Here is a 115,343-nt window from a genome sequence, read left to right as displayed (position 1 = left end):
ATCTGCCTCATTTTTCATAGGAGCTTACCTCATTAAATGCCGGCGCAAAGGTAGAAATTTTTGGGGACACCCCAAAGTCCCCATGCCCCCGGAGCCCTCCAAAACACCCCTATACGGCACTTAAACCGTCAAAATTCCACCACCAGCCCAATATTTTTTACAAACAAACGTAAAATTTGACTTTTATCCTTCTTTTTAGGTATATATTAGTATGTGTGATAAAAAACAACATTTAACACGGTCCCGATGGTTTTGCTCAATTTTTGCTTGCACTAAGCACCGCGGATTTTTAAATTTGGCTCGGTTTTGTCTTTAAGACATACAACCGATTAGCTCTTTTTGAGGAAAATTATGGACTTTAGGCTTTGCAGCGACGAATACAAGAGGTTTAGGGAAGGACTTCTCAGCCCCATTACTGCCCCTGAGGTCCTTTTATCGCAGATATCCCGCATGATCGAGCCCATCGCAAGGGCTCTGAACGTCGGTTTCATGGAGTGTGGCCTTATAGCCCCGGTTTCCACCTTCGCCCAGTCCGGCGTCGACGGTAAAATGCTCATTTACCATGACAAGGAAAAGCTCCCCACCCTCCCGACCTGCTCAGACATCGCCGAAGTGATGTCTACAGCCGAAAGCGGCACTTTTACTTTTAACGCCCATCCCGTTGACGGACATAACTTTACAGATCAGGAAAGGGATGCTTTGCAGCTCATCTGCTACGACTGTTTCATCTTGGGCGGACGCGCCCGCCTCATGGGCATGGCAGAACGCGCCAGGACAATCGACTACATGACCGGTGCCGACAACCAGCCCGGCCTCATGAATTTCGTGGGCAGACTGATCAGCCAGAAGAATTTCGTCGGACACACGGGCATCTTCACCAACCTGAAGAATTTTAAGTACATTAACAAGTCTATGAGTCCCCAGGTCGGCGATATCGCCATGAAGGCCTACGTGAACGCCGCCAAGGCAGTTCTCGGCCCCGATGAAATCATATCCCGTCTCGGTGGCGACAATTTCTTCTTCCTGGTCCGAAACGAACATACCGAAGAGATTATCAAGAAATTCTCTTGCCTGGATGTCACCCTGAGCCAGGGGCCCAAGCCCCTCAATTTCAAGATTTCTGCCCGTATGGGCGTCTACGTGGTTCGCGAACAGGACACCGTTTCCGAACTGATGAACTGCAGTTCCATCGCCCTGAATACCGCCAAGAACGTCAAGACCACCGACATTATCCGTTTCAACAACGAAATGCTGGTCGACGCCCTGCACCAGAGAGAAATTTCCAGCGAATTCCAGAACGCCCTCAAGAGCAAGGAATTCATGGTCTATTATCAGCCCAAGGTCGACCTGATTACCAAGCAGTTGTGCGGTTCCGAAGCGCTGGTCCGCTGGCTCCGCCACAGGACTGTAGTCCCCCCTGCAGATTTCCTGCCCATCCTGGAACGTGAAGGAACCGTCTGTCAGCTGGATTTCTACGTATTTGAATGCGTCTGCAGCGACATCCGTAAGTGGGTAAACTCCGGCATCGAACCGGTCCGTACTTCAGTGAACTTCTCCAAGTTGCACCTGAAGAACCCCAATTTCTCGGAAGATTTCTTCGCCATCATGAACAAGTACGAAGTCGAAAGCAAGTACTTGGAAGTGGAACTGACCGAAGTGTCCGACTATGATGATTTCGTAGCCATGCAGAAGTTCATTGGCGCCATGCGCAGCCACGGAATTTCCGTTTCCATCGACGATTTCGGCACCGGATATTCCACCCTGAATGTCATCAAGAACTTCGACTTCAACGTGGTCAAGCTGGACAAATCCCTGTTGGACAACATCGGAAAGGCCGGTTCCCAGGACGAAATCGTGCTGAAGAACGTGGTCAACATGGCCAAGGAAATGGACAAGGAAGTCATTGCCGAAGGCGTGGAAAACGAAGAACAGGCCAAGTTCCTCCACGACGTGAACTGCCGCCACGTACAGGGATTCCTCTTCGACAAGCCTCTGAGCCGTGACGACTTCGAGAAGCGCCTTACCGGCGAAAAGATGTACTAATAAGGGTTAACGAAGACAATTCCGTCTGACTTTTATAAGGGTCCCCGATTATCGGGGGCTTTTTTATTTGTGCGCCTCGGCACATGTTCTCAAAAACTTTCTCATGTTTTAAATATTTTATGCTATATTATAGTTGTGGAAAAATTTGTTGACATCTATCAGTTTACGCACTTTCGCAAGTATCTAGAAGAATACCAGGCCGCCCGCGCACAGCAGGAGCCCGGTTTTACCCGCACCGAAATTTGCAACCTGCTGGGCATGGAAAAGAGCCGCAGCTACTTCGCCGATGTTCTCAGAGGCAAGAAAGTTAGCCCCCGCATGGTGACCAAGTTCATCGAAGTCCTGGGCCTCGAAAAGAAAGAAGCAAGATACTTCGAGACCATGGTCCAGGTGGATCAGGCCAAGAACGACACCATCCGCAAGGCCGCCATGGAAGAACTGCTGCGTCAACACCCCAACCCGCAGCACATCATCAACACAGACGCCTACGAATATTACAACCACTGGTATCATAGCGCCCTGTTCGCCATTCTGGACGCCATGGATGTGGGCGACGATATGGCCCCAGTGCAGAAACGAATTTTCCCAAAGGTTCCCCTGGGCAAGTTGAGCGACAGCCTGGAACTTTTGCAGCGTCTGGGTCTCGCCCGCAAGAACGAGGAAGGTTTCTGGAAACCCACCCGGGAGTCCATTTCCAGCGGACCTTACAACAACGCGGAACTGATCAAGCAGTATCAGTTGCAATGCTTTGAACTTTCCAAGCAGGCCCTGATTACGCCGCCCAAGTCCCCCACTGTCATGAGTACCATGACCTTCAGCATTTCAAGCGAAGCCTACAAGGACCTGGAAGCCGCCGTGCAGGAATTCAAGGCCAAGGCACGACGCATCATCGGCGAAGACAAGGCCAAGGCCGACAGCGTCTATCAACTGAACTTACACCTGTTTTCTAACCTGGATCCGGAGGGCAAGTAATGAAATTACGAATTATGAATTACGAATTACGAAAGATTCGTGGTTTCGTTGCAAGCATGAGCATCGCTGCATTGTGCTCAGCAAGTGTCATGGGCTGTTCCGACAACGGAACCGATACCGCAGGCGTTTTGACCGAGACTGAATCCGGACAGACGGCAACCATTGACGAAAACGGCGACAAGATTGTAAACGTAGATGGTTGCAGCACCAGCATTCCAAACTCCTTAAGGAAAAACGCCTCATTGCAAGATGCCGAGTATGGAACAGAGCTTGCATGCATTTCCTTCATCCGAGATTACGCCCAGGCAAGGGTAAAGGGCTCTGCTGTAGACACTGACGGCAATCCGCTGAAAAACACCCGCGTCCTCTTAAAGAGAATTGAAGGAGACTATGATGTCGGAAATGGCCTAAGCCACGAAACATCCGTAAGAGAAACTTCTACAGACAATAACGGAAATTTCGTTTTTGACGATGTCGTTTACAAAGCGACCTACCTTAACATTGATCCCATCGACGAAAGTTTTGAGAGGAACGAAAAGGGCCAGGCCGTCGTTTATATTCGCTACGCCCTCATGATCGGATCAGAAAATGATTCCCTCGCAAGCTACAGCAAGCTGGACCTGAAGAATGCTGAGCGAATTTCTGACGACGATGGCAAATACCTAGAAATCAAACCGCAAGAAATCCGCAAGACTACAAACCTGGAAATTCAATTCAACAAGAACGATTTCTCGGCAAGCGATAAAGTCTGTCTGGACTTTTCCAATGCTTGCCATGTTCTTACCGAAGATGAGTTGACTGCGGGAAGTTTCCTCATGGAAAACATCCCCGAAGGCATTTACCAGAACCTCTGCACATACGTCACGAATGCGGCAGGAACATCATCGGAATACACCAACGCCATTTGCAAGTCCTTGAGCATTCCTGTCATCACCAAGGAGCCCTCAAATTCCTTGTCATTCGTTATTCCTGAAACCGCACTGGCATTGCTTGATTCCTTCAGCAACAAGACTCTAGATAAAGTTCTGGCGCAATATTCCTTCGACAAGGATATAAGCGTCCCCATTTTGGTCAACGGGAACAGTATTTCAAAATCAACGTTCATCGAAAGCAACGGGAGAGAAAACCGCTATTGGGCAGAAATCAACTTAAATGCACAAGATACAGCGACCTACAATATTGTTGATGCATCCGATTTAGGGATTTCCTCCAATATATTTGTCGCCCAAAGTTCTGCACAGGACACCGTCATTGACAAAGGCCACTATGAGCGCAAGAATATCGGATATAGCTTCAAGATAAAGGTTGACGGAAGCAACGAAAATTACGAATCTGCGTTCATCAGCGTTCTTGATAGTATCAGTGACGAAAAAAAGTTGACTATCGGCTATGAAATCGGGCAATGCGAAACAGACCCCAAGAGCATCTGCTCACGAATCTATAGCGGCCTTGACGGCTCCGTTACGGACACGACAATTTACGGAAAGGCAGCAATCCTAGACGGAGGCGAGCACATCTACTCCATCGCTTTTGTGGGAGTACACTTGACCATCGCTGTTGACGGCAAAATAATCCGTGACACAGATCTAAAAGTCAACGACCATTTTGGATCGTGGATCAATAGTTCCCCAATCGTCATTGGAGATGCAAAATTGAGAGACTTTGTCGTGTTCAAGATAGATGAAGGCATCAAACAAGAACGCGACAACAATTGGAACCGTCTCAAAGCCTGGCTCATCGCCTTCCAGGAACTGCAAAAGTAGGTTTCGGGGACGGCATTGAAAGAAATGCTTTGCAAAAAAGGCGGTGGCAAGCGATCTTTTTATTTGATAGCCACCGCCAAAAATACTTCGCCCACAAAATCGGCTTTAAAGTTTTTATATTAAACCTTATGAAGAAACTCGTCCACGACAAGACCAAGTGCTTGAAGTGCGCCGGCTGCGTCGGCGTATGCTCCAAGATGGCCCTAGACATGTACGGTCTGGATTTGCAGATCGATTACGAAAAGTGCGTCCGCTGCGGACTTTGCACCAACACCTGCCCCGTAGGAGCCCTCAAGATCATGGAGGTGGACAATGCTTGATAACAAGTATGACGTAGTGGTGATTGGCGCAGGCCCCGGTGGTTCTGTAGCCGCCCGCAATGTAGCCAAGGCAGGCCTCAAGACCTTGCTCCTTGAAAAGCGTGAACGCATCGGCTACCCTGTACGCTGCGGTGAAGCCAGCACCAGCATGAAGGACCTGCAGACTTACGGCCCCATCGACGAAGACTGCATCGAAACCATTATCAACGGTCTTTATATCTACGGCCCCAACGGCGTGAACATCGAAGTGCCCAAGCCGGCTACTGGCATCATGCTGAACCGCGAAAAGTTTGACCCGTGGCTGGCCAAACTTGCAGCCGACGACGGTGCCGAAGTTGTTACCTGCGCCCGCGCTGAATTTGTAAGCGACGTTGAATCCGCAGGCAATGACGGCTACCGCAGGGTCCGTGTCGTGTTGGGCAAGGGCAACGGCGACGGATCTGTCACCGCCGAATCCACTCAGGAAATTTTGGCCAAGATGGTCATTGCCGCCGACGGTGTCGAAAGCCGTATCGGCCGCATGGTCGGACTGGACTGCATCCAGAAGCCGGGCATGACTTGCAACGGTATCGACTTCCATGTGAAGGGTATGCTGACCCGCCCCGACTACCTGACCTTCTGGCAGGGCCATGATTTTATCAATGACGGTTACATCTGGAGCTTCCCCAAGCAGAAGTCCAACATGACCAAGTTTGGCGCAGGCTTCCTGATTCCCCACAAGAACGAAACCATTTACGACGTAACCCTGGAATGGCTGCACAAGCTGTTCCCCGGCGCAGAAATTGACCATGTGGTCGGCGGCGTGATTCCCGTTTCCAGCGTCTTGAAGGACTATACCCTGGACCGCTTCGCCCTGGTGGGCGACGCCGCCCATCATACCAATCCGCTTACGGGCGGCGGCATTGCGGCAGCAATGCGCGCGGGCCGATTCTGCGCCCAGACCGTGGTTGAAGCATTCAAGGAAGACAATCTTTCCAAGCAGTTCCTGAAGACTTACGAAAAGCGCTGCTACGACTACTTTGGCAAGATGCACGACTTCGAATACAAGTTCCGCAGATTCCTGCTGGAACTGAACCGCGAAGACCAGGTTGGGCTCTACAAGGTGCTGCAGGGCTTCGCCTTGAGCGGCTACAAGAAGTCCGCCTTCCTGAAAACTCCCATCCAGACAGCCAAATATCTCTACAAGTTTACCAAATTCAAGGCCTAAACCCCTGAATATTGTCAAAAAGACTAAGGTTTCCGCAATAGCGGGAACCTTTTTTGATGGATTAAGTTATATCTATTATACTAAGAAGGATTTTTATGAAAAAAGGTTTCACTCTTATTGAAGTTATGGTGGTAATCGTAATCCTCGGCGTTCTTGCAGCCGTAGGTACCCCCAAACTGTTCAACTCCATAGCCAAGGCCAAGGCAAGTGAAGTTCCCGTAGCCGCCTCTGGTTACGTCAAGCTCCAGGACATCTACCTGGCAGAAAACTCAGCCCTAGGCAACTGGAAAACTATCGGCTACATCGCCCCCGGGAACGGTTCCACAGAAAATTTCTGCTACAGCCAGGGAGCCATTACCGATGAAAAGATTTCTCGGGAAGGACTGAGCGCAAGTCTTATCGGATGGGGAGCCACCAACCTGGTTGCGCTTAACGAATGCGGTATGCGAAGCTGGTGGTCTATCGAGATGACCCCTTCCAGCCAAAATTCTGTCAGTTTCAACTACAATCTCAGCTATGAGCCCTGTCTCGCATTTACCTCTAACTGGCAAATCGGCAACACTCTAATCGGAGACTGCGCGAACGCCACGCAAATTTCTGCTAGCGGTAGCGATGATAACAACTTCACCGATAAGACAGATGACGGTGCAGACGGCAAAACCGACAATAAAACCGACAACAACACAAATACAAATACAGGCAATCAATCATCCGACAAACAAGCATTGGATGCAGCCCGTAAAGCCTACACTTCTTGCACCCACTGTTCTAATGAAGAGAAAGAACGTCTGAAGGAAGCCTGGGACAACGCCAAGGAGAAATGCAAAGCCTCCTACGGCAACGCATCCTGCAGCTAAAAGAATTTTAAAACAACTGATCCACTTTCGTCTTGGCAAGCGTTCTATTATAGATGATACGCTTGCCTTTTACGTTGTCAGAAACGCAGACGTGGTCCTTGGGCGGTTTCAGCAGCGAAGTCACAAGGTGAGCCGCCACCGTCTCGGCGTGTACCGGTCTAAAGAAGCTGGGCACCAGCATAGGATTCTTGCCAAAGAGTTTCTGCATCAGTTCTTCACCGATTCGACGGTCCTTGTGTTTACCCAACAGCAAGGACGGACGGACCAGGGTCAGTGTTTCGAAGTTCATCATGGTCAGACCGTCTTCCAGCATACCCTTCAGTCGATTATAGAAGAAGGGGGAATGGGAATCTGCCCCCATGGCACTAACGCAAAGGAAGTTCTTGACCCCCGCCCTTTTGGCGATGGCCGCACAGGTCAAGGGCAAACGGGTATCGATACGTTCCTGTTCCGCCTTGGATCCCGCCTGTTTGATGGTCGTCCCCAGACAGCAGATTACGGCTTCACAGCCTAAAAATCCGGCGAGTAATTTCTTATTTCCTTCACCGTCTGCGGCAAGTTTCCCGAAGTCCACCACCTCAAAATCCAATTTTGACGCACCCTGTAAAATACCCATGGACGTAAGGTCAGGCGCGCCATCTGTTCCAGGTATCGTACGTACAGGGCAATAAACCCGTACAACCTGGTCTAGGCGGGACAGAAGTTCGACCACATTTTTACCAATAAGGCCTGTAGATCCAAGAACTGCAACTTTCATGGCTATAAAATAAAAAAGCTAGTTGTGATTTATCCAACAAAAAACCCTTTTATAATCCCCTATGCCTTTATATAATCCCCATTTTTTTCTAAACTTCATGTAAGAAAATTTTAACCACAAACCCATAGGGATGTCTTATGGCAAAAGCAACTAAGAAAGTAGAAGCCCCCGTGCTCGGCACCGATGCGGAATCCTTCCGTAAGGCCTTTACCGACCACATTCATCACACCTTGGCCCGTAACAGCGTTACTGTTACCGACCACGAAAAGTTCCTGGCAGTGGCATACGCCGTCCGTGACCGTCTGGTAGACCGCTGGATCAAGACCCAGGAAACCTACTACGAAAAGGACGTGAAGCGCGTCTACTATCTGTCTCTGGAATTTTTGATCGGCCGTACCCTCGGCAACTCCGTTCTGAACCTGGACGTCGAAGGTGCTGTGACCGAAGCTCTCGATGAACTGGGCATGAGCCTGGAAGACCTCCGCGAACAGGAAGTGGACGCAGGTCTCGGTAACGGCGGTCTCGGCCGTCTCGCCGCTTGCTTCCTGGATTCCATGGCAACTCTCGAACTCCCCGCCACCGGTATGGGCATCCGTTATGAATACGGCATGTTCAGCCAGAAGATCGTGAACGGCGAACAGGAAGAACAGCCGGATAACTGGCTGCGTCTCCCCAACCCGTGGGAAATCGCTCGCCCGGCTAACGCAATCAAGGTTCCTTTCTACGGCTACGTCGTTAGCTGGATGGACGAAAAGGGCAAGCTCCGCAACCGTTGGGAAACCAAGGACTACGTCCTGGCCCTCCCCTACGATACTCCGATTCCGGGTTACAAGAACAACACCGTGAACAACCTGCGCCTCTGGAGCGCCAAGTCCACCGACGACTTCGGCCTCTCCTACTTCAACAACGGTGACTACATCGCCGCTGTGCAGGACATGGAACTTTCCGAAACCATTTCCAAGGTTCTCTACCCGAATGACTCCTCCATGAACGGTAAGGAACTGCGCCTCAAGCAGCAGTACTTCCTCTGCTCCGCTTCTCTGCAGGACATCATCAAGCGCTTCAAGAAGCTCCACAACAACGACTGGAAGATGTTCCCCGAAAAGGTGGCTATCCAGCTGAACGACACCCATCCGGCAATCTCCATCGCCGAAATGATGCGCATCCTCCTGGACGAAGAAAACCTGGAATGGGATGAAGCATGGGAAATCGTCACCAAGACTTTCGCATACACCAACCACACCTTGATGCCGGAAGCTCTGGAAAAGTGGCCCGTCAGCCTCTTCGAAAAGCTGCTCCCCCGCCATCTCCAGATCATCTTCGAAATCAACGCCCGCTTCCTGCGCATGGTTTCCCTCAAGTGGCCCGGCGACAACGCACGTCTCGGCCGCATGAGCCTCATCGAAGAAGGTGGCTGCAAGATGATCCGCATGGCATACCTCTCCATCGTAGGTTCCTACGCTGTGAACGGTGTGGCCGCTCTGCACTCCGACCTTCTCAAGACCACCCTGTTCAAGGACTTCTACGAACTGTGGCCTGAAAAGTTCAACAACAAGACTAACGGCGTTACTCCTCGCCGCTGGGTCCGCAAGGCTAACCCGGCTATGTCTGACCTCATCACCTCCAAGATCGGTGACTCCTGGGTTAAGGACCTGGACGATCTGCGCAAGCTGGAAAAGCTGGCCAAGGACGCCAAGTTCCAGAAGGCCTTCATGGACGTGAAGAAGCAGAACAAGGAACGCCTGGCCAAGTACCTGAAGGAAGCACAGGGTGTCGAACTGGATACCAACATGTTCTTCGACGTCCAGGTCAAGCGTATTCACGAATACAAGCGCCAGCTGTTGAACATCCTCCACGCTATCCACCTGTACATCCAGATCAAGGACGGCAAGGAAATCATGCCGCGTACCATCATGATCGGTGGTAAGTCCGCTCCGGGTTACTGGATGGCTAAGCAGATCATCCGTCTTGCAAACGCTGTCGCAGCAATCATCGATGCTGATCCGGCATGTAAGGGCAAGCTGAAGATGGTCTTCCTGGAAAACTACCGCGTTTCCTTCGCAGAAAAGATCATCCCGGCAGCAGACCTGTCCGAACAGATCTCCACTGCAGGTACCGAAGCTTCTGGTACCGGTAACATGAAGTTCGCCCTCAACGGCGCTCTCACCATCGGTACTCTCGATGGCGCTAACGTCGAAATGAAGGAAGAAGTCGGCGACGAAAACATCTTCATCTTCGGTCTCACCGTTGAAGAAGTGACCGACCTTCTCGCTAAGGGCTACCGTCCTCGCGACTTCTACGAATCCGACGACGATCTCCGTCGCGTGATCGACCTGATCGGCTCTGGCTTCTTCAGCCCGGATCGTCCGGACCTGTTCAAGCACATTGCAGACAAGCTCCTGACCCACGACCCGTACATGCTCTGCGCAGACTTCCGTAGCTACGTCGACATGCAGAAGAAGGTCGCAGAAGCTTACCAGGACAAGAAGCACTGGGCAGAAATGGCTATCCTGAACGTGGCTCGCATGGGCAAGTTCAGCTCTGACCGTACCATCGACCAGTACGCTAAGGAAATCTGGAACGCCAAGGCTTGCAGCATCAAGCTGTAATTAGCGTAGAGGATAAAGTTTAAAGGTTAAAGATATTTCTTTACACTTTAAACTTTCCGCTTTAAGCTAAAAAAGTCCCGCGGTTTTGCCGCGGGCTTTTTTCGTATTTGCTCCGCGGACTTTTCGGACATATTGCCTCATCGTCATTTTGACATATATCACACTGGAATAGTCCAAAAACGTTATTCTTATTACATAATTTCAAAACGGTTTAACATTTTTTACATTTTTCGCTGTGATTCTATTCACATCAATAAAAGTTTTGTTATTTTCAAAATATGACTAAGGAATACCTTAAGGAGTTTGAGCTCACCGCCAATGCCTTTACGTTGAAGGCCATTGGTTTTACGGCTGCGCTGTTCGGCGTGGTCTGGGTTCTAAATCTCCTGAGCATATTCATCGTGGAGCAGTCCATTATGAATATCGGCTTCTTCGGAAGCATCCTTATCAATGCCATCACATTTAGCGTGGCCCGCGTTCTCGGCTTGGGCGATAGCCGCACCAAGTACGTAGCCCTATTCTTTGCCACGGTCAGTTTCCAGTTCATCGCTGTCATGCTGACTTACCACGCGTTGCTGATTACCATATTCCCGATTCTCCTATCGGTGCAGTACCGCAGCAAGAAGGTGATCCGGTTCGCCTACATCCTGACTTTAATCGGCCACATTGTCAACGTATATGGCGGCTACTATTTCGGCCTGTGCAACGGCAACATGCTGCTGTTCACCGCCAACACCACCGAATATTATATTCAGCAGATTGTAGCGGGAACCTTCGGACCCAATGATCCGGGCATGCCCATCAACCTCGCCCTGTTCGTATTCTTCATCGTGCCCCAGTGGTTCATATTGATTTCGTTCCTGCCGGTCCTGTTCCACATCTCCAAGCAGATTGAATCCCGCACCCAGCGCGAAATGGCCTTAGGCCAGAAAACCGACATCGACTTCATGACAGGCGTCTTCAACCGAATCTGCTTCGACCGCCTCACCAAGGAATTCTACCCCACCCTCAAGAGCATTTCCGTAATCGTCTGGGACATCAACGATCTCAAGCGGATCAACGATCTCCACGGGCAAAGCGTTGGCGACACGCTGGTAGCCATGACCGCTGATTCCATCAAGATTCTGCAGACTCCCACACAGCGCCTATTCCGTTACGGCGGCGACCGCTTTATCCTTATTATTGAAAATTCCACCAAGGGCGACATCAACAGGGCCCTTCTAAAGTGGAACGTCAAGGTGGATCAGCTGAACAGCGGTTCTTCAATCAAGATTTCTGCAGCGGTGGGCTACTCCCAGGGCAAGGGCGACGACCTGGAATATCTGATCAAGGACGCCAGCCACATGATGTACAACCACAAGAGCACTACCAAGATGCAAGCCATTTAATGGTGGACGTCTGATAGGGAATGCAAACTTTTAAACCCCGCCAAGGCGGGGCCTTTTTTATAGTTAGACGAAATTCATCTAAGACGCCAATAATTCATCCCTTAATCGCCGAAGCCTCTCCAGTGGCAAGAATTACGGCATTGGCGGCATTCAACAAGGCGCGATTTCCCCACTCACCGCAAGCCCCCGCCAACAATTTCAAAAAGAACCGATGTTCGTTATCCAGCGAATCGGGAATGTGGGCCACATCTCCAGAAGACGTATAATGAACAAGGCTCACAGAATAGTCAAAACCGGGATCGTCCCCATTACGACCAAATTCAGCAGAAATGGTCCGGGCATCATGTTCACTATCGCGGTCGGCCATAAACTCCGCCTCAACGCCGGCAAACTCACCAGACACCACCTTGAGGCTCATACGGATGCGGTCACCACAGGCGCATCCACGGCCGTCATCGACCATCACCACGTCTCTAGCGTCAAACAGATTCAGGAACAGGCTGACGTCATGAACCAGCAGGTCCAACGCCACATCCACATCACGACACCGGGGGCTGTAACCATGTTCGCGACGGAATTCCAGCTTGACCTTCAGAGGAGCAGGTCCAGAAGCGGCCTTTTTCAGGTCCACCAGCAGGTGCTTACGGAAGTTCAGGAAAATAGGGTTATAGCACTCGGACTGGGCCACAAAAAGAAGAGTCTCGTTCTCTTGGGCCAACTTCACGAGTTCTCGGGCCTGGTCAGCAGAAACAGCCAACGGTTTTTCTACCAGCACGGGGATCCGACGTTCCAGAAAGAACCTGGCATATTCGTAATGGGTCGACGCAGGGGACGCCACCACCGCAAAATCCGGGCGGGTCCACTTTTCCTGCTTCAAGATTTCAGCAGCATCCATATCCAGAGTTTCCGTAAAACGGACTCCGTTTTCTTCGAAGCGGGAACGATGACGCTTGCCCATCGTGCCGCAACCAATCAATATGGCGGTGCGCTCATTCATAATCAAACCATATTTAACAACTTTGTCGTTTTGGCGACTTTCAATTAAGTCATCTTATAGTATTTTTTCGGCGTGAATCCCGAAGTACTCCTAGAACTTGCCAACACCACCATGCCGTTTGGCCGCTATCAAGGCGTAAGGCTTATCGACTTACCCGAACCCTATGTAGTGTGGTACCATTCCAAAGGTTTCCCAAACGGTCACCTGGGAGAATTACTGGGACTGCTGTACGAAATCAAGGTCAACGGTCTAGAACCGCTATTGGAACCTCTAAAGCAGCCTCTTGTACCAAAGGCCACAAAAGTCGCCCGAGTCATCATGAACAACCCCACGTCTGCCGCCCTGGAAAAGGCAAGACAACTCCGCCAGGAAAATTCTCCCGACTCCATGGACCCGCAGTTGGCAAAGGCATTGGCCGCCCTCAAGGAATCCATACGCTAGCCTTATTGCAGGGAATCTCCGCAGTTTTTATATTTGGGAAAAATCAAGAGAGTTTCAAATGGCCGCAGAAATCAAGAAGACAAATGTCGCACGCATCCTGGACAAGCAGAAAATTTCCTACGAACTGATTCCCTATGTGGTGGACGAAAATGACCTGGGCGCACAGCATGTAGCCGACTCCCTGGGCGAAGACATCAACCAGGTTTTCAAGACCATCCTTGTTCATGGCGACAAGATCGGTTACCTCATGTGTGTGGTGCCGGGCAATCTCGAAGTTGACCTGAAGGGTGCCGCCAAGGTTAGCGGCAACAAGAAAATCGAAACTGTTCCCCTGAAAGATTTGACTCCGCTGACAGGCTATATCCGTGGCGGTTGCAGCCCCCTTGGCCTGAAGAAGAACTTCCCTATTTTTATGCACGAGACCTGCAACAACTTCCCCTACATTTACGTGAGCGCCGGTGAACGTGGACTGCAGCTGAAGATCGCCCCCGCCGACCTGATCAAGGCCTGCCGCGCCACCGTGGGCAGCATCGCCCGCGTTCCGCCCGAAGCCCCCCAGGACTAGTTAGACAGCCCTTTCCGAGGCCCCCAAAACAAAACGTTTTTATACAGCGAAAAAGCCACTCCCGAAGGAGTGGCTTAATTCTTTTCCGTTAGACGTTTCGGATTACTTAACCGTAACACTCTTGACCACAGTGCCCTGCTTTACCAGGTAGACGCCTGCATGGAAACGAGCCTTGAGTGCAGCCTTGAGACCGGCAGCCATCAGGCGAACCTGATGAATAGATTCGATATCGGAAGCGCTGGATTCCGGATTCAGAGCAGAGTCGCTGGATTCAATAACTTCTTACTCTTGCAGCGACTTTGACATCTAAAAAAGGTTTAACGCCGTACATTACAAATAGCCGTAAGTTTTTCGCTTACGAATAATGAAGATAGCCGCCATAATAATGGTGGCTATTTCTGCACCCCAAATAGCAAACCAAATACCGTCAATTCCGAAAAGGAGCGGCAGCAACAGCACCGACACCAATTCAAAAACAATGGAACGGCTAGTGGAAATGGTGGCAGAAATTAGGCCATTGTTCAGAGCGGTAAATAAAGATGACGCAAAGATGTTGAAGCCAGAAAGAAGGAAACAGAAACTGATAATGCGGAAGGCATAGACCGTCATATTATAGAGATCTACGTCGTAGCCTACAAAAACTTTCGAAAGCAGGGACGCGGAAGTCTCCGCCAAGCCAAACATGGCAAGACCAGAGACACCAATAATCACAAAGCAGCGTTTGAACAGGTTTTTCAATTCGTCCTTATTGCGGGCACCGAAATGGTACGAAATGACGGGAGCGATTCCATTACTGAAGCCGATGAACAGCGCAAAGAATACGAAGGTGATGTACATGATGACACTAAAAGCAGCCACACCGTTTTCGCCTGCGAAACGCAACAGCTGATAATCATAAAGCAAAGTCACGATGGAAGAGGAAATCCCGGACAGCAATTCGGAACTTCCATTGAAAGTCGCCTTGATCAAAGCGTGAGGCATCCAACGAGTTTTACCCAGGCGCAAAGTGCTGGAATTCTTGCGGGCGAAATAGACCAGAGGAATAATGCCACCTATGAGGAAACCCACATCCGTAGCCACAGAAGCGCCAAACAAGCCCCAGCCCAGGATGCCCACCAAAAGCCAGTCCAGGAACATGTTGGCAACGCCGGCACCAAGAGTCACATAAAAACACAACTGCGGTTTTTCCGCCGTAATGAACAAGGTCTGGAACATCATCTGCATAATGAAAGGCACAAGTCCCAGTAGAACAATGTGACCGTACAAAATACAGTCTGACAACAGGCCGCCTTCGGCTCCCAACATCTTCATCAAAGGTTCCATCAAGAACCAAGTGATAACCGTCAGAAGTACGCCCAGCCCCATGGCCGCATACACAATCAGTGAGAAATATTCATTGGCACGTTTCAAGCGACCGCGACCTTGGGCAGCCGCAATCAAGGCACTACCGCCAATACCGAACATCAGGCCCAGGGTTCCTAGGATCATAATCACGGGCCAGGCCATGTTCACCGCCGCCAGGGACTGTGCCCCCGCAAAGTTGGAAACGAAGTAGCCGTCCACAACACTATAGATGGACGTGAACACCATGGCTGCGATAGAGGGCAGGGTAAACCGCAGAAGCCTAGAATAATTGAAATGGTCAGAAAGTTGGATGGGCATGACTACCTATTAAACAGCAAACTGATCAAGAATAGTTCCCACATAGGTCTGGTAAGGAATGCCAAGGGCGGCGGCCTTTTTCTTCAAACCTTCTACGGTCTTGATTTTCAAACGGAAGGAATAAACTTTCTTTTGCTGTTTTTCATATTCTCTTATGGCCTTGCGTGCACGTTCCAAAGCTTGGTCAACGGACTCGCCAGGTTCGCCAGCAGGGATTACAATACCTTCGCCCACCCCCACTTCATTTTCTATCTCTTCCAATTCTTCCTTAGTATGCCAATCCTCTACCAAGGTAAAATCGTCATTTATCCTTCTAATCACTTTCAATTTCCGACGCATGAGCTCTCCTTACTGTTACCATAGTATACAAATCACTTTCGGTAACCACAGTCCACCATTTTCCATCAACAAAGCCCGTCACCAAATAACGATTCTGTCGTTGAGGCGATGGTTTCAACCAGTATCGTCCTTTCAAAAGCTGCCCCAGCATTTCTACTGTGAAGCCTCTTTTTTTCATCTGATCGGCCGCATGGTCCGTAATATTCACACACGCCCCCGATCAGAATTTAATATACAAAACGTATTACACTTTGTAAATACACTCATTTTCACAGGTCATTTTTTGTCAGCATAAAAAAAGACCACCTCCGCCACAAGGCAGGAAAGTGATCTAATAAATTATGTTGCATTCGCTAATGCAAGCGAGAATATACAAAAGTTCAATGAGAACTCGACACAAAAGAGATTAAATTTTGAATTATGCAACTGGCAAACGTTCAACGCTACTTTTTTGCACTCCTGTTGGCAAGCGCTAACTTTTTTGCGTGTTCATCAGACAGTCCAGCAGGTACTGACAACAATGCTCCCGAATCAAGTTCCGTGAGTGGCGTTCTGGCAAGTTCCGCAGATGTAGCGCAGGTAAGCTCCGGTGACGCAACGCCGGCAAGTTCTGCCGTGGAGAATCCGTTAAGTTTCGCCGCGGTACCTTCTAGCAGTTCCCAGAATGTCATTCCGAGCGTAGTCGAGGAATCTAGTAGCAGCAACGAGTCTATTTCTAGTAGCTCTGTTGCAGACGTTGCGCAGTCAAGTTCCGCAGACGACCCTGCCAGCAGCGAATCCGCAGGACTCCCCACAGACACCCCCGCCGACCCCACAGCCTTCTGGTCCGACGAATTTAACGGCACCGCCCTGGACCTTACCAAATGGACCTACGAAACAGGAAATTCCGGCTGGGGCAATAACGAACTCCAATACTACACCGACCGTACCGAAAACACCTACGTGATGGACGGCATCCTCCACATTGCCGCCAAGAAGGAAGACTTCGGAACCGCCAAGTACACCTCCGCCCGAATCATTACCAAGGGCAAGTTCGAATTTACCTACGGCACCATCGAGGCCCGCATCGCCCTGCCCTCCGGCAAGGGAATCTGGCCCGCCTTCTGGATGCTAGGCAAGAACATTGATCAGGTCAGCTGGCCCACCTGCGGCGAAATCGACATTATTGAAGCTGTCAACGACGAAAGCGTAGTCTATGGCACCCACCACTGGGCCCACGAAGGTCAACACGCCGAATACGGCAACAACACCAAGGAATACTACGGTACCTCCTACCCCATGGACATCACCCAGTTCCACAACTACAAAATGACCTGGGACAAGAGCGCCATCACCATGTACGTGGACGATTTCAAGTACCAGGAAATCGGGATTGAGGACGCCGCCGGCGAAATGGGAACCTTCCACAAGGACTTTTTCTTCATCCTAAACGTGGCTGTTGGCGGTACCTGGCCGGGCTTCGAAATCGACGACTCTCAATTCCCCAACGAAATGCTGGTGGACTACATTAGAGTGTATAAAAAATAATTTTTTTGACCCCCTTGTTTTCCTACCTTTTTATTGGTAGTTTTATACATGTCCAATCGACGGTCCAGGATGGCAACCTGACTCCGCCAAGTTTAGGGCCTAGGTCATGTTGACCAGGGCGTTCGACAGAGGCAAAGATGGACATCAGAATCCTGCCGCAGCCTAACGATGTAACCTGCGGCCCCACGAGCCTTCATGCGGTTTACGCGCATCTTGGCTTAAACGTTCCCCTCCAACAACTCATCTCAGAAATTGAATCTCTTGAAGAAGGCGGCACCCTCGGGGTGTTCTTGGGCATAGACGCTTTAAAAAGAGGATTCAATGCCACCATCTACTCTTACAATCTCAAGATTTTCGATCCCAGCTGGAGCGACTTGAAAATGCCGGAACTGCGCGAAAGACTTTGCGCGCTGCACAAGGCAAAACACGCCCCCAAGCTGAAGAAGGCCATCGAAGCCTACATCCGCTTCATTGACCTTGGAGGAACCATCGCAACCGCCGATTTGCGGGCTAGCATGTTCGAGAAATTCTTTAAGAAGGGCACCCCTGTCCTTTGCGGTCTCTCGGCCACCTATCTCTACAGATGCAAGCGGGAATACACCGACGAAAACGATCGTTCCGTCTCTGACGATATCAAGGGTGACCCCTGCGGACACTTCGTGGTACTCTACGGCCTAGACGAAAAGAAAAACTTTCTGGTGGCAGACCCGGATTGCACAAATCCCCTTTGCAAAGGACCTTACTACAAGGTGGATAAGTTCAGATTGATCCACAGCATTTTACTTGGCGTCATGACCTACGACGGCAACGTTCTTGTAGTAGAAAAGAAGTAGGGAAAAACTTCAACAGAAGACAATCATGAAAAAAATCATCGTGGTGAATAACCCGAAGAACTGGAAACTGAACGTTCCAGGAATTGAAATCGTATCCGCACAGGATTACCTGATCTCCCACAAATACACCGGCGAAAAGAATACCCGCGTATTCAACCTCTGCCGCGATTACAGTTACCAGAGCAAGGGCTACTACGTATCCCTTTTGGCAGAAGCCCGCGGACACAAGGTAATTCCTTGCGTCAAGAACATTCGCGACTTCAAGACCACTGCGGTCATCAAACATATCTCCGACGAAATCGACAACCTGATTCAAAAAAGTCTTCACAAGCTGACCGGCACGGAATTCGTACTGAGCATTTATTTCGGTCAGAATGTCAGCCCCCAATATTTAGAACTCTCCCAGGAACTTTACCGCCTTTTCCAGGCACCCCTGCTTCGCGCAAAGTTCATTTTCAAGCAGAAATGGTTTATCCAGAGTATCCGCCCCATTTGCGTCGACGAAATTCCCGAAACCCATATGGAAATGGTGAACAAGTTCGCCCAGGAATACTTCGAAAAGAACCGCTACGTGGCAAGCAAGGAAGAGGATTACCTTTACGACCTGGCCATCCTCACCAACCCCGATGAAAAGGAACCTCCCAGCAACGCGCAGGCCATCCAGAATTTCATCAAGGCTGCCGAAGAAACAGGTTTCCGCGTAGAACTGATTACCAAGAAGGACTACGCCCGAGTAGGCGAATTTGACGCCTTGTTCATCCGCGAAACTACAAACGTCAATCATTACACTTACAGTTTCGCCCGCCGCGCCCAATCTCTGGGCATTGCCGTCATCGACGATCCGGACAGTATCCTCCGCTGTTCCAACAAGGTCTACCTGCAGGAACTGATGCAGGCGGCCAAAATCCATACCCCCAGAACCATCATCGCCCATTCCGAAAACCGCCATACTTTGGCCAAGGAAATCGGGTTCCCTATGGTGCTCAAGTCCCCGGATTCCAGTTTCTCCTTAGGCGTCAAGAAAGTCTCCAACAAGGAAGAACTGGAAAAGACTCTGGACCAGATGTTCGAACATAGCGACCTGCTTATCGCCCAGGAATTCACCCCCACGGAATTTGACTGGCGCATTGGCGTTCTGGACGGAAAGCCCCTTTACGCTTGCAAGTACTATATGGCCAAGGACCATTGGCAGATTTACAACTGGGCCAGCGAAGACAAGGACGAAATCTGCGGCATGTTCGATTGCCTCCCCATCGAAAGCGTGCCCCATGGCGTTGTGAAAACCGCCCTAAAGATTTGCAGCATGATCGGAAACGGATTGTACGGTGTAGATCTTAAGGAATGGAACGGCCACCCCATCGTGGTGGAAGTCAATGACAACCCCAGCATTGACGCCGGCATCGAAGACCAAGTGGGTAAAAAGAAAATCTATTCAGCCATTATGCGATCTTTGCGTCACCGAATTGAAGACCGCCTGAATGCAGCACAACAAAAGATCCTTCAACACGAAAGAGAGTTTTACCTGTAGGAATAAGGGTGCACTGAATACGTCATCCTGAATGGAGCGCAGCGAAATGAAGGATCCAGTGAAATGCTTTATGGATTCTTCGGCATTGCGCTCAGAATGACGAGTGGAGAATAATTATGAACGCATACAAACTTTGGCAAAAATACGGCATCGAGATGGAATACATGATCGTTGACCGTGACAATCTCAATGTTCTCCCTCGTGCTGATGTGCCCCTGGGTCATGACAAGAACGGCGAACAACTTTCCGACGTGGAGCACGGCCCCATTGGCCTTTCCAACGAACTGGTTAGCCATGTTCTGGAACTGAAATGCGCCGAACCGGTGGACCACCTAAAGAATCTGGGAGCCACCTTCCACAAGGAAATCCTCCTTGCCAACGAAAAGCTGAAATCCATAAACGCCATGCTCCTGCCTAGCGCAGCCCACCCCTTTATGGATCCGGCAGAAATGCAGTTGTGGCCCTATGACTGCAACGAAATCTACGAGACCTATGACCGCATTTTCAACTGCAAGGGTCACGGCTGGGCAAACCTGCAGAGCACCCACATCAACCTGAGCTTCAATGGTGACGAAGAATTTGGAAAACTGCACGCCGCTATTCGCGCGCTGTTGCCCCTGATTCCCGCCATCGCCGCCTCCAGCCCCTTCCTGGATGGGAAATACTGCGGTTTCCTGGACGGCCGTATTGAAACCTACCGCCACAATCAGGATAGAGTCCCTAGCATTGCAGGGCTCGTGATTCCGGAAGCCGTCTTTACCTACGAAGACTATAACAAGCAGATTTTCGAGAAGGTAAAGAAGGACATCGCCCCCCACGATCCGGAACACCTGCTGAACCATTTCTTCCTAAACAGTCGCGGAGCCATCGCCCGCTTTGACCGTGGTGCGGTGGAAATCCGCCTGGTGGATATTCAGGAATGCCCCAATGCAGACATCGCCATCGCCGAATGGGAAGTGGCAGTCTTGAAGGGCCTTACTGAAGGTGCCTTCAACGGCATCGATTCCAGCTGCGCCCTGAAACGCGTGAAGGCATTGGAAACGGAAGCCTTGGCAAAGATCCTGATGGACACCACCCGCTTTGCAGAAAAGACCATCATCCGCGACAGAAACTTCCTGATTACCTTCGGCATTGAAGCTAGCGAAATCACTGCCGGCGAACTGATCAAGAAAATCACATCAAAGGTCCAGTCCAAGATTTCCGCACACTCACAGGAACTGCTCCTCAAGATGTTCCAGCGCGGAACACTTGCAAGCGCCCTTGTAAAGAACGTTGGAGCAAACCCAGGTCGCGATGACTTTGTATGCGAATACGGTCGCCTGGCAAACTGCCTTGCCGAAAACACCCTTTACGGAGTAGAAGAGTAATCACTCAATTTGCGCGAAAGCGCGAGACATTTATGTTCAACGATTTCAAACTCCTCCTCTCCTGCGAACATGCCCATAACGCTGTTCCCGCCTTCGCCAGGAACCTGAACATTCCTTGCGAAATTTTGGAATCTCATCGGGGTTACGACTATGGTGTTTATGACATCTATAAACGTCTTGTCAAACAGGAAAAGCCCGATTTCTACTGCGCTGGAAAATACAGCAGACTTTTTATCGACCTGAATCGAAGCCTATGGAACCATAGCGTGTTCAGCGAATTCTGGGATTCCATCAAGGACAATCAGGGGGACGCAAAATATTTCGCCCTAAGAAAGAGAGCCTTCGCCTACTATCTGGGTTACCGCAATGCCGTAGAAGAATACGTCAGCACCACCGCAGCAACAACACCCGTTCTACATCTGGCGATCCACAGTTTTACGCCGGTACTGAACGGCAAGGAACGGGACGCCGACATCGGCATTCTCTTTGACCCGAGCCGTCCCCAAGAAAACATGATTGCAAACGTAATCATCAGCGAAATTCACGCTAGGGCCCCGGAACTGAAAGTTCGTAAAAACTTTCCCTACCAAGGAAAATCCGACGGACTCTGCACCGCCTTTCGCAAGCTGACACCCCATTACGCAGGCTTTGAGATAGAGTTTAACCAAAAACTGTTTGGGTGAGTTGCTAATTCTCCTCAATACAGCCCCCAAAAAGTAGAATTGTCCAAAGACAACGGTTTTTGAACGCTTCCTAGACTTTTTCATCGTATTTTTCCTGAAAAACATTAGATTTACAGCTGGTGTTAAAAAGGGATTGTTTGTATGAAAAATTTTCTAAGCTCAGCTCTGATTTTGTCCTTCGGGATCTCCGCAGCATCTGCCGCTGAATCTCTGTTGGCATTCCCCTCTGCCGAGGGATTTGGCCGCTTCACTTTGGGCGTTCGCGCCGCCAGCGCTCCTGAAGTTTATCACGTCACCAACTTAGACGACTCCGGCACAGGCTCCTTGAGAGACGCCGTCAGCAAGGACGGTCGCATTGTGGTCTTCGACGTCAGTGGCATTATCAAGCTGAAGAGTACCTTGGTTTTCAAGGGCAACTCCATCATTGCCGGGCAAACGGCCCCAGGGGATGGCGTTGTGGTTTACGGCGATCGCGTTTCCTTTTCTGGCGCCAAGAACTTGATTATTCGCCACATGCGTTTCCGCATGGGTAAAAGTGCGCCTAGCGGCAAGAAGGATGCCGCCGGTGTGGCTAACGGCACCGATATGATTTTTGACCATCTGTCCATTAGCTGGGGCCGCGATGAAACCTTCTCCATTAGCTGGGACAACAAGGGTAGCAAACCCGCAAACATTACCATCCAGAATTCCATTATCGGCCAAGGACTGCACGACCATTCCTGCGGAGGCCTGATACAAACTGATGGCGGTGTAACCTTATTCCGCAATTTGTACATTGATAACAAGACTCGTAACCCGAAGGTGAAGGGTCTGAACCAGTTTGTAAACAACGTGGTTTACAACTGGGGCGGTGGCGGCGGCTACATTATGGGTGATTCCGAAGGGAACTCCTGGGCCGCAGTAGAAAACAACTACTTTATTGGCGGCCCCAATTCCAGCGGCACATCCGCCTTTACCCGCGGCACACAAACGTTCCAGATTTACCAGAAGGGCAACTATATCGACGCCGATGGAAATGGACAGCTGGGCGGATCCCTGGCGACCACAGAATCCGACGGATCTTTCTACGGGTCTAAAACGGTAGCATCGCACGATAGTTTCGAAAACTTGCCCGTAGCCTTTGCAGCCATCACCCAGCAAACATCCGCCAAGGAAGCCTACGACATTATCGTGAAAGAAGTAGGAGCCTCTTACCCCGCACGCGATGACGTTGACAAATACATGATTGACGAATTGACTTCTCTGGGGAAAAAGGGTGCTATCATTTCTGACGAAGCAAGCTTAAGCCTCGCCAATGTGGTTGGCAACTTTAAAGACGGCACCAAGACCGACACCGACAAGGATGGCATTCCCGATGAATGGGAAGAGAAAATGGGTTTGAATAAGAACGATCCCAGCGACGCCTTGAAAAAGGATGCATCCGGCTACCTGAATATGGAAATCTACCTGAACGGATTAGTGGACGGATACACAAAACCCGTTGAGGATGACTCCACCAAGGTCCCCGATATTGAAACGCCCGCGGATAGTACCGAAATAGGGGAAATTCCTGCTGACAGTTCTGAAGTAGAAAAGAATCCTGCAGACAGTACGGACCCCACTGCAATAGCAAAGGATATGCAAATCGCCCGTAAGAGCGGTATGGCCACCGTCCACGTTTTCAATCCCATGGGACAAAGAATCGCCATCCGCCAAGTCTATATAGAAGAAGGCAAAAAGATTTCAATCCCAGGAACGCCTCGAAACAGCATCTACGTGGTGAAGTAATCTGAACTTCAGAACACGAAAGAAGAATCCCAAATTTTGGGATTCTTTTTCGCATTGGATAGTTCCCTGGATTTTCTATTCAGGACTTTAGCAACACTATCGTCAGTCACATTGTAATCCTTGCGCCATTTTTCAAGTTCCTCAAGAAACGACTTTTCATGTTCGTTCTTCACACCCCCTCCTTCACAAGAATTTCTAGAAACTCCCGAGGAGTTACAACAAAAGAAACTCCTGGAAAATGTTTGGTATTCCCCATTACAAGCGACGCGTCCTTGTCACGGCAAGCAAGAGCAACATCATAGAACACAATGTCCTTGGGATCGGGAAGTACAACTCCGCTTTCTGGAGCATCAACGTTTATACAAAGGCTTTTGATATTTTCCAAAGTTTCGCAAACCGCTTTTTCGTCAAGCTCAAACTTAGGTCTAGAAAGGACTTCTTTGTATTCCGCAAGAATAGCGTCATTAACAAGCAATTGCACTTTCCCAGCAAAAAGTTCGTGCATCACCAACATCACAGGAGACAAAGGATTCTTCGTCAACAAAGATGACACAATGACGTTAGTGTCAATAACAGCGTACACCACGAGCTCCTCCGCCGTTGTTACTTTCCCGCGCGGTAGGCTGAAATTTCTGCTTCGATTTCTTCTTCACTCATCCCTGCGGCAGGGCCTTGCTGGGCCTGATTGCGCAACTCCATAAACGCATTCCAACCTTTATTGGCAGAGTAAGTAGCGCGAGGTTCGCGAACTTCAAAGGGAATCGCCTTTTCAGCCACAGCTCGCTTTAAGAAAACGCGGATTGCAGTGGGAAGGTCCATCCCCATCTTGTCAAAAAGATCCGCGGCCTCGTTCTTGAGGTCTTCATCCATACGAATCTGTAGCACAGTAGTTGCCATAAACGCCTCGCATTACAAGTTCAATACATTACAAAAATATGCAAGGCGAGCGAAGCACCCAAATGTTCACATTTGGGTATTTCCGAGCCGAAGCAATTTTATCAAAATATAATACAAACCATTACACAAAGTAAGGTTTGTGTATTTTCAATCATCCGTTCTGACATTGATTATTGTGGAAATATCAAATTTAACTTGAAATTTCCACAATGTATTAGTTATATTCTAGGCATGGTTTCTAGGAAAATTGAAGAAAAAATTCTTTCAGAAGGAATAAAATACCCAGTCATAACGATTGTCGGGCCAAGGCAATCCGGCAAAACTACTTTGGCAAAAAAACTGTTTCCTAATTACAAGTATGTAAACTTGGAACAACGAGATTTGAGAGATTTTGCCCACAGAGACCCCAAGGGATTTTTGGCATCCCATAAGCCCCCCATCATCCTAGACGAAATCCAGAATTGTCCGGAACTGCTGAGCCAGGTACAAGTGGAGGTAGATCGAACAGGACTGGACGCACAGTTTGTAATCACGGGTAGCCAGCAGCTCTTATTGAGCCAAGCGATTTCCCAGAGCCTCGCCGGACGAACAAGCATCTTTACTCTGCTGCCTTATTCCATTTCTGAAATTTCAAACTACAACAAAGAGTTTTCTCGGGGCGAATTCATTTTAAACGGAGGCATGCCACGCCTCTACGAAAAAAATCTTGAAGCAGAGAGTTACTATCGCGACTATATCCAAACATACATTGAACGAGATGTCCGAACCTTAATTAATGTCAAGGATCTTCGCAAGTTTGAGCTGTTTCTCACATTACTGGCAGGCAGAGTTGGGCAAATTATCAATTACTCCAGCTTGGCAGGCGATGTCGGCGTAAGTTCTACAACTCTCAAGGAATGGCTTTCCGTTTTGGTAGCAAGCCACATTGTATTTACATTGCAGCCGTGGTTTGGCAATGTTACCAAGCGCTTGACAAAATCGCCAAAGGTATTCTTTGTAGATACGGGTATTCCGTGTTCGCTGCTCTCCCTGACAAATGCAGAACGTGTTGAAAAAGATGGCTTATTCGGCAACCTGTTTGAAAACATGGTTATACTCGAAGCCATGAAGGCTCGACTGAATGCTGGCAAAAAAACTGACCTTTACTTTTTACGAACAGAATCAGGCATTGAAATCGACTTGCTTGATGTTAGAGGCGGATCCGTCGTTCCGTACGAAATCAAAGCCAGCGATTCCATTGTGCAGGAATTTTTCAAGAACTTCACCAAAGCCGAAAGCTTTGTCCCAAATTTTGAAGGAAAACAAGGCGGCCTGATTTATTCCGGTGACGAAATGGATTCTTACATGGAGCACAGAATTTTCAACTACAAGAAGTTGGATACTGTGTTTTGATTTTTGGTACGGAAATCGCTACAATTTCAAAAATTGCCAGTTCGCCCCCACACATCATCCCCAAATTTTTGAAACCTTTTTGATATTAGGCAGTTTGAGGTTTGTTATTCAAAATCTTGATGACTCCATCGTCAACCACATCGAAATCACGACGCCATTCTTTCAGTTCATCTGCAAAAGATTTTCCAAGAAAAGCGTTAATCAAGGCCCCCTCCTAAAACCCAAGTTCCATTTGAGCATTCACAGACATGATATTTTGATCTTTTGTGGTTATTTTAGCCGACAAAATCTTAATTCCTTACATTTACTTACTAAAGGTAAGACAATCTGTCACGGGAAACAAGGGGGGGGGCAACGATGCTTCCTTGATATTCGCCGCCGAAGCCCTAGCTTTTTTTACTATATTATGGAATGACGTGGCACTTTAAATGCAGTGCTGCAACGTATAGGCCCGTAAGGGAATTCTATAAAGTCGGGGTTCGAAAGGACTTGGGCGGCTGGTTTTTTGACGAGTTTCCCCTGAAAAACTCGTTTTTTTATTTTATGTCATCTAAGATTTATCCGGGCATCAAAATAGCCCATATAAAACTGAATACCGGCACGAAGAAGCCCTCCTGGTCACCATTTCTGATGACCGGGAGGGCATGTTCTTATTTCAGTTTTGATTTTATTTCTGTTTTAACTTTATCAAGGTCGCAACATGTCAGTATCGGAATCAGACTGTTAATTTCTTCAATGGTTTTATCCCACCATTTCCATTCAAGCAACAGATGAATCAATTCATCATCAAATCTCTTACGTATAGGTTTCGCCGGATTTCCTGCAACAATCGTATAAGGTTCCACATTGCTTCCAACTACGCTCTTTGCGCCGATGATGGCACCATCACCGATATGTACTCCCGGAAGGATGGTCGCATCCTGCCCGATCCAGACATCATTCCCTATAACAGTATCTCCCTTAAACGGCATATCATTCGGATTTGGAGCCTCCATGTCCCAGCCTTCAAGTGTATAAAACGGAAAAGTAGATATCGCACTCATCTGGTGGTTTGCGTCATTCATCATAAACTCTGCACCTGATGCAATTTGGCAGAACTTGCCGATAATCAGTTTGTCTCTACTCCACGGGTAGAAGTTCGTCACATGACTCTCAAATTCAGAATCAGCAATATAAGAAAACTCGCCAACAATAATATTCGGATTCTTAATTGTTGGTCTCACATATATTTCTTTCTCATAACCGGCGATAGGATGCACGGTATTCGGATTTGGCTCTTTTCCGTTTTTCATTACGCATTCCTCACAAAAAACAATTACAGGACAAGCCCATCTTGATCTTTATGTCTTTTTCTCTGTTTTATTAAAAAGGTTGCTATTTGATCATTTCCTTCCAAAACAGATTAATTCAAAGCATTTAAGAAATCGTCAAACTTCACCTCTTCACGCAATTCCAGAGACTCTTTACCTTTCCCAATATTGCGATCAATCCAAAAGCCCGTCGGAATCATCATCCCAATATTATAACCCGTTTTTAAAGTCCATTGAATAAACTTGTCCGAGCTGATAATTTCTTCCAAAATCATTTTATAAGCACCTAGTTAGGGTTTGTCTTAAAAAAAATAAATTTTGGTGTCTTTTGGTATAATTTGGCGCTCCATTGGGGGGCGCCTTTTTCGTGCCTAATTTAGGGGGAATGAATGAATTGGCCCTCAACAGTCCCCACGACATTTTCCTGCAGGGAGACAGCATTGAGAATACGCTATCTTCCAAATAGATCCGAATGGGAGCCTGTTGCGGTCGCGGATAACACCAGCTGGTTTTCAATGATTTGATACATCAACAGCCAATCGGGTTCTATATGGCATTCACGAAAATCTTTCAAGGATCCTGTCAACTGATGGTCGCGATTTGACTCCGGCAGAGTTTCTCCTGCAGCTAACTTATTTAGTACAGCTACCAGTTTGCCCATGTCCTTGCCTCGTTTTTTCATCAGTTTGGCGTCATGTTTCATGCGGTTCGTATAGACGATGCTGTACACTAATCCTCCAGCATCGACGCAACGGCCTCCTCGGCGGTTGCGAACGGTCCATGAAGATTTTCACCATTTCGACTATCGGCAACAGCTCGCTCCAAGGAAAGGTCCGGCTTGTGGCGGACCTCAAACGGAATACCGTTGTACTCTACAGCGAACTTCAAAAAAACGCGGATCGCGGTGGATGTATCCATCCCCAAAGACTGGAAAAGCTTATCAGACTTTTCCTTCAGTTCGTCATCCACGCGCAGTTGCAAAGTAGCCATAGAAATATCCTTTATTTTTGTTCTACGGCTTAAAACTACATTATTCGTCATTACAAATCAATCCCTTATCATTACAATTCATTCCGACATAACAAAAAAAAGCCGCATTTCCATAAAAATCCCATAAGGAATCATGTAGAAAATACGGCTTGTTACAGAACAGTTCTGCAACCATCGCATGTCAGTGGAAAAAATACAAAAAAAACTCGCAAAAACACACATTCTCCACCCTCTTTTTCACTCATAATTCATAATTCCTACTTGGCTCTCTTCGAGTGCATTTAGCACAGTTCAGTCATATCAACCAAACAAAATCGTTTGCCACGACGCTCTCCAAATTCTATGTTTGGCCGCACCGTCAGATGTCGTATTTCTGCGGAACCGGGCAAGAACTGCCCAAAAAAGGAAATTATTATGTCTCAAATCAACCTCACCATGCCCGATGGCAGCGTACGTACCGTTGAATCTGGCACCACCGGCCTCGAAGTAGCAAAGAGCATTTCTGAAGGCCTCGCACGCAAGGCTCTCGGTGTAAAGCTGGGCGACAAGGTCCTGGACCTCTCCCGCCCCCTGACCGAAGATGGCGCTTTCAAGATCATCACTCCGAACAATGACGATCCGGATTGCTTGATGCTGCTCCGCCACTCCTGCAGCCATGTGATGGCAGAAGCCATCTGCGACCTGTTCCCCGGCACCAAGCTGGCTTACGGTCCCGCAGTTGAAAAGGGTTTCTACTACGATTTGATGACACCCACACCGCTTCAGCAGTCTGATTTCGAAAAGATCGAAAAGCGCATGAAGGAAATCATCAAGGAAGACCGCCCGTTCACTCGCGTGGTTGTTTCTGGTGAAGAAGGCCTGAAGCGCACCGCTGGCGACAAGTACAAGACCGACAACGCTGAACGCGCTCTGGCTCGCGAAGGCGCCGACGGCACCCTGAGTTTCTATGCTAACGGCGAACCGGGCAAGAACTGGGAAGATCTCTGTGCAGGTCCCCACGTTCCCAGCACTGGCAAGCTGAAGTCCTTCAAGCTGCTCTCTCTCGCAGGAGCATACTGGCACGGCGACCAGAACAGCGACCAGCTGACCCGCGTGTACGGCACCTGCTTTGCCGACAAGGAAGGTCTGGAAACTTATTTGAAGTTCCTTGAAGAAGCTGAAAAGCGCGACCACCGCCGCATCGGTAAGGAAATGGACCTCTACCACATTGAAGACCATTCTCCTGGCATGGTGTTCTGGCACCCCAACGGCACCAAGATGGTGAACGCCCTCAAGGACTACATCCGTGGCAAGATCGACCGTCGCGGTTACCTGGAAGTGATTACTCCGGAAATCGTGAACAAGACTTTGTGGATTAAGTCCGGCCACGCCGACAAGTACAACGAAAACATGTTCAAGACCATGGCTGGCGACGTTGAAATGGCTGTGAAGCCCATGAACTGCCCCTGCCACATTCAGATCTTCAACACCGGTCTCCGCAGCTGGCGCGACCTCCCCATGCGTCTTGCAGAATTCGGTAAGTGCCACCGTTACGAACCGGCCGGTACCATGCACGGTTTGATGCGTGTTCGCGGCTTCGTTCAGGATGACGCTCATATTTTCTGTACCGAAGAACAGATCGCTTCCGAAGTGGCAGACTTCTGCGCTCTCGTGAAGGAAATCTACCACGACTTCGGTTTCGATTCCATCGTGGTGAAGTTCTCCACCCGTCCGGAACGCCGCGTGGGTTCTGACGAACTTTGGGACAAGGCAGAAGCTGCTCTTGAAGAAGCAACAAAGCTTGCCGGCCTTGACTACATCTTGAACCCGGGCGAAGGCGCCTTCTACGGCCCGAAGCTTGAATTCACCTTGAAGGACTCTCTCGGCCGTGATTGGCAGTGCGGTACCATCCAGGTGGACTTCAACCTGCCCCAGCGCCTCGGTGCAGAATATGTGGGTAAGGACAACCAGAAGCACATCCCCGTTATGCTGCACCGCGCAGCCGTGGGTTCCATCGAACGCTTCCTGGGCATCCTCATCGAAGAATTCATGGGCGATTTCCCGCTGTGGCTCGCTCCGGTCCAGGCACGCGTCCTCCCCATTTCTGAAAAGTTCGCTGAATACGCCCACAAGGTGGAACGCGAACTGGTGAACGCCGGCGTCCGCTGCGACATCGACGAATCCAACGAAAAGCTTGGCTACAAGTTCCGTCAGTGCGAACTCCAGAAGGTTCCGTACAAGATCATCGTTGGCGAAAAGGAAATGGCCGAAGGCAAGGTTTCCGTCAACAAGCGTAAGGAAGGCGATAAGGGCGCTATGACCGTCGCTGAGTTCCTCGCTATGACCGAAGACGACCGCAAGGTTGTTCGCTAATCAACGCAAGTGAAAGCCGCGGCATCCGTCGCGACTCTGACATTAAAAAGTCCTCGAGGTTACGCCTCGGGGACTTTTTGCATTTCATTAACTACCTTTACCCTTCGTCAATCATGTTAGCAGGTTTTCATTCAGAAATTCCAAACAGGGCTTAGCTTAAACAAAATCAAGAGCTATATCAGAGAGTCAATTTTAGACTATTGCGAAGATATTCAGGAGAGATACGAATCAAGTCTCTCCGAAAAAAAATAATGTCAATGTTTCCACCAATGGTTCTTGTACCATAGACACGCTCTACTCCTCCAACAGACAAATGCAATTGAACTATTCGGAATCCTGCTTTTAATTTTTGACATTACAGGCGTTTATTATATTTCGGTCAAAGGTATTTTTATGGACGTCTATATTTTTCAGCATGTGGAATACGAAGGCCCGGGAGCCATTCTCCCCTATTTGCAGGCCAAGGGTCATAAAGTTCATGTAGTCCGTCTCTACGCCGGTGACAGGATTCCCCACGAAGACGAAGTGGATTTCGCCATCATGATGGGCGGTCCCATGAGCGTCCTGGACGAAGCCGACTATCCTTATTTCGTTCGTGAAAAGGAACTGTGTCGCGACATGGTTCAGTTGGGCAAGCCCATTCTCGGCATCTGTCTGGGCGCACAGATGATTGCCAGCGCTTTCGGTGCCGCCATCCGCAGAAGCCCCGAAAAGGAAATCGGTTGGTTCCCCGTGGAATGGGAAAACGGAATGTCCGAATCTATGACAGCATTCCATTGGCATGGCGAAACGTTTGACATTCCCAAACAGGCCGTAGCCTTGGCCCGTAGCGAAGCATGCCCCCGTCAGGCATTCCGCCTGGGCAGCGCATTGGCATTGCAGTTCCATCTGGAAACCACCTTGGAATCTATGGAAAGCATGTTGAAAAACGGGGCCGAAGAAATTGAATCGGCATCCGGTTGCAAGTACGTTCAGAGCATCGAGGACATCCGAAAAACATGCGCCGAAAACATCGGCAAGAACAACGACACCCTGGTAAAGATCCTGGATTTTATGTTGGCCAAAAAGTAATCGCAACAGGATACGGAGTTTTAGAATGAGTAACATCATCAAAGTGGTTAGCAAGCAGCACAACAGCAAGATGTGCATGATGTGCGGACTGGACAACGAATACGGGGTCCGCGCTCCGTTCTACAATATGGAAGACGGAAGCGTCATGAGTCTGTTCCAGTATCGCGAACAGCATCAGAGTTATCCCGGTCGCGTTCATGGAGGCCTCATTACCGCCATGCTAGACGAAATGGGACTTCGCGCAGTGTGGGCCAAGGAAGGCGGCGACGAATCTATCTGGGGCGTCACCATGTCCCTTGAAACCAAGTACCGCAAACCCGTTCCCTATGGCGAACAGTTGATCGGCCGCGGCGAAATCGTAAAGATCACTCCCCGATTCTTTATCACCCACGCCAGCATCATGGATATGAGCGGAACCGTCCTTGCCGATGGCGACATCAACTACATCCATCTGGACATGAGCAAGATTGCAGAAGGCGTCACCATGCACGAAGAAATGCCTTACCTCATCGAGGATGGTGTAAAGGAAATTTCTTTCTAATAGAGTGCGGTTATCGCCGTGCATTAGAAATAGTATAGGCGGGCACAGCTCGCCTTTTTCTATATGGCACTCTTCCAGTGCATATAGTGCGGCTAGGTCATGCCAGAAAATAAATTTTCTGTCGCGACACTCGCCTTTTTCTATATTTTGAGCCGTCGGGACATGCCGCGAACCAAGGAGTTTTTATGTCTTTCGTCCAGGAACTGAAAAACAAGATTTTGAATGATGGTTACGTTACCACCCGTGAAGATGCCATCAAGCTACTTGACGCTGACCTGGAAGAATTGACCGCCGCTGCCAACGAAATCCGCGAAAAACTCCACGGCAACGATTTCGACTTCTGCTCCATCGTCAACGCCCGCAGCGGTCGCTGTTCCGAAAACTGCAAGTACTGCGCACAGTCCAGCTACTACCACACCGGTGCTCCGGAATACAAGTTGCTCAGCGCCGACGAAATCGTAGCCGACGCAAAGAAGAAGGAAGCCGCAGGCATCCCCCGCTATTCTATCGTCACCTCCGGCAGAACTCTCACCAAGAATGACGTAGAACAGATTTGCGAAACCATTCGTCGCCTCAAGAAAGAAACCAGGCTTAGCGTTTGCCTCAGCAGCGGTCTTCTGAACCGCGAGCAGTTTGATCAATTGAAGGCAGCGGGCCTTTCCCGTTTCCATAATAATCTGGAAACTTACCGCCGTCATTTCCCTGACGTTTGCACCACCCACACTTACGATGACAAAATCGGAGTGTTGCAGAATGCCGTAGCCGCAGGCCTTGAAATTTGCAGCGGCGGAATCATGGGCCTTGGCGAAACCATGGAAGACCGCATCGACATGTGCATCGACATCCGCGAACTGGGTGCCAAGTCCACTCCCATCAACGTGTTGAACGCCATTCCGGGAACTCCTTTCGAAAATCTGCCCAAGATGACCAACGACGAATTCTGCAGAATCGTCGCCATCTATCGCTTTATCAATCCCAAGGCATATTTGCGTTTGGCAGGTGGCCGCGGCGTTCTAGGCGATTACGGTACAAAGGCATTCAAGAGCGGAGCCAACGCCACCATCACCGACGACATGCTGACCACCGCCGGAGTCAACAGCGCCACCGATTTCGAATTGGTAAAGAGCCTCGGATTCGAACCTCACGGATTCCTGGACTAGCGAAAAATATTTAGATTTCGCTTGATGGCTCTCCTGAGAAATATTCTATTTCTTGCTTTAACCCTGGCATTCCTTTCGGCTTGCTCCTTTCCTGTTCGTACTGGATACGATCGGCGGATTGGAGGCTACAAGCCCGCTAGAACAGCGCAGGCTCAGCAGCCAGCCCCACAGACCACCTCTGAACCTGCAGCTGTCGCAACAGCAGCAACAACTCCCCAAGACACGGTAAAACCGCCTCGTCAGAATTCCTCGGCCAAGGCCCACGCCGCCATCAACAAGAAAGAAGTAGCACGCGCCACCCCCAAGAAGGCAACCTCCCTAGAAGGGGTCATCAAGCCCTGGTTGGGAACCCGCTACAAACTGGGCGGCACCAGCAAATCGGGCATCGACTGTTCCGGCTACGTCATGGTCATCTACAAGGAGCTTTACGGCATCGCCCTCAAACATAACGCCGAAGGCATCTACAAGGATGAACGCGGCAAGAAGGTGAGCCGCGGCGACCTGAAGGAAGGAGACCTGGTCTTCTTCGGAGACTTCTGGGGCATCAGCCACATCGGCATCTACATGAGCGGCGACCGGTTTACCCACGCCAGCACCAGCAAGGGCGTAATGATCAGCCCCATGAACGACAAATACTGGAGTCCCAAGTACAAGGGAGCCAAGCGTTTTAAATAGGGGGTTCGCAACAGGAACCGCAAATTTTCTAACTTAACGTCATGAAGAAAATTGCATTCCAAGGCCGCAAGGGCGCATACAGCGATTGCGCAGCCCACTACCTTTTTGGCGAAGACATCGAAACTTTGCCCATGGACACTTTCGAAGAAATTTACCAGGCCATTGAAACTGGTGAAGCCGACGGCGGTGCAATCCCTATCGAAAATTCTACGGCAGGTTCCATCGAAGCGAACTACGACCTGCTTTACAAGTGGCGTCACCGCATCGTTGGCGAAGTCATGCTCCGCATCGAGCACACCCTTTGCGTTATGCCCGGCGTAAAAGTTGAAGACTTGAAGCGCGTCTACAGCCACCCCCAGGCTCTGGCCCAGTGCTCACACTTCTTTGCAGAAAACCCCCAGATCAAGGCAATCCCTGCATTCGATACCGCAGGTTCTGCCGAAGAACTGGCCGCCCGCGGTAACCGCGACGAAGGCGCCATCGCCAGCGCATACGCCGCCAAGATTTACAATCTGGACATTCTGAAGGCTGGCCTCGAAAACCTGAAGGGAACCAACTTCACCCGCTTCTACGCTATCCAGAAAACTCCCGCAGACTTCACCGAAAGCGAGAACGCCAAGACCACCATCCTTTTCGAACTGGCCGACGACAAGGCCGTAGGCGCCCTCTACAACGCCCTGGGCTGTTTCGCCAAGCGAGGTCTGAACTTGACCCGTTGCGAAAGCCGCCCCCACCCCGATAAACCCTGGGGTTACATCTTCCACGTTTCCTTTGAAGCAAACATCAAGGACGAGAACGCTCAGGCCGCCTTGGCAGAACTCAAAAACTACACCAGCTTCGTGTACATCCTTGGCACCTTCAAGAAAGGCGTCGTTGAAACGCTTAAGTTCTAATTACGAATTACAAATTACGAGGTACGAGATTAATAATCGCGCCGTAGGCGCCAAACTAAATCTCATAATTTATAATTCATAAATCATAATTGAAAAAGGATTTTTCTATGGCATACGAACGCACCGACAGAAAGTTTGACGAATACAGAAACCTGAAAATGACCACCGGCTTTATCAGTTCCGCCGACGGTTCCGTCCTTATCGAAATGGGTCGCACCCGCGTGATCTGCAACGCCACCCTGCTCCCCAAGGTTCCGGATTGGCTGGCTGGCCGCGGCACTGGCTGGATTACCGCAGAATACAGCTTGCTGCCTCAGAGTACCGGCAAGCGCGTCGAACGCGAACGTAAAGGTGCCAGCGGACGCACCCAGGAAATCCAGCGCCTCGTAGGTCGTTCCCTCCGCGGAGCCGCAAACCTGGCCGCCCTTGGCGAAAACGCCATCGTGATTGACTGTGACGTCATCGAAGCCGACGGCGGCACCCGTACCGCAAGCATTATCGGCGGATTTGTAGCCCTGGCCATCGCCCTGAAGAAAATCAAGGAACGTCTGGGCCTCACCGAACAGATCCTCCAGCACGCCATTACCGCCATCTCCGTAGGCGTCGTAAACGGCAAGCCCCTCTGCGACCTCTGCTATGTAGAAGACTCCGCAGCCGACGTCGACATGAACGTGGTGATGCAGGATGCCAAGAACTTCATCGAAGTCCAGGGCACCGGCGAACACGCCAGCTTCGATCGCGCCATGCTGAACACCCTCCTTGACCTGGGCGAAAACGCCTGCAAGGACATCTATAAAAAGCAGATGGAACTGATTGGCGGTGAACTGCCGTAATTATTCAGCGACTTTGACAGCTTCCACTCGATAGACTGCGAAAGATCCACCACTACCCGAGCTTCCGTCAAACTTGATTCTAACGGACGCCAAAGATTCTTCCACGTTTTCGTCGGAAGGTTCTTTTGAATCGGGTTTGGTAAAATCACTCCACAAAGCACATTTACGGACAATTTCAGAAGAGCTTTCAAAAACCGCCTCAGGCAATTGGAAGCTCATCGCTTCCGCCTTTTCTAATCCCGGGTCCAGAACGATAGCTCCGCTCATGTCGGACTTGTACACGACGCACACGCCATCCCATTTGGGAGTCACATCAACAGGCCTAGCCGTCGCAATTAAATCAGAAGATCCCTTCACGTCAAAGACAACCCCCACAAACGGTGGTTTTCCTTTAGCCACATCGCCAAATTCAATCGTACCACAAATACCCAGACATTCTTCGATGACTTCATCTAAAGATCCCGAATCAAAGCCGCCTCCTAACGAGACCGGCCACGTAATCGTAGAAGAACCTTCATAAACATGATCATCAAAAGCATACCAGGGAGCTCCGTATTCATCCATTTCCCAAAATTCTGTTTTTACCTCATAACTTATTGATCCATCCCATAACTCCACCAAATCATTTGTATCAATCGTCCGTTTCGCAGGAGTGATCAACGTATCCGCACTAGATTCCGACGACGTAGTTGAATCCGCAGACGAGGTTGTGTCCGCTGACGAACTTGATTCCGCCGAAGAGGTCGATTCCGCCGAACTAGTTTCCGCTGATGAGTCAATCTCTCCGGAGCTGGACTCCGCCGAAGACGCTATTTCTCCCGAGCTAGATTCCGACGACGTAATAAGCAACGTATCTCCACCAGAAGAATCTACAGGAACATTTACAGAATCATCCACTGGTGAATCTGCTAGAGAATCTGCTGGAGGGTCATCAATTTTTTCTTCTTGAGTCTCCTTGAAACTACCGACCACCAGGGCCCCCAGCTTCCGGATGTTAAAATAGCCACTCATCCCAGGAGACCCCTCAAAGTAGAACGAAAGGGAAACCAGACGTTTCACTGCTTCAAGACCCGGAATTTTTCCGGACTTTTTCGGTTTGAATTTTTCCCAGCCAACACAACGAACTTCGACCGAATCGCCAGACGTCTTTTTATACAAGGCCGTCGGAGAATCCTCAACGACAACACCTGTCGAATCCATTGATTCCAGGTCGACGCGAACATCCAGGCCAGAAGCATATTCCACGCACAACTGTCCCCAAGACGAAACATCCGCCAAAACCAGCGTATCATTCCGTTCCTTGGAAAGATCCAGATTAAACCCAACGGAAGCCACCTTGTCAGACGAGCTCTTTCCAAGAACAACCGTTCCGCAGAAACCGCCACATTTCTTTTGAGCCGATTTCAGCCAAGTCCTTGAAAAGACTTTATCACCGTCAACGTCCCATTTAATTTCAGACCCTTCACCACCATCCAACATAGACCATGTTCCGGGTACGTCCACCACGTTTACATCTTCAATGTGGACCACTTCAACAGAAGCATTGTTTTCTTCGGTGGATCCTTCGTCAAAAACCATGTGGCGGTCCGATCCGCAACCACCCAGTAAAAGCGCGTTAGTTAAAACAATAGAGAATGCAATATTTTTTTTACTCATCCTAGCCGTCCCAAATCAGCTTTCTAGATTTTCCTTGTCAAAGGAAACAATTGTAAGTTCAAACGATATACCTGATCCGGCTTTCTGCTGGCATTGGCAATGGAGGCTATTTTTCGTCGGCACGAAAGCAGTTCCTCCACAATTTGTTCGTAAGCTTCACGATCAACACTCATTGTAACACCCATAATATTTCGATCATTCACATCAAACGCATCTATAGATTTTTGAGCAAGCGCAGCCATTTCCCGATGCATCGTCCGTACAGCCACGGGAATCGCATCGGAATTCCCCACGAGAGCCTTATCCGTCTGCACATAAACATTACGGCCCTTCTTCTGTAACAAACCCAACTTTACCATCAAATCAAGCGAAGCGCAGACTTCGTCGGCACTTACCGGCTGCCAGCACATGGCTGCCATAGCCTCGGGAGTGGCACCCGGCATCATGGCCACTAATTCACGCAGCACCGGATTCTTCCAGGACTCAAAATAAGCGTAGGCGTCGCCATCCAGCACGCGGATCTTTTTTGACTTGGCCACTTCCTGCATGGCACCGAACGCCTTCTTGCGGGACTCGTCATCTTTAGCCTGGTTAAACTGCACCAGGTAACGGAAATAGACGTAATCAAAACCCTTCAGCCCCATGGCGTCGGCCACCTTGCCGATTCCCGCCTCGCTAAGGCTACTTTTGCCCTCGCAAACCAACTTCAGGTAGGTAGGCGAAGAAAACCCTGCCAGACGGGCATATTCTCGCCACGTAAACGAATCCGTTCGCTTACGCTCCTCATAAAACTCCTGCATATAGCAGCGATAGCTTTGATAATCGGTTATGGGATTCAAAAATTTACCTGCCTTGACGGCGAAGGCAAACATAATTTATTTTGTATCATTCGTCAATAAATCAATGATACAAAATTTATTTTATCAATAAAAATAGACGTAAACTACCAGACTCTTAACCAAGAATCCATATTTTTTTATTATAAAAAAAGACCGCGGATTAACACGGTCTAACTATAAAGTAAAAAATTGGCTAAGGCGAATTAAACTTTCCAGTCGCAGAAGTTCTTCAGCATGGCAAGCCCCACATCACCACTCTTTTCCTGATGGAACTGGGAAGCAATCAGGTTATCCTTGCCAATAAGGCCCTGGAAGGTCTGGGTGCCGTAAGTAGTTTCAGCAAAGCTATACTCCGCAGGCACCACCGGGTGATAGGAATGAACGTAGTAGAAATCGCTACCGCTGGCGATGCCCTTCATAATGGGGTGTTCGCGGGTAAATTCCACCTGGTTCCAACCCATGTGAGGGATCTTCAGGCCCGGTTCATCCTTAAAGCGCACAGCCTTGCCGGGAATCAGACCCAAAGTCTTGACTCCGCCATCTTCTTCGGATTCTTCCAGAATGATCTGGCAACCGATACAAATACCAAGCACAGGATTGCCGGCCTTCACCACCGTCTTGATGGCCTCACCGATTCCGGTCCTAGTCAAGGTTTCCATAGCCGAAGCCGCAGCGCCAACGCCAGGGAAAATCAGGCGATCAGCCTTGGCAATCACTTCGGGATCGCGGCTAGAAACAGCATCGGCACCGATGTGTTCCAAAGCGTTCATCACAGACGTCAAGTTGCCAGCGTTGTAGTCAACTACGATAATAGACATAGAAACCTCGTTTTTACAACCGCAAAGATAGAAAAAAGATTAAAACCGTCGAAGTGCCGCCCTAGTTATTGCACCAGGGGAACGTATAATTCAGCTGCGGCCTGATGGTATCAGCCCTTACCGGGAAATCGTTAGCGGCATTCATCTGCATAATACCCACAACACCGTTGGCCATTCTGGCCTTGATGTTCTGGACATCATCCCAAGGCTTCTTGTGGCCGTTACTTGCGCCACCGGCACCATAGCCCGCATCCGCAAGAATGGGCTTGCCCGTCACCTCATGAATCTTCGCCCAGGTGGCAGAATTGGCAGCCACAATCTTCTCGGATGTCGCCAGGGACGAACCGCCGGAAGTTCCCGCAAAATCCACGATACTCATGTCAAAGTTGGAATACCACTGGGCAAACAGGGCCGTATCCTTATCGCCAATCCAGGGTGAAATATCGATGGCAATCTTTGCCGCAGGCAAGTAGGCACGAATGGTATCCACGATCTGCTTGAAGTACACGCCCATTAGGGAATCGGGAATGCCGCCTCCTTCCTGGACAGTTCCATCGTATCTTTCCTTCTGCCTTGAAGCCGTTTCGGAATACTGATAAAAATCCGGTTCAATCAGCCAGATGGATTCATAAGTATCCGCATCCACCTCCAGACGGTAAATCAGCTGTTCACGCATACCGTTGGCATAAGCCGCATAACGATACAAAATGGAGTCCGCAAAATATTCGCGAATCATCTGGGCCCCATGGGAGCAATGGGTCTTTTCTGCCTTGGAAATATTGCAGTCGTCAATTCCATGATCCTTGTCGAACTCGGCAATCACGTAAGCGTAAATCATGGGAGTCGCGCCAATTTCCACGCTCATCTTTACCATACGTTCTTCAAAGCCGTTATAGAAATCGTTATCACCAAGCCAGACCGCAATATAGTCCAGGCCGGCGTAATTCGTAGAATCGCGTTCCTTGTCGGTACTCCAGGCCGCACCAAAATTAAACTGGCACGGATCGAAACCTCTCTTATGAGGCGCCACGTCATACGCAGTCCACAAACCGGACTCGCAACGGTAATAACTCTTACCCGTTTCGATCCACACAAAACCGCCCTCCTCCTCGGGAGCGCAGGGCAAAGTCTGGGGGACTTCTACTACAGCCGACGAAAAAACTTCAGCGGGGTCAGCCGTTCCCATGGCAGAACTAGATTCCGCCTGAGGAACCGGATCCGAATTTTCTGCTTCAGAGGCTGACTCGCCACATGCCACGAAAAAACTGCAACCCGCCACAAAAAGCGTAAGGGCCAAAAGTCCAAAACGATTCTTCATCAAGTCTCCTTTTCCTAAATACCCGAACACCGACACAAAGATACTTAATGGAATCGCAAAATAAAACCCCAGACCGCCCTATTTATTCAAGGAGTCCAGCGCCTCGCCCGCCAATTCCACACAGCGGTTGCAGGGAATCACCCCATTGGGGCGAATTTCACTACACAGGGTGCAGCCCTTGGCACCGTTCTTGAAGAACTCCACAATGGCATCAGACTGGGCAGGAGCCAACAGCTTTGCCGCATGTAAGGCGCCGCAAGTTCCCTCCGGAGCACGACCGCCACTGAACTGCTTTACAGCCATGGCCAGTTCCAGAGCTTCCGCTTCAGACTTGCCCTGGGCACGCCAATAACCATAAGTCACAGACACAGCGCAGTTGCCGTGTTCCTTGTGATACACCTTTGAAATTTCAGAAATCTTTTCTGCCATAAAAACCTCACGTTTTAATAGTCACTTGTCTGCAAAACGGAATGTCTCCGCTGGTAATCAATCTTTTTCTGCTTAAAGAAATCCGCCCGTAATCATTGCAACACCGCCATAACTGAACGCATTATCAAAACTGCGTTTGTCCATGGCAAGTCCCGCGGACAGCATATCAATACCGATAAGGGCGATACCAAGCCCTGCCCTACCACAAATCCCACCATAGCGGGCAAACTGCTTAGCCTTGCCAATATTGTAGTTGTAATCCTTCATGTAAATGGACACACTATCCGCAAAAACGGCACGGTCTTCGTTCCAGTTCAGCAACGAATCAGGCACAGAATTTTCCGACCCATAGGAAGACTCCTCCTGCGGCACAACATCAGTCCCGTCCACACTGCCGTAGATAGCCATACCCTTGGGAACAAGCTGAGCCTGAGCCGCCCCTACAGAAATCAACAAAACTAACCCCCAAATCAATTTGTTCATGACTGCAAAAATACAAAATTAAACAGATAATACTATATTCAGTACATGCCTAACGAAAACAACAACAATGAAGAATTAGATCTGGACGCCATCATCAACAACATGAGCTCCATCAACAGTGAAGACTACTGGTTCAAGAAAGTGAGCCAATTCGAGGAGCACGACGAAACCGTCAACCCCAACGCCAGCCAACAATGACTTAGAGCTTGACTACGGTTATCAAAGTCATTTCCGTTCAATTCAACCGTAGTGGTCCGCAAGGCGCAAGCCCACCTCCCCCAAATACAAAAAAATCCCGACTTCCATCGGGATTTTTTCAATTCACAATTTCTCTAAAACGCAAATGTAATTTGCGATTAGAAGCAAGCAGTGCAAGGCGCGAGCCCCCGTAGCGTACTTTCGTACGTGAGGGGGCGAGCAACGCGGCAATGCGCCGCTTATCATCGCAAGTTACTTGTCGGTCAGGGCTGCGACGCCCGGCAGGACCTTGCCTTCCAGGAGTTCGAGAGAAGCGCCACCACCGGTAGAGGTGTGGGTGACCTTCTTGTCTGCGCCGTACTTCTTAGCTGCAGTAGCGGTATCGCCACCACCGATCACGGTGATTGCGCCAGCTGCGGTAGCTTCGACGATGGCGTCAGCCATAGCCTTGGTAGCCTTTTCGAATGCTTCGAATTCGAACACGCCTGCAGGACCGTTCCAAACGATGGTCTTGGAGGACTTGATAGCTTCAACGAACTTCTTGGTGGATTCTGCACCAACGTCCAGACCCATCCAGCCAGCGGGGATACCTTCAGCGTCAGAAACAGCCTTGGTAGCAGCGTCAGCAGCGAACTTGTCAGCAGCGATGTAGTCAACCGGGAGGATGATTTCCTTGCCAGCAGCCTTAGCCTTAGCCATCAGTTCCGGAACCAGCTTTGCGCCTTCTTCGTCGAACAGAGAAGAACCGATTTCGATATTGTCGATCACCTTCTTGAAGGTGAATGCCATGCCGCCGCCGATGATGATCTTGTCAGCCTTGTCCAGGAGGTTGTTGATGAGCTGGATCTTGTCGGCAACCTTAGCACCGCCGAGGATTGCGAGGAACGGACGCGGGGGGTTGTTGAGAACTGCGTCGAATGCCTTGAGTTCCTTGTTCATGAGGAAGCCAGCAGCGCGCTGCGGCAGTTCAACACCAGTCATGGAAGAGTGGTCGCGGTGAGCGGTACCGAAAGCGTCGTTAACATAGACGTCAGCGAGCTTGGTGAGAGAAGCGCGGAATGCCTTGACAGCTTCCTTGTCAGCCTTAACCTTGTTGCCTTCGGCGTCCTTCTTCTTGCCTTCTTCTTCGATGTGGAAGCGGAGGTTTTCGAGGAGGATGATTTCACCCGGCTTGATAGCAGCGCAAGCAGCTTCAACTTCTGCACCTGCACAGTCAGAGAGGAACTTCACCGGCTTCTTGATGAGTTCTTCGAGCTTCTTGGCAACGGGAGCGAGAGTGTACTTCATGTTCACTTCGCCATTGGGGCGGCCCAGGTGAGAAGCGAGGATAACAGCAGCACCCTTATCGAGAGCGCACTGGATAGTGGGGAGAGCAGCTTCGATACGCTTGGTGTTGGTGATTTCGCCGGTGACCTTGTCCTGGGGAACGTTGAAGTCGACACGGATGAACACGCGCTTGCCAGCGAGTTCGAGATCTTCAATAGAAAGCTTTGCCATGATTAGCACCTTCTGGTTAGAGTTAAAATTTACGGATTAAAATATAGTAAAAGGGGGCAAAAAAACATGGTCAAATGCACAAATCAACTATGCAAAGCATACTTTTGTAAACTTTTCTTTATATAATTTACATCATCTATCCGACTATCCCTTAATCATTTACCTTTGTATACTGCAAAAAACTTTCCTTTGTGAATTTTCAATCTTTTTTTTATATATTTCACGAAAAATAGTCCATATTGGAGTTATCAAATGAAACGTTCAATTTTGTGGGCCCTGTGCCTTTCTGTCGTGTCCGCTTTTGCCGGTCCGTACGATATCAATGAATTTGATGCTAAGGACGCCGGTACTCCCGACGAATACATCTCTGCCGAATTCGGTGGCGAACTGAAGACTATCCCGGCAGACGAAGTGGAATCCCTCCAGGATGGCCGTCTGGTCGTCCGTCAGAAGTTTGTAGACCCGTTCGGCGACAACGACGCGACCTACCAGCTCTACCAGGGCTCCGCAGGCGACCTGTCCTCCATGACCGCCATGACCGCTGACGGCGTCGACTACTCCAAGCTCCTGACCGCCAAGGTTTACTCCAAGCGCGGCATGGACGCCGACAAGGACGTCGAAAAGGTATACTTCGATGGCAAGTCCGTCTTCGCCGACGGTCTTTCCTCTGCAATCGTCTTCATTGACGGCAGCCCCGTGACCCTCAAGGGCGAAGGCGCCGACGAACCTGTCGCCGAAACCGCTGCCGCTGCAACCAGCAGTGACGAATACTGCGACGACGATGAAGATTGCGAAGACGATGATGACGTCTTCCAGTACAAGACTACCGCTCCGATAGACAACTCTGCAGCCGACAGCCGTGACCAGGCAGCCAGCGACGCAGCAGGCAACGTAGGCGACCGTTTCGGTATCGCTGACGAAGTCCGCTTCTGGAGCGCAGTGGGTCTCACCGCCCTGGCCGCAGCAAGCATCGTCATGGGCATCCTCCAGCAGAAGGAAGCCAACAAGGCCCAGAGCGCCTACGACGACCTGGACGAACTTAAGGGCAACCTCCTCCGCGCCTGTAACGGCAACCCCAGCTGTGAAGAAGTGATGATTTCCAAGGGCGAGTACGTGCTTAGAACCACCGAAGAAGGCCCCGTCTACTGGACCATGCAGAGCCTCCAGAACCGTATGAACGAAAACAAGAAGACCCACGATTCCTATGCTTCTGCCCGTAACATCTGGTTCGGCGTAGCAGGCGCATCTATCGCAGGCGCAGTCGTTCTCTACGTATGGTAACAGAACTCGGTAAAATCAGCCTTCGGGACCTTACTTTCGACTGCATCATCGGGACCCTTCCCTATGAACGCGAAAACGAACAGCCGATCGTACTGAACGTGACCGTCTGGTCTGATTTTACCCTCGCTGCCAGAAACGAAGACCTGGCACACTCCATAGACTATGCACAACTGGCGGAAGACCTGAAAGGGTTTATCCGCCTTTCTTGTTTCCAGCTGGAAGAAACCCTGGTGTACCGCTGCGCCGAACGCATTCTCGGGAATTATCCCAAGGCTCAGGCCGTCGAGGTTTCCGTCAGAAAGCCGTGCGCCATCCCTGATTGCGTCGGGGCAGAATCATCCATTAGGATGCGACGCTAAGCAAGAGATAAAACAAGAGATTAAGCAAGAAGCGCCCCTCCGTTAGGAGAGGCGCTTTGCTTGTGATGAGGGGACGGAGGAGAAAGTTCTTTTACAACGTTCAATCAGGAGCGAAAGGAACGATAGCGAAGCGCCTCGGACAGGTCCAGAATTTCGACGGCAGGAGCCCCGCGAAGGTCAGCTATGGTCCGTCCCACCTTCAGGAGCCTGAAGTAGCCTCGTGCACTCAAGCCCATCTTGTCGGCGGCAGATATGGCAAAACGCTCGGTAGCTGCAGACAACCTGCAGAACGATTTCGCCGCTTCGGACGACATTTCCGCATTGGTCTTGAAAGGGAGATTCTTAAAGCGATCCCTCTGCAAGGCCCTAGCCTCACAGACCCGCTTGCGAATGTCTGCAGAAGTCTCAGATATAGTGGCCCCGCTGGCAAACTGGGATGCCTCCACAGAGGGCACACTGACCTGGATATCGATACGATCCAGCAGCGGTCCCGAAATTTTTTCCTGATATCGCTTGCGGGCTTCCGGCAGGCACGTACAGCTCCGTTTTGCATCCATGGCATAGCCACAGGGGCAAGGATTCATGGCAGCCCCCATCATAAAACGAGCAGGCCACACGACCGTTCCGCTAGCCCGGCTCACCGAAATGAGTCCCTCTTCCATCGGTTCTCGCAAAGCCTCCAGGACACTGCGGTTGAATTCGGGGAGTTCATCAAGAAACAAAACGCCATTATGAGCCATGCTAGCCTCCCCAGGCCGCAAATGCACGCCGCCCCCAACAAGAGACACCATAGACGCCGAATGGTGTGGCGTCCGGATAGGACGAACCATTACCGGCTTAAAGCATTCCATATCCCCTGCAGCCCTTGCGCAGGAATGTATGCGGGTCGTCTCGAGAATTTCCTCATCCGTCATTTCGGGGAGGATTCCCGGAAGGCATTTGGCACATAAAGATTTTCCCGCACCGGGAGAACCAACCAACAGGAAATTATGGGCTCCGGCAGCAGCCACCTCAAGAGCTCTTTTGACCCCTTCCATCCCGATGACATTCTTAAAGTCTGGTATTCCCTGTATGCAGGCATACCCCTGTCCAGCGCCCCTCTCCGCTCCATGCGCGGCAGCCAGTCCCGCCGCCGAAACAGCCTTAGACACAGCCCCCTTTTCTAACACACCAACGCATTCCTTTAGGGAATCCGCACACACGTACCGCACACCTTCTACAAGACGCACCTCCCGTTCGTTCCCCCGAGGCACCACAAGAACGTCTCTCTTGCGATCAGGGAGACTCATGGCCACCGAAAGGACTCCACGAACAGGCTTCAGCAAACCATCTAGGGAAAGTTCCCCCACAAACACCAACCGTTCCAAATCAGGAACTTCAATTTCGCCGGTAGCCACAAGAAGACCGATAGCCAACGGCAGGTCAAGGGCACTGCCCTCCTTCCGCAAATCCGCGGGCGACAAGTTCACCGTCGTTCGGAAACCTGTCACCACCTTATCTATGGAACGGATGGCCGAGACCACTCGTTCCCTAGATTCCCTTACCGCATTGTCAGGTAATCCAACCAAAGTAAAACCCGGCAGCCCCTGAGAGGCGTCGACCTCGACGCTTACGGGAACAGCCTTTATTCCAAACAGGCAGTAAGAACGGATTCTATGGAACAAGAGAACCTTCCTAGGCCATGGCGGCCTGATAGCGTTCAAGAACACAGTTTTCGATGTGTTCACGGAGCTGGCGGGTAACGGGAGAGCAAATGGTGCGGAATTCCTCGCCCTTATAGAAAGGATCGTTCGGATAGCCCACAAACATACCGTTTTCACCATCCATCACACGAAGACCACGAATCAACATCTGGTCATTCAGGACTACGGTGGCAAGCCCCTTAATATGTCCCATGCTAGGTCCTTCCTTAAAAGGGAAAACCTGGACACTGGTGACCGCAAGACAATCAAACTGACTTGTTGCCTGTTTGACTTCATTTTCTTTTATCTGTTCTGCCATAAAGACCTCCTAAGTCATTGGCGTTAACTTATCCAACATCTAACGGTTTCCAAAACCGTCCGATGACGCCCCCTTAATGCAAAAGCCATGCCAAATACAAAAACGCCCTTTTTCATCAAAAAAAGGCATTCCCATTTTTTCATTCTAAATTAAGCAGCGATTAATCACTGATTAATCAGTGATTATCTATCTTATAGCCATGCTTCTTAATGCAAATCTAAACTGGCCTCAGAATCAGGGAAAAGTTCTCCCCTCAGTCCTTGCCGACGTAGAAATCAGCGCCGACTATTTTACCGTCAGCTTTACCATCGAGGAACCCGACACCTGCTTCCGTGCCGAAGTGCAAGAAGACAACGGCCGCAGTTGGGAAGATTCCTGCGTAGAAATTTTCCTGCAGAACCCAGCAAACCCCAGCGAGTACTTCAACTTCGAAACGACAAGCCGAGGTTTCCTGCTGGCAGCCCACGGGCCAGATCGCAACAACCGTACCACCCTGTCCCAGGAAGACATCAACAAGGTCATCCGCACAAAGCAAGTGGCCAGCGTCGCCGGGAACCTGGTCTGCTGGGGAATGACCGTACAGATTCCCGCCAGCCTCTTCGGACTGAATTCATTTGTCGGAAAGTCTCTTCGTGGCAACCTCTATAAATGCGGCGACAAGTCCCAGTCGCCCCACTATCTGAGCGCCTTCCCCGTAGAAACAGAAAAGCCGGATTTTCACCGGCCCGAATTCTTCAGAGAATTTGTATAAAGTGTGCGGCGATTACTGCCGCGTTTTTTATTTCATCTTGATTTTCATTTCGAAGACCTGACGTCCTGTCTCATCTTCAATCTTCATGTAGGTGGCGCCCTTGTGGTCCGCACGGAAAATCTTCAGCAGAGTTCCTTCCATGGACTCTCCCAAAAAATGGACTTCCATTTCGGAGGGAGTACAAAGTTCCCAGTCTGCAGAAGAGAACACGTTCATCGACAATTCGATGTACTTGATGTTGTTCATATGATGAGACATGTCCAGATGCTGAGGCAGAACCCGCTGCTGGTAAATCTCTTCGTACTCATCGGGAGTCACTTCGAACTTGGTAAACTTGTCATCGAGGACCTGTTCCGGGAACCCCTCTGTAGGAAAGCCCACCGTAGAAAGTTTCATGGGACGATGACGTACCAAATCCAGGCAGCAGGCCTCCTGTACGGCCAACACAATGGGTTCGCCCTCGGTTGTGGTAATGGCGGTACTTTCATAAGTTCGAATCAGGCTGTTACTTGTAGGGTATGAAGTCGTCACCACCTTATCACCCCAGAACGGGCGCTGGAAAAATTTCAGTTTGGCCTTGGAAATAACCCAATAGCCGCCCTTTTCCTTTACGAAAAAATTATCCTGTTTGAGTTTCCCCAGATTTTCACAGAGGTTATCCTGGACCATAAGAACCGTCTGGGCCACGCCCATTTTCCCGGACACGTCAATATAAGCCGACGTAACGGTACGGGGCTTCTGAAAAACAAGGGGATTTTTTGCAAGAGAATAAATATCAATCATGGCAGTGAAGAGTGAAGAGTGAATAGTTTACTTGATTAATATATATGCAAAAAAGAAAAAGTACCGGCAAAAATGTCGGTACTTCCTGAAAAAGTTTCGTTCGCGAGGCCGCGACGTTCAACTCTTAGATCTTTTTAAGAACCAAGAGATGGCCAGGAGCCTTGTTGGGATCCAGACGGACGAAGTTCTTGTTGCCGCGCCAGACGAAGGATTCGTCGGTGAGCAAGTCCTTCAGGAAGAAGAAGGAATCTTCGTTCAGGCCGAGCTTAGACATATCCAGTTCCACCATGCCTTCCTGGGCGTTATCCATGTCCATGTTGCAGACGAACAGGAGAACGTCTTCGCCAGACTTCTTGGAGTAAACCATGAGCTGGTCGTTGGCGCAGTAGTGGAAGTCCAGGTTATCGTATTCCTGGAGAGCCGGATGTTCAAGGCGGGCGGTGTTCACGCGGCGGACGAAGTCCTGGATGCCGGGGCCAGCCCAGTTGTGAACCTTGTACTGGTACTTTTCGGAATCCTGCAGTTCTTCCTTGATGGGAGAAGGAATGTTTTCGCAGAGTTCGTAACCGTTATACATACCGGTAAGGCTGCTCAAGGTACCAGCCAGGAAGTAGCGCTGCTTGAAGGCATTTGCACCCTTGTAAGCCAGGTACTTGGGGAAGATGTCCGGTGTGGTCGGGAAGAAGATGCCGCGCATGTATTCCTTGGCGTCGGACTGGGTCAGTTCCTTCAGGTACTGTTCGAATTCCCACTTGGCGCTACGCCATGCGAAGTAGGTGTAGCTCATGTCGAAGCCAGCCTTGGCCAGGCGATGCATCATCTTGGGGCGGGTGAAGGCTTCTGCCAGGAACACCAGTTCCGGACGCTTTTCCTTGACGTCGGCGATGAGCCATTCCCAGAAGGGGAAGGGCTTGGTGTGGGGATTATCGATACGGAAAATTTCGATGCCCTTATCGGCCCAGAACAGGATGATGTTCTCGATTTCCTGCCACAGTTCCTTGTAGTTCTTGTTGTAGTAGTCGAAGGGGTAAATGTCTTCGTACTTCTTGGGCGGATTTTCAGCAAACTTGATGGAGCCATCAGGTTCGTGGTAGAACCATTCCGGATGTTCCTTAACGTAGGGGTGATCCGGGGAGCAGTTCAAGGCGATGTCCAGAGCCAGGCGCAAACCCTTGGAGCGTGCAGCCTTGGCAAAATGTTCAAAGTCCTTCATGGAGCCCAGTTCAGGGTCGGTAGCGTAGTGACCGCCAAACTTGTTACCAACGGCATACGGGCAACCCGGTTCCAGGGGCTTACCCTTCTTGTCGGTCTTGGCGTGGAGGGCGTTGTTGGCACCCTTACGGTTGGTGACACCAATGGGGTGAATGGGAACCAGGTAAACTGTATCGAAGCCGAGGTCAGCGATGTAGTCCAGCTGCGTTTCGCAGTCCTTCCAGGTAGCGCTCTTGGTGGCGTCGGTACCCTGGGACTTGGGCCACATTTCGTACCAAGTACCGGTACGTGCATAAGCCGGGTCAACGCGGAGCTTCATCACCGGGCTTTCAGTAGGAACATCCTTAGGTTCCTTGGTCCAGGCGCAAATCTTGTATTCGTAGTAACCGATGTTGTTGACGGTAAAGGAACCTTCCCAGAGGTCGTTGTCAACGAAATGCATGGGAGCCTGTTCCCACTTGACGGCGGCAGGCTTTGCTGCGGCCTTGGTGGTCTTCTTGGCCTTGCCTTCTACGGGGACATGGCGGTAAAAAATTGCGGCGTCATACTTCTCGTGGCTGTGGCGGAAAATGTCTGCCTGCACGGTCACGGAATCACCCGGTTCGCGCTTGATCATGAAACGGCCGCCCTCGATGTTCGGGCGGATATTCTCGATAACGAGATTGTCTTTTAAAGTAGGAATCATTGCCATAGTGCTATAAAATTAGAAAGGTTAAAGGATAATGGTTATAGACGTTCCATCAAAGTTATAGAAAAAAGGCACCCACCAGGATGCCTTTAAAAGTCTGCGTTGTTTCCTTGCGATCTTACTTACTCAAACGAAGGACCTGGGCTTCCTTGATTCGGAGGGTTCTTTCCGTCTTGCCCAGATTCAGTTCAAAGCGGGCAAAGGGATCGTTCACTTCGGGAGTAAATTCAATCTCGATAGACTGACCGGTCTGTGCCACTTCCTTGTGTTCCGAGAAGCCAACCGCTTCGTAAGTGGAGTAGGAACCGATTCTAACCGTAATCTCGCCTTCCACTTCAGACCAGATGGTAAAGATACACTTGTACTTGACACCGGCAATGAGAGCCACATTCTCCTGCATGAGCTGAACGCTGTAAGAGTAGTTGCCACCCTTGGTCACGTTCACCTTCATGATACGGTCGCCACTCCTTTCGGTAACGATAGCGGTGTCGGCCTTGCCGCCAAGCTGGGTCTTGAAGATCCAATCGGTGGTAAAGGGAGACTTGAAGTTTCCATTGATCAAGGTGTTCTCGCCAAGACCTGCAGCGATATTCTTCCAGATGTCGTTCACGTAGTCCATGCGTTCCACATTTTCGACACCGGCCGTATCAGCTTCGCCAACTTCCAGGTACTTATAGCGCAGCGGCTGGAAGCTAGGAATGAAGCGGTTATTCAGAGAATCCCAAAGGGCCGCGTTATTCTTTTCGTCGATGAGGATAACGCCGTCAGACAAATCAGCCTTGGAGAAGTCAAGACCGTCAGCGAACTTCTTGACGCGGAACTCCACCTGCAGGTTTGCCACATTCTTCGCGGAATCGATTTCAATCTGGGAATAATGATAGCGCAACTGCAAAGCCTGGAAGTGAGACAGGCTAAAGATAAAGGGAACATACTTACCATCACGCAGCACTCGGCCATAAACCTTGCCGGCCTTATGGGGCTTGAAGGAAACACCAATTTCCTTCAGGTAGAAGTCCGATTCAGGCAACAGGTCGATCTTGCTGAAATCTTCTTCAACAAAGGACTGTTCCGTAAAGGAAATAGGCATGGTTTCCACGTCGGACCCTTCGTAGGGCCAGACCGTCAGACCGCGGGTCAATATGGTGTCCGTCACACTGACGTAAATGCTGTTGTATGTACGGACATTCGTCAGTTCCAGTGCAAAGGTATCCAGAATCACAGCACTATCGCTGGAGGTAGCCTTTGTAAGCGCACGGGCGGCAGTACCCTTATCGTAATCCACAACAAAGCTAGCGGTAAGCGGCAGGGACACAGGTTCTTCCGGTTCCGGAAGAATGGAATCATCCGGAGTAATCACGGGAATAGAATCCTGTCCCGTGGTATCCCCATCGGCGATAGGATTATCCAGGGACGGGTTGCCAATTTCTATACCAGCGACAGACTTGTCATCGGCACAGGCGACCAACGACAAACCAGTTAGCATCAAGCTGGCGAAAGCGGCTATGGACAAAAAGAAACGCATCACACTCCTCGAGTCAGCGGGAACAGCTGAATGTTGATTTGTACAACCTCTTCAGCTTCTCCGGCTTTTGCAGAGAAATCTAGTAGTTCTTTTCGCATAAGTTGCAAATGTTTCTTCAAATTAACGAAATCAGAGCGCTTAATTCCAAAAGTCAAGGCGGAAACGTCCCTTTCGGCACCCGGAAGGTCGTTCAGCATCTTGTTTGAAAGGCTAAGCATCTGGTTGTGGTACATCTTGACCACAACATCCTGGACTTCGTCGTCGGTCGTAATCAGCGGATTACTCTGTCTATAACCGTTAGCGGTCTTTACCAGCAGACCCAACTCCAACAGCAAGTTCAGGGATTCAGTCACCTGCGCCGGGGTAATCAAGCCACGGAGACGATTGGAAATCTGGTCGGGGATAGGACGGAAATCCTTGAGTCCCACCATTTCCAGAATTGCGGAATGATGCCATTCCTTAAAAATTCGAAGCTGAGCCTTGTCCATCTTGTGCAGCCTGGAGCGAGGGCTTGCCTTGATCAACTGGGCGTAGTAGATTTTCTTGTCTTCGTCAGTTGTCGCCTGGTTAAAGAAAACCAGACTTTCAAAATATGCGGCACGTTGATTCTCGAGACCGAGACCGTGGATAAGCTTGGTAGCAGTGTTCTTTGTGATGTTACGTTTGCCGTCGATGGCAAGTTTCAGATGAGCATGACTAGAAAGCCCGGCCTTTTCGGCAAAAAAACGCAAACTGAAGGCCGCAGTGGTCTTCTTCTTATACTCGTAATAGTCCCTAAGGTACACCCTGTAATTGGTGTACTGCAGAACATCAGGTTCTACGAGGATATTTTCTTTCCCATTTTCCATACTTAGAAAAATAGAAGAGTGCGCCTCAATATTGAAAAAATAATCTCTTTTTGTTGTTTACTCGAGTAAACATTCTGTAACCAGAAAAACAATTCCTAACCGTCGCGGGCTAGCCTTGAAAAACGGACATGATCCACGAAAATCCCGTTTTTTAACTCAAAATCGCGACATATACCCTCTTCGCGGAACCCACAGCGGCGAGCCACCCCCTGACTTTTGGGATTTTCCACCGAGGAGAAAAGTTCCAATCGGTTTAACCGCAGAGTGTCAAGGGCAAACCTACAAAGGCACTCCAGGGATTCCGTCATGAGACCGCGACCGGTAAATTCCCTGAACAGCCAATAACTCAAGGTGGCAGAATGGTTCCCCATGTTCACGTCCATCATCAGGAAGCCAGCCAGGTTCCCGACGGAGTTTTCGGCGACGTTCGCAATGGAGTTCGAGCCGCCTTCTGCCGTTTCGAAGATCTGCCAACAGCCGCCCTGGGACAAGTGAGCCTGCAGACACCAGGAGCGGGCCCTCTTTCTAAGATCCGCAGGAGACGTTTCCGCAATCCAGGGTAAGTGTTCCAGAAGAAATTCCCGGGAACCGCAAATCTTTTGGTACAGCGCGTCAGACGCCGCCTCGTCCAGTTCCCGCAGGCCAACAAGCGTTACCCGCGCCCCCTTCAGGTTCGCGGTTTCAAACACCTCGGAAAAATGTTCCTCAAAAGAATCCATGCCTTAAAGTTAGAAACTCACCACCCGGCATTCCACCGTATAAAAAAAAGCCGGCGCAGATATACCGCACCGACCTTTCTCTCTCAGTGTTAAACTTAACCGTAAACGTAACCTAGAACAGCTGCAATCACGGAAAGAACGACAATCTGTTTGACAATGAAAAGTTCATGTGACTTCATATTGGTTCCTCAAGTTTTACGAATGAGAAAATACAAAGTCAATTTCAGGAAAACAACGAATGTAAGAAGATAATCACAAAAAGACATCCCGGGTGTGAACTATATCAAAACCACGGGATGCTTAACTTTTTTTTACAATTTTCGCCGTTAAAATTTCGTATTTAGGCGCGACCGTCTTACTTCCGCATTCTCTTCTTGATCAGGAACAGACCACCCACAATCATGGAAGCACCCAGGATCAACGAGATAACAGCACTGCGGGTAAAGCCCGCAATAATAAAGGTCACGAAGGAAACGCTGGCCACGTAAAGTACGTAGGGCAGCTGCGTATTCACATGGTTCACATGTTCGCACTGAGCGCCGGCGCTGGCCATGATGGTCGTATCCGAAATGGGAGAGCAATGGTCTCCGCAAACGGCACCAGCCATACATGCAGAAATAGAAATCACCATGAGGCTGTAGTCAACACCGCCAAAGGCTGCCACCACGATAGGAATCAGGATGCCGAAAGTCCCCCAGGATGTTCCCGTCGCAAAAGCCAGGAATGCCGCAATGACAAAGATGATGGCGGGCATGAAATTCATGAAACTCGCCGCACTGCCGCTTACGACACCGGCAACAAATTCCTTTGCACCAAGAGTATCTGTTACGCCCTTCAAGGTCCAGGCGAGACTCAGAATAAGAATGGCGGGAACCATGGCCTTGAAACCTGCCGGCAGACATTCCATGCACTTGCCAAAGCGAAGTACACCGCGAGACACATACAAAATAACAGTCAGTACAAGAGCAGCGAAGGAACCCAACACAAGACCGATAGAAGCATCGCTTGCACCGAACGCATCCACAAAGCCCTTGGCCTCCTTACCACTGGCAAAGAATCCACCTGTATAAATCATACCGATGGTACAAAAGACAATGAGCAGCACAATGGGGAGCACCAGGTCCATCACCTTGCCACGACCTTCAGGAACGACAGGTTCTTCCCTTTTCGCAGCAGCGATTTCAACGGCGGACTCAAACTTCTTCATGGCACCGAAATCGATTTTCCAAAAAACAACCAGGAAAATGGCAAGCAAGGTAAACAGGGCGTAAAAATTAAAGGGAATCGCCTTGATGAAAAGTCCCAGTCCATCTTCGCCTTCCACAAAGCCCGACACAGCGGCAGCCCAGGAACTGATGGGGGCAATAATGCAGACCGGGGCCGCAGTAGAATCGATAAGGTAAGAAAGCTTTTCGTGACTGACCTTGTACTTGTCGGTAATGGGGCGCATAACGCTACCCACCGTAAGGCAGTTAAAATAATCGTCAATAAAAATCAGGATGCCAAGACAGATCGTGGCCAGCTGGGCTCCCGTCTTTGTCTTGATGCGCTTCTTGGCCCACTCACCAAAGGCTGCCGAACCACCCACACGATTCATGAGGGCGACCATGGTTCCAAGAATGACTAGGAACAGGAGGATGCCTACGTTCCAGGGATCAGAGACCTTGGCTACAAGGCCATTCTTGAAAATGGAATCCAAAAAAGTCGGAAAGCTACCCTGGCTAATGAAAAGGGCGCCAATCACCACACCGGCAAAAAGCGAAGAATAGACTTCCTTTGTCAGCAAGGCAAGGGCAATAGCCACAATCGGGGGAACCAGAGCCCAGAAAGTTCCGCTAGCAAAAATCCACTGTTCCATATTAAGGTTCCTTTTCTAAACTGGCGAGGGGTTGCTTGATGCCAGATTCTTCCAGCTTTTCAAGGACGGCAATTGCGTAGTTCAAGGCATCTAGTGCCCTTGAATTGGCGTACACCTTCATATCATTCAGGGCCATTATGGCCCTTACGTTATCCATCTTTTTTTCGCTCATACAATCTCCTTTGAACGAAGTCTTAAAAATCAAACATCCTTACCGCGGTAAGCCATAATGGCCAGCACCACAAAACTCCCCGCGATGATTCCGATCAAGGGCAAGTCGGCCTGGTTCATCAGGAACATCTTGAAAAGTTTAACCGCCTGTGAACTGATGAAAGCATAACCAGCAGAACACAGAATCACGAACAAGGCGAAACGGCCCACAAAGGGCACGCTCCTGGTAATCTTCTTGAAGTAGCCATTGATGGATGCGCCATAAATCATTAGAAGCGTGGCGATGATACCCACCGAAATAGAATCCATGTGGAATCTGAGAAAGCCTGCAAACTCGTGGATGTAGTGATTCATGCCCCTAATCTAAAACAGATTAGGAAGTGTGTCAACCGAGGAGTTGTCGATAAACCGCAGAGGCTTGTTCGGGAATAATTTGCGCCAGGCCTCTTCGGAATCCTTGTCCTTCTGCAGTTCCATGCGGCGCAAGGCATCGGCCTCGTTCATATTGCGGTTCTTGGTAAGGCGCTGGAGACGCACTTCTGGCGAGGCCATGACCACCCAGATTTCAGACAGATGTTCCACCAGTTCAGGGACATTCTCGAAAAGGGCGGCCTCCACAAAGTCGGGATTTTCCTTGATGAGGTAGGAAGTCAAAACCGGATAGACCAGATTTTCTAGGCGGAGTCGGGCGCCCGCATCCCTAAAAATCAGGTCGGCAAAAAAATTGCGGTTCACGCCGGATTCCGTCAGCGATTCCGGGCCGAATTCGTTGGCGATGGCTGAGCGCAATTCACCATGGTCGCGGTACAGCTGATGCACGGCCAGGTCTGCATCGATTACACGGATTTTACGTTCGCGGAGCTTGTGTCCTACGAAGGATTTTCCTGCACCAATCTGACCTGTTATACCGATCATAATTACCGCTAAAAATCAAGGGCTACTTGCCCAAGGCAATCATGCAAAGACCCGTGATGATGCCGAAGAGGGCGGTCCACTTCAGCGGACTCTTGCGTTCCTTGAACAACACGAGACCCGCCACGAAACCAATAAGCACGCTGGAACGGCGGAACACCGTAATCAACGAAATCAAGGCATCGGGGTTGCTCACCGCCAAGAAATAACAGCGGTCAGCTACCGTCAACAGAACCGCCACCAGAAGGAATGTCCAGCGGAACTTGAAAGGCGTGGTGGTCTTGCGCTTGGGGAACCAGGTAATGGCGCAAACTGCGAATTGCCACAGAAGCATGTAGATGCTGAACCACACCTGCACCGTCGTCGGCTCGAAATCCATACGCTGCAAGATAAACTTGTCGTAGGCGCCACTGCAAGCCGCAAGCATTGTGCCCAGGACCATGCAGATCACCCAGCCGTTGCTAAAGAAATGTCCCATTTCCTTTCGGCCAGCCAGACTCAGCGCCACATAGCTGCAAAGGCACACCGCCACACCGGCCCACTGCATGGCAAAGGGGCGTTCCCCCATCAAGGTCACCGCCAGGAAGATGGTAAAGACAGGCGCCAGCGCGCGAATCGTCGTTGCAATAGAAAGAGGCAAATGGGCCAGGGCGTTGTAAGTCAGAATCCAGCTTCCGCCCACAATCATGGCCTTACCCGCCAAAAAAAGATGACTCTGCCAGGGAAGACTCTGACAATTTCCCGTAAAAAGAACCGGAAGCATGAGCAAGGCATAAAATGCGCTGCACATGAAGAGCACGGGCCGTACAGCATTCCCCTGGACCGACTTTTTCTTGGCCAGGTCGTAAAATCCTAAAAAAATGGCCGAGGCGAGGGCCAAAATCAACCATGACATAACGCACACAATGTAGAAATCCCACTTGAAAACCCCAAGGTTTAAACTATTTTTAAGATAATCTTAACATAAAAGGAGCCCCACATGGGTATCAAAGGAAAAGCAACATCCCTGATCGAAGAATTCAAGGCCTTCGCATTCAAGGGCAACATCGTCGACATGGCTATCGGTGTGATCATCGGTGGTGCATTCGGTAAGATCGTCACTTCTTTCGTTAACGACATCGTGATGCCGGGCGTTACCGCTCTCATCGCCATGGGTGGTGCCAAGGACGCAGGCGAAGGCCTCAAGTCCCTCACCTACACTACCGATGCTGGCGTCGCTATCCCCTACGGTAACTTCATCGGCGGCATCGTCGACTTCCTCATCGTGGCCATCGTGGTCTTCCTCGTCATGAAGAAGTTCCTGGGCTTCATGCAGAACATGCGCAAGGCTGAAGAAAAGCCCGCCGAACCTCCTGCACCGCCGGCTCCTCCTGAACCGTCTGCAGAAGAAAAGCTGCTCACCGAAATCCGCGACCTTCTCAAGAAGTAATAGTCCAACAATCAATTTGATTTTGGTCCGCGATTCACAAGCGCTAACTATGAAAAAGACTGTGGTTCAAACCACAGTCTTTTTTCGTTATAGGAAGTTCCGCTATAAACTCAGTTGGACTTCCGCATCAGCCGTAAAAGGCAAGTCTTCTTTTTGCGGAGTGGCGATCACCACCTGGCATTCCTTTTCGCGGATCAAGTCCGCCACGGCGTTTCGACGATTTACGTCCAGTTCCGCAAAGATATCGTCCAGCAAAAGTATGGGCTTGCTCAGATAGCGGGAAGCCACATCCACAGCGGCGAACCGCATGGCAAGAGCCGCAGAACGGCACTGCCCCTGACTTCCTACAGAACGCATTTCGTAACCGCCAATGCAAACCGCCAGGTCATCGCGATGAGGGCCGGCCATAGTCATCCCCTGCAGTTTCTCGACATATTCAAGGCCTGCCAGCTTGCGGGCAAAAGCCTCCCGCAAGGATTCCTCGGACACTATTTCGTCTTGCGGTTCCGCAGGAGATACTTCATCAAGTTCTTCGCCGTCCAAAAACTCGGCACCATCCAATGCATCCAATTCCTTGAGAATGGAACTCTTGTAGGCGCAGGTAATTTCGTCGACGCCACCCGAAAGCTTGCGGTAATAGCCCGTAATAATCGGAGACATTTCTTCGGTCAAGGTTAGACGAGCCGACCAGAGTTTTGCCCCCAAATCTATAAGTTGCTCCGTCAGAATTTTGAACAGATCCTCGCCGCCCACCACTTCCGCAGCAGACAATCCATTCCTTCGGTCCTGAGCGGCCTTCTTATACTGTTTAAGCCACTGGTTGCGCTGTTGCAGGACACGCTTGTAGCGGCGAAGCACCGCCCCATTGGCCGCCGACCGGTAGCACAGAATTTCATCGAGCCAATGGCGACGCACATCAGGCGCCCCGCGCAAAAGTTCAATGTCGGAAGGCTGCATAATCACCGCCGGGCAACTTCCAAAAAGTGCCGCAGCGGATTTCAGGCTTTCGCCATTTTCACGGACTTCGGCACCCCGCCTATGCACGCGGATTCCCCGATTCCTTTCCATGCCATTATCTTCAAAATGCCCCCGCAGGATCATTTCGTCGCACTTCCAGGAAATCGCTTCCTTCAGGTCCTTCGCCCTAAAGGAGAATCCTTGGGCCAGCAGGTGGATCGCCTCGAGGATCGTAGTCTTGCCGCATCCGTTAGGTCCGTAAACGACAGTAATGCCGGATCCAAGCTTCTGCTCGAACCCGGACAAGCTCCGCATACAGTTAACGGATACAAAATCAATCACGGAATGAAGCCCCTCAGGCCAAAGCTAAGAGGAGTCCAGAGGTCCGCCTCGGATTCATAGATCAAGGCGTAGTTCACGTCGAAGAGGTACTTCTTCTTGCCAATGCGGATGCGGAACTTGTAGCCCGCGCCAACAGTCCAGTCCAGGTCATCCATACCCAGGCGCAAAGTACCATCGGGAATGATTTCGCATTCAAAGCCCACGCGGCCAGTCCACACATGAAGATCCGGGTCAAAAGCCAGCAAGGTATCCGCCACCTGATAGTCAATGGCTTCCATCCAGGCATACACCGGCTTGCCCATGATGTGGGAACGGTACCCCACACCAATCTGCAGCACCTTGGGGCGAACGCCATCGGAACTGGCCACAGAGTTATCGGTGCTGGTGTTCTTGGACCACTTGGCAGAAAGATTTTCGCTAAAGCTCAGGTTGCGGATCACTACGGAAGTCGACCACTTCTCATTCCACTGACGCAACCAGCTCAAGTTCAAGGTCATGGGGCTGCGGTAATCATCCACCAGTTCAACGCCTTCGAAATATTCAGAAATTCCCATGTTGTCATAGCTCATGGAAAGAGAAAGACCGAAGGCATCTCGGCGGGTGGCACGGTAGGCAAGACCCAAGTACATCATGGTAAAATAGGGCGAAGCGGTTCCAACGGTTTCATCATCTTCGTTAATCACGTCGAAGTTCAGGTCACCGCGATAAAGCATGGCAAAACCCACACCCATACGCTTACCGATTTTCGTTTCGAGGCCCAGAGAACCACCGGCACGATCCAGGTCGCGCTTTTCGGCATTCAAGTTGTAATTGAAATTCTCACGGAAACCCAGGATGGCCGGATTCCAGTAAGCCGCAGGCATAGAAGCCGTATCGGCAGAACCTGTATTACCACGGCCCAGTTCGCGGGTACCGGCACCCATACGTTCTACAAAACCGTCAAAACTTCCAAGTGTAGCCTTCTTGCCCGCAAAAGCAGGCATTGCGCAAAAGACACACAACAAGAGGACCAGCAACCAAGAGTGCATTCTTTCATCTCTCGTCTGCAGCGAAGCGTTTTCTCTTCTCATTACTTGCGCCCTCCCAAAGTCATGACCTTGCCCCAGCCCACATTATCGTGGTTGTCCTTTACGCGTACATAGTAGACACCCATGGTGCAGGGGCGCCCAGCCTTGTCGTAACCATCCCAGAAATCCACCTTGGGGTTGGTGCTGCGGGAATTGTCGGCATTGCGGGGGGCATCCTTTACGATAGTGCGAACCTTGCGCATGTCGTAGCTGAACACGTCAATGGTAATCTTGGAATCCTGGCTAACCTTGTAAGACACCAGGGCCTGATCGCCAGCGGTAATCACCGAGGGCACCATGCGGACAGAACCCAGGTTGTCGCCCAGCTTGGCACGATTCAAGATGGTGTTCCAGGTCTTGCCGGAATCAGCCGAAACAGAAACGCCGTTTCCGTAGGTGGCCAGAGCCAGGCCCGTGCTGTTCTTTGTCAGGGGGAATGCACAAATAGAAGTGATAATGGCGTCGCGGTCCGTGGCTCCGGTTCCATAGCCGTAAAGCCAGGTGTTCCTGCCGTCATCATCCTGTTCCCAGGCGCGGACACCAGCAGAATCCAGCTTGAAGTAGCCGCTCACAGAAGTCGCAGAGGCACCCACAGCGATAAAAGCAGTCTTTCCAAGGAATGCGATCCCGCTTACGGTATAATCGCCTTCATCATACACATCCTTCTTTACGGTCTTTCCTGCCGTATCCAAGAAGGCCACCTTAGCAAAATCCTTGGCATCCTTTTTCAGGCGCCACAGCCCACCCTTAATGGAGCCGCTCTTTCTGTAAGAAGTTTCTGCGATAATCTGCAGAGGATCCCCGCCAATCCAGACACCCGTCACGCGGGAAGAATCCAGGGCAGAAGAGGCCTTCTTCACAGATCCGTCAGAAGAACGTTTCCACAGCCCCTTGGAAGTAGCCATCCACAGGTCACCTGTTTCGGGGTGCAGAGCCACCGCAAAAATGTCGGGGTTCTTCTTGCTGTTAAAGGAATAGCTGGACTTGGCAGAATCAAGAGTTTTCGTTTCGAGATTCAAGGCATAAAAACTCTTCTTCGCGCTGTTTCCAGAAACATCGTAAAGGGCGAGGCCGGCGGAACCGCGGGCAATCCACATCGCCTTGGCAGAAGAATCGTAGGCAAATCCGCTGGAGGCATAAGACATGGCCGAGGAATCGGTATCCTCTAACTTTTCGGGAACCGCAAGGGGCGTCCCGTAAATTTCATCTACACCGCGAACCGAGAAGAATCCCCTGGGCTGCAGGTAGGATTCATCGTCATTCATTCCCACCATCGGGAGGACATAGCCCAACTTACCAGCAAGAATAGAAGGGGTGCGACGACGTTCAGCCATATCGTCCCAGAAAATGCTGTCGTGGACTGCGGTCAGGGAATCATCCATCTGCCCCTGAGAAGATTCAGCCAGGCGAACCGTTCCGTCGCCAGCCACATTCAAAGTCAGAAGGGTAACACCGCTATAAATATCGCCACGGGAAAACACCCACAGCTTACCCGTTTCGGCCGAAGCGTTGACATTCAGCGTGTAGTTACTGAAAAGAGTTTCGGCGGCCAGGGCGGAACCGGCAAGCACCAGGCCTGCAGCCACCAAGCCTTTTAACCTTAAAATACCTTCAGTCCATTTCATAATATAACGTCCCTTTTCTGCTATCTCATATCGATTTCATCGACACCGGGAATGGCCTTGTATCTAAAATCGCTGTCGGAAACTTTCTTCATGACCTTCAGGTTAACGATGTTATACCAGGAACCGTTTCCAGAAGGGTCCATGGTAAACAGGCGCACCGGAGAAAAATCCTTTTGAGACAGCCACACTTCCATCTGGGTGAATTGCCCCGCATACTTCGAAGGGTCCAGTTTCAGTACCCACAACTTCTGGCCACCGAAATTGCCTTCGGTCATTTCCTTGGCGTTGCAGTTCAGGTATTTAAATAGAAGCTCGGAAGGGTGCAGCTGACTGGAAAGATCCTCCACGGCCTTGATCAGGACCTGCTTCTGCTCCACATTGTATTGCCACATGTCGACACCGTCGCTATAGAACTTGATGCCGGCGATATCAAGAACAAACTTATCGCCTTCGGCCACCTTGAGGCTACCCATCTGCGATGCGATATCCGGCGAATCCGCATAAAACACCTGCAGTTTAAAATCCAGGCTCCAGGCCTTACCGGACTTGAACCAGGCCTTGGATTTTTCCATGGCCTGACTTGCAGTCAGGGCAAAAGTCACCTGGGCCAACACCAAAAGAATAGCCACCAGGAATTGGGGTCTAAAGGAACATTTTCTTATCATAGTTATCAAAATTTACAAAAATACCCCCCATAATTTGTATTTCAAATTGTTTTTATGTTGGTCTACGACATTGGATATTGCTATCTTTAGGCGTGAAAATTTAACACCCAGTATTGGAATCACTGTATGCGCAAAATGATTTTGCCCATGGTCGCAATGACCGCCGCATTTGCAACTGCCGCCGACATCGAAGTCCACGGCGACGTGAATTTTGACTACGCCAGCTATTTTGACGAGGATTTTGACCCGGTCAACGCCGGCAACCAGGATATTGACCTTTCCGTAAAGGCAAATCTCGATGAAAACGTGTCTGTCGTCGTTAGCGGAACCACCCACAGCACCCTCGGCGCCACCGAAGAAGACTCTGAAGTCCGCCACGGCAAGGCCCGCGCAACCGCCATGGGCGAAGAAGGCCGCCACAATTCCTTCGAATTCGACGGCGTACAGCTCCGCTGGGACGTTAGCCACGACGTAAGCCTGGTCTTTGGCGACATGACCTACAGCGCAGGTGCATTCAACTACTACTTCTGGCGCGATGCCTCCCGCTACGCCGTAATCATCCGCGAAGAAAGTCTCCGCGGTTTCGGTGCTGAATTCGGCAACGACAAGTACGGCCACGGCGCATTCTACTTCGGCGCCTCCGACAACACCGACCATACCATGGACTTGTTCGTCACCTATGCATTCCCCATGCTGAACCACCCCGACGAACACTTGATCCTTACCCCCAGCCTTGACTGGGTATTCGGCGAAAACATCGGCCGCCCCAACACCTACTCCCTGGGCACCGAAGTGGACTACTCCAAGAGCTACGACAAGTTCAACTACGGCATCTACGCCGTCTGGGGTCTCCACCCGTACAAGGGCAAGGGCGTACACTCCTTCTTGCTGGAACCCAGCATGAACTACGGCGTATTCAACCTGGCCATGACCTACTTCTACGCCATTACCAATAGCGAATACGAAACTGCTCCCCAGCTGTCCACCGACGACCAGAAGCTCTTCGCAATCGAACCCAGCTTTAACCTCCACAAGAAGTACACCATGGGCTTCAGCTACGAACTCCATGACCCTGACACCGAAACCAGCGGCGACAGCTTCCACTTCCTGGGCATGAACCATTACCTGTATCCCACCATGAAGACCGAACTGGTATTCTGGTACGGCTACAACTTTGGCACCAAGAGCGGTCCCTTCGGAGATTCCAAGTTCTCCCTGGGCTTCAGCGGCAAGGCAAACTTCTAAGTTCAGCTAGCTTCGCTCCCTATGCGAATCAAGGCTCTGGATTCAATCCGTGGCATCCTGCTGCTGCAGATGACCCTGGATCACTTCGGAAAGCCCATTTCCCATTACCTATATCAGTGCTTCGGCTTCTTCAGTGCAGCCGAAGGCTTTTTTTTCTTATCGGGTTTTGTGGGCGCCTTGGCAGCCTTCAGCAAGTCTGCCAAGGATCCAAAGCAAACCTGGATGCGCTCCCGCGCATTCAAGATCTGGAAGTACCACAGCATTACGCTGGTAGCGGTCGCCATTGCCGCCTGCACCATCCTGACCCCGATCCGCGAATACTTCAGCAACTTCCCGGAACACCCGGTGCTAGTTAGCCTGTGGTCCATACCCATGGTGAACACGCCGGATTACCTTGACGTCCTGCCCCTTTATGTGGTCTTTCTGCTAATCGGTTCTGCGCTGTTCCCCCAGATGATCCGAGGGAACATTCTCGCCATCTGGTGCGCAAGCGTCGCCCTCTGGATTGCGGGGCAGTACGGCCTGCGGGACACCCTCAACAGCCTGTTCCCCAGATGGATAAACCACGGCTTTTTCGACCCGCTTTGCTGGCAGTTCCTTTATGTGACGGGGGCGGCCATTGCCGCCTGCTGGAAACGTTCCCAGGTCTTTACCCCTACATTCTTCAAAAAATTTGACCGCCTTATCCCGCTATTATTCATTATCCTTGTCTTCCTGTTCCTCTGGAGGCACGAATACATCCCCCTGCAGCAGCCCTCCAAGTTCTGGATAAGCAAGGCCGCAATCGGGCCGTTACGATTCGTCAACTTCATGGTGTTCGTCGCCCTGGTCAGCTGGATTGTCCGCCGCTTCCCCAGCGCACTGGACTTCAAGGTTACCAACGTCATCGGGCGCCACAGTCTAGACGTCTTTACGGCACACATCGTCCTGGTCTACATCTGGCTTGCCACCCCCGGCAGCATCCGTTACCACGAACCATGGAACATAGCCGCCCCCATTGCCGCATGCCTACTGCTGTGGCTCCTGGCAAAGATCCGAGAACCCCGCCAGAAATAAGGCGAACCATCAAGCGCCCCGCAAACAAGGCGAACGCAAATGCCCGCCACAAAAGCAAGGAGCCCCGGTTTTCACCGAGGCTCCTGTTGATTTTAAATCTGCTTCAGACTAAATCAGTCTTGGACTATTACTGACCGAGGTACTTGCGGCCGATACCGAATTCGTCCTTGTATTCGACGTAGTCAGGAACGAAGTCCTTAGCATAGGTGAAGGAGACGTTCACGGAGCACAGGAATTCGTTCATCAACTTACCCTTAGTGCCCTTCTTGATGGGCTGCTTCTTCTTTTCGATCTTTTCGTCGCCCTTCTTGCCAACGAGGACTTCAGCTTCGCACCAGCCACCGCTGACCTTAGCAATTGCTTCCTTACCGTCGGTAGAAACGACCTTGATCTTTTCGGGATCCAGTTCGGTGTTGTTACCGGTAGAGGCCCAGAACTGGAGTTCGCCGTTGAGAGAGCCCGGAGCCATCTTGATGGTGGGCAGAGCCATGACGTAGCCCCACTTGTCAACAAAGCGCTTGCCAGCAGCGTCGGCGATGTTTTCACCGAAGATCAGGAAGTAGCCTCGAGTGGTCTTGCGGTTCTTGTTAAGAGCTGCCTTGACCTCTGCATTTTCGGGTGCGACGTATTCGAGGCGGAGCAGGCCGAATTCAGAAACCACCGGATCAGATTCATCCTTGATTTCGGGGAGAGCCTTGGCAACGACGGCGTTTTCTGCTTCGTTACGGAGGGTCTTTACAGAACCTTCGCCGACACCCTTGGACTTTGCATAGACCAGGGCGGTATCGATACGTGCAAAAGCGTTGATGATGGTGTTGAAGTCCACACCGTCCTGAGTAGCCTGCTGCTTACCGACAGTAGCCATCTTGGTGACGTATTCTTCAACAACTTCGGCGTTCTTGACTTCGGGCATGTTGACGCCAGCCTTGTCAAAGTAGCCGCTGATCAAATCGCTGTTAAGATCCTTCTTGGCTTCGATTTCTGCAGCACGGACCAGAGCGAGAGTGAAGTTATCGTAGAATTCGTCAGACACGCTACCCTTCTTCTTTGCTTCCAGGTAGGAGTTGATGGCGTTACGATAACGGCCTTCCTTAAGGTGTTCGTCACCACGCTTTTCGTTGGTTCCCTTGCAACCGACCATCGTAAAGGCGACGGCAGCAGCCAGAGAGGCAAGAAAGATCTTCTTCATTTTGTTTTCCTTCAGCCAATAGGGCTTTGTAAGTGTTTTATAAGCTTTTGCACCAAAAATTTGAATTTGGGCGTATACTTCTTAAAAATAATTAAATAAATTTATACCAACCTTTGGGTATAAGTAAAATTTTATTAGGAGTAATCTCTTAGGCATGAACATTCTTGTCGTAAGCCCGGAAGCAGGCAATTGGAGGCGCACGAGCCCCCTGGCAACCGCAGTCAACCGCATGACAGACGCATTCGCATGTGCCGGTGCCAAGGTTTTGACCTGCTCCCCGTTCTACAAGGAGCTGATGGTCGATGTAGATTCCTACAAGTGCATCTTTACAGGAACCGAAAAACTTCAGAACAAGCCCTACGAGATCTGGGTATCCGAAAAGGACCCCCTCCACACCTACATATACAACCAGGAATTTTTTGACAGACCCCACGTGTACGGCCCTCCCGACGAGCGCCCCTACACCGACAACCACCTGCGTTTCGCCTTTTTGGCCTCCGCAGCGCTAGCCTACGCCGAAGCCTCCAACTTCGCCTGCCAGGCCATCATGGGTCACGAATGGGGCGGCGCCCTTGCCGGCACCCTGGCAAGGACTCTGTACACCAGCTACGCCGCCGACATCCCCTTCTTCTTCAACATCCATAACATCACCTACGACTTCCACGTACCCTCCAGCGAAATCGAGAAGATCGGCCTCCCCCGCGAAGACTACAACATGGACGGCTACGAGTTCTGGGGCAAGGTGAGCCTGTTGAAGGCCGGCATCCTGTATGCCACCAAGGTATTGTTCCCCTCGCCGGGTTACCGCGACGCCATGCTGAACACAAACCTGCCCGGCGGTCTTAGCGGATTCCTGAACCGCAACGCCGACAAGCTGATTGGCGTGCAGTTCGGTGTAAGCTACCAGGTATGGGATTTCAACGACCAGGACTGCCTCCCCATCAAGGAAGCAAAGCGCAGAGCCAGGGCCAACCTGCAGCAGCAGTTGGGCATCGTCTTTAAAGACAAGATGGTTATCTACGTCCACCTGGATTCCGAAGCGGGCAACACTTCCGAGACCTTGGCCACCATCCTTTCGGACGTGGCACACCTCGACGTATTCCTTATCGTCGGAACTTCGTCCAGGAACAACGCCGACTGGAACTACTACAAGGAATTCGCCACGCAGTACCCCGACGTCATGTACCTGCTGGACTTGGATAAATTCATGGGTGACGCCACAAGGCTCCGCGACACACTGGCCGGTTCCGACGTCCTGTTCGCCGCCAACCTGAGAGAACCCTCTTCTTCGATCATCTTGAAAGCCATGGCCGCAGGAACACTCCCCCTGACCGGACGCACCGTAGGCGTTTCTACCATGCTGACCACCTACAGCCTCGAGACTGCAGGCGAAGCCAACGCCTTCCTGGTTGACGACGCCAACGCACCCCACCAGATGCTGCGCTGCGTCAAGGACGCCGAGAACGTCTACAAGACCGAGACCGCCGACTGGGACAAGTGCGTCGTGAACGCCTACAGCGGATTCCACTACGAATGGTGCAGAACCATCTCCAAGTATCTGCTGATCCTTGGCGAACTTGGACTGCAGCCCAAGGCATAAAGAACAAATTCTTAAACGTAAAGCAGAAGTTTGTTTCCCGAGCAAAAGGGAAAGGAGTCTAGAGGGAGGGAAAGCCCCTCCCTTTACATAAAAAAAAGACAGGCCATACGACCTGTCTTTTTTAGTGGAGCCTCTCGGGCTTGAACCGAGGACCGGCGGGTTATGAGTCCGCTGCTCTAACCAACTGAGCTAAAGCTCCGGTACGCCTTGCGACGTTGGGGTGTAATATAGTAAAAAAAATGGTTCTAGAAGAAACCGTGACGTAAATAAGTTCTTCTTTTGCAGACGAAAATTGCGGACAGCACACCCAATTAAAGAATTTTTAATAAACCAAACACTTAAACTAGAATTTTAATTTATATTTTAGGTTAATCAAAAAAAAAGGAGAACATGAGGATATGAAATGCAAATCGTCTACGCCACTAAAGAGTTGGCAACATGCGCCGGCGACAAATCATTCGCGGTAAAAAAACTAGGCCAGCGTCGAGCGAACGTTTACTGGGCTAGACTTGAAACTCTTAAACAAGCTTGCGATTTGGGAGAATTAAAGAATATGCCCGGCCGTTTTCACGAACTGACAGGAAATCGCGCAGGGCAATGGGCTTGCGATTTGGACCACCCTTATAGGCTTATTTTCAAACCATTAATCAACAACGAAGGAAATATCGTCGGTTTAATTGTAGAGCAAACGGTCTCAATCATGGAAATTGTTGATTACCATAAGTAGGATTTTATATGAACGTATATCATTGTGGCGAACTTGCCGTAATTTTCCCGCCAGGACGCGATCTCGCAGAAAAAATTCAAGAAATGGGAATGGATGCAAACGACCTGGCCGCTCGCATGGGCTACACGCCCAAGGCGGTGAACGACATTCTACAAGGGAACGTCCGCATCGTCTCCGAAGTCGCATTTCTCTTGGAAATGGTGACCAACATTCCCTCCAGCTATTGGCTTCGTCGACAAGTCAGTTACGACGAATACCTCATTCGCGAAAAAATCAAGGCAAGCCTCAGAAACCAGCCCCTTTGGAAAAAATCCTTCCCGGCAGAAGCATGCGCGAGAAACTGGATCGAAAAAGCTCCCGAGGGCAAGTCCAAAACCGAAACCACCGCCAACGAGGTCCACACACTACTAAAGTTTTTTGCAGTGGGAACCCCGCAGGCCTGGGACCGCTATTACAAGGACGCACGTCTAAAAGTCGCCTTCAGGATCTCCCTGGCAGAGATGAAAGACCCTTACGCCATGTCCATGTGGATTCGCCGGGGAGAAATCCTTTCTGACGAAGCCCCCATGGAACCGCAAGACCACAAGGCTGTTCGCAAGAAACTAAAGCAGCACCTATCCGAAATTATTGATTTTGCAGCGGCAAACAAAACCCTTCCCGAAAGCGCAAAGGACATTACCTATAATACTCCCGAAGCCGACGTAGTTGACGATTGCATGACCGGGCTTGCAGAGCTTTGCCGCAAAATCGGAATTCGCATTCTTTTTGTACAGAACTTCAAGACAGCACCCGTCCATGGAATGTACCGCTGGTACAAGGACGTCCCCACAATTCAGCTACACGACCGCTTCAAGAGCCGCGATGCCATGTGGCACACATTCTTCCACGAACTCGCCCACGTTCTATACCACGGCAAAAAAGGAATCTGTCTGCAAAATGTCGAAATTACCCACCATCACCCCGAAAAGGAAGAAGAAGCCAATTGCTTCGCACAAAAATGCATGGCGGAAGCTGGATTTGTTGACGGTTAGGATTGACGGGGAGGATTGCGTTCAATTATCTTGAATAAGTAACGATTTTATGGTTGGCTGCTTTGAGCTGCATTTGTCTTCGCCGCTTTGCGACGTACCACAAGTTCATTAAAAAACCAGAAATAAACGCATAGAAAGCCGTAGAGGCAAAGTAGCCTCTATGACTTAATACATTAAAAACGATGAACTATTTATTGGAACTTTCTTGCTAATGATACTAGTGAGGTTACTATCGACACGACAAACCCGATGCCCCAAATCGCAAAGAACATATTATCTCTTGCAGTCATTGTCAAGTCAGAGGTTTCAGCAACCAACACGAGACAAAGGACATCTATTACAGAAGCAATCATCAGCAAAAAGGATGCCGCTTCTCTTTACGGAGAATGCAATCGCAGTGAATACAAGCCTCAACGCAACCATCACCACAATAAAGAAGTCGTCATCACCTCCAGAGCTCTCCAACGGACCTGAATAAAGAACATCTAGCCACTCAAAACATGCAGCCACTAAACCGCCAGTCAAGTGAAAAGCGGAAAGCAGAAGGCAAAGCAACAGCGATTCAATAAGCAGCAATCTTGAGAAGTTTTTATCCATACCTTCCCGCCATATGAAACTTCTTTTGCCGGTAGTGTCAAGGGTAGATTGACAAACCAAAGCTTCGGCAAATAAACCATAGTATATTCTTAGAACATGACACTTGCCGCAGCCATGAGATTGATGTCTCTACATTCGCCTAATCGTTTGATTAGATTCCGGCATTTGGCAATTTTATCAAGTACGCCAGGAGCCCAAACTGACCTACATTGAGAACGAACAGCATTTTCCAACAAGTTTTCTTCAAGCATAGAACCTCCTTGTAATAAGGGCTCTTTAATCCCGCCAACGGCTTGCCCAAAAAACTTCCGCAGGGAAATCACATTATTACGATTCACGCACCCGCGAGGGGTGCGATCAGATGGTTGCGAAGGTGTGGCGGCTTACGTGGTTTCAATTCACGCACCCACGCGGGGTGCGATTTACCACCAATAAAGGAGGCCTAATCAAAAATGTTTCAATTCACGCACCCGCGAGGGGTGCGATATAACTCCGCAACGCTGGCAGGCAAGGAGTGCGTTTCAATTCACGCACCCGCGAGGGGTGCGATTGCTGATACTACTCTTTCTAAGGAACAGGTCAAGTTTCAATTCACGCACCCGCGAGGGGTGCGATGATAATGCTTAGCATTGCACATACCAACATAAGTTTCAATTCACGCACCCGCGAGGGGTGCGATGTACTATACAGACCCCTACGTTCTCGGTAGCGGTTTCAATTCACGCACCCACGCGGGGTGCGATTAGTAATACCTACGGTCCTTGCATTTGTAGCAGTTTCAATTCACGCACCCACGCGGGGTGCGATAATTTGTTTACTTTACAATAATCCATTCGGGGGTTTCAATTCACGCACCCACGCGGGGTGCGATACGTCGTACTTGGCAGACATTGTGTACTTCGTGTTTCAATTCACGCACCCACGCGGGGTGCGATACTTGACGTCCGCGGTGTTGGCCCTGGAGATGGTTTCAATTCACGCACCCACGCGGGGTGCGATTAAAACCATTGGTTACATAACCCTGGTTGTAAGTTTCAATTCACGCACCCACGCGGGGTGCGATACGCCGAACTGTCCCTGCTCCATGCTGTCCAGGTTTCAATTCACGCACCCACGCGGGGTGCGATCGCGACAACTGCTGGCCATGAGCGCAGCCGGTGTTTCAATTCACGCACCCACGCGGGGTGCGATCCGCAGGGCTGTTAAGGGAGCAAGGCAAGCAAGGTTTCAATTCACGCACCCACGCGGGGTGCGATTCACCCAGGCGGCACGGGAGAGGGAATACCAGGTTTCAATTCACGCACCCACGCGGGGTGCGATTCGCCGCTCTCGGTATCGTCGCTTTCCCACTTGTTTCAATTCACGCACCCACGCGGGGTGCGATCGCAGCATGCCGGTCGTAAAACTGGACGTCGCTGTTTCAATTCACGCACCCACGCGGGGTGCGATTTCGGGTCCTCGCCGTCCTCCAGGGTGGAGAGGTTTCAATTCACGCACCCACGCGGGGTGCGATCGGCAACCATGACCTCCCGCACCACAGCTACGAGTTTCAATTCACGCACCCACGCGGGGTGCGATCAAGGCCCTCGGCATTGAGCCCATCATCATGCGTTTCAATTCACGCACCCACGCGGGGTGCGATGACATTTATTAAACCTTGGTAAAAACTGAGAGGTTTCAATTCACGCACCCACGCGGGGTGCGATTTTGTAAAACAAAATTTACTTTCTTTGATTCTGTTTCAATTCACGCACCCACGCGGGGTGCGATCTTGTAGTGGATAGATAATTATCAATTGATGTGTTTCAATTCACGCACCCACGCGGGGTGCGATCACAAGGTTGAGGAAAAGGCCGACGACCTACTGTTTCAATTCACGCACCCACGCGGGGTGCGATGATCAAGGCCCACAAGGACACGCCCGCTAAACGTTTCAATTCACGCACCCACGCGGGGTGCGATCTCTCGGTTTGTCCCGGTCTAGGTCAGTTAGCGTTTCAATTCACGCACCCACGCGGGGTGCGATTACAGGGCGGGGAGTACTATGGCCACTGACTGGGTTTCAATTCACGCACCCACGCGGGGTGCGATGATAGTCCCGGACAAGGAGTTCCGCGTGCGATTGTTTCAATTCACGCACCCACGCGGGGTGCGATACACCCGGCCTTTTTGTATATGTGGGGTATATGTTTCAATTCACGCACCCACGCGGGGTGCGATAAGTATGCGGCGGGCACGCCCTTGTCCTCCAGGTTTCAATTCACGCACCCACGCGGGGTGCGATGCCCGCGACCTGGCAGCCCTGGGCCGCAAGGTGGTTTCAATTCACGCACCCACGCGGGGTGCGATGATTGTAGCTGCATTTAAGGAACCCTAATTATGTTTCAATTCACGCACCCACGCGGGGTGCGATGGCCATGTTTTTCCTCTTTCGTTAAGTTGTATGTTTCAATTCACGCACCCACGCGGGGTGCGATTCCTGGGCCGCAGCCTTTTCCAGGTTGTCCAGGTTTCAATTCACGCACCCACGCGGGGTGCGATTATGATGGGAGGCTGGGGGGCTTCCTGGACGTGTTTCAATTCACGCACCCACGCGGGGTGCGATAGGCCAGGCGGTGCAGGGCCAAGTGGTCACCGGTTTCAATTCACGCACCCACGCGGGGTGCGATGTCCAGGATCCGCGCGGGCCCGCCGGCTGCATGTTTCAATTCACGCACCCACGCGGGGTGCGATGTCAGTTGCAAGTTCATAAAGTGTGGGTTCCGGGTTTCAATTCACGCACCCACGCGGGGTGCGATTGGATGAGCTGCTCGTCGCCGTTTGCGTCCAGGTTTCAATTCACGCACCCACGCGGGGTGCGATGTGAGCGATGCGACGTTGGCCTGTGCGCTGGGCGTTTCAATTCACGCACCCACGCGGGGTGCGATGGGAAGTGCAGGTCAAAGGCTGCGGCCTGGGGGTTTCAATTCACGCACCCACGCGGGGTGCGATTGAGTCACAAGTTTTTCGCCACCAAGCTGGCGGTTTCAATTCACGCACCCACGCGGGGTGCGATCATGGTCCGCGTCGAAGCGTTCGACCAGTTTGGTTTCAATTCACGCACCCACGCGGGGTGCGATTCCAGGGAAAGAAGGTCCTGGTCCCGTTCGCTGTTTCAATTCACGCACCCACGCGGGGTGCGATTCCTGGGCCGCAGCCTTTTCCAGGTTGTCCAGGTTTCAATTCACGCACCCACGCGGGGTGCGATTCAAAGGAACGGCGGGTCAGGTCCGCTACATTGTTTCAATTCACGCACCCACGCGGGGTGCGATTCGTACCGAAATATATTCGCGACGCCATCACGGTTTCAATTCACGCACCCACGCGGGGTGCGATGTGCCGCCCTTTGGAACCTGTGCCAGTAGGTTGAGTTTCAATTCACGCACCCACGCGGGGTGCGATGCTTACATCCTCGGCCAGGATTCTGCCGACCTGTTTCAATTCACGCACCCACGCGGGGTGCGATTTCCACGACCTCCGGCAGGAGAACAAAAGCCTTGTTTCAATTCACGCACCCACGCGGGGTGCGATTGGTAGCCACACCCATCCCCCGGGACTTCAATGTTTCAATTCACGCACCCACGCGGGGTGCGATGAGTAGGAGATGGAGAGGTCGCCCTCTCGCTTGGTTTCAATTCACGCACCCACGCGGGGTGCGATGCCACGTAGACGTTGGTGCCGGATGCGGTGAGGTTTCAATTCACGCACCCACGCGGGGTGCGATCCGGAGAGGAGGGAGACCCAGCCGTCGGCGCGGTTTCAATTCACGCACCCACGCGGGGTGCGATTACTCCGCCAGCGCCGCCATGTCGTCCTCCTTGTTTCAATTCACGCACCCACGCGGGGTGCGATGCGGCACTGGTCCAGCATGCCCTCGCTCTCCAGGTTTCAATTCACGCACCCACGCGGGGTGCGATCTGGGAGTGGCCTGCGTAGTTGTTGTTCTTTTGTTTCAATTCACGCACCCACGCGGGGTGCGATGGGGAAAGAGTATCAGCCTTGGGAACGTCCACAGTTTCAATTCACGCACCCACGCGGGGTGCGATTTCGCGCCCTCGGCGGAGCCCGTCATGACCTTGTTTCAATTCACGCACCCACGCGGGGTGCGATGACCGCCCAGGGCAAGACCATGGAGCAGGTGGTGTTTCAATTCACGCACCCACGCGGGGTGCGATTGGCCATGCCCACAGCGTCGTAGGACTTGTAGGTTTCAATTCACGCACCCACGCGGGGTGCGATCCCTGGGATCCAGCTACGGCTACAGCATCCAGGTTTCAATTCACGCACCCACGCGGGGTGCGATTACATTGACCTGGCCGAGCTGCTGGCCTACAAGTTTCAATTCACGCACCCACGCGGGGTGCGATTTGCATCCCGCCGCTGTGTTTACCTGGTGCAGGTTTCAATTCACGCACCCACGCGGGGTGCGATAGGAGGGGGACATAACAAGCAACCTTGTTATAGTTTCAATTCACGCACCCACGCGGGGTGCGATCAGGAGGCGGAGCTGTAGCAGTGCCACCTCGGGTTTCAATTCACGCACCCACGCGGGGTGCGATTCCTCGCGCAGCTTGACCTCCTTGTACTCGGTGTTTCAATTCACGCACCCACGCGGGGTGCGATAGACCATCCTAGAAAGCCCTTGAAATAAAGGCTTCCAGAACGATTTTCGCTAACATTCCGGTTTTTTCGGTTTATCAGCACATCAATATTACAAAATGTCAAAAAACTTTTGAAAATCGGGGTTTTCAAAATCGCTAATATCCTAGGCTTTTTAGTGGAACTTGTGGTTAGCGAAGGGGTCAAATGACCAATAAATCGTGCATATCAGGGGGTGCATTTGCACCAATGTGTTCAATTTTTCGCTCCCAGTTAGACCCAAGATAGTAAAATCTTAAACTGTCCTCTTCCTGGTTTATGATGCTCAAAAGCCTTGCCTTTAAAACGCACCATTGTGCAGGATCAACTTCACATTCAAAAACTGATTTTTGAGCACGGTGGCCATAATCTTTACAAGCTTTAGCAACCTGATTCAATCGTCTGCGTCCAACTGCAGTTTCTGTAGAAACATCATATGTTACCAACACAAGCATTCTACCTCCATAAATATGCCGGATAATATTCAACATCACCACGGATGCATTTTGCCAGTAAACGAGCCTGTTCTATATACAGCATTCCTGTTTGCATGGATTCTTCCAATAGCGGGTGAAAAATTTCTTCTTGTTTTCTTTTTTGCCACGCCGATAACAAAGTACGTCTTGTGTCGTCGCTCATTTCTACTTCGCCATTTGGTTGTACTTTAAAGCCCTTGGAATTTACTTGTTTCAAATTAACCAAACTCAAAACCAATCTATCTGCAATAGGAGCTCTAAATTCTTCCATCATATCCAAAGCCAAGCTTGCACGACCAGGACGATCTGTATGTAAAAAGCCAACGTATGGATCTAGCCCCACACATTCCAACGCTGAACGAACATCTAGCGCAAGTATCGAATAGGCATAAGACAACATTGCATTAATTCTGTCCATTGGAGGTCTTCGATTTCTTGACTTGAATTCAAAATCGGGATCTTTATTCAGAATCAAGTAGTTGAATACGCTGAAGTAGCTTTCAGCAGCATCACCTTCTACACCACGCATTGTCGCCGCATTTTCCACGCTTTTCAACATGGAAACAGAACCTTCCATAGACGCAATCGCAGCCTTTATTTCCTTCTCGCCCTCACAGCCGGAGTGATTTCGTAAATGTCTTAAAAGAACATTTCGCTGGTTTTGTATTTTGGCAGCTACGCAACATTTGGCAATTGCAAGCGATTGCTCAGGATTATCAGCTATACGGTATTGAGTTCGTCTTAACAATACATTTCCATGAACCGGGCCTTGCATTCGTGCAAGAAACTTTCCTCGACCATCAACATAAGTGATAGTAACGCCCTTTCCCGCGCAATATTCTGTCAAATTTGGAGAAACACCTATTCCATATCCAAAGCAGACAATTTCTCCGATTTGATGTATAGGGAATTGCGCTTTTTTCTCGTGGTCTTTGTGGATAGTTATTGCTTCTCCATCTTTATGAACCCACGCGCCCTCCAAGGTAACATACAAAGTGTTTTTTACCATTTTCATCCAAACAACTCCCGATAATAATTCTTCAATTTTTCACTTTGTTTTACTCTGGGTTGACAAAATTCAAGAAGCGAACATGCTTTGCAGTTGATGCCTTTTTCTGCATAGGGCAAAATCCCGCTTTCAATTAGTTGATGCCCTTCTTTAGCCAACTCAATTGTTCTTTCCCGAATGTCGTCCGTAAATTCAAATTCATTTCTTCGACGAATTTCGCAATAATAAATAGATCCTTCTTTAACTTTCAAACCGGTCATTTCTTCAAGACATAACGCCTGTGCACAAAGTTGAACTAAATCAACATCGTTATTTTTCGGTTTGCCATGCTTAAATTCCACAGGTCTTAACTGCCAATTTCCAGAAAGCCCAATCCAGGGAATGTCAACAAAAGGACCTTCCGTCTTTTCGACTTCAAGAACATCCATCCTTCCGTAAAGTCCTAATTCTTGACTGCGAATATGCAGACCTGAATACTGACGAACGCCCTTTCGAAATTCCTGGTAACCAGAATCTACACGTTCGTGCATAATTCGACCTTCTGCAGTCAGGAAATTTTCAGCCCATTCTTGTTCCAGGTGAATTATTCCCCATTGCCGTTTACAAAAAGCAAGATGTTGCAACCCTGAAATGGCTATGCAATCTTCGTCTGAATATGGCATTTTACCTCTAGATACAAAACGGAGAAGGAAATACTCCTTCTCCGTTAATTTTTGAATGTTATTAGCCGACTTTGCGAATCAAAGCAACACCATTTGGCATGGATTCATCGATTTCAACAGTATAGTCGTCGAAAGAACGTGCCGGAGCATTCTTCTTGGACACCTTGATTTTTTCGAACAACTCATGAGCCGGAGCATTGCCTAATGCAGTAGAATGTTCAAAGACATACAAACCACGGACATTCATTTCGCCACGAGCTGCAGAATGATCTTCCCAGAACATCTTTTCAAGAGCCTCCCAAAGAACATTCAAATCGTCTGTGGAAAAACCTGTTTGTGCAGCAAGATGAGCGGAAATGAATCCATGTGCGCGATACAGACCGTAAGGGACAGTAAATTTGCGACCCATAGTTCGATTGTCGCCCTTTTGCTTCTTGGCTTCTTCTTCAGTTGCAACAGCCATTCGAGTAATGCTATGTTCAGAAGAAATGACAGGATCAATGGAGCGTGCAAAAGTCATTTGCACAGGACCACGTACCTGGCCTGCATTTTTCCCGGTACTCATAACAGCGCCAAAAGTGCGAATGTCAAAATATTTTTCACACATAAACCTACGGGCTGCTTCGGTTTTGTCAGCATCCTTCGTCTTTTCCTTGACGGAATCACTTTCGTGAGCTTCATCAATGGCGTTGTTAAGGATTGCCTTTTCCTTAACAAAAATATCGAAACCCGGTTCCTGCTGCTTAGAAAGCTGAACGAAATTACGGACTTTGCGTTTCAAGCAAACATCAGTTACAAGACCATGACCTGTTTCTGCATCAAGACGCGGTAAGTTGCCGGCATCAGGATCGCCATTGGGGTTGCCATCCTTGACATCAAAGAGAAGGACGAAATCGTAACGTTTAGTAATCAAATTTTCTTGAGTCATACTATGCTCCTGTTTTGTTTTCTACTCTTTTTTTAATGTCTTCTGCAATCGCAAGTTTTTGATGATAATATCCAATTGCAAATCTTGCCTGATCTTCAAGACTTAAATTCGCAGGAAGTCCGTCTGGTGAAATTTCAGACATTATATCTTGAATCAAATTGTCATAGATGTTTTTTATTGGTTGATCTACTTTTTCAAGATGATGCAAGTGTAATTTGAACAATTGCGGAAATACCGTACAAGGGGTAGATGAGGCTGCCCCATAATAACGATCTTTAATAGTAGCATTTATATCCTTGCCTATCGCTTTTCTTTGTAGCATTTCAAATGCGGCAAAAAGCCTTCCAAGACGATATGCCTGATTCGTGTTAGTAGAGTCTAAAGACATTGTTATCTCCTTCTCTGTTTTTTCCTTTTTTCTGTTTAAATACGCTTTAAGTAGAGCCGTTCTACAGCAATCAATATTGTTAAGATTATCTCGTCGCGTTTCATCTTTATTTCTAGAACACTCTGCCCTTATTCGAATAATTGCTGAATTGAGTATCCTTTGAGGAAATGCTGAACCATTAAGAATTGCTCGCATCAAATCTGCCGCTAAATTAGGAGGGAGATCTTCAGTAGATCTTTTAGGTGGCGTACCAGATTCTAGAACCAAGGTTCTTAAATACATATTCAATGGGAAAATATTATCTTCTGAATCTATTGCAATATCTTCAAAATAAGACTTTATTTTCTTTTGAATTTCGGCATAGGAATTTTCACTCCAAATTCGAACAGCAGCTCTTCCTTTGCTTAACGGCTCCAACCCCAATACAAAAAATTTATTGTCTATTTCAGCGAAAGAAATCCCTGTCTTTACAGATTGCAACATCTGTTTCAATTCCAAAATATTTTTATCGGGATTATCTTTTGTCCCCCAAAACAATAAGCCAAAATTTTCTTCGAGATTAGGATCCTCTTTCTTTGACCAAAAACAAATTGTTGTTTTTCCGATTCTACAATTGCTAAACTCCTGTTTATTTATAAGCAAATCAAGAGCTTTGATATATTGTGTAGTAACAGTTGTTGACACAGGAGCATTTTTCGCTTGTTCTTTACCATAAGAATCGTAACCAGATTTTTTTTGAAATGATACCAGCGAAGCCATTCCTCCTCCCCATTTGGGGATGGACCCGTGAAGTCGAGCAACTTCACCTTTTTCTCCCGTAACTAAACAAACAGAACTATTTGTTTGGTCGCAATCTTTATTTTTTCTATAATCAGAAATTTCCTTTTCCAACAGTTTTGTTAAAGGAGTAAATTCATCATCCGAAAAGGAAAAACCGATTACATTCTTTTCAGAACTTTTCAACGCATTCCATAAATCTGAATCAAAATATTTCTGCTTAATTGCATCTAATGGATTAGACTTCAAGAACTTTACTAAAGTAGTCAATCGGCAATCATGTTGTTTTTCATTGAATTTTTCAATTTCGTTCCAAAAGCCCTCAAGTTTTTCTTGATTTGGATTAGAATTCAAACCATTTTGATCATTTTCGTTTAACAAAGACAAGCCAAGTGCGTAGTCGCATGAATCCCAAAGCAAATTTGGAACAATCTTTTTTCCAACCCTTTTAATCCCCACGGGAAGCGAAGGAACTAAACAAAGTCGTCCCTTTAATTTTTTCCCATCGAGTTCTCTATTATCTAGAATTTTAACAAAGCCACCATTTTTATCAATAACGACAAAAAAAGATATTTCTTTTTCTTCAAACCCTTCTGGAATACTTAAAGAAGCTTGAGTTTCGCTCTTTCTTACATAGTAATCGTTTAAAGCCTGTAAAATCATTTACGAACCTCCTCGCTTTCCCATGCAGGAATTTCCAAAACACCATTTTTTATTTGTGCTCTAAAGAAAGCTGGCTTTATATCACTCGGGTCTGAAAAATCCATGTCATAAAGCATAAAACCTAAATCTGAAGTCCATTCAACTGGTGGATTTTCTTTAATTTCATTTTCCAAATCGGATTCGGCAATGAATTTGAAATTGCAGCTAAATTCGCGACAGCCTAAATAGGGCTGATTGAAGCATTGACCTTTCTTTGCACGGCGATCAAACATTGCGTGGTATTTTCCAGGATTTTCATCTTTTCGAATGAGCTCTCGTTCTTCATTTTCAACAAGAACATCTGGTGTTTCTCTTGTTGTTTTTACGCGATTCTTTACCGGAATAAATTCCATTTCTGCATAAATGCGATAGTGAACGTCTCGAAGGAACAAACCGGCTCGCTGTTGCCTAGCGTCTTCAATCATGATAGGATTTTTTCCTGCAACAGCACCAACCTCATTCCTTCGTACAGAAATCCACTTAACAGGCTTTAAAACCTCAATCTTTTTTACATTCCACTTGATTGCAGGCTTCCAAAAGATAGCCGAGAAAATAGCTCTAGCTGCAGAAGGAGTTATCACATCGTAACTTACTCGTTCCACTTTCATTTCTGGACGTGTAAAGCAAGCGAAATCGCCTTTCACATCTAAACAAAATGTTTTTCTTGTAATTTCCACCTTAGCAAACTCCTTTAGCAAACAAATTCCGTTCCCTGAAATTCAGGACCATCTAATGAAAATCCAAATACCTGAGAATATAAGGCAGACGTAGCTTGTTGCCACATATCCAAGCCTTTATCATCAGGCCCTTTTATTTCGGTAATATATCCAAATTCCTTTAATTTATCCCAATAATTTTTTGGAATATTTACTGTGCATCTTTGTAGTTTTCGCATAATCCTGCGATTCGGCCCAACAATTCTCAGTTGTTCAATAAGCTCCTGACTATTAACTTTTTCGTCGCTATACCAAACTACGACCGATTTCTGAGCCTTGTCATCAATCAGCTTAAACTTGTCTGCTGCAGTTCTAAATTGTGCATGCAAATCATTTGAATACAAATCCAAATCTCGCATAATGTCTGGTTTGTCGAAAGAATGGACTTGATTGTAGAATTGCCTAAAATAGGTTTTGAATCGATTTGGATCCAAGACTATGCTATTGCTAATTTCACCTTTTAGCATACTTGACGATGCTTGCGCGCCATATCGAAGTAAACCGACCGGAGCCTCTTTGGGAGGGTTGAATACATAAACCATTCCCTGAGTCAATTTGCCTTCTCTGTTACAACGTCCAGCAGCCTGCGCGATAGAATCCATGCCAGCCATCGCTCTATAGACAACAGGAAAGTCAATATCAACACCAGCTTCTACAAGTTGAGTACTTATAACCCTAATAGGATCCCCATTTTTGAGTTTTTCCTTAATTTCCGATATGATTTTACTCCTATGTTGGCCGCACATTGATGCTGACAAATGGATTGTTCCATCAGGCATTAAATCATATAGCGTTTTGCAATCTTTTCTTGTATTTACGATGCAAAGAACTTGCTCCTGTTGGCTCAATTGTTCTGCCAAGTCTTCCCACGAAATCTTTTTGTCTGATAGATATTGAACATTTGTTCGGGTCATTTCCTCAAAAAGATTTTCTGGATTTGACATTAGTTCTCGAACAGAATTTTCGGGAAGTCCATTAAATACAGCTAGTTCCGTTCCTATTTTTCCGACTAAAGCGGGTTGTGTTGCAGTACAAAGAACTAAAGAGCAATTAAAATCTGTTGTCAAAGATTCTAATGTAAATAGAATCGGTTTCAAGTATTCTGGAGGAAGCATTTGCGCTTCGTCAAGAATAATTACAGAATTTGCAATATTATGCAATTTTCGACACTGACTCGTTCTTGCTGCAAATAGTGATTCTAGCAATTGAACATTGGTTGTGACGACAATTGGAGCATCCCAATTTTCAGAAGCTAATCTGGACTTCAAAGTTTCCTTATCAGGATCCAAATTCGAATGATGTTCTAAGACTGCGTTATCGCCAAAAACTTTTCTATAGACATCGGCAGTTTGTTCAATGATACTAGTATAAGGAATGGCAACTATAATTCTGGACTTGTTCCATTTTATAGCATGATCAAGAGCAAAACCCATAGAAGCCAAGGTTTTACCACCACCAGTAGGTACAGTTAGCGAAAATAAGCCAGGTTCCTTTTGTGCGCTATTTATACAATCTTGCAAAATACGCTTTCTGACTTTATTTATTGGAGAATCAGCCGATTTAGATTGCATTTGACTCATGAAGGAATCAAAAGATTTCTTTAATTCAGTTAAAGACTGATCAAAAGAACGTTCTCCGTTGTTTTCAGGATTCATAAATCGTTCTGTATCCAGAAAATCAGCATCAACAAGGCAAGAAAAAAGCATTCTAACCCACAAGTGTAAATTTTGTGGATTTTTAACAGGCGCATTTTGCATTTTAGGAATGCAAATTGAAGATAGGTACTCTGCACCTCCATTTTCAAGAGACTGCTCCAAATGCTTTATATTTGAAAGGCGTTCTCCAAGGCCACTTCCCTTAGCACCATCTTTGGAATAATCAGGCAAACCTGTATGATGCCCCGCAATAAGATAGGCTAACAATATGCCAAAGCCTGAAATATTCTTGTTAGCCCAAATGGCACCGGCAGCTGAATGATCGACTTTTCCTACGCCAAAATCATCCGACTCTTCACATTCATAACCTGTTTCAGAACGAATATAATTCTGAAAATCAGTTTTAAATTTGCCCAAATCGTGTAAAAGAGCCGTACATTTTGCAAATTCACCGGCATTAAATGAAGATGCAAACTTTTCCGCCAATTCAGCAACACCCTCTAAATGACCATTCGGGCCAGATAAAGGCTGTTCCGTAAAAGAGCCGCTTTCTAAAGGAAGAACATGTGCTATCGGGGTCATAATTGCATCTCCAAGAGGACTGATAACAATATAATTTCACTCCAATGTCAAAAGATGACAATGAGAAATTTTTTCTAAAAAAATTTTAAATGTTGTTTTTTAAACGTCAAGAAACCCCTATACGCATAAAATCGGTCGTTTTTAAACGAAATACGGAAAATCAGCACATAATCCGTATTTCGTTTAAATATTTACCACAAAAAACATCCCGAAGATTCGCATAGAACCTTCGGGATATTTTTTGCAACAATATTTTCAGTTTTCTAAGGCATGCTACTTAGTTTGCTGTAACGAACGGACTCGTTCTTCGGACAAACCCGAATAGCGAACGATTTCATCCATAGGTTTATTATCAAACAACATTTTAAGAGCCGTCTGAACAGCTTGTCTGTCAATAGCTTCTTCAACGGCTTCCTCTACTTCAGCATCATGAATCGTTTTGTATGGCGGTCTCACGAAGTCCATATTGAAAGCCTCCTTGAAGTTCTTTGATATCCAGTAGCGTAAATATACATCCATGGATGTAAGTAAGTCAAGGGCTTCGGTTTCTTCTAATGACGTTCTGACCCGTTCTACGATTTGCTTTAGGAAATCGCTGTGCGAATCAGGTTCTCTAGCGTACTTCAAAGCCCCGATAAAGGCGCCGAGTCTCGGCTTAAATTCGCTCAGACAATTTTCATCAGGAATATCTGCGACATCCAAGAAAATACACTTGAACGGGAGCAGTATTCCCCGCAAAACATCGGGATAGCCAGCCAGCAATTCTTCTATGGGATTCCAGGATACTTTTCCATTATACAGGATAATGGCGACAGATGGAATTCCCTTGTAGGCATTATCCTTCATTTTTTCGACCATCAAATGATAATGATAGCGGCAAAGTTGTTCAACGACACCATCATCCATCCAGGATTTGTGTTCCATCAAGAAACCGACGCAGACTTGCACCGGTACCTGTTCACTTTTTAGCAGGTGTTTTCTTACCTTAGCAAGGAACGCCAAGTCCGCATAGCCGGTGGTTTTTGTATCACTGTAGTCTCCCGGAATTCGAACAAATGAATTTTTATCCAGCAAATCAACAACAGACTTCAGTTCTTCATCACGAGTAGTCAAGTATTCCACAAATTCAAGAAATGTAGATACGTCAGATAAAACATCCCTACAGAAGGGATCATGTAACAATGAAATATTCATTATTTCCTCTGCGTCCAAAAAGAGCGCGTTAAATTTTATGTGGTAAAACAAGGCTTTGCCAAATGCGGCAAAACCAGAACATGCAAAAGTTTTAAGGATTCCTTTTGGTGCCCTACGTTACGTGTCCAGATAGCGCTTATCCAGGTACCCTGCGGCTTTGTGCAGTTTAAGAAACTGTGCCGCGAACAGCAAGCAGAGAATTATACGACCGGCTCGTAAGCCGGATGAGAATGACATAAATTTAAACAAACTGTTTTAACAAAGCAAGGGCCAGGAATCATTTATCAAAGCCTTACCCCAAGCACCACTTCCAAACGGGAACGACTTTAATTCCGTCATCCAGAACAACTTCAGAATCCCAAGTGACAACAAAACAGTCCTTGACTTTTATTTCATCGCGGGCAAGGCGCAAGGCCGACAGTTCGCGATTCGATGTTTCGGATTTTTCCATGTTCCAGGCGACTTGGATTAGCTGCCGTGATTTTGAATTTTGGTCAGTCACCAAAAAGTCAACTTCGCCGCCAGATTTGTTGATGTAATACTCGATTTTATTGTTGCCGCGACGCAGGTGCATAAACACCAGGTTTTCAAGCAGCCAGCCTCGTTCCGCATCATTCTTTGGGGTCATGGCGCGAATGAGGCCGGTATCGACGATGTAGAACTTGTCTGGATTCGTGCGGCGAACAGCCAGAGAATCAGTCCTTATAGAAACCGGATAAATCAAGTATGCATTGACAAAATATTGCAGGTATTCAGAAATGCGTTCGCGATTGTCGGAAGCGCCTATGGCACGGAGCGCACCGGAGATGGCTCGTGTAGAAATTTTGCGGGCGTAGTTGTGGATGATGTAATCCAAAGTATAGCGCAAAGCCTGAGTGCTTGAAATTTCATGGCGCTCAATTACATCGCGATAAACTACGGCATTCACATATTCCTGAAGCAGCTTGTTGCGGATTCGCAAATCCTCGCCTTGAATATCGGGGAAGCCGCCTTCTTCAAGATAACGGGTCATGGCGTTTCGCAGCAAGCCCGCCGTTCTCGGAGAAAATGGCGTTTGAGGCACAGTTTTTACCAAGCCATTAAAAGTCAAATATTCCGCAAAAGAAAGCGGGAATATTTCAACATCGAGAGAACGGCCTCGCAACTGCGTGGCGACTTCTGATGAAAGAAGTTTCGCAGAAGACCCTGTCAGGCAAAGTTGAACGCGATTGGAATCCACCAACCGACGGGCAAACAATTCCCAGCCGTCAACATCCTGGAGCTCGTCAAGAAAATACCAGCATTTTTCCTTTGCAGCCTCGGGGTACATGGCAGCATGAATTTCTCCAATGAGTTTCAAGTCGTTTGCCGAAACACCTCGCAAGCGTTCATCGTCAAAGTTGATATAAACGATCCGTTCTAATGGAATTCCATCGCTGAGCAATTCCTGTATTCGATGAAACGCCACATAGGTCTTGCCCACTCGGCGCATGCCGATAATAGAGGTCGCATTACGCGCCTTTTCGTAGTATTCAACAACACGGGTGTGAATTTTTTCGGGAATGCCTTCCTCGTAAAATTCACGCATAATTTCGGCAATTGCATTCTTCATAGCTTGCAATATACATAATTTTCAATTGCGTTGCAAAATTGGCACAAAAAACAGGCCAATTTTAAGCAATATTGGCCTAAAAAATAAGCCAAATTTAAAACAAGTAATTTCATTTCCTAAATTCAGGCATTTTTTACCCCATCTTTACTCTCTTTTCTAAAGAGTCCTCCCCCGCTTTCTATATTTGTCAGCACTTATTTTTCTTTCAGGGGTCGCCACCCCTGACCGTTCATTTTTTCAAAAAGGAAAAACAAAAAAATGGCAAGAGCTCTGATTATCGGTTGTGGCGCCGTTGCCACCGTCGCTATCAAGAAGTGCTGCACCGTCAGCGAAGTTTTCTCTGAAATCTGCATTGCAAGCCGCCATCGCGAAAACTGCGAAAAGCTGGCCGAACAGATTCGTCCGAACTCCAAGACGGTGATTACCACCGCAGCTGTCGACGCCGACAAGGCCGAGAACGTGGTGAAGCTGATCAAGGAATACAAGCCTGATCTGGTCATGAACATCGCACTTCCCTACCAGGATCTTGCCATCATGGACGCATGCCTCGAATGCGGCGTGAACTACATGGACACCGCCAACTACGAACCGGAAAACATCGACGATCCGGAATGGCGCAAGGTTTACGACAAGCGCTGCAAGGAAGCAGGCTTCAGCGCCTACTTCGATTACAGCTGGCAGTGGGCATACGCCAAGAAGTTTGAAGAAAAGGGTCTCACCGCCCTCTTGGGTTCTGGCTTTGACCCAGGTGTTACCCAGGCATACTGCGCCTACGCTCTCAAGCACCAGTTCGACACCATCGAAGAGATCGACATCCTGGACTGCAACGGCGGTGATCACGGCTACAAGTTCGCCACCAACTTCAACCCGGAAATCAACCTCCGCGAAGTTTCCGCTCCGGGCAGCTACTGGGACACCGACGCTAACGGCAAGGGCCACTGGGTAGAAATCCCGGCCATGAGCATCAAGCGCGAATACAACTTTAAGGAAGTGGGCCAGAAGGACATGTACCTTTTGCACCACGAAGAAATTGAATCCCTCGCCAAGAACATTCCGGGCGTGAAGCGCATCCGCTTCTTCATGACTTTCGGCCAGAGCTATCTGGACCACATGCGCTGTCTCGAAGACGTGGGCATGCTGCGCACCGACCCCATCATGTTCAACGGTCAGGAAATTGTTCCTATCCAGTTCCTGAAGGCTCTCCTTCCGGATCCGGCATCCCTCGGTCCTCGCACCGTCGGTAAGACCAACATCGGCTGTATCTTCAAGGGCACCAAGGACGGCAAGCCCAAGACTTACTACCTGTTCAACGTTTGCGACCATCAGGAATGCTACAAGGAACTGGGCAGCCAGGCTATTGCCTACACCACCGGCGTTCCGGCTATGTGCGGCGCCCTGATGATGCTTACCGGCAAGTGGACCACCCCGGGCGTACATACCGTGGAAGAGTTCGACCCGGATCCGTACATGGACGCACTGAACAAGTACGGCCTCCCCTGGCAGGAAGACTTCAACCCGGTTCTCGTTGATTAGGTATGAGGTATGAGGACGCGGGCGACGCCCGCTCTCAGGTATGAGGTATAATTAGGCGCCAAAGGCGCGATTATCTAGCTGAAAGGGAGCGAAGCTCCCGACCTCAAAGAGAGCGAAGCGAACGACCTCAAACCTCAAACCTCAAAATCCAAAGGATTTTGATCATGAAGAAATGGCGTATCGACGACTCACGCGATTTGTACAACGTTCGCGGTTGGGGCGTCAACTATTTTGACATCAACGACAAGGGCCACGCAACTGTTTCTCCCATGAAGGACAAGGGCTGCGAAATTGACCTTTACGAGCTGGTACAGGAACTGTCTATCCGTGACGTTTCTACTCCCATGCTCCTGCGATTCCCCGACATTCTGGACAGCCGTATCGAAAAGCTGAACGAATGCTTCAACAACGCCCGCAAGGAATACGGCTTCGAAGGCACCTACTACGGCATGTTCCCCATCAAGGTGAACCAGCAGCGCGCCGTGCTGGAAGAAGTTGTTCGTCATGGCAAGAAGTACAACATCGGTCTTGAAGCAGGTTCCAAGCCAGAACTCCACGCCGTGCTTGCCAACATGGACAATCCGGACGCACTGATTATCTGTAACGGTTACAAGGACGAAGACTTTATCGAACTGGCTCTCCTTGCGCAGAAGATGGGCAAGAAGATCTTTATCGTGGTCGAAAAGATGAACGAGCTCCACCTGGTGGTGGAACTGTCCCGTCGCATCGGCATCCGCCCCAACATCGGTGTCCGCATCAAGCTGGCAAGCTCCGGCAGCGGCAAGTGGGAAGAATCCGGTGGTTACCACAGCAAGTTTGGTCTCAACAGTTCTGAACTCCTGGAAGCCTTGGACTACATCAAGGAAGAAGGAATGGAAGACTGCCTGAAGCTGATCCATTTCCATCTGGGTAGCCAGATTACCAACATTCGCCACATCAAGAGCGGCCTGCGTGAAGTCTCCCAGTTCTACGTGCAGATTCGCAAGATGGGTATGGGCCTTGAATTCGTGGACGTTGGTGGCGGTCTCGGCGTAGACTACGATGGTACTCGCAGTTCCAACGCCAGCTCCGTGAACTACTCCATCCAGGAATACGCCAACGACGTGGTGTACGCCCTGTACGAAGCCTGCCAGGAAGCAAAGCTGCCTCACCCCAACGTGATTGCAGAATCTGGCCGCGCCCTTACAGCACACCACTCCATTCTGGTGTTCAACATTCTGGAAACTGCAGGTCAGGCTTTCTTCAACGAAGAAGAACATGAAATCGGTGACGACGCTCCCGACGCACTGAAGGACCTGTACAGCATCTATAAGGGTCTTACTCCCAAGAACCTGCTGGAAAGCTGGCACGACGCCATGCAGCTGAACGATGACGTTCTGAACGGCTTCAAGGTGGGCGACTACGACTTGCCTACCCGCGCCATGAGCGAACGACTGTTCTGGAGCATCGCCCGCGAAGTGAACCAGATCGCAAGCGAACTGCGCCATGCTCCTTACGAACTGGCAGAACTCCCCCGCCTGCTGGCCGAAAAGTACTTCGGCAACTTCAGCTTGTTCCAGAGCCTGCCCGACAGCTGGGCTATCGACCAGATTTTCCCGGTGATGCCCATCCAGCGCCTGAACGAAGAACCTACTGTCGAAACCACCATCCAGGACGTGACTTGCGACTCTGATGGTAAGATTGGCATGTTCGTTCGCGGTGGTGACGTGGCCCGCACTCTTCCCCTGCATAAGCTGAAGAAGGACGATCCCTATTACATCGCCGTTTACCTCGTCGGTGCCTACCAGGAAATTCTCGGCGACATGCACAACCTCTTCGGCGACACCAACGCCGTCCACATTGTCTGCGACAACAAGGGCGGCTACGAGATCGACAAGATCATCGACGGCGAATCTGTTGAAGATGTGCTGGACTACGTGAACTTCAGTGACAAGGCCCTGGTGAAGACCATGGAAAACTGGGTGACCGGTTCCGTGAAGGAAGGCAAGATCTCTGTGAAGGAAGGCAAGGAATTCCTGAACATCTACCGTTCCGGCCTTTACGGCTACACCTACCTGGAATAGTGAACCGTTAAATAGTTCCACGTTAGACTATAAGAAGCCCCGTCTTGTGACGAGGCTTTCTTTTTTTTCGGGTCCCAAACTTTTATATTTGGGTAGATGCTTCAGTTCATCAAAAAGACTTTTATCCACGAGACATTCGAAAGCGTGACCTTCTGGGGCGTGCTGTTTTTTTGTTTTATGGCCTCCATCGCTTCAGCCATCTTTACGGCCATGGAAGACCTGGGTAAAGTCGCCGCCATCTACACAGCCTTCATCACCTTCTACTTCGTGATCCTGGCCATCGTGGCCCAGATGACCAAGAAACACCAGGCCTGCTATTCGGCCATGTGCTTCGCCCTGAACACCCTGATTCTGCCGCCCATGTTCTTTATCTGCGGCGGCCTGAACAGCGGCATGCCCTTTTACTGTATTACCAGTCTGCTGATCACGTCGCTGATTTCAAATTTCAGGACCCGTGTAATCATGGCCATTTATTCCCTGATTCTCTACACGTCCATACTGTTCTACGACTGGTACAATCCTGAACTTTCGCCGCCCCTGGAACCCTTCGACACCATCCTGGATCAGGTGGTCTCCTTCGTTTTCATGGCCCTGCTGATTTTTACCACGGTGTCTTACCTGCTGAAGGCATACCACCTGGAACGCCAGAAGAAAGACGAAGTCATCGCCAAGCTGGATTACCTTTCGACCCACGACCCCCTTACCGGACTTTTCAACCGACGCATCTTTATCGAGCGCATCCGCAACCAGGTGCTCTCTAGCCCTGCCGGATATTATCTGCTCATGTTCGACATCGATTACTTCAAGCAGATCAACGACACTTACGGCCACCTGTTCGGCGACCAGGTTCTCGAAAGCATCGGCCAGCTGGCCAAGAACATTTGCAACAGAGAAGGCGAAATGGCAGTGCGCTACGGCGGCGAAGAATTCATCTTGCTGATTTGCGAAGACAACTACACCAGCGCCATGGCCAAGGCCGAAGATTTCCGCAAGAGGGTATCGGCCATAAAGTTCGAAGACCAGCCCAACGTAAGCATCAACATCAGCGGCGGCTTTATCGACTGCTATAACCCGAACTTTTCCAACTACGACAAGATACTGACCGTCGTAGACGAACGACTCTACACGGCAAAGTCTAACGGACGCAATCAGATTATCGGTAAATACTAGAATGATCCACGAAATCGCCCCCCACGTTCTCGACAACCAGTTTAAGATCCAGGATCCGAAAGCAGACGATTACTGCATACTTTATAACGGAAGCAAGAGCCTTCTGAAAAAGACCGCCTCGGGCTACGCCATTCCCACCGTCAGCGAGATTCCCGATTTCGAGGGACATTACCTGCTGAACATCGACGGTCGCGCCTACTTTACGCAGCAGGTGGCCGAAGACTACGAAGCCCCCGAAGGCTTCGAGTTCATGGGCAACCGCAGCTTTAGAACCATGAGCCCCCTGGAACGCATGGGTGGCGCCACGGCAGCCCACATCGCCCACTGGGAATCCCTGAACAAGTTCTGCGGCAAGTGCGGCAACGTCACCATCCGCGGCGACAGGGAACGCAGCATTATCTGCCCCAAGTGCGGCAACACGGTTTACCCGCGAATCTCGCCGGTGGTTATCGTTGCGGTCCGTAACGGCGACAAGCTGTTGATGGCCCACAACATCGACAATCCCAACCCCAGACTGTTCCTGATTTCTGGCTTTGTAGAAATCGGCGAATCCCTGGAGCAGGCCGCCCACCGCGAAGTCATGGAAGAGGCCGGCGTCAAAATCAAGAACCTGAAGTACTTTGGAAGTCAGCCCTGGCCCTTCAGCGATTCGCTGATCGCCGGCTGGACCGCAGAACTAGATGGCGACGATACCATCCACATGCAGGCCGAAGAACTTTCAGAAGCCATGTGGGTCAAGAGAGAAGACATCCCCCCTTACGAGACAGACGTAAGCATCAGCTGTTGCCTCATCGAAGATTTCCGCAACAACCCCTAGAGCAACAACCCCTAGAGCCGCAGCCCTAAAAAGCTTAAACCTAAAGCCCCGAGAAAATCGGGGTTTTATCGTAGGTACTTTTCCATCAGCATCACCAACCTGGACACGTTGATGGGCTTTGCAATATGGTCGTTCATGCCCGAACGCTTGGAAGTTTCCATATCTTCGGTAAAGGCATTGGCACTCATGGCCACAATAGGAATCGTAGTCGCATCAGACTTTCCGGAACTACGGATAGCGCGTGTGGCCTGATGTCCATCCATCATAGGCATCTGGATATCCATGAAGATCATGTCGTAATATCCCGCGTCGTGCTCCTCGTACATCGAGAAGGCTTCCTTGCCGTTCCAGGCGGTCTCGAAGTTGATCTTCGTTGTCGCAAAGAATTCCTTGGCGATTTCCATGTTCAGTTCGTTGTCTTCTACAATAAGAATTCGCTTGTCCGAGAAATCCTTCTGCAGGAGCTGATCCAGCGAAACGTCGTCGACAGAGCCGGTAGACTGTTCCTTTCCGACCATCAGCTTGAAGGGAACTTCAATCCTGGAGCCCTTGCCCAGAACGCTATCGACCCTGATATCGCCATCCATCATGCGGGCGAGGCTTCGGGCAATAGACATCCCCAGGCCGGTCCCCTGGATAGCCCTCTTGTTTTCGTCGAGCTCGTCGCGGGAGAAAGGTTCGAAAATCTTTTCCAGATACTTCGGATCCATGCCCAGGCCGTTGTCTTCACAGACAAACAAGTAATCTGCAAAGCCGATCGTCGAAGACGGGAGTTCCGAAAGCGTGGCCTTGATGGTTCCGCCCTCGGGTGTATACTTGATTGCATTAGAAAGAATATTCAGAATCACCTGGCGCAGGCGAAGGGGATCGCCCACGGCATTCATGTTCCGCAGGCCGCTGTAGTCCACCACGAAGTTGTGACGCTTCTGGCTAGCCAGGGACTGGGCCATATTGGTAATGTCGATGAACATCTTGTCGATGGCGAATTCTTCCCTGTTCAAGGTGGTTCTGCCCGACTCGATTCGAGAAACATCCAGCACGTCGTTGATCAGCGAAAGCAGGTGGTCGCTGGCCCCCGAAATCTTCTTGAGGCAATCCTTCAGCTTTTCAGGGTCATCCAGGTGGGCCGTCGCAATGGCCGTCATACCGATAATGCCGTTCATGGGCGTACGGATATCATGGCTCATGCTGTTCAAGAAGGTGGTCTTCGCGCGGCTTGCTTCCTGGGCTGCGGCCAACGCAATCTTCAGATGGTCATAACTACTTTCCAGCTGACGGTTAGCCTTCTTGTACTTCATCTCAGACCTGAAAGTACGAACCAAAAGAACCACGATCACAAACAGAACAGAACCACCCACAATCATGAAAGTCAGATAGTTCTGCTTGATCACGTCGAGGAACGAAGTATTGTAATCCTGCAGGGCGCTGCTGGTAAGGGCCGCATCCAGTTCCTCCCTGGGAATCAGCGAAATGCAGCGGTTCAAAATAGAGTAGAGGATCAGGTCGTCGTTCCTAACCGCAAAAGAAAGCTTCATGATATGGCTGGTGGCGATCCCGAACAAGTTGAGTTCGTCCAACTTGCGCTCAAGATGCTTGATGCGGAAGTTGCTGACCAGAAGCGTCGTGGCCTTCTTCTGGGAAACATACCTCAAGGCATCGTCAGTAGTCGCCACAATGACCGGCTTCCACTTGGGGAAGTGTACCTGCAAGAAACTTTCGTAATTGGGATTATCCCTGTTAACCGCCACCACATTCTCGTTCACCACAGAGAAATTCTTGTAGTTATCCTTGTGGACAATCGCATACATGTCGGTACCGGCCAAAGATTTCGTAGAAAGGACCCCCGCCTTTTCGGAATCGTACGGATCCAGGTTGATGGGGAACACGCAATCCACGTCGCCGCGCTTCAAGGCATCCAGCGAAGCCTGGGTCGAAGCAAAAGCCACCGGTTCGAACTTTATAGAGGCATTCTTGAACACCGAAGACATCATCTTCAGATAATCGCTGAGCGCCCCCTTAAGCTCCCCCGTCTTTTCATCCTTGGCGCAAAAGGCCATGTAGTTGTCGCGGTAGCCCACCTTGATGGTCCTACGCTTCTTGAGCCATTCCAGCTCGTTTGCGTCCAGGAACTTGTTGTTCCTGAGATTGTCAACATACTTCTTGTAAAGATCCTGGGTGTAATAGCCGTTGGTCCTGAACACCGCCGCCATGGCACGGTTCAGTTCTTCTAAAAGGTCAGGGCGTTTCTTGTTGACGCCAAAGAAAATATCAGATGAACCAATTTCCGTCTGAGGTACCATCTGCTCAACCGTCTCATAGGCATCGCCACTGACAATGGCATCCAGCTTGCCGCTATTGAGCATGGCCGCCTGCACCGACTCGTCATCGACCAGTTCCACAATCTTTGTCTTGATTCCCATCTGGGATTCCCACTTCTTGAAAATCCCGACCTGCACGCTCCCCTTGTTGACCCCCACAATCTTGCCCTCAAGATTCCTTACATCGGCAAAGGAGGCCCCCGCCGCCAGGGGTGCATAAAGCAGGTACTTTTCTACACCCATGGCATAAGACGAAAAAAGAATGCTGCGGGTGCGATCCTCCGTAAAGGACACATCCGACAGAAGGTCAATCTTGCCCTCCTTGAGCATCTGGAACAAGTTGGGCCAGCTATCCTCTACATACTCATAACGCCAGCCCGTGTAAGTGGCGATATCCCGCTGGAATTCATACGCATAGCCGGAAAGTCGCCCGAATTCATCCCTGTGGCAAAAACGGGAGTCGAAACACCCCACGCGCACCACCTTCTCTGCAAACGCAGAAAGGCAGAAACTCAACAAAACCAAACAGAAAACATACTTTTTCATTGCATCAAAAAACAATAGTCAAAAAAAAAGGCGGTGTCAAACCGCCCCGCCTACAAAAGCCCCCAATTTAGCCTAGTAACGGACATCCGTACTCTTGACATATTCCTCGTAAAGCACCAGACCCTCGGCGCGGTCGCACTCCTCGGGCTTCAGGGGATTATTGTAGAATTGGTCGTCGCGGAACCCGATCTTTTCGGTATCTTCCAGGTTGCAGGCATAATAGCACTTGGTCATGTTAGACCACTGAATGGCCCCCATGCACATAGGGCAAGGGTACCCCGTGGTATAAATCTCGCAACCCGTCAGGTCGAAAGTCCCCAGGTTCTTGCAGGCGTCGCGAATGGCCATCATCTCGCCATGGCAAGTAGGGTCGGCATTCTTGAGCACCTGATTGTGGCCGGCACCCACCACCTTGCCATCCTTGACAACAACTGCCCCGAAAGGGCCGCCATGCTTATGCTCGATACCCACGCGGGCCTCGTCGATGGCGATTTTCATAAACGGATTCATGGTGAACCTCCTAGATTTCCAGTGGCACAGGAGCGTCGTGTACGAGAGTATCCGGCGTTACCTTACAATCATACACAAAAATCTTGACGCCGGCATCCCGGGCGGCCTTCAAGGCTATTCCAAATTGAGGGTGAGTCTCTACGTTAGGCGAAAACTTGCGGCAACCCTTCATCTGAATCAAGAACAGGATGCCACATTCGTAAGGGGTACCATCTTCGGCACGATGCCCATGGCGAAGAATATCCGCCAGCTCCGTCAAGTGCTTTACCCCCCGTTCCGTAGGGGCGTCGGGGAACTTGGCGTGGCCCCCGGATTCCAGGGTGCAGCCCTTCACCTCCACGAACATCTTTCGGCCGCTGAACTCCACATAAAAATCGAAACGGGACTTGCCATAAGTAAATTCCGGCCGGAGCAAGGTGATACCCGGGAAAATCTCTCCGTGGGCGCGGATCCACTCGGCTGCCACCTTGTTGGGCGCCTGGCTATCCATATTGATCAGCAGGTCCCCCTTTTCGACAGCGATCAAGTCGTAGGGAGTCTTGCGGGCCGGACTCTCCGACTTCTCAAGATAAACGGTGCAACCGGGAACCAGAAGCTCCTTGCAACGCCCCGTGTTCTTGACATGGACAACCGTATCGACCCCACCCAACTCTACATGGGCAATAAACCGGTTAGGACGGCTAATAAATTTGGCGGGGACGACGGTGGAATAACGCATACTTTATATACAACCTAAGGGTTGGGTTCTGCAACAGGTACCGCAGGCTTGTTCGTCACCACCACATACAAGGTATCGTGGACCACCACCGTGTCGCGCACATAGACCGTATCGGCCCTGCAGGCCAGATCCGCAGAAGAAGAACTCAAAACTGCCGCCGATGATTTCGGAGTTGCCGCAAGCTGCGTCGGAATCGCCGCAGACGAACTCGGGCTTGCCGCAGGCTGGCTCTTGTACACCGCAATCAGGGAATCGCGGGAGGCGCTCAGGGCCACCAGCTCCTTCTTGTACCGTTCCTTGTTCGCCGGACGGCGTTCGCGGGAATACTTCCCCTCCACCTTGCTGATCTTGGACTCCAGACCATGAATCTCGTCGCAAATGGGCCCCTGGCAGTCAAAAGACTCCGTAGGGCTAAAGAAATCCTTAAACTTGTCCCACATGGACTTTTCTGCGAAAGCAGAACCCACAACGAACAAAACACCCGCAAAAAAGCCGACAACAATACGATTTGACATAAATAATCCCCAATACGAGATGACACAATGATAGAAAATTACTACATTACAAAACAACGCGGAAGTAGCTCAGTTGGTAGAGCGCGACCTTCCCAAGGTCGATGTCGAGGGTTCGAGACCCTTTTTCCGCTCTAAATCAAAAGGACCAGGATTTTTCCTGGTCTTTTTTTATTTATGGTTGTAGAATATCATTTTAGAATAGCCGCGATGCAAAAACTCCACATAATCAGGTTTCAAATAACCGACCATGGTTAATTGCTGTGCGGAGTAACCGGTCCTAACTTCAGCAACCTGCAACAAACTAGGAATTATGGCATCACAGCTATAGTCTTTTGACTTCTGAATTTCAGCCACACATAGTTCTAATTCAGTCTTACGATTTCTACCACCTACGTAAGATTTCCACAATTCATCTGGATTCACATAAGCTAAATGAATAGGCGGCAAACGATTCAAGCCCCATTCCATAAGGGGTTTCATATCCACCGTTCCAAAAGCCTTGATAAAGTCAGTTGTTTTCTTTGATGACTGCATCGGGAATAAAAATGCGTTAAACACATTTTGAATTCCATTCTTTAGATTTCGGCGTCTTTGGCATATCAGTTCTATTTTAGGATCTTTGCGATTTTTCAAAGATATCCTTTTGCATTTCTATTTCGCGGGCAAGGACCTCTTTAGACGGCATATAGGTCAAGTACTTGGCGGCATACATTCTTTTATTCGTCGCCAATGTGGAGAATTTCGCCACATCCCCGTTCGTTTCGGAACAAAGAATAACGCCAATGGTAGGGTTGTCACCTTCGGAACGCTTGTGGGTGTCATAAAGTTTCAAGTACATATCCATCTGCCCAACATCTTCGTAACAAATCTTGCGGGTCTTGAGATCTACAAGCACAAAGCACTTGAGCATGTAGTTATAAAACACCAGATCTATATAATAGTCGTCTTCTTCTGTATGAATATGCTGCTGGCGACTTACCAGCGCGTAGCCCTTGCCCATTTCCATGAGGAATTTTTGCAGATGGTTCAAAATGGCATTCTCAAGTGTTGTCTCTGTAAATGCAGCATCTTGATTCAAACCAAGAAATTCCACGATCATGGGATTTTTAATGAACTGAGATTTTTCTTTTTGGTAATCCGCTGTAAGGGATTTCATTTCCCTAACCACAACGGCTTTTTTGTTCTTAGGAGTCTGCACCAAACGATAATAATACTGCGAGGCGATATTTCGTTTCAAAGTGCGGTAATCCCACTGCTCTGAGGCTGCTTCCTGCATATACCAGTGACGAGCCTTTTCGTCGGCGACACGCATTAAGTTTTCATAATGCATCCACGATAATTGAGGGAGTATAGCACTTCCCTCGTCGTTCAATTTAGCAACCATTGGTTGCTGAATTTGGTCCACCACTTCCACAAATTTGTTCGGCAGAATCTGAAGGACTTGCAAATTCGGAAACATCAGGTAAAATTTTCTGAAATTGCGAATAACGGTTTCCGAATACCCCTTCCCGAATTTTTCGGTCAGCGACTCCGACGCCAACTGAATCACATGCTTGCCGTAACCCGCGCGGGCCTTTCCCTGCTGCTCCTGCTCCACAATGCGCCAGCCGATAAGCCAGTTGCACGCCACCTGCATAAGGTTCGCCGCACGGAAACTCATGTCGCGAGCGGTGGAAACGATGGTTCCTAAATCCTTGACGAACAACTTGTCGTCAGACTTTTTCAAAGCCGAGTTCTCTCTGGGCATAGTATCTCCTTTGGATAAAAAAAAAACACCTGTTTTTCACAGATGTCATAGAGATACTTTTCGTACGTCAGGCAAAATGTTAGCTATTTATAAAACGCTGGCAAGGGTCGTTTTGTAATTTATACGTAAAATATCAAGACCCGCCGCAATCATCATTGCCCACCCCTTGCACAGGCAAAAAATTTTGTGTATCTTTTATGACGTAATTATGGCAACCTCTAGCATTACGCACAATTTCGTGTTTGACGCCGAAAGCACTCAGCGGTTCGCAGATCAGCTCGAAGCCGCCGAACGCGACGCTCAGAAACCCATTCCCCAAATCGCAAGATTTGTGACGGACCCCAAGGAAATCCTTGCTTTTATGTCAAAGCAAGGAAATAATGGGTAATAATTACACCGTCATCAATCTCAAACAATATCTAGACGCAAAAGGCAAAAATCTTCTACCGGATGACCAAATCTACAAGGATTTTGGTTCATTTTCGTGTGGTCCCAATGCAGATGTAGAGCGCTTTTTGCTCAATAATTCCATTTCTTTTTCACGAAAGAAACAGTCTGTGAGCTATTGCGTTTATGATGGCGACAAACATCTTGTCGGCTATTTCGCTCTTGCCGTAAAGCCAGTCACATTCCGTAGCGAGGTTCTTAGCAAAACCGCTCGAAAGGTGGTTGAACGTGTCAGCAAGTACAATGCAAATACAAAGGAGTATAGCGCCAGCGGGTATCTCATTGCGCAGCTGGGAAAGAACTTTCGTATTGCGAAGGAACTGCAGATTTCCGGTTCTCACTTGTTGAACATTGCGATAAACTCGATTCAGCAAGCCCAGAACCTTGTGGGCGGCACCATCGTATTTCTGGAATGTGAAAACCATCCGAAACTGATGAATTTTTACGAGCAAAATCTTTTTCGACAATTTTCCTCAAGAATCACAGACAACCCAAACACCGAAGGCCTGGTGCTAAACCAGATGTTCAGACTTATTTAAAGGAAACAATATGTCCGGCGGATAGAAACCTGGACCAAGTTCGAGCCTTTACCTAAGGAGGTACTGAAGGTTTACGAACAGGCATACAAAGCAATCTACAAGGCAAACATTTACGCCCGCAGAATTGACTGGCTAGAATCTGGAGACGATGGCGAAGAAACTTTTCTTAAAAGAACAAGAGAGGAACTGGAAAACGCGAAACAATGGTTTAAAATTTGTTTTAAGGAAAAAGCCCCATATGGAAATTGACATGCCAAAAATCCTCTCCCGGTGAAATGATTGTTGCCGCAAGAGGCCTATGTAATTGGACACAAGCCCAACTTGCCGAAAAACTGAATGTCGCCGTGCAAAACGTTTCCGAAATGGAACGCGGAAAACGTCCGGTATCCAGGAAAATGGCCGTAAAATTGGGAGAAATATTCGGATGCGCACCTAGCACATTCTTTACTTTCCCTGAGAATCTGTAATTCGTTCAAAAAAATCCCCACCGTGGTCCGCTCTTATCGCTAAGATCGCGTGGTGGGCTTGCAAACAGTTTTACGAGGCTTATTCCTTGGCTGATGAAATCCTAATGACGAGCAGCCAATTCAGCCTTTATTCCTCTTAAAGAAGATGCTTTCGGCTCAATAAACTTTTTCGTATCAATATCAGGAATATTGCGGCCTTGTTTTTCCAGCGAGAAAGAGTCTAAACCCCGATCCTTCAACAACTCATTTAAATGAACATTCTTTCGTTGTGGCGCACCGTCATCTGGATTAATAAAAGTTTCGCCATCGGGATAAACAACGATTACATCCGATCCATTCTCCAAACATAGTTTTGCTCCGTTCTCGTAGAATAGCTTTGTCAAGGCAAAACACCGATCAATATCATATTCGGCACTGATTATGAAACGAAAGGACCCCTCTAGCTTATTGGATTTAGGGAGTTCACAGATTTTACCATAATAATCCAACATCTTAACTAACACGTGCTTCCGATAAACTCGAAGTCTTCTTTCAAAACAGGCTGTTTTTACGGATTCAATACAATCATGCATTCCTGCTGCAGAATTGGCCTTTTTCTGCGTTTTTTCGAAACAGGCCTTGAACAGTCGCATGGTGGCCATGGCATCATCGCAGCTCTTATGCCATGTGAGATCAGAAACATCTACACCCATTTGAGATAGGGATCCTTCCAAGCTTGCAGAAATCCCCATATAAGTTTTTAAAAAACTACGAATATCAAAAGTTTCAAACCTTATTGAAGCAAGATCATATCGTTTACACGTGTTTAGCAGATAATCAATATCATGGGCTACAGCAAAGCAAACCACCAGGGCTTTGGGTGTCAAAAGGATTTTCTTAATAATTTCGTACTGCTTGGGGAAATTAGGCTGTCTTTTAAACTCATTCTTCGAATAACCCAACCTGCAGTCAGAATCTTCCCGAAAAAGTTTTTTATTGAATCCGGCCTCTGGATTAATCAAAATGTCCCTAGATTCCAACACATTGAACTTTAAGTCCGTAATGACATAACCAAAAGAACAAATGGCGCTATAATCGCGCGTGCGCTTGGCACATTCAATATCAAAGAAAACAAGTTTTTCAAGAGCCATGGGGAAAGAACCTAAACTGTACAAAAAATAGATATTGCGAATCGTTTGCAATTATTTCAAATAAAAATAATTGCAAAATTTTTTTGTCAACTCGGCCAAATTCCACGATATAACATACCGGCACAATTGTAGACAAACCTGCAAGCAGCCTGTCCACAAAAAATTCACATAAAAATTTTTAGCGACATTTTTTGGCACGGCAACACTTCCAGAATTTACTATAATTGTAGTGTAGGGTAATGCCGCCCTGCACTTTCCACTAAATCCCCGGGATTATACGGAGTCCCGGCAGTAAGGCCCTTGAGCCCGCTGGCTGTTGCAAAGCATGCGCAAGCATGTTGGAGGTTAACGCGTAGAAAAACGCGTGTTTCTACGTCTCGCCAGACGCACTTGGTGAGTCGCAGGGGCGTCGTGTCTCCACGACAAATTGACTGGGAAACCCGGCGACGAGCAACCAGGTTTTTGAGTGTGTCCGTATTTCGCCGCGCAAGGCGTTTCACGCCGAAAGGCACCATGTTCCGGCAAAGAATTCCCCCTCGCCGTGAGGCGACAACAAAACAAAAGAGAAACCATGCCCTATATCCTGAACCTCAAATTCGAAGAAATGACCAGTAACATCGAAAAGGCCTTCGTGGACTTGGTCAGAAAAACCGGCCGCAGAGACGTAGCCGATGTCCTTTTCAATATCTACCTCGGAGAGATTGAAAAGATGTACACCTTCAGCCCCATCGGCAAGACCCCCGCCAAGCTGGGCTACCAGTGGAACCCGAATCACCGCCCGTTCTACTACGAGACCACGGACCTCCACGATGCATTCTACAACGCATTCTTCAGCTACGACCCCATGGCGGCCTCCCCCAATGCCAAGCTTCCGTTCCTTGCCTACTTCCGCAGCAAGGTGGTCTATCACGGCCTCGACGTCCTTGACAAAATCAAGGAATACAGCGAGCAGTTCGTTTCCTTCTCCGACCTGAAAAAGGAGGCCGGCGCCGACAACAACCGCCGCGCCGAGGAAATCGTCGACAGCCGTGTAAATCGCAGCGAACTGTTCAACAGCGAACAGGAAGAACGCAAGCAGGGAGCCCTCATGGACATCCTCAAGAGCATCGACAAGAACGCCGTGGAAAACCTGGGCGCCGACAACTCCAAGAAGGCCCGAAGCGCCAAGAGAGCCCACAGCTACCTCAAGATCTACGAGGAAGTCACGAACGAGCCCGATGGCGACAAGCACACCAAGGAAAAGGTCGGCGACCGCCTGGGAGGCGTAAAGCGCACCAACGCCAACAACTACGAAAAGAGCCTCCGCACGTTCGCAACCCGCGAAGACGAGGAAAACTTCTACGACGCCCTCGGCCTCACCGAATAAGATAAGCCCTCACCGAATAAGATAAGCCCTCACCGAATAACGTTCCCGGCCAAAGCCATGGATACGAAAATGCCCCGGAAGTTCACAAAAGGAACCCGGGGCGTTTTTTTGAAAAAAAATTCCCGTTTTTTTTAAATCAAATGGGATAGATATAGTACCAAGGAGCAATATTATATGTTTATGACAGATTTTATAGAAGCATTACCCAAAGAATATTCTGAGAAATTCAAATTAGATGATAAATTGATTTTCTTGTTTGAATCTCACAATGTCACAGGGAATGTGGTTGTAAAAGAAACATCAGAAAATGAAAAAATGCCTAGCGTTCGTGATAAAAATTTTTCTGATTATATTCATAACCAACTCAAAAAAAATGAAAATATCATTGAAGCTAGTGACAATGGCATTATCAATTATTTCGTAAAAAAAATAAAAGCCAAAAATACTCGAAATTATAAACTCTTTCTTTGTTTGGATACGGGATTGAACATTTATCAATTAAATGCCGTATATTGCGAAAAAATCAGCAGAAATAAAAAGCATGGCCAGAACGACACTGACCATGCTTTGAAATGCGTCAAGGAGTTGATAAGCATTATATCTTGTACAAATTTTCTCTCCTTTTTAGCAATTCCGCAATTTCATGGGGCATAAACTGTTTCATATCAGCAGAAAAAGCATATTCTTCATCAAAGAAATTTGTTTCAAGCATACTGCACGCGTTGTCCATAACCGATATGCTTTCCATAAAAGTGTCTCGCTGATTTTCATCAAATTCACGATAGTCACTATTTGCAAATTCTTTTGTACAAGAATTCAGCTTTCCTTTACACTCCTCAAACACATTCAACAATTCCTTAAGAACAGTGTTGAGAAACTCAATGGACTTTATCAATTCACTGAATTGCTGCGAATCAAGTTCATTTAAAACACAATCAAAAAAATCTTTAGCACGGACGTCTTCCTCAATCGAAACAGGCAATGAAGACAACTTTATCGACGTTCCAATTATTGTCATTTCAAAAAAGTCTTCATTTTCAAAATTTCCTTCAAGATCATCAATCTTGGAAAGGTATGAATCATCCCACGCCAACATTCCTGCAAGGGACTGATTAACCGGAAATTGCTTACCACGAGATCCAAAACCAGGATAATATGATTTTACTGTCTGTTCACATCGAGCATACCATTCAGATCGTTTTTTCATATCATCCACAGATCTAGTGAACGATCTATAGTATATATGATCCACTTTCAAAAATTGCTCGGCAGACTTGGCAAGTTCATTTACCAACCCTAGCTTACATTCCCAAATCGTTTCAAAAGTCTTCTTGCATTTATTCAATCTTAAACGAAGTTTGCGTCTACTATTCACATATAACGATACATCTTCCATCTTTACACCTCCTTAAGGCCCCACATGTCCCAGAAAATCGGAGCAAAACAATATTGCACGCCAGGTCTATTAAGGACGATTCCCCCGTAAACTACTTTATCCACAATACCACTCTGAACAAGGCAGGAATTCCATACATCTTTTTCTATGCCACTCCGCCTAGACAATTCAAAAATAAGCTCATTGAAAGCATCTTCCGCTAACATACGGAATGCGAACTTGTCATTCCGCTGATCAAGTATATTCTGCGGATCAAGTATATCTTGCAATAATTTCAAGTCAACTCTTTTCTTAAAAGATGCGTCAACTATTTTCTCAAAAGATGCGCGAAGGAAATCGAAATACTGCGCAGAAACGTCTTTTACCAATTCCTTTGTCGCATAAATTTCAGAAGATATAATTGACCTTCCCATTTCCATTTTACTCTTTGCAACAGCATTTTTCAACATTAATGCAAAAGGATACAGCAGAACGTATTTCCCGTTGCCCCCCGAGAACAATCTCTCAAAATAATCTCTTGGCTTACCAATTGCTTTTTCATCAAAAATGATCTTATTACCAAAGAATAATTCCTCTAGTATTTCAGATCGAGTATCAAGTTTTTCATCCTTTGAATCTAGATCAGGGGGGCTCAGCCTTTCAAGATAATTTTTTATAGACGCCCTCTGCTTCTTTTTCGTCAACTTTTTCAAAGAGTCCTCAGCAACAGAAGCATACATTGTATTAAGAAGTTCGTTGATACTCCAGTTCATATCAACGCCAACTTTTTTTAGATCCAATTTTTTCTCAAAATCTTCGCCTATGCTATGTTCAAAATCATCATCCAGAAAAATCTTGGGAAGAATTTGATCGAAAGCGCCACTGTTTATTTGCCAGAATTTCACCAGCGAATATACGATTGTTTTTCGTTTTTGAAGGTCAGAGATACTATCTAATCCGTCAAAGAGGACTACCACTTTTCTCGTACCAAGTTCTTTGTCAAACGACAGTAAATCCTGTTCTATCAGTCGTTTCTCCTCCTCATCCAAAGTCTTATAGAACAGGGAATCTTCCTCTTTCTTGTATTCCTGAACGGTATTCCACAAGCCACTTGAAGACTTTATTTTCTCACGAATTTCACTTAAGGAATCAGGCGCGCCTTCTTCATCTGACAAAAGCGATTCCCAAATGACAATCTGCCAGAAATCAAACGACTGTTCATATTTGGACCAATGCAAATCTCCTTCTGGAGCGAACATCAATTTGTCAAAATCGATTATAGGAACCTTTACAAAAGAATACCCATTTTTGCCTTTATATTTTCCATTTGCCAAACTGTAATAGAAAGAGGTCTTACCACATCCCCTCTTACCGTAGAAAAGATATTTCGTCTTATCATCAAGAAACTTCATGCACTCACGATAAACAAACGAAATCTTGCCTGGATCAAATTCTTTTGACAGGAGCTGCTCTGCAAATAATTCCAAGTTCGCCAAAACTTCTTCGCGACTAGGTTTTTTTAAATCTTTTTCTTGTTCACTCTTGACAAACAAATCATCATCAATCCAACTAAACAATTCTCTATAGTCGGCAAAGGTATCATCCGAATCAAGTTCTCGAATTCGCTTTTTAAAGTCGCTATCTATTTCTTCGTCACCCGTACCCACATATTCTAACGTTTCGTTTCGATGGATAATCGTTTCTGAAACATTCGCTACAGGGCCATACAAATGGGTCATGTAAGCCTTCATGTTCGTAGGTTTATCATAGTCACCTTTGGGCCAGATAGAATACGCAATATGCAAATTGAACCTTTCATCGGAATCTTTATGAATTTTCAATAAATTCATAAACCCAGGCTCGGTCTGACGGCTTCTTCCAAAGAAACCGACTACACATCTTGAAAGATTACAAACTGCGTTGCCAAAAATATCATTGAAGCCCGTTCTAGAATCAATCAATATAACATCAGGATTTATTTGCCCTGATTCACGAAGTTTTTGAAAAAGGAACTTAAAACTACTAACAACCTTTTGGCTATCTGCCAAATTGATCTTAGCCAAGCCTTCAAGGTAAGCTTTTCTATGATCATCTCTTGTTCCTGACAAAAACGTAGTTTCATTCAAATTACCAGCAGGAATAACCCATATATGGCCTCTTTCCTTGTCACCAGGGGAATGCGGAATATTCACACTTATTACATAGTTATGAACATCTATTTCCGTTGAAAAACTTGCATCGCAGATGAATTCAACAAAACCGTTCTTCCTCGTATCCAGCAATTCAGGATTCTTATCAAGACCAAAAAAGTTAAGATAACCCGGAGCCTCCAAGTCGCAGTCAATGACCACGACTTTCTTTCCTTTATTTTCGGCCAAATGCAATGCATACGCCATCATAGTCGTGGTACGGCCCATACCGCCCTTATAGCTGTAAAAAGTTACAACGGAAGGCTCGTCCTTCTCAGGTTCGTATTGTCCCGAGTCTTGCTTAAGAAACGAATCAAAACGAAAGCTAGGCCCAGGGTCAATATCGTTGCCACCTTCTTTTACCGCACGGAAATAAGGACTGTCAAGCCTGCTCTCCGGATACACATAGAAATTCAAATCAATCTCTTGGTCTTTCTTAGCACCAACGGACTTGAATTCACCGGAATTCAGAAAAGCCGATTTAAGATCGTCTTCCGTTTCGCTGCCAGCAACAAAAACATACGCATCCAAGCGAAAGCCGAGTCGCTTATAGATTCTAAACTTTGCAACAACTTTTTCTCGGTACTTTCTATCAAGAAAAGATTTTAGTGCATCAGCATAAGCAGAAAAAAGAATCATAACAGCACCTACTTAAGACAGTCCATCGATATTGATTTAAACAAGTCCTGACAGATGTTCAACATGACATGCATATGGTCCTGATCAAGCCTGGAGTCTATTTTTCTCCATCGAGAATCATCGTCTATCGGGATTTCCTTCCAACTCATGTTTTCTTCATCGACGGGACATTGCATATCCTCTTTCCCGTGACAAAACAAGTCGCTCAACTTTAAGATGATATTTTCGACAAAGCCAACAGTATCTTTCTTGACACCATCAAATTGGTTATTGGGCTTGATTTCAAAAAAAGGAATCCCTTTTAAACTAGGCAAGACATTTGTATTGTTGCGTAGACTACTCTCTATTTCCCAAAATTGCCTATTCCTTATCCCGTACAAATACTTCTGGTCCTTCAGGAATTTCTGCGTACTATTCGACAACGGAAACTGCATTTCGTGGTCAGTATATTCTCTGGTTGTTTCATACTTGTCGTTTCTTGGGAAATAATCAACGTCAACCAGCTTCGTAAATTTCTTGTCGAAATCTCGAACATCAGCCGTTTCTTTAAAGTTGCCTTTTCTGTAAGCCAGGAAATAGGTAATCGATTCCATCACAAGGACGAGGTCCCTGCAAAGAGCCCTTGCAAGATTACGATTACGTTCATCCGCCGGTCTTCTCATATTATCCTCACCAGCCGCCCAGCTAATTTCGGAGAACTGCTGTTCGCAGTTCTTCAACGTATTTTCGGCAATTTCGAGAAATTTTTCAAAGCAGGGCATGCCTGTAATATAAGTTTTTCCTATTTGGAACGGAGAACTTGACTTTTTTTTGTTTTTTATATAGATTTGGGGATAAGCATGGTTGCCCTGCGACTTTTCGGTCCACAAGACTCCATACTTGGTGACATTGGCTCTAACAAGAATTTCTTGGGTTGAGCGCTGTTAACGACGGTCAGGCCAGTAGGCTTGAATCCTTTTGCTTGGCAAAGGCGTTGTTAGAGGTTCCCCACGAGAGGCGATGTTGCACTAATTCATAGACATTTTGGCACAAGTCCTTCAAAAGACAATATAAAGAAGGGTATCTAACGCGATTTGCACAAAGCAAACCGCGTGTTTTTTTTGTTGCGCTCCCCGCACAAAAGCCAAACACCAAGACTTCCAGTAAATCACTAGACGCTCTTTATCCAGCTCATTGGCCGACGAACAGGTTCCGCCTGCGACTCACGACCGTTAGAACCCCAGCTAATCCGGGCTCCGGCCTAGAACTAGCGATAACCCTCATAAATCATCTGGATAAAAGAATGCTTAAGAAAAATAAAATCAGCAATAAAAACATCAACGGCAAGGCCAACCAGGAAGCAATCAACTACCTCCTGCAAGCTATCAAGGCCTTCAATAATGACAGCAGACGTTTCTTCAATGCCCGATACAAGGCCGCCATAGAACTCCTGTGGGCAACCATTCTTCCCTATGTCAAAGAAATCTTTGTCGACTGGCTCGCCCACGGAATCAAGGGCAAGTACTCCTGGGGCAGCACTCTCCTAAAGAACAAGGAAGAGGGCCCCGGCCTTTGCCAGGAAGAAGTCATGTTCACCGGTTTTGAGATGCTCGACCGTGCGGTCATGAAGTATGAAGAAGGCACGCACCTATTCACCACCTACTTTAGCGAATTCCTGAAATTCCGTTGGATCAAGGAATGTACGAAGTGGTTGAACAAAAGCCGTTCCTTCACCTACTTCATCGTGCCAGAAGAAGAACGTAAGGCCTACCTCAACGATCCCCTTGCCAAAAACTTCGGCAGGGAACAGAAGTACATCCAGTTTGAGAGCCTGTGCAAGGACATGAGCGACGGATCCAACATGTTCCTTAAGGCCTTGGAATGCTGCGATAAGGACGCGTTCAATTTTGGCGCGAGCCGCGAACAGTTGCAGAACGAGAACGATGAAAAGGGCCTGTTCTTCGACAAGCTGGAAACCAGCCTTGAAAAGGATGGCGACAAAAAGAAGTCCGTCCAGATGCTCAATTACATCCGCTATGTCCGCTCCATCGACGAAAATACCCCTCAGGACTGCAAGCCGACAAGCAACGGTTTCGTCGAATACCAGAAGAAACAGAATTGCCGCTATCCGGTGAAAGACCACAAAACCACCAAGGAACTCAAGGCCATTATTGCCAAGCGTAGCAAGAAGGTAAATCCCAGTTTGTACGCAGCACTCGCGAGGTCTGAAAAAATTTCAAAAAAAAATCCCAATAGTGCCGCATAAGCGAGGAATAGTAATAACAGAAGGGCCCGAACGGTCCCCCATGAACGTTGAAAAAACTTGAAACCGCTTTTGGAGTTCACTATGAAGATTAAGGAAATCTTGAACATGCTGCCGGTCGGCTACACCCGCCTGCGCAACAGCGGCAGTACAGCTCTTCACTTGAAGACTGAAGGCACCGACGCCTACCTCTTTGTCAAGAAGGCTCCTGCCAACGATCGCATGCCGAAGCTGAACCAGGGAGAGATTGATTCCCTCCAGGTCGAATTCGGCGCCGACGCGGTAATCATTGACTGGTACAGCGAAGAGGCTATTCACTACATGATTCTCCACTATCCCAATGCGGATAAGGAAAACTATCGCCTCGTACTGTACGCAACCTACGGCGACATCACCTACAGCATCAAAGGCAGTTTCAGCAAGGAAGGTTCCGTCGATCGCAAGAAGGTGGTAAAGGACCGTTTCAGCAAGGACTTCGGCGAAGACCACATCGAAACCGAGATGGACTTCGCAGAGGAACGCTACGACATCATCTTCCCGGACCATCCGCTTAGCCATTGTCGTCGCGTGGCGAACATCATTTCGATGAGCCACACCTACGTAACAGTCAATTCCCAAATCACAGGAGAATAGCTATGCCCCCATTTAACGCAATCTTTCGCAGCTGGAAGAGCAATCACGCCCCAAACAGGAATCACAGCCCTGTCCAGATTTCCCCGGGCAGCAAGTTGCTGCTTGATTCCTGTTCCATGATGCACTGCGATATCGAATGCTTCTTCAAAAACGAGGCTCCCGGCCTGGTGAGCAAGTGTGTCGATATCATCGTAAGCAAAAGCTGCATGGACGAACTCGCCCGCCTCCACAGAAGCCCTGTGCGAGAAACTGCAGTTGCGGCAACCAAGGCTTGGAACACCATCATCACCTATCAAAAGGCAGGTCTCTGCCAGATCTGTGGCGACTTCGACGACGAAACCCACGCCGACCCGGTGTTCCTCTACGTGATTCTCAAGTACCGCCGTCGCTTCCCCGTTTTTGTCGTGACCCAGGACAACGACTTGGCCGACGACATCGAGCTCACTAATCATCTGAAGTCTACGCACTGCACGAATAAGGCAAAAGCCCTTAAGATGATGCCCGACGGTTCCCTCAAGGAGAGAAAGCGCCATGTTTAATAATAACAGCTTCAATCGTAACCAAATCAATACAGGTAATAAAATGAAAAAGCAATACATTCAGCCGGGATGCAACCACCCCCGCAGAACTCCCGATACCGTAAACCAGGTAAGCCACATCCCCGGAGAACAGGACGTTGCCTACTCCAACCATTTCGGCGTCATTAAGCTTGTCGCAAAAATCGGTAGCGGTGGCGAAGGCACGGTGTATTCCACTAACACGCAGTACGTGGCAAAAATCTTCCACGCACGTTCCAACACCACCCATAAGATTGCAAAACTCATGCGTCTTATGAGCAAGCCGTTGACCTGCGAAGGTATTTGCGCCCCATTGGACATTATCTACAACGCAAGCCACGAACCCATGGGCTATCTCATGAAAATGGCCGAAGGCCAACCCCTCACTTGCCTCAGCGTTCCTCAAATTTTCCAGAGCAAGTTCCCCTGCTGGAAAAAGCGCGACCTGGTGCAAACCGGTATCACCATCATGAAGATGTTCAACTACCTTCACAACCGCGACATCCTCATGGGTGATGTTAATCCGGACAACATCCTGGTGAAAAGCCCGACCGAGGTCTACTTTACCGATGTGGACAGCTATCAGATCGAGGACCTGCCCTGCACCGTGGGCAGACCGGAATTCACCCCGCCAGAACTTTCGAAGTTTGACGACTTCCACGATTTCCTGCGCAATCCGGGCAACGAAAACTTCTCCATCGCCATTCTGCTGTTCTACTTGATGATTCCGGGCCAACACCCCTACAGACTCTCCAACGGTCTCGCCATCAAGGAGAATATGAAAAACAAGACATTCCCCTACCCCCTGGGCCCAAACAAGGGCTTTGCCATTCCTGATGGTCCGTGGCGCTATATGTGGAGCCATCTTCCCGCCAACCCGAAGAAGGCTTTCTACCACACCTTCGTCAACAACGGCGCCTTCACCAAGATGTCCGAACGTCTCTATGCCAACGACTGGAAGCACATCCTGGAACAATACCTGGAACTTCTTGATTCGGGCAAGCTCGTCGCTCAGGACCCCATGTCCGAGGATATCTATCCGACCCGTTTCAAGAAGCAGCCCGGAACCATCCTTGTGTATTGCCAAAGGTGCCATAACGAAGTCGATGAGAAGTACTGCGACCAAGGAGTCTGTATGGATTGCCGCCGCAGGGAGAGCTTTGCCACCGGCAAACCCATGGCCAAATCTCCCATCCTGCGCGCAGGCCATCCGGCGGCACGGTCTTTCGCAAATCGCAACCAGCCGTCTCGCCGCAAGGTAAGCGATCGTCTCAGCAAGCTCAACTACTAACCCTTAAATCCGTCAAACCAGTTAAATCAAAATCAATCAACGCGGCCACTGGGCCGCATTAAAAGGAAATTCAATATGGCAAACATTTTTGGCCTCGAAGATCTCGAAAACAATCCGACCACCCGCATTCCGGTCATCCTCTGTGCCGATGTCAGCGGATCCATGAGCGGCCTCCCCATCCACGAGCTGAACGAAGGCGTGCGCACCCTCTATGATTCCATCAAGGGAGACACCACTGCCTACTGCGCCGCAGAAATCGCAGTAGTCACTTTCGGTGGCGATGCAAAGACCCATTCCTACTTCACTCCGCTCTACAACCAGCCCTATGCACCCAACTTTACCGCCGATGGAGGCACCCCCATGGGCGAAGCCGTGAACATGGCGTTGGATATGCTTGAACGTCGTAAGAATGAATACAAACGCTGCGGCGTTACGTATTATCAGCCCTGGCTGATTCTCATGACCGATGGCCAGCCCAACGGCAGCGCAACCGAGCTTCAGCGAGCCAAGCTGCGCACCGTAGAACTCGTTAACAGCCGCAAGCTCACCGTGTTCCCTATCGGCATCGGCAGAAGCGCCGATATGAACACCCTGGCAGACTTCTCTCCCGTCTACAAGCCCATGCGCCTGAAGGGTCTCAACTTCACGGAATTCTTCAAGTGGCTTAGCATGAGCGTCGCCAGTGTCGCCAAGTCCCGGCCGGACGAATTGTTCTCCCTGGACCTTAACTCCATCAAGAGCTGGGGTGAACTGTAATGTGGAAGGTATCCCATAGCGCAGTGCAGGGCCGCGCGCACATGTCCTTCGGCCTTCCCTGCCAGGACAAAACCTACACCATCCATCAGGATGGTTGCACGGTCTGCGCCCTCGCAGACGGTGCAGGCAGCGCCAAGCTTTCCCACCATGGAGCGGAAGCTGTTACCCAGGGCGTATGCCACTATCTGGCGGATCACTTCGACACCATCGTGCATAACGATGACGGCGTCCACGTAAAGATGGATATCCTTGGCCAGGTCACCCTCCTTCTGGAGGGGCTCAGTTCTGAAATGGGCTGCGCCCCCCAGGACCTGGCCTCTACCCTCCTGTTTGTGGCCACCAAGGGCGACGACTTCGTGATCGGCCACCTGGGCGACGGCGTCATCGGCTACGTGAAGGCAGGCAAGGTCAAGGTGGCTACCTACCCGCAGAACGGCGAGTACGCCAACACCACCTCGTTCACCACCTCTATCGCGGCGCTGAACGAAATCCGCCTCATCAAGGGAAAGCTCGGCGACATCTCCGGATTCGTCATGATGTCCGACGGCACCGAGACCAGCCTCTACAACCTGAGAACAAAACTTCTCTCCCGCGCGATCCTTTCCCTGGTGAAAGAAGCCGGCCGTAGCGGCGAGGCCATGAACGAACCGTTGAAGGAATCCCTGGAGACCGTCATCCGCGAAAGAACCATGGACGACTGCAGCCTCGCCATCATGGCCCGCACCTTCGACACCCAGGAATATCTCAGCCTCAGTGCCGAAGGCAAGGCCGCCTTCTGGGAAATGCCCTGCACCCGCAAGAGCGCAAAGCTCATCGCCGCCCGCGACCAGCTGCTCAGAACCATGAACACCTGGCGTACGCCGAACATGGTCCGCAAGCAGCTCCACTGGCACGAAGGCTCCTTCTGGAACCGCTTCGAGCACCTGCGCAAGGCAGGCCTCGTCCAGGTCAAGGAAGGCAACCTGGCCAAAGCCGCGTAACGCAGCCTAGGTCGCATAAAGCAACCAAAGCCGTCGGGATCTCACCCGGCGGCTTTTTTTTCAAAAAAAATTCCCATTTCCGGGAATATAGAAGGGATAAAAACTATAGAAGGCAGGTAAGCCTTTGATCAACAATAAATAAGGAAGCAAAATAATGCAGAACGCACTTAATCTCAATCTTCAGCCAGTCCTCAACACCATCACCGGTTGCGGTGAATACATGAGACTCCTAGAAAAGGACAACACCAAGCAGGCCCAGGAAATCCGTCAGTTAAAAACTGAACTGCAACAGGCCTACGAAAAGTTGCACATGGAAAAAATCGCAAGAGAATGCGCCGAGTACAACCTGGAACAGGCCAAGGCCCAGGCAGGCAACCAGCTGAACCTGAACGCACCTACCGACCAGGAAATGTACCCGGGCGAATACATGGGATACATCATTTGTGCACTCAAGGTCATGCTCAAGGGCACAAACAAGTCCGCCAACTCCACCCGAATCAGATCCGCAGACGTTCTCAAGGCCATTCTCGAAGCCAACCCGCAGGCAGGTGAATCCTACAATGAACTTACCGGCAAACTCAAGGACCTTCGCCAGTTGGCAAACCAGCAAGCCCTGGCCACCCCCAAGGGCAAGAAAGTCCTGAAGGAACTCAACCTGGAAACATACAAGGAGGAAAACTGCCACACAGGAATAAGATTCAAGGCAGACAACCGTTACCTGGCCAAGGAGGCAAGCACCCTCAGCGACAACGCCCGTGGCGGCAAGAACGAAACCTCGTACCTGCTCCACGCCCTGTTCCCTTCCGAAAACAAGGTGTAGATTTCAACGGCACCGCAGACCTGTCACTCGCCAACCACGTACAGGCGGGCGAGATCCCTGACAGCCTCCACACTGCTATCCATGTAGTCCGCAGGCGAAAGCTTCACCTTTTCTTGCACAACGTTTCCAATGTTCACCCTTATGGCCTTGGAACCATTTTGCGCCACATTGCTGCTATCGCCCATGAAAAGTTCCACCAAATCCGCCACGGCGCCCAGGAACTTGATGACGAAATTAAAGAAGTCTACGGCCCTGCCCAGAATCTCCGTCTGGGAAATTTGCTTGCTCTTGGCGCCGATTGTTCCCATATGGAAATTCCCGATCTGGATTGTCGCATCACCAAAACGCCCATCGGCAATCCACTTGCTAACGAGATTTTCGCAGGCGGCAATCCCGGCGCGCACATGTTCCACGAAAAGCCAGGGAGCCAATTCTGTTCGCGGCAGGCGGAACAACGCCCCCGCGTAACGAGACTCCAAGCCGCCAAAAGTTCCGAGAATAATGTATAGCCCGCCATGCACAGGTAAATTAAATCGCTTAAGTCCCTCCGTCAAAACGCGGCGTGCGTCGGCGGAGTCGGCAAACTCCACGCCAAGCTTGATAAGCCTTACCAGCTCCGAGGAACATTCCGCGGCAAGTTCGCTCTTGATCACGTCAACACGATCCTCCAGGCTCTGGAGCGCAGGCGCAATGAAGGCCTCCAGCTTGCCGACATATATGCCATCCACATCCTTTATGTAAGCCTTGAGGGCCCGAATATTTTTTCCCACTACGTCGGCCTTGCCGCTGGAATTGATCCAGAAATACTTGGCAAGACTCGCCGGGCTAATGTCGCGTACAGCCTTGCATAAGCGCACCTTTGTGGAAAAGCCTACCACAATCTTGCGGTAATCGCCGTACCGCTGGGTATGACCCTCGAACACTTTTATAATCCTGCCGGAACCGGGCACAATCTTCACCGTAATATCCAGGTCGTTCACATTAGACACAACCTGGAAATCGGCATTGTTGAAGAACAAGAAATCCAGCAGCATTCCGTCGGAATCGCCTTCGCTGTAACCCGGAATATCGCGGTCCCTATTGGGTAAAATAAACTCCACGAAGTTCTTGTCGCAAACAACCTCGTTGCCATCCAGGAACCGTAACAAAGTCTCGCGATCCTGCGGAACAGCGAGGCGGAGCAAAGCACCGATTCCGCCACGCAAAGCATAGCTGGACGAGGATTCCTTCGCATTGAACTTGACATAAATCCTATCATCTCCTAATAAGTTTCACCGCAAAATGAAGCGCCAGGAGCGACACCGCCGTGATGAACAGGATTGAATAATCGCTGTAAATGGAAAAATGGCGCGGATAGCGCCCCAGGAACGGCTCGCCGAAACGGTAAAGCCAGCAGCACACAAAAGTGCCGGCATACACAAGCGATACCCCCAAAAGATTCTGGCCCCTCCTCAGGTATACGCGGAAAGCCGCCACCAGGAACGCAGCCGAGAAACCGAATACGAGAGAAGTCGCGATCCCATGGCCAGCCATCCTTTCTGTAGTGAACCAAAACATGCGATAGAGCACATGCACGCCATAGAAGCCATAGCACATCATGGCGTAAAACAAAAGGAAGTACACCGGCACCGTCTTGAAATACTTGAGCATAGATTCTCCTTTATGAACCTATACTTTATCGGTTCAGCAAAGGAAATTTGTCAAATTATTTTTCAAGCCTTCTTATTCAAAAAAACTTCAGATTTTCCCTGTTTTCTTGGCGTAGCCTAATGTCATCCGACTTGTACTTTAGCAACCGATAATCAGCGGTTATAAAATAATCACTTTTTGCAAAAATCGCACACGCTTACAGTCAAGGTCCGCAATCAGGGACCACTCATTTTGCAAACAACTGTTGTCAAACCCTTCAAAATGTCAGAATATGGCATGCGAAATTAGGTAGATTATGGGGAATACAAAAAAAAGGAGACTTCACATGAAATTCACATGGATTTTGGCCCTCGTGATGGCCGCAAGCAGCTTCGCCCTGGAAACATATGAATGCAAGGACCTGTACGGCCTCCCCGGACGGGCATCCTACTTCATCGTACCCATCGGGACCCGCGAAAGAGCGAGTTATACAGAGTACGACGACAAGAAAATCTGCGAAAGGGACGCGGCCCAAATGGAGGCTCACGGAAACGCACACAAGAAAAAGCCAATGCCAAAAGATGACGAAGGCGACAACGCCGGCGGCTTCGTAGAAACCCTGGTCGGCCTGATGAACGAAATGAAAACAGAACAGGGCTGGCGACAAAGCGACGGCACCCTGCTCTGGGAAAAGCTCAGCGAAGGCGGCTACTACTGCTACGACAAAAACGGCATGAATGCCGTTAAGCGAGTCAAGGAAGCGAAATGGTGTAAGTAGAAGAAAAGGCCGTCGGCGTTTTTTTACATTTACAGCGGGTACGAGAGGTTGTCTTGTATGGCAACCTTTTTAATGGAGGCTAGGCTATGATGTAAGCTTCCCCAAAATAAGAATGGCACTTGACATAAATAAACAAAAAATTAATATATTAAGTATATCGTTAAAAAACATTCGTGTTTTTGTAAGGGCGGCACCTTAAGTGGTCTCGCCCTATTTTTTTACATGGTCCGTTCTTGTTGATAAAGGCGCGTGGTGGGTACTAGCTATCGCTAAAATTTTCTGTGAACCTTTTTCATTTACAGGCAGATTTAGAGACAGATTTGCAGGCAGATTTTTGCCTGAATATGTAAAAAAAATCGAAAATTTTGAGGCATCATCAACATGTGTGGAAGCATTTAGGCAGCCTTGCTAGATGATTCTCTCGATTCCGATTCCCATTCGTAGGCTATCTTTACATCTACATAGGCACAGCTCAGCATTATCAGCGACAGCATGTTGTTCATGTTCCTGAAGCCATAGGCAGTCCGTATCAGTAGCTTTATCTTGTTGTTCGTCGCCTCGATCCTTGCGTTTGACACGCCCAGCCTGATTGTGTTGAG

Annotated in this window: 111 protein-coding genes, 2 tRNA genes, 1 pseudogene and 1 CRISPR repeat array (1 of these 115 running past the window's edge); of the genes and pseudogenes, 52 read left to right on the top strand and 62 right to left on the bottom strand. The window is 49.1% G+C overall.

The features are described from left to right. Window positions 1–18: pseudogene (locus BUB38_RS08755) on the bottom strand (NADH-quinone oxidoreductase subunit B); its annotated part reaches 483 nt to the left of the window's first position; the annotation flags it as partial. 333 nt (window positions 19–351) lie between these two features. Between BUB38_RS08755 and BUB38_RS08750 the strand changes: the two are divergent. From BUB38_RS08750 to BUB38_RS08725, 6 genes are all read left to right on the top strand, one after another. After that, window positions 352–2,043: a GGDEF domain-containing phosphodiesterase gene (locus BUB38_RS08750; RefSeq protein ID WP_073159638.1), complete on the top strand. Its 1,692-nt coding sequence runs from the start codon at window positions 352–354 to the stop codon at window positions 2,041–2,043. 135 nt (window positions 2,044–2,178) lie between these two features. Continuing rightward, the gene (locus BUB38_RS08745; RefSeq protein WP_073159636.1) at window positions 2,179–3,015 is read left to right on the top strand and encodes a TIGR02147 family protein; all 837 of its coding nucleotides are present in this window, start codon (window positions 2,179–2,181) and stop codon (window positions 3,013–3,015) included. 14 nt (window positions 3,016–3,029) lie between these two features. Further along, window positions 3,030–4,778, top strand: coding sequence for a peptidase associated/transthyretin-like domain-containing protein (locus BUB38_RS08740; RefSeq protein WP_073159634.1), 1,749 nt, complete (start codon window positions 3,030–3,032; stop codon window positions 4,776–4,778). Between the two features lie 128 nt (window positions 4,779–4,906). Continuing rightward, window positions 4,907–5,098 (top strand): 4Fe-4S binding protein, encoded by a 192-nt coding sequence (locus BUB38_RS08735; protein ID WP_073159632.1) that lies wholly within the window; start codon window positions 4,907–4,909, stop codon window positions 5,096–5,098. Then, complete coding sequence (locus BUB38_RS08730) at window positions 5,091–6,305, top strand: NAD(P)/FAD-dependent oxidoreductase (protein WP_073159630.1); 1,215 nt, start codon at window positions 5,091–5,093, stop codon at window positions 6,303–6,305. Before BUB38_RS08735 ends, BUB38_RS08730 begins: the two co-directional genes overlap by 8 nt. 95 nt (window positions 6,306–6,400) lie before the next feature. Next, the gene (locus BUB38_RS08725; protein WP_073159628.1) at window positions 6,401–7,162 is read left to right on the top strand and encodes a pilin; all 762 of its coding nucleotides are present in this window, start codon (window positions 6,401–6,403) and stop codon (window positions 7,160–7,162) included. Window positions 7,163–7,169: 7 nt separating this feature from the next. Here BUB38_RS08725 and BUB38_RS08720 read toward each other — a convergent pair whose 3' ends face one another. Further along, the gene (locus tag BUB38_RS08720; RefSeq protein ID WP_073159627.1) at window positions 7,170–7,919 is read right to left on the bottom strand and encodes a Rossmann-fold NAD(P)-binding domain-containing protein; all 750 of its coding nucleotides are present in this window, start codon (window positions 7,917–7,919) and stop codon (window positions 7,170–7,172) included. 137 nt (window positions 7,920–8,056) lie between these two features. Between BUB38_RS08720 and BUB38_RS08715 the strand changes: the two genes are divergently transcribed. Both BUB38_RS08715 and BUB38_RS08710 read left to right on the top strand, forming a co-directional pair. Further along, complete coding sequence (locus BUB38_RS08715) at window positions 8,057–10,528, top strand: glycogen/starch/alpha-glucan phosphorylase (RefSeq protein WP_073159625.1); 2,472 nt, start codon at window positions 8,057–8,059, stop codon at window positions 10,526–10,528. 278 nt (window positions 10,529–10,806) lie between these two features. Then, window positions 10,807–11,916, top strand: coding sequence for a GGDEF domain-containing protein (locus BUB38_RS08710; protein ID WP_073159623.1), 1,110 nt, complete (start codon window positions 10,807–10,809; stop codon window positions 11,914–11,916). 94 nt (window positions 11,917–12,010) lie between these two features. Here the strand turns inward: BUB38_RS08710 and BUB38_RS08705 are convergent, their stop codons facing one another. Further along, window positions 12,011–12,913 carry a Gfo/Idh/MocA family protein gene (locus tag BUB38_RS08705; protein ID WP_073159621.1) on the bottom strand — a complete coding sequence of 301 codons (903 nt, stop codon included), beginning with the start codon at window positions 12,911–12,913 and terminating at the stop codon, window positions 12,011–12,013. A gap of 72 nt (window positions 12,914–12,985) precedes the next feature. On the opposite strand from BUB38_RS08705, the gene BUB38_RS17000 reads away from it, so the two are divergent. Continuing rightward, window positions 12,986–13,354 (top strand): DUF3820 family protein, encoded by a 369-nt coding sequence (locus BUB38_RS17000; RefSeq protein ID WP_073159619.1) that lies wholly within the window; start codon window positions 12,986–12,988, stop codon window positions 13,352–13,354. 58 nt (window positions 13,355–13,412) lie between these two features. Next, window positions 13,413–13,919, top strand: coding sequence for a Cys-tRNA(Pro) deacylase (ybaK, locus tag BUB38_RS08695; RefSeq protein ID WP_073159617.1), 507 nt, complete (start codon window positions 13,413–13,415; stop codon window positions 13,917–13,919). A 330-nt stretch (window positions 13,920–14,249) separates the two neighbouring features. Here the strand turns inward: ybaK and BUB38_RS08690 are convergent, their stop codons facing one another. Genes BUB38_RS08690 through BUB38_RS16045 form a run of 3 tightly spaced genes read right to left on the bottom strand, consistent with a single transcriptional unit; the run spans window position 14,250 to window position 16,128 of the window. Then, window positions 14,250–15,581, bottom strand: coding sequence for an MATE family efflux transporter (locus tag BUB38_RS08690; protein ID WP_073159615.1), 1,332 nt, complete (start codon window positions 15,579–15,581; stop codon window positions 14,250–14,252). Window positions 15,582–15,590: 9 nt separating this feature from the next. Beyond that, window positions 15,591–15,902: a hypothetical protein gene (locus BUB38_RS08685; protein ID WP_139258354.1), complete on the bottom strand. Its 312-nt coding sequence runs from the start codon at window positions 15,900–15,902 to the stop codon at window positions 15,591–15,593. Beyond that, complete coding sequence (locus tag BUB38_RS16045; RefSeq protein ID WP_139258352.1) at window positions 15,895–16,128, bottom strand: DUF4258 domain-containing protein; 234 nt, start codon at window positions 16,126–16,128, stop codon at window positions 15,895–15,897. Before BUB38_RS16045 ends, BUB38_RS08685 begins: the two co-directional genes overlap by 8 nt. Window positions 16,129–16,340: 212 nt before the next feature. Here BUB38_RS16045 and BUB38_RS08680 point away from each other — a divergent pair, with 212 nt between their 5' ends. The 6 genes from BUB38_RS08680 to BUB38_RS08655 all read left to right on the top strand — a co-directional run bounded on the left by BUB38_RS08680 (window position 16,341) and on the right by BUB38_RS08655 (window position 23,625). Next, complete coding sequence (locus BUB38_RS08680) at window positions 16,341–17,447, top strand: glycoside hydrolase family 16 protein (RefSeq protein WP_083542046.1); 1,107 nt, start codon at window positions 16,341–16,343, stop codon at window positions 17,445–17,447. A gap of 137 nt (window positions 17,448–17,584) precedes the next feature. Continuing rightward, window positions 17,585–18,280, top strand: a complete 696-nt coding sequence (locus BUB38_RS08675) for a cysteine peptidase family C39 domain-containing protein (protein ID WP_073159611.1) — start codon at window positions 17,585–17,587, stop codon at window positions 18,278–18,280. 25 nt (window positions 18,281–18,305) lie between these two features. Then, window positions 18,306–19,808 carry a RimK family protein gene (locus BUB38_RS08670; RefSeq protein ID WP_073159609.1) on the top strand — a complete coding sequence of 501 codons (1,503 nt, stop codon included), beginning with the start codon at window positions 18,306–18,308 and terminating at the stop codon, window positions 19,806–19,808. A 116-nt stretch (window positions 19,809–19,924) separates the two neighbouring features. Further along, window positions 19,925–21,175: a glutamate-cysteine ligase family protein gene (locus BUB38_RS08665; RefSeq protein WP_073159607.1), complete on the top strand. Its 1,251-nt coding sequence runs from the start codon at window positions 19,925–19,927 to the stop codon at window positions 21,173–21,175. Window positions 21,176–21,207: 32 nt separating this feature from the next. Further along, window positions 21,208–21,858: an N-formylglutamate amidohydrolase gene (locus BUB38_RS08660; protein WP_073159605.1), complete on the top strand. Its 651-nt coding sequence runs from the start codon at window positions 21,208–21,210 to the stop codon at window positions 21,856–21,858. Between the two features lie 141 nt (window positions 21,859–21,999). After that, window positions 22,000–23,625, top strand: a complete 1,626-nt coding sequence (locus tag BUB38_RS08655; protein WP_139258350.1) for a pectate lyase family protein — start codon at window positions 22,000–22,002, stop codon at window positions 23,623–23,625. 8 nt (window positions 23,626–23,633) lie between these two features. On the opposite strand, the gene BUB38_RS16330 is transcribed toward BUB38_RS08655, so the two are convergent. From BUB38_RS16330 to BUB38_RS08645, 3 genes are read right to left on the bottom strand one after another with little or no spacing between them, the layout of a single operon-like run. Next, a complete protein-coding gene (locus BUB38_RS16330; protein ID WP_158236684.1) occupies window positions 23,634–23,798 on the bottom strand; it encodes a hypothetical protein in 165 nt (54 codons plus the stop codon). After that, on the bottom strand, window positions 23,795–24,208 hold the full coding sequence (locus tag BUB38_RS08650) for a putative toxin-antitoxin system toxin component, PIN family (RefSeq protein WP_249269455.1): 414 nt from the start codon (window positions 24,206–24,208) through the stop codon (window positions 23,795–23,797). Before BUB38_RS08650 ends, BUB38_RS16330 begins: the two co-directional genes overlap by 4 nt. A gap of 20 nt (window positions 24,209–24,228) precedes the next feature. Beyond that, window positions 24,229–24,522: a type II toxin-antitoxin system RelB/DinJ family antitoxin gene (locus BUB38_RS08645; protein WP_073159599.1), complete on the bottom strand. Its 294-nt coding sequence runs from the start codon at window positions 24,520–24,522 to the stop codon at window positions 24,229–24,231. Window positions 24,523–24,594: 72 nt separating this feature from the next. On the opposite strand from BUB38_RS08645, the gene BUB38_RS08640 reads away from it, so the two are divergent. Further along, entirely contained in the window at window positions 24,595–25,914 is a 1,320-nt protein-coding gene (locus tag BUB38_RS08640) for an ATP-binding protein (RefSeq protein ID WP_139258348.1), read from the top strand. Between the two features lie 650 nt (window positions 25,915–26,564). Here the strand turns inward: BUB38_RS08640 and BUB38_RS08635 are convergent. The 4 genes from BUB38_RS08635 to BUB38_RS08625 all read right to left on the bottom strand — a co-directional run bounded on the left by BUB38_RS08635 (window position 26,565) and on the right by BUB38_RS08625 (window position 28,214). After that, window positions 26,565–27,206 (bottom strand): CatB-related O-acetyltransferase, encoded by a 642-nt coding sequence (locus tag BUB38_RS08635; protein ID WP_073159596.1) that lies wholly within the window; start codon window positions 27,204–27,206, stop codon window positions 26,565–26,567. A gap of 110 nt (window positions 27,207–27,316) precedes the next feature. After that, on the bottom strand, window positions 27,317–27,499 hold the full coding sequence (locus BUB38_RS16040) for a hypothetical protein (RefSeq protein WP_088665864.1): 183 nt from the start codon (window positions 27,497–27,499) through the stop codon (window positions 27,317–27,319). Between the two features lie 176 nt (window positions 27,500–27,675). Further along, window positions 27,676–27,954, bottom strand: a complete 279-nt coding sequence (locus BUB38_RS08630) for a type II toxin-antitoxin system YafQ family toxin (protein WP_073159594.1) — start codon at window positions 27,952–27,954, stop codon at window positions 27,676–27,678. After that, window positions 27,954–28,214, bottom strand: a complete 261-nt coding sequence (locus tag BUB38_RS08625; RefSeq protein WP_073159591.1) for a type II toxin-antitoxin system RelB/DinJ family antitoxin — start codon at window positions 28,212–28,214, stop codon at window positions 27,954–27,956. The genes BUB38_RS08630 and BUB38_RS08625 overlap by 1 nt, the downstream gene beginning before the upstream one ends. 414 nt (window positions 28,215–28,628) lie before the next feature. Between BUB38_RS08625 and thrS the strand changes: the two genes are divergently transcribed. The 7 genes from thrS (at window position 28,629) to rph (ending at window position 35,739) form a co-directional block, all read left to right on the top strand. Continuing rightward, complete coding sequence (gene thrS / locus BUB38_RS08620; RefSeq protein ID WP_073159676.1) at window positions 28,629–30,566, top strand: threonine--tRNA ligase; 1,938 nt, start codon at window positions 28,629–28,631, stop codon at window positions 30,564–30,566. A 393-nt stretch (window positions 30,567–30,959) separates the two neighbouring features. Beyond that, window positions 30,960–31,637: a type 1 glutamine amidotransferase gene (locus tag BUB38_RS08615; RefSeq protein ID WP_073159588.1), complete on the top strand. Its 678-nt coding sequence runs from the start codon at window positions 30,960–30,962 to the stop codon at window positions 31,635–31,637. Window positions 31,638–31,662: 25 nt separating this feature from the next. Then, window positions 31,663–32,178, top strand: coding sequence for a PaaI family thioesterase (locus BUB38_RS08610; RefSeq protein WP_073159585.1), 516 nt, complete (start codon window positions 31,663–31,665; stop codon window positions 32,176–32,178). A 185-nt stretch (window positions 32,179–32,363) separates the two neighbouring features. Next, window positions 32,364–33,338 (top strand): biotin synthase BioB, encoded by a 975-nt coding sequence (gene bioB, locus BUB38_RS08605; protein WP_073159583.1) that lies wholly within the window; start codon window positions 32,364–32,366, stop codon window positions 33,336–33,338. A gap of 24 nt (window positions 33,339–33,362) precedes the next feature. Further along, window positions 33,363–34,013, top strand: coding sequence for a C40 family peptidase (locus BUB38_RS08600; protein WP_073159581.1), 651 nt, complete (start codon window positions 33,363–33,365; stop codon window positions 34,011–34,013). A gap of 41 nt (window positions 34,014–34,054) precedes the next feature. Next, window positions 34,055–34,906, top strand: coding sequence for a prephenate dehydratase (locus tag BUB38_RS08595; RefSeq protein WP_073159579.1), 852 nt, complete (start codon window positions 34,055–34,057; stop codon window positions 34,904–34,906). Between the two features lie 107 nt (window positions 34,907–35,013). After that, window positions 35,014–35,739 carry a ribonuclease PH gene (rph, locus tag BUB38_RS08590; RefSeq protein WP_073159577.1) on the top strand — a complete coding sequence of 242 codons (726 nt, stop codon included), beginning with the start codon at window positions 35,014–35,016 and terminating at the stop codon, window positions 35,737–35,739. Here rph and BUB38_RS08585 read toward each other — a convergent pair whose 3' ends face one another. The 6 genes from BUB38_RS08585 to BUB38_RS08560 all read right to left on the bottom strand — a co-directional run bounded on the left by BUB38_RS08585 (window position 35,740) and on the right by BUB38_RS08560 (window position 41,282). Continuing rightward, window positions 35,740–37,317, bottom strand: coding sequence for a hypothetical protein (locus BUB38_RS08585; protein WP_139258346.1), 1,578 nt, complete (start codon window positions 37,315–37,317; stop codon window positions 35,740–35,742). Between the two features lie 101 nt (window positions 37,318–37,418). Beyond that, the gene (locus tag BUB38_RS08580) at window positions 37,419–38,234 is read right to left on the bottom strand and encodes a TIGR02147 family protein (protein ID WP_073159674.1); all 816 of its coding nucleotides are present in this window, start codon (window positions 38,232–38,234) and stop codon (window positions 37,419–37,421) included. Window positions 38,235–38,437: 203 nt separating this feature from the next. Next, window positions 38,438–39,052 carry an imidazole glycerol phosphate synthase subunit HisH gene (gene hisH, locus BUB38_RS08575; RefSeq protein WP_073159573.1) on the bottom strand — a complete coding sequence of 205 codons (615 nt, stop codon included), beginning with the start codon at window positions 39,050–39,052 and terminating at the stop codon, window positions 38,438–38,440. Window positions 39,053–39,113: 61 nt separating this feature from the next. Next, window positions 39,114–40,370 carry a hypothetical protein gene (locus BUB38_RS08570; RefSeq protein ID WP_073159571.1) on the bottom strand — a complete coding sequence of 419 codons (1,257 nt, stop codon included), beginning with the start codon at window positions 40,368–40,370 and terminating at the stop codon, window positions 39,114–39,116. A 78-nt stretch (window positions 40,371–40,448) separates the two neighbouring features. After that, on the bottom strand, window positions 40,449–40,799 hold the full coding sequence (locus BUB38_RS08565) for a hypothetical protein (RefSeq protein ID WP_073159569.1): 351 nt from the start codon (window positions 40,797–40,799) through the stop codon (window positions 40,449–40,451). Window positions 40,800–40,871: 72 nt separating this feature from the next. Further along, complete coding sequence (locus tag BUB38_RS08560) at window positions 40,872–41,282, bottom strand: hypothetical protein (protein WP_139258344.1); 411 nt, start codon at window positions 41,280–41,282, stop codon at window positions 40,872–40,874. 45 nt (window positions 41,283–41,327) lie between these two features. Between BUB38_RS08560 and BUB38_RS16325 the strand changes: the two genes are divergently transcribed. Next, window positions 41,328–41,480 carry a hypothetical protein gene (locus BUB38_RS16325; protein ID WP_175547660.1) on the top strand — a complete coding sequence of 51 codons (153 nt, stop codon included), beginning with the start codon at window positions 41,328–41,330 and terminating at the stop codon, window positions 41,478–41,480. A 252-nt stretch (window positions 41,481–41,732) separates the two neighbouring features. On the opposite strand, the gene pgk is transcribed toward BUB38_RS16325, so the two are convergent. Next, on the bottom strand, window positions 41,733–42,977 hold the full coding sequence (gene pgk, locus BUB38_RS08555; protein WP_073159565.1) for a phosphoglycerate kinase: 1,245 nt from the start codon (window positions 42,975–42,977) through the stop codon (window positions 41,733–41,735). Window positions 42,978–43,229: 252 nt separating this feature from the next. On the opposite strand from pgk, the gene BUB38_RS08550 reads away from it, so the two are divergent. After that, window positions 43,230–44,258 (top strand): hypothetical protein, encoded by a 1,029-nt coding sequence (locus BUB38_RS08550; RefSeq protein WP_073159563.1) that lies wholly within the window; start codon window positions 43,230–43,232, stop codon window positions 44,256–44,258. Then, window positions 44,252–44,617 (top strand): dihydroneopterin aldolase, encoded by a 366-nt coding sequence (locus BUB38_RS08545; RefSeq protein WP_073159561.1) that lies wholly within the window; start codon window positions 44,252–44,254, stop codon window positions 44,615–44,617. The genes BUB38_RS08550 and BUB38_RS08545 overlap by 7 nt, the downstream gene beginning before the upstream one ends. A gap of 104 nt (window positions 44,618–44,721) precedes the next feature. On the opposite strand, the gene BUB38_RS08540 is transcribed toward BUB38_RS08545, so the two are convergent. Then, a complete protein-coding gene (locus BUB38_RS08540; protein ID WP_073159559.1) occupies window positions 44,722–46,281 on the bottom strand; it encodes a YifB family Mg chelatase-like AAA ATPase in 1,560 nt (519 codons plus the stop codon). 10 nt (window positions 46,282–46,291) lie between these two features. Next, a complete protein-coding gene (locus tag BUB38_RS08535) occupies window positions 46,292–46,618 on the bottom strand; it encodes a SpoVG family protein (protein WP_073159557.1) in 327 nt (108 codons plus the stop codon). A 199-nt stretch (window positions 46,619–46,817) separates the two neighbouring features. On the opposite strand from BUB38_RS08535, the gene BUB38_RS08530 reads away from it, so the two are divergent. Continuing rightward, complete coding sequence (locus tag BUB38_RS08530) at window positions 46,818–47,369, top strand: carbohydrate-binding family 9-like protein (protein ID WP_073159672.1); 552 nt, start codon at window positions 46,818–46,820, stop codon at window positions 47,367–47,369. Between the two features lie 27 nt (window positions 47,370–47,396). Here the strand turns inward: BUB38_RS08530 and BUB38_RS08525 are convergent, their stop codons facing one another. The 10 genes from BUB38_RS08525 to BUB38_RS08485 form a co-directional block, all read right to left on the bottom strand. Next, window positions 47,397–48,152, bottom strand: coding sequence for an acyl-[acyl-carrier-protein] thioesterase (locus tag BUB38_RS08525; RefSeq protein ID WP_073159555.1), 756 nt, complete (start codon window positions 48,150–48,152; stop codon window positions 47,397–47,399). Window positions 48,153–48,276: 124 nt separating this feature from the next. Continuing rightward, window positions 48,277–50,055: an alpha-1,4-glucan--maltose-1-phosphate maltosyltransferase gene (locus BUB38_RS08520; RefSeq protein ID WP_073159553.1), complete on the bottom strand. Its 1,779-nt coding sequence runs from the start codon at window positions 50,053–50,055 to the stop codon at window positions 48,277–48,279. A gap of 115 nt (window positions 50,056–50,170) precedes the next feature. Further along, entirely contained in the window at window positions 50,171–51,577 is a 1,407-nt protein-coding gene (locus BUB38_RS08515) for a carbohydrate binding domain-containing protein (RefSeq protein ID WP_175547659.1), read from the bottom strand. After that, window positions 51,574–52,422: a TIGR02147 family protein gene (locus BUB38_RS08510; protein ID WP_073159549.1), complete on the bottom strand. Its 849-nt coding sequence runs from the start codon at window positions 52,420–52,422 to the stop codon at window positions 51,574–51,576. The genes BUB38_RS08515 and BUB38_RS08510 overlap by 4 nt, the downstream gene beginning before the upstream one ends. 95 nt (window positions 52,423–52,517) lie before the next feature. After that, window positions 52,518–53,141, bottom strand: a complete 624-nt coding sequence (locus tag BUB38_RS08505; protein ID WP_073159547.1) for a GNAT family N-acetyltransferase — start codon at window positions 53,139–53,141, stop codon at window positions 52,518–52,520. Window positions 53,142–53,496: 355 nt separating this feature from the next. Next, the gene (locus BUB38_RS08500) at window positions 53,497–54,999 is read right to left on the bottom strand and encodes a Na+/H+ antiporter NhaC family protein (protein WP_073159545.1); all 1,503 of its coding nucleotides are present in this window, start codon (window positions 54,997–54,999) and stop codon (window positions 53,497–53,499) included. 1 nt (window position 55,000) lies between these two features. Then, window positions 55,001–55,171 (bottom strand): hypothetical protein, encoded by a 171-nt coding sequence (locus BUB38_RS16320; RefSeq protein ID WP_158236688.1) that lies wholly within the window; start codon window positions 55,169–55,171, stop codon window positions 55,001–55,003. Between the two features lie 29 nt (window positions 55,172–55,200). Further along, window positions 55,201–55,524 carry a DUF3392 family protein gene (locus BUB38_RS08495; protein ID WP_073159543.1) on the bottom strand — a complete coding sequence of 108 codons (324 nt, stop codon included), beginning with the start codon at window positions 55,522–55,524 and terminating at the stop codon, window positions 55,201–55,203. 9 nt (window positions 55,525–55,533) lie between these two features. Further along, a complete protein-coding gene (gene coaE / locus BUB38_RS08490) occupies window positions 55,534–56,085 on the bottom strand; it encodes a dephospho-CoA kinase (protein WP_073159541.1) in 552 nt (183 codons plus the stop codon). Window positions 56,086–56,107: 22 nt separating this feature from the next. Next, complete coding sequence (locus tag BUB38_RS08485) at window positions 56,108–56,977, bottom strand: DMT family transporter (RefSeq protein WP_073159539.1); 870 nt, start codon at window positions 56,975–56,977, stop codon at window positions 56,108–56,110. 84 nt (window positions 56,978–57,061) lie between these two features. Between BUB38_RS08485 and mscL the strand changes: the two genes are divergently transcribed. Beyond that, window positions 57,062–57,511: a large conductance mechanosensitive channel protein MscL gene (gene mscL / locus BUB38_RS08480; protein ID WP_073159537.1), complete on the top strand. Its 450-nt coding sequence runs from the start codon at window positions 57,062–57,064 to the stop codon at window positions 57,509–57,511. Between the two features lie 102 nt (window positions 57,512–57,613). Here the strand turns inward: mscL and BUB38_RS08475 are convergent, their stop codons facing one another. From BUB38_RS08475 to BUB38_RS08460, 4 genes are all read right to left on the bottom strand, one after another. Then, window positions 57,614–58,783, bottom strand: a complete 1,170-nt coding sequence (locus tag BUB38_RS08475) for a DNA replication/repair protein RecF (RefSeq protein ID WP_088658932.1) — start codon at window positions 58,781–58,783, stop codon at window positions 57,614–57,616. 23 nt (window positions 58,784–58,806) lie between these two features. Continuing rightward, complete coding sequence (locus BUB38_RS08470) at window positions 58,807–59,793, bottom strand: PorV/PorQ family protein (RefSeq protein ID WP_175547658.1); 987 nt, start codon at window positions 59,791–59,793, stop codon at window positions 58,807–58,809. Window positions 59,794–59,879: 86 nt separating this feature from the next. Beyond that, a complete protein-coding gene (locus tag BUB38_RS08465; protein WP_073159533.1) occupies window positions 59,880–61,502 on the bottom strand; it encodes a hypothetical protein in 1,623 nt (540 codons plus the stop codon). A gap of 20 nt (window positions 61,503–61,522) precedes the next feature. Then, complete coding sequence (locus BUB38_RS08460) at window positions 61,523–62,167, bottom strand: LolA family protein (protein WP_073159531.1); 645 nt, start codon at window positions 62,165–62,167, stop codon at window positions 61,523–61,525. A gap of 126 nt (window positions 62,168–62,293) precedes the next feature. On the opposite strand from BUB38_RS08460, the gene BUB38_RS08455 reads away from it, so the two are divergent. Continuing rightward, window positions 62,294–63,412: a hypothetical protein gene (locus BUB38_RS08455; protein WP_073159529.1), complete on the top strand. Its 1,119-nt coding sequence runs from the start codon at window positions 62,294–62,296 to the stop codon at window positions 63,410–63,412. 21 nt (window positions 63,413–63,433) lie between these two features. Beyond that, window positions 63,434–64,468 (top strand): OpgC domain-containing protein, encoded by a 1,035-nt coding sequence (opgC, locus tag BUB38_RS08450; protein WP_073159527.1) that lies wholly within the window; start codon window positions 63,434–63,436, stop codon window positions 64,466–64,468. 127 nt (window positions 64,469–64,595) lie between these two features. Here opgC and BUB38_RS08445 read toward each other — a convergent pair whose 3' ends face one another. Next, entirely contained in the window at window positions 64,596–65,657 is a 1,062-nt protein-coding gene (locus BUB38_RS08445) for a hypothetical protein (protein ID WP_073159525.1), read from the bottom strand. A 154-nt stretch (window positions 65,658–65,811) separates the two neighbouring features. On the opposite strand from BUB38_RS08445, the gene BUB38_RS08440 reads away from it, so the two are divergent. Then, complete coding sequence (locus BUB38_RS08440; protein ID WP_073159523.1) at window positions 65,812–67,257, top strand: glycogen synthase; 1,446 nt, start codon at window positions 65,812–65,814, stop codon at window positions 67,255–67,257. Window positions 67,258–67,382: 125 nt separating this feature from the next. Here BUB38_RS08440 and BUB38_RS08435 read toward each other — a convergent pair. After that, a tRNA-Ile gene (locus BUB38_RS08435) sits at window positions 67,383–67,456 on the bottom strand. A gap of 204 nt (window positions 67,457–67,660) precedes the next feature. On the opposite strand from BUB38_RS08435, the gene BUB38_RS08430 reads away from it, so the two are divergent. Further along, on the top strand, window positions 67,661–67,984 hold the full coding sequence (locus BUB38_RS08430; protein WP_073159521.1) for a type II toxin-antitoxin system RelE/ParE family toxin: 324 nt from the start codon (window positions 67,661–67,663) through the stop codon (window positions 67,982–67,984). 8 nt (window positions 67,985–67,992) lie between these two features. Beyond that, window positions 67,993–69,015: an XRE family transcriptional regulator gene (locus tag BUB38_RS08425; protein ID WP_073159519.1), complete on the top strand. Its 1,023-nt coding sequence runs from the start codon at window positions 67,993–67,995 to the stop codon at window positions 69,013–69,015. Window positions 69,016–69,321: 306 nt separating this feature from the next. Here BUB38_RS08425 and BUB38_RS08420 read toward each other — a convergent pair whose 3' ends face one another. From BUB38_RS08420 to BUB38_RS08375, 11 genes are all read right to left on the bottom strand, one after another. Then, the gene (locus tag BUB38_RS08420; RefSeq protein WP_073159517.1) at window positions 69,322–69,612 is read right to left on the bottom strand and encodes a hypothetical protein; all 291 of its coding nucleotides are present in this window, start codon (window positions 69,610–69,612) and stop codon (window positions 69,322–69,324) included. An 89-nt stretch (window positions 69,613–69,701) separates the two neighbouring features. Further along, window positions 69,702–69,863 (bottom strand): hypothetical protein, encoded by a 162-nt coding sequence (locus BUB38_RS16315; RefSeq protein ID WP_158236689.1) that lies wholly within the window; start codon window positions 69,861–69,863, stop codon window positions 69,702–69,704. Window positions 69,864–69,938: 75 nt separating this feature from the next. Next, window positions 69,939–74,274: direct repeats of the CRISPR family, unit length 32 nt; unit sequence GTTTCAATTCACGCACCCACGCGGGGTGCGAT. 179 nt (window positions 74,275–74,453) lie between these two features. Next, window positions 74,454–74,744, bottom strand: coding sequence for a CRISPR-associated endonuclease Cas2 (cas2, locus tag BUB38_RS08415; RefSeq protein WP_073159515.1), 291 nt, complete (start codon window positions 74,742–74,744; stop codon window positions 74,454–74,456). Between the two features lies 1 nt (window position 74,745). Beyond that, window positions 74,746–75,780, bottom strand: a complete 1,035-nt coding sequence (gene cas1c / locus BUB38_RS08410) for a type I-C CRISPR-associated endonuclease Cas1c (protein WP_073159513.1) — start codon at window positions 75,778–75,780, stop codon at window positions 74,746–74,748. After that, the gene (cas4, locus tag BUB38_RS08405) at window positions 75,777–76,436 is read right to left on the bottom strand and encodes a CRISPR-associated protein Cas4 (RefSeq protein ID WP_073159511.1); all 660 of its coding nucleotides are present in this window, start codon (window positions 76,434–76,436) and stop codon (window positions 75,777–75,779) included. The genes cas1c and cas4 overlap by 4 nt, the downstream gene beginning before the upstream one ends. Window positions 76,437–76,497: 61 nt before the next feature. After that, window positions 76,498–77,364: a type I-C CRISPR-associated protein Cas7/Csd2 gene (cas7c, locus tag BUB38_RS08400; protein ID WP_073159509.1), complete on the bottom strand. Its 867-nt coding sequence runs from the start codon at window positions 77,362–77,364 to the stop codon at window positions 76,498–76,500. Between the two features lies 1 nt (window position 77,365). After that, a complete protein-coding gene (cas8c, locus tag BUB38_RS08395; RefSeq protein ID WP_073159507.1) occupies window positions 77,366–79,192 on the bottom strand; it encodes a type I-C CRISPR-associated protein Cas8c/Csd1 in 1,827 nt (608 codons plus the stop codon). Further along, window positions 79,189–79,908: a type I-C CRISPR-associated protein Cas5c gene (cas5c, locus tag BUB38_RS08390; RefSeq protein ID WP_073159668.1), complete on the bottom strand. Its 720-nt coding sequence runs from the start codon at window positions 79,906–79,908 to the stop codon at window positions 79,189–79,191. The genes cas8c and cas5c overlap by 4 nt, the downstream gene beginning before the upstream one ends. A 14-nt stretch (window positions 79,909–79,922) precedes the next feature. After that, window positions 79,923–82,184 carry a CRISPR-associated helicase/endonuclease Cas3 gene (locus tag BUB38_RS08385; protein WP_083542042.1) on the bottom strand — a complete coding sequence of 754 codons (2,262 nt, stop codon included), beginning with the start codon at window positions 82,182–82,184 and terminating at the stop codon, window positions 79,923–79,925. A gap of 273 nt (window positions 82,185–82,457) precedes the next feature. After that, complete coding sequence (locus BUB38_RS08380; protein WP_139258342.1) at window positions 82,458–83,378, bottom strand: Rpn family recombination-promoting nuclease/putative transposase; 921 nt, start codon at window positions 83,376–83,378, stop codon at window positions 82,458–82,460. Window positions 83,379–83,670: 292 nt separating this feature from the next. After that, window positions 83,671–84,969 (bottom strand): ATP-binding protein, encoded by a 1,299-nt coding sequence (locus BUB38_RS08375; RefSeq protein ID WP_073159503.1) that lies wholly within the window; start codon window positions 84,967–84,969, stop codon window positions 83,671–83,673. A 258-nt stretch (window positions 84,970–85,227) separates the two neighbouring features. Between BUB38_RS08375 and BUB38_RS08370 the strand changes: the two genes are divergently transcribed. The 4 genes from BUB38_RS08370 (at window position 85,228) to nudC (ending at window position 90,552) form a co-directional block, all read left to right on the top strand. Then, window positions 85,228–86,502 (top strand): saccharopine dehydrogenase family protein, encoded by a 1,275-nt coding sequence (locus BUB38_RS08370; protein WP_073159501.1) that lies wholly within the window; start codon window positions 85,228–85,230, stop codon window positions 86,500–86,502. Between the two features lie 164 nt (window positions 86,503–86,666). Continuing rightward, window positions 86,667–88,565, top strand: a complete 1,899-nt coding sequence (gene speA / locus BUB38_RS08365) for a biosynthetic arginine decarboxylase (RefSeq protein ID WP_073159499.1) — start codon at window positions 86,667–86,669, stop codon at window positions 88,563–88,565. Window positions 88,566–88,661: 96 nt separating this feature from the next. Next, window positions 88,662–89,735, top strand: a complete 1,074-nt coding sequence (locus BUB38_RS08360; RefSeq protein ID WP_073159497.1) for a GGDEF domain-containing protein — start codon at window positions 88,662–88,664, stop codon at window positions 89,733–89,735. Between the two features lies 1 nt (window position 89,736). Continuing rightward, window positions 89,737–90,552 (top strand): NAD(+) diphosphatase, encoded by an 816-nt coding sequence (gene nudC / locus BUB38_RS08355; protein ID WP_073159495.1) that lies wholly within the window; start codon window positions 89,737–89,739, stop codon window positions 90,550–90,552. A gap of 65 nt (window positions 90,553–90,617) precedes the next feature. Here the strand turns inward: nudC and BUB38_RS08350 are convergent, their stop codons facing one another. The 4 genes from BUB38_RS08350 to BUB38_RS08335 all read right to left on the bottom strand — a co-directional run bounded on the left by BUB38_RS08350 (window position 90,618) and on the right by BUB38_RS08335 (window position 95,159). Then, window positions 90,618–93,416: an ATP-binding protein gene (locus tag BUB38_RS08350; RefSeq protein ID WP_139258341.1), complete on the bottom strand. Its 2,799-nt coding sequence runs from the start codon at window positions 93,414–93,416 to the stop codon at window positions 90,618–90,620. A gap of 72 nt (window positions 93,417–93,488) precedes the next feature. Beyond that, window positions 93,489–93,926 carry a nucleoside deaminase gene (locus tag BUB38_RS08345; protein ID WP_073159491.1) on the bottom strand — a complete coding sequence of 146 codons (438 nt, stop codon included), beginning with the start codon at window positions 93,924–93,926 and terminating at the stop codon, window positions 93,489–93,491. Window positions 93,927–93,936: 10 nt separating this feature from the next. Then, window positions 93,937–94,644: a DNA/RNA nuclease SfsA gene (gene sfsA, locus BUB38_RS08340; protein ID WP_073159488.1), complete on the bottom strand. Its 708-nt coding sequence runs from the start codon at window positions 94,642–94,644 to the stop codon at window positions 93,937–93,939. A 14-nt stretch (window positions 94,645–94,658) separates the two neighbouring features. Continuing rightward, the gene (locus BUB38_RS08335) at window positions 94,659–95,159 is read right to left on the bottom strand and encodes a hypothetical protein (protein ID WP_073159486.1); all 501 of its coding nucleotides are present in this window, start codon (window positions 95,157–95,159) and stop codon (window positions 94,659–94,661) included. A 58-nt stretch (window positions 95,160–95,217) separates the two neighbouring features. On the opposite strand from BUB38_RS08335, the gene BUB38_RS08330 reads away from it, so the two are divergent. Further along, window positions 95,218–95,290, top strand: a tRNA-Gly gene (locus tag BUB38_RS08330). A 37-nt stretch (window positions 95,291–95,327) separates the two neighbouring features. Here BUB38_RS08330 and BUB38_RS08325 read toward each other — a convergent pair. Together BUB38_RS08325 and BUB38_RS08320 are read right to left on the bottom strand one after the other, a co-directional pair. Next, window positions 95,328–95,792: a hypothetical protein gene (locus tag BUB38_RS08325; RefSeq protein WP_073159485.1), complete on the bottom strand. Its 465-nt coding sequence runs from the start codon at window positions 95,790–95,792 to the stop codon at window positions 95,328–95,330. After that, a complete protein-coding gene (locus BUB38_RS08320; protein WP_073159483.1) occupies window positions 95,770–96,906 on the bottom strand; it encodes a PDDEXK nuclease domain-containing protein in 1,137 nt (378 codons plus the stop codon). The genes BUB38_RS08325 and BUB38_RS08320 overlap by 23 nt, the downstream gene beginning before the upstream one ends. Window positions 96,907–97,114: 208 nt before the next feature. Here BUB38_RS08320 and BUB38_RS08315 point away from each other — a divergent pair, with 208 nt between their 5' ends. From BUB38_RS08315 to BUB38_RS16995, 3 genes are all read left to right on the top strand, one after another. Next, window positions 97,115–97,294 carry a hypothetical protein gene (locus BUB38_RS08315; protein ID WP_073159481.1) on the top strand — a complete coding sequence of 60 codons (180 nt, stop codon included), beginning with the start codon at window positions 97,115–97,117 and terminating at the stop codon, window positions 97,292–97,294. A gap of 127 nt (window positions 97,295–97,421) precedes the next feature. After that, window positions 97,422–97,892, top strand: coding sequence for a GNAT family acetyltransferase (locus BUB38_RS08310; RefSeq protein WP_139258339.1), 471 nt, complete (start codon window positions 97,422–97,424; stop codon window positions 97,890–97,892). A 275-nt stretch (window positions 97,893–98,167) separates the two neighbouring features. Further along, window positions 98,168–98,359, top strand: coding sequence for a helix-turn-helix domain-containing protein (locus BUB38_RS16995; protein WP_073159477.1), 192 nt, complete (start codon window positions 98,168–98,170; stop codon window positions 98,357–98,359). A gap of 101 nt (window positions 98,360–98,460) precedes the next feature. Here the strand turns inward: BUB38_RS16995 and BUB38_RS08300 are convergent, their stop codons facing one another. Beyond that, on the bottom strand, window positions 98,461–99,489 hold the full coding sequence (locus BUB38_RS08300) for an exonuclease domain-containing protein (RefSeq protein ID WP_139258337.1): 1,029 nt from the start codon (window positions 99,487–99,489) through the stop codon (window positions 98,461–98,463). Window positions 99,490–100,060: 571 nt separating this feature from the next. On the opposite strand from BUB38_RS08300, the gene BUB38_RS08295 reads away from it, so the two are divergent. Then, entirely contained in the window at window positions 100,061–100,855 is a 795-nt protein-coding gene (locus tag BUB38_RS08295; RefSeq protein ID WP_073159473.1) for a hypothetical protein, read from the top strand. Between the two features lie 174 nt (window positions 100,856–101,029). Next, the gene (locus BUB38_RS16035; protein WP_139258335.1) at window positions 101,030–101,509 is read left to right on the top strand and encodes a hypothetical protein; all 480 of its coding nucleotides are present in this window, start codon (window positions 101,030–101,032) and stop codon (window positions 101,507–101,509) included. On the opposite strand, the gene BUB38_RS08285 is transcribed toward BUB38_RS16035, so the two are convergent. Genes BUB38_RS08285 through BUB38_RS08275 form a run of 3 tightly spaced genes read right to left on the bottom strand, consistent with a single transcriptional unit; the run spans window position 101,451 to window position 105,927 of the window. Next, complete coding sequence (locus BUB38_RS08285; protein ID WP_073159469.1) at window positions 101,451–102,251, bottom strand: hypothetical protein; 801 nt, start codon at window positions 102,249–102,251, stop codon at window positions 101,451–101,453. The genes BUB38_RS16035 and BUB38_RS08285 overlap by 59 nt on opposite strands. 2 nt (window positions 102,252–102,253) lie before the next feature. After that, window positions 102,254–105,058, bottom strand: a complete 2,805-nt coding sequence (locus BUB38_RS08280; RefSeq protein WP_073159467.1) for a KGGVGR-motif variant AAA ATPase — start codon at window positions 105,056–105,058, stop codon at window positions 102,254–102,256. Between the two features lie 8 nt (window positions 105,059–105,066). Then, on the bottom strand, window positions 105,067–105,927 hold the full coding sequence (locus tag BUB38_RS08275) for a hypothetical protein (protein ID WP_073159465.1): 861 nt from the start codon (window positions 105,925–105,927) through the stop codon (window positions 105,067–105,069). A gap of 413 nt (window positions 105,928–106,340) precedes the next feature. Between BUB38_RS08275 and BUB38_RS08270 the strand changes: the two genes are divergently transcribed. The 7 genes from BUB38_RS08270 to BUB38_RS08240 all read left to right on the top strand — a co-directional run bounded on the left by BUB38_RS08270 (window position 106,341) and on the right by BUB38_RS08240 (window position 112,337). After that, window positions 106,341–107,303 carry a hypothetical protein gene (locus tag BUB38_RS08270; protein ID WP_073159463.1) on the top strand — a complete coding sequence of 321 codons (963 nt, stop codon included), beginning with the start codon at window positions 106,341–106,343 and terminating at the stop codon, window positions 107,301–107,303. 81 nt (window positions 107,304–107,384) lie between these two features. After that, a complete protein-coding gene (locus BUB38_RS08265; protein ID WP_073159461.1) occupies window positions 107,385–107,933 on the top strand; it encodes a hypothetical protein in 549 nt (182 codons plus the stop codon). 2 nt (window positions 107,934–107,935) lie between these two features. Next, on the top strand, window positions 107,936–108,472 hold the full coding sequence (locus tag BUB38_RS08260) for a PIN domain-containing protein (protein ID WP_073159459.1): 537 nt from the start codon (window positions 107,936–107,938) through the stop codon (window positions 108,470–108,472). A gap of 43 nt (window positions 108,473–108,515) precedes the next feature. Further along, window positions 108,516–109,781, top strand: coding sequence for a protein kinase domain-containing protein (locus tag BUB38_RS08255; protein ID WP_175547657.1), 1,266 nt, complete (start codon window positions 108,516–108,518; stop codon window positions 109,779–109,781). Between the two features lie 75 nt (window positions 109,782–109,856). Continuing rightward, window positions 109,857–110,537: a vWA domain-containing protein gene (locus BUB38_RS08250; protein WP_073159455.1), complete on the top strand. Its 681-nt coding sequence runs from the start codon at window positions 109,857–109,859 to the stop codon at window positions 110,535–110,537. Between the two features lie 41 nt (window positions 110,538–110,578). Next, the gene (locus BUB38_RS08245) at window positions 110,579–111,517 is read left to right on the top strand and encodes a PP2C family serine/threonine-protein phosphatase (RefSeq protein WP_175547656.1); all 939 of its coding nucleotides are present in this window, start codon (window positions 110,579–110,581) and stop codon (window positions 111,515–111,517) included. Window positions 111,518–111,671: 154 nt separating this feature from the next. After that, complete coding sequence (locus BUB38_RS08240) at window positions 111,672–112,337, top strand: hypothetical protein (protein WP_073159451.1); 666 nt, start codon at window positions 111,672–111,674, stop codon at window positions 112,335–112,337. A 23-nt stretch (window positions 112,338–112,360) separates the two neighbouring features. Here BUB38_RS08240 and BUB38_RS08235 read toward each other — a convergent pair whose 3' ends face one another. Next, window positions 112,361–113,542 (bottom strand): hypothetical protein, encoded by a 1,182-nt coding sequence (locus BUB38_RS08235; RefSeq protein WP_073159449.1) that lies wholly within the window; start codon window positions 113,540–113,542, stop codon window positions 112,361–112,363. 49 nt (window positions 113,543–113,591) lie between these two features. Continuing rightward, entirely contained in the window at window positions 113,592–113,987 is a 396-nt protein-coding gene (locus BUB38_RS16030; RefSeq protein ID WP_139258333.1) for a hypothetical protein, read from the bottom strand. Between the two features lie 325 nt (window positions 113,988–114,312). On the opposite strand from BUB38_RS16030, the gene BUB38_RS08225 reads away from it, so the two are divergent. Next, window positions 114,313–114,744: a hypothetical protein gene (locus BUB38_RS08225; RefSeq protein WP_073159445.1), complete on the top strand. Its 432-nt coding sequence runs from the start codon at window positions 114,313–114,315 to the stop codon at window positions 114,742–114,744. Window positions 114,745–115,139: 395 nt separating this feature from the next. Here BUB38_RS08225 and BUB38_RS08220 read toward each other — a convergent pair. Then, the coding region (locus BUB38_RS08220) for a transposase (protein ID WP_139258331.1) at window positions 115,140–115,343 on the bottom strand (204 nt) is incomplete at its 5' end.

Source organism: Fibrobacter sp. UWH5, assembly GCF_900142505.1.
Classification (GTDB): Bacteria; Fibrobacterota; Fibrobacteria; order Fibrobacterales; family Fibrobacteraceae; genus Fibrobacter.
This window is presented reverse-complemented; position numbering and strand designations above follow the sequence as displayed.

Bases quoted from the DNA above. Each gene is read 5' to 3' on its own strand.
- BUB38_RS08660 (WP_073159605.1), top strand. From the start codon at position 21,208: ATGTTCAACGATTTCAAACTCCTCCTCTCCTGCGAACATGCCCATAAC.
- cas4 (WP_073159511.1), bottom strand. From the start codon at position 76,436: ATGCCATATTCAGACGAAGATTGCATAGCCATTTCAGGGTTGCAACAT.
- BUB38_RS08335 (WP_073159486.1), bottom strand. From the start codon at position 95,159: ATGTCAAATCGTATTGTTGTCGGCTTTTTTGCGGGTGTTTTGTTCGTT.
- BUB38_RS08370 (WP_073159501.1), top strand. From the start codon at position 85,228: ATGGCAAGAGCTCTGATTATCGGTTGTGGCGCCGTTGCCACCGTCGCT.
- BUB38_RS08360 (WP_073159497.1), top strand. From the start codon at position 88,662: ATGCTTCAGTTCATCAAAAAGACTTTTATCCACGAGACATTCGAAAGC.
- cas7c (WP_073159509.1), bottom strand. From the start codon at position 77,364: ATGACTCAAGAAAATTTGATTACTAAACGTTACGATTTCGTCCTTCTC.
- BUB38_RS08280 (WP_073159467.1), bottom strand. From the start codon at position 105,058: ATGATTCTTTTTTCTGCTTATGCTGATGCACTAAAATCTTTTCTTGAT.
- BUB38_RS08735 (WP_073159632.1), top strand. From the start codon at position 4,907: ATGAAGAAACTCGTCCACGACAAGACCAAGTGCTTGAAGTGCGCCGGC.
- BUB38_RS08665 (WP_073159607.1), top strand. From the start codon at position 19,925: ATGAACGCATACAAACTTTGGCAAAAATACGGCATCGAGATGGAATAC.
- opgC (WP_073159527.1), top strand. From the start codon at position 63,434: ATGCGAATCAAGGCTCTGGATTCAATCCGTGGCATCCTGCTGCTGCAG.
- BUB38_RS08690 (WP_073159615.1), bottom strand. From the start codon at position 15,581: ATGCCCATCCAACTTTCTGACCATTTCAATTATTCTAGGCTTCTGCGG.
- BUB38_RS08570 (WP_073159571.1), bottom strand. From the start codon at position 40,370: ATGAAGAATCGTTTTGGACTTTTGGCCCTTACGCTTTTTGTGGCGGGT.
- BUB38_RS16035 (WP_139258335.1), top strand. From the start codon at position 101,030: ATGTTTATGACAGATTTTATAGAAGCATTACCCAAAGAATATTCTGAG.
- BUB38_RS08380 (WP_139258342.1), bottom strand. From the start codon at position 83,378: ATGAATATTTCATTGTTACATGATCCCTTCTGTAGGGATGTTTTATCT.
- rph (WP_073159577.1), top strand. From the start codon at position 35,014: ATGGCATACGAACGCACCGACAGAAAGTTTGACGAATACAGAAACCTG.
- BUB38_RS08715 (WP_073159625.1), top strand. From the start codon at position 8,057: ATGGCAAAAGCAACTAAGAAAGTAGAAGCCCCCGTGCTCGGCACCGAT.
- BUB38_RS08255 (WP_175547657.1), top strand. From the start codon at position 108,516: ATGAAAAAGCAATACATTCAGCCGGGATGCAACCACCCCCGCAGAACT.
- BUB38_RS08485 (WP_073159539.1), bottom strand. From the start codon at position 56,977: ATGTCATGGTTGATTTTGGCCCTCGCCTCGGCCATTTTTTTAGGATTT.
- pgk (WP_073159565.1), bottom strand. From the start codon at position 42,977: ATGGCAAAGCTTTCTATTGAAGATCTCGAACTCGCTGGCAAGCGCGTG.
- BUB38_RS08420 (WP_073159517.1), bottom strand. From the start codon at position 69,612: ATGGATAAAAACTTCTCAAGATTGCTGCTTATTGAATCGCTGTTGCTT.
- hisH (WP_073159573.1), bottom strand. From the start codon at position 39,052: ATGTCTATTATCGTAGTTGACTACAACGCTGGCAACTTGACGTCTGTG.
- BUB38_RS08525 (WP_073159555.1), bottom strand. From the start codon at position 48,152: ATGATTGATATTTATTCTCTTGCAAAAAATCCCCTTGTTTTTCAGAAG.
- BUB38_RS08550 (WP_073159563.1), top strand. From the start codon at position 43,230: ATGAAACGTTCAATTTTGTGGGCCCTGTGCCTTTCTGTCGTGTCCGCT.
- mscL (WP_073159537.1), top strand. From the start codon at position 57,062: ATGGGTATCAAAGGAAAAGCAACATCCCTGATCGAAGAATTCAAGGCC.
- BUB38_RS08705 (WP_073159621.1), bottom strand. From the start codon at position 12,913: ATGAATGAGCGCACCGCCATATTGATTGGTTGCGGCACGATGGGCAAG.
- cas2 (WP_073159515.1), bottom strand. From the start codon at position 74,744: ATGCTTGTGTTGGTAACATATGATGTTTCTACAGAAACTGCAGTTGGA.
- BUB38_RS08265 (WP_073159461.1), top strand. From the start codon at position 107,385: ATGAAGATTAAGGAAATCTTGAACATGCTGCCGGTCGGCTACACCCGC.
- BUB38_RS08670 (WP_073159609.1), top strand. From the start codon at position 18,306: ATGAAAAAAATCATCGTGGTGAATAACCCGAAGAACTGGAAACTGAAC.
- BUB38_RS08530 (WP_073159672.1), top strand. From the start codon at position 46,818: ATGCTTCTTAATGCAAATCTAAACTGGCCTCAGAATCAGGGAAAAGTT.
- BUB38_RS08740 (WP_073159634.1), top strand. From the start codon at position 3,030: ATGAATTACGAATTACGAAAGATTCGTGGTTTCGTTGCAAGCATGAGC.
- BUB38_RS16030 (WP_139258333.1), bottom strand. From the start codon at position 113,987: ATGCTCAAGTATTTCAAGACGGTGCCGGTGTACTTCCTTTTGTTTTAC.
- BUB38_RS08610 (WP_073159585.1), top strand. From the start codon at position 31,663: ATGAGTAACATCATCAAAGTGGTTAGCAAGCAGCACAACAGCAAGATG.
- BUB38_RS08285 (WP_073159469.1), bottom strand. From the start codon at position 102,251: ATGGAAGATGTATCGTTATATGTGAATAGTAGACGCAAACTTCGTTTA.
- ybaK (WP_073159617.1), top strand. From the start codon at position 13,413: ATGGCCGCAGAAATCAAGAAGACAAATGTCGCACGCATCCTGGACAAG.
- BUB38_RS08495 (WP_073159543.1), bottom strand. From the start codon at position 55,524: ATGAATCACTACATCCACGAGTTTGCAGGCTTTCTCAGATTCCACATG.
- BUB38_RS08730 (WP_073159630.1), top strand. From the start codon at position 5,091: ATGCTTGATAACAAGTATGACGTAGTGGTGATTGGCGCAGGCCCCGGT.
- BUB38_RS08500 (WP_073159545.1), bottom strand. From the start codon at position 54,999: ATGGAACAGTGGATTTTTGCTAGCGGAACTTTCTGGGCTCTGGTTCCC.
- BUB38_RS08295 (WP_073159473.1), top strand. From the start codon at position 100,061: ATGCCCTATATCCTGAACCTCAAATTCGAAGAAATGACCAGTAACATC.
- nudC (WP_073159495.1), top strand. From the start codon at position 89,737: ATGATCCACGAAATCGCCCCCCACGTTCTCGACAACCAGTTTAAGATC.
- BUB38_RS08680 (WP_083542046.1), top strand. From the start codon at position 16,341: ATGCAACTGGCAAACGTTCAACGCTACTTTTTTGCACTCCTGTTGGCA.
- BUB38_RS08635 (WP_073159596.1), bottom strand. From the start codon at position 27,206: ATGAAAAACGGAAAAGAGCCAAATCCGAATACCGTGCATCCTATCGCC.
- BUB38_RS08470 (WP_175547658.1), bottom strand. From the start codon at position 59,793: ATGCCTGCTTTTGCGGGCAAGAAGGCTACACTTGGAAGTTTTGACGGT.
- BUB38_RS08595 (WP_073159579.1), top strand. From the start codon at position 34,055: ATGAAGAAAATTGCATTCCAAGGCCGCAAGGGCGCATACAGCGATTGC.
- BUB38_RS16315 (WP_158236689.1), bottom strand. From the start codon at position 69,863: ATGCTTGAAGAAAACTTGTTGGAAAATGCTGTTCGTTCTCAATGTAGG.
- BUB38_RS08225 (WP_073159445.1), top strand. From the start codon at position 114,313: ATGAAATTCACATGGATTTTGGCCCTCGTGATGGCCGCAAGCAGCTTC.
- BUB38_RS08320 (WP_073159483.1), bottom strand. From the start codon at position 96,906: ATGCCCAGAGAGAACTCGGCTTTGAAAAAGTCTGACGACAAGTTGTTC.
- BUB38_RS08345 (WP_073159491.1), bottom strand. From the start codon at position 93,926: ATGAATCCGTTTATGAAAATCGCCATCGACGAGGCCCGCGTGGGTATC.
- BUB38_RS08710 (WP_073159623.1), top strand. From the start codon at position 10,807: ATGACTAAGGAATACCTTAAGGAGTTTGAGCTCACCGCCAATGCCTTT.
- BUB38_RS08505 (WP_073159547.1), bottom strand. From the start codon at position 53,141: ATGGATTCTTTTGAGGAACATTTTTCCGAGGTGTTTGAAACCGCGAAC.
- BUB38_RS08645 (WP_073159599.1), bottom strand. From the start codon at position 24,522: ATGGCAACTACTGTGCTACAGATTCGTATGGATGAAGACCTCAAGAAC.
- coaE (WP_073159541.1), bottom strand. From the start codon at position 56,085: ATGATCGGTATAACAGGTCAGATTGGTGCAGGAAAATCCTTCGTAGGA.
- BUB38_RS08300 (WP_139258337.1), bottom strand. From the start codon at position 99,489: ATGGCTCTTGAAAAACTTGTTTTCTTTGATATTGAATGTGCCAAGCGC.
- BUB38_RS08270 (WP_073159463.1), top strand. From the start codon at position 106,341: ATGCTTAAGAAAAATAAAATCAGCAATAAAAACATCAACGGCAAGGCC.
- BUB38_RS08750 (WP_073159638.1), top strand. From the start codon at position 352: ATGGACTTTAGGCTTTGCAGCGACGAATACAAGAGGTTTAGGGAAGGA.
- BUB38_RS08425 (WP_073159519.1), top strand. From the start codon at position 67,993: ATGAACGTATATCATTGTGGCGAACTTGCCGTAATTTTCCCGCCAGGA.
- BUB38_RS16040 (WP_088665864.1), bottom strand. From the start codon at position 27,499: ATGATTTTGGAAGAAATTATCAGCTCGGACAAGTTTATTCAATGGACT.
- BUB38_RS08245 (WP_175547656.1), top strand. From the start codon at position 110,579: ATGTCCTTCGGCCTTCCCTGCCAGGACAAAACCTACACCATCCATCAG.
- BUB38_RS08385 (WP_083542042.1), bottom strand. From the start codon at position 82,184: ATGACCCCGATAGCACATGTTCTTCCTTTAGAAAGCGGCTCTTTTACG.
- BUB38_RS08560 (WP_139258344.1), bottom strand. From the start codon at position 41,282: ATGAACAAATTGATTTGGGGGTTAGTTTTGTTGATTTCTGTAGGGGCG.
- bioB (WP_073159583.1), top strand. From the start codon at position 32,364: ATGTCTTTCGTCCAGGAACTGAAAAACAAGATTTTGAATGATGGTTAC.
- BUB38_RS08475 (WP_088658932.1), bottom strand. From the start codon at position 58,783: ATGCGGAGCTTGTCCGGGTTCGAGCAGAAGCTTGGATCCGGCATTACT.
- sfsA (WP_073159488.1), bottom strand. From the start codon at position 94,644: ATGCGTTATTCCACCGTCGTCCCCGCCAAATTTATTAGCCGTCCTAAC.
- BUB38_RS08375 (WP_073159503.1), bottom strand. From the start codon at position 84,969: ATGAAGAATGCAATTGCCGAAATTATGCGTGAATTTTACGAGGAAGGC.
- BUB38_RS08535 (WP_073159557.1), bottom strand. From the start codon at position 46,618: ATGGCAGAACAGATAAAAGAAAATGAAGTCAAACAGGCAACAAGTCAG.
- BUB38_RS08250 (WP_073159455.1), top strand. From the start codon at position 109,857: ATGGCAAACATTTTTGGCCTCGAAGATCTCGAAAACAATCCGACCACC.
- BUB38_RS08565 (WP_073159569.1), bottom strand. From the start codon at position 40,799: ATGGCAGAAAAGATTTCTGAAATTTCAAAGGTGTATCACAAGGAACAC.
- BUB38_RS08440 (WP_073159523.1), top strand. From the start codon at position 65,812: ATGAACATTCTTGTCGTAAGCCCGGAAGCAGGCAATTGGAGGCGCACG.
- BUB38_RS08455 (WP_073159529.1), top strand. From the start codon at position 62,294: ATGCGCAAAATGATTTTGCCCATGGTCGCAATGACCGCCGCATTTGCA.
- BUB38_RS08720 (WP_073159627.1), bottom strand. From the start codon at position 7,919: ATGAAAGTTGCAGTTCTTGGATCTACAGGCCTTATTGGTAAAAATGTG.
- cas8c (WP_073159507.1), bottom strand. From the start codon at position 79,192: ATGATTTTACAGGCTTTAAACGATTACTATGTAAGAAAGAGCGAAACT.
- speA (WP_073159499.1), top strand. From the start codon at position 86,667: ATGAAGAAATGGCGTATCGACGACTCACGCGATTTGTACAACGTTCGC.
- BUB38_RS16995 (WP_073159477.1), top strand. From the start codon at position 98,168: ATGATTGTTGCCGCAAGAGGCCTATGTAATTGGACACAAGCCCAACTT.
- BUB38_RS08585 (WP_139258346.1), bottom strand. From the start codon at position 37,317: ATGGTTTTTGACGAAGGATCCACCGAAGAAAACAATGCTTCTGTTGAA.
- BUB38_RS08545 (WP_073159561.1), top strand. From the start codon at position 44,252: ATGGTAACAGAACTCGGTAAAATCAGCCTTCGGGACCTTACTTTCGAC.
- BUB38_RS08600 (WP_073159581.1), top strand. From the start codon at position 33,363: ATGGCTCTCCTGAGAAATATTCTATTTCTTGCTTTAACCCTGGCATTC.
- BUB38_RS08350 (WP_139258341.1), bottom strand. From the start codon at position 93,416: ATGAAAAAGTATGTTTTCTGTTTGGTTTTGTTGAGTTTCTGCCTTTCT.
- BUB38_RS08430 (WP_073159521.1), top strand. From the start codon at position 67,661: ATGCAAATCGTCTACGCCACTAAAGAGTTGGCAACATGCGCCGGCGAC.
- BUB38_RS08520 (WP_073159553.1), bottom strand. From the start codon at position 50,055: ATGGCAATGATTCCTACTTTAAAAGACAATCTCGTTATCGAGAATATC.
- BUB38_RS08445 (WP_073159525.1), bottom strand. From the start codon at position 65,657: ATGAAGAAGATCTTTCTTGCCTCTCTGGCTGCTGCCGTCGCCTTTACG.
- thrS (WP_073159676.1), top strand. From the start codon at position 28,629: ATGTCTCAAATCAACCTCACCATGCCCGATGGCAGCGTACGTACCGTT.
- BUB38_RS08260 (WP_073159459.1), top strand. From the start codon at position 107,936: ATGCCCCCATTTAACGCAATCTTTCGCAGCTGGAAGAGCAATCACGCC.
- BUB38_RS16325 (WP_175547660.1), top strand. From the start codon at position 41,328: ATGCCTAACGAAAACAACAACAATGAAGAATTAGATCTGGACGCCATC.
- BUB38_RS08465 (WP_073159533.1), bottom strand. From the start codon at position 61,502: ATGAAATGGACTGAAGGTATTTTAAGGTTAAAAGGCTTGGTGGCTGCA.
- BUB38_RS08315 (WP_073159481.1), top strand. From the start codon at position 97,115: ATGGCAACCTCTAGCATTACGCACAATTTCGTGTTTGACGCCGAAAGC.
- BUB38_RS08655 (WP_139258350.1), top strand. From the start codon at position 22,000: ATGAAAAATTTTCTAAGCTCAGCTCTGATTTTGTCCTTCGGGATCTCC.
- BUB38_RS08510 (WP_073159549.1), bottom strand. From the start codon at position 52,422: ATGGAAAATGGGAAAGAAAATATCCTCGTAGAACCTGATGTTCTGCAG.
- BUB38_RS08460 (WP_073159531.1), bottom strand. From the start codon at position 62,167: ATGATAAGAAAATGTTCCTTTAGACCCCAATTCCTGGTGGCTATTCTT.
- BUB38_RS08675 (WP_073159611.1), top strand. From the start codon at position 17,585: ATGGACATCAGAATCCTGCCGCAGCCTAACGATGTAACCTGCGGCCCC.
- BUB38_RS16320 (WP_158236688.1), bottom strand. From the start codon at position 55,171: ATGAGCGAAAAAAAGATGGATAACGTAAGGGCCATAATGGCCCTGAAT.
- BUB38_RS08615 (WP_073159588.1), top strand. From the start codon at position 30,960: ATGGACGTCTATATTTTTCAGCATGTGGAATACGAAGGCCCGGGAGCC.
- BUB38_RS08725 (WP_073159628.1), top strand. From the start codon at position 6,401: ATGAAAAAAGGTTTCACTCTTATTGAAGTTATGGTGGTAATCGTAATC.
- cas1c (WP_073159513.1), bottom strand. From the start codon at position 75,780: ATGAAAATGGTAAAAAACACTTTGTATGTTACCTTGGAGGGCGCGTGG.
- BUB38_RS08625 (WP_073159591.1), bottom strand. From the start codon at position 28,214: ATGGCTACTTTGCAACTGCGCGTGGATGACGAACTGAAGGAAAAGTCT.
- BUB38_RS08240 (WP_073159451.1), top strand. From the start codon at position 111,672: ATGCAGAACGCACTTAATCTCAATCTTCAGCCAGTCCTCAACACCATC.